We start from the raw sequence: 115,343 nt of genomic DNA on the forward strand, positions 1-115,343 counted from the left end.
GAGAAGGCTGATCGAAAAGCTGCCGAGGAATCAGGTGGGGATCGAAAAATGCGCATTTTACTGACTTTGAAGAATGACTTGCATTTAAAACACCTGCCGAAACGCATTGAATGTTTTGATAACTCAAATCTTCAAGGAACAAATCCCGTTTCCGCCATGGTTTGTTTTATTCAAGCGCAAGCAGCTAAAAAAGAATACCGACTTTTCACCCCACGAACCGTGGTGGGACCTGATGACTTTGCGACGATGCACGAAGTGATCACAAGGCGCTACACCCGTTTACTGGAAGAAGAAGCTGAATTGCCTGATTTAATTATTGTCGATGGTGGAAAAGGCCAATTAAGTGCCGCATGTGATGCGCTGAAGGCGATTGGTTTATATGGCCAAATACCCATCATCGGAATTGCGAAGCGATTGGAAGAAATTTACTTCCCAGAAGATAGTCTACCCTTATATATTGACAAAAAATCAGAGTCATTAAAATTGATTCAACAATTACGGGATGAAGCGCATCGATTTGGAATAACGGCACACCGGAATAAGCGCAGCAAAAACTTCCTTGTAAGCCAGTTGGAAGAATTAGAGGGTATCGGAAAACTTACTGCTCAAAAATTAATGAAGCATTTTGGTACCATCCGCCTCATGTATGATGCCCCTGTGGAAGAGCTCGAAAAAGTATTGGGGAAAGCAAAAACACCAAACTTCCGAAAACAACTGAAGATTTGGCTAGATGAAAAGGCTTAGTTGCGGGGTTCGAATTTCCCAACTTCAATGTGTTGGAACTGTCGGTATACCTGAAGAATGATCGATAGGGCAATAGCCATTTCACAAACGCCTACCACTAATACAAAAATTCCCATCATGAGGCCTTGTTGGCCATCATCCTGCCGCGAAAAAGCAATCAAGTTCAAATTAGCCGCGTTTAAGATCAGCTCAATACCCATCAACATAAATATGGCATTGCGTTTTAAGATCATAATCGTAAAACCTGTCGCAAACAGCGCTGCACTTGCCCATAAAAAATAGATTACCGGTATCTCAGTCATTTCGTTTCGCGATATAGGTGGCACCCACCAGGGCAATCAAGAGGTAAATGCCTACTAATTCAAATGGAAAGGCATATTTGGTCAAAAGCGCAACACCTACGTCCCGCAGTTTTGATTGGTCATTCCCCACTAGGTGCAATTCCCATTGCGTACGTGTGAAGACATATATTAGACCAAAAAAAATCGATAATCCAATGACTGCCGACCAGAAAAAACTTCGTTGTTCGACCCATAAATGATTCTGACCATGATTCTCGCGGGACTGTTGGGTCGTCAACATGATACCAAAAAGTATCAAAATAAGTACGCCTCCCACATAAATCATCAGATGTGAAACGGCCATAACATCTGCGTATGCAACCACGTATAAGCCCGCTAGGCCGAGCATACACATGAACATCGCTAAGGCGGCATGCAAAATATTGCGCGTAAATAACATCGCTAACCCACTACCGCAAGTTAAAATCACTAAGGCCAAAAATGCGATTAAGATCGGTGTCATTCTGGATCAGGATTATCTTTATTAGACGTTGGACGCTGGACGTCAGACGTTGGACTTGGATCTTTAGCTTTTGCTTTAAAGCTCGGCTTAAAAGCGGGTTTAGACGTTGGACGCTGGACGTCAGACGTTGGACTTGGATCTTTAGCTTTTGCTTTAAAACTCGGCTTAAATGCAGGTTTGGACACTGGACGCTGGACGTCAGACGTTGGACCTTCAGCCTCCGGACTACGGACTTCGGACTGTTGACTGACGACTGACGACTGACTACTGTCCACTGCCTTCGGTTTAAAACTTGGCTTAAAAGCGGGTTTAGACGTTGGACGCTGGACGTCAGACGTTGGACTTGGATCTTTAGCTTTTGCTTTAAAACTCGGCTTAAATGCAGGTTTGGACGCTGGACGCTGGACGTCAGTCGCTGGACCTTCAGCCTCCGGACTATTGACTTCAGACTCTTGACTGACTACTGACGACTGACTACTGTCCACTGCCTTCGGCTTAAAACTTGGCTTAAAAGCGGGTTTAGACGTTGGACGCTGGACGTCAGACGTTGGACCTTCAGCCTCCGGACTACGGACTCCGGACTGCTGACTGACTACTGACGACTGACCACTATCAACTGCCTTCGGTTTAAAACTTGGCTTAAAAGCGGGTTTGGACGCTGGACCTTCAGCCTCCGGACTCCGGACTTCGGACTGTTGACTGTCCACTGACGACTGACCACTGTCCACTGCCTTCTTCAACGCCTCTTTCTCCGCGACAAACTGCTCATACAACTTCTTTTTCTCAGCGGCCTCTTCCTCCGTCAAATTGGCAAATGAAAAATTATGCTCCTTCACCTCGAATACAGAAAAATCATATTCAGAAGTCATGGTTAAACATTCGGTAGGACAAACAGTCGTACATAGGCCACAGAAACAACATTTTGACATATCAATGTCAAATTTGGCTGCATACAAACGAATGGGGGATCCGTCGGAGGCATGGCCAACAAGCCCTGTCGCCTTAATGGGCTCAATTTCTATACAGTCAACAGGGCAGACTTTAACACATTTATCACATACAATGCAATCATCCATCTCATTATGCAACTGATAACGACCATTATCAGGGACAGGAATGTCAACATGCGGATACTGTAAGGTTGTAATTCCCGCCGACTGGGAAAAATACGCTCCATCTTGGATGTTATGTTGGGTCCGCTGCTTGCGCGCATCCCAGGCATGCTTCCATGTCAGCGACATCCCTTTTCGGGTGCTTTGAATCACATCTAAGATCTCCTTGAAATAGCGTTTCATCACTGACATTAAAAATAAATTGCTGGATAAGATGAAGGATCCACTTCACGCATCATTTCGTAAACTGTATCCACCACATTCTCCACATTTGGTTTAGAGAAATAGTCGCCATCAGAACTGTAGGCCGGACGATGCGGCATAGCTGCCATACAACGCGCCGGACTATCTAGCCAAGAAAATGCGCCCTGCTTATCCAATACTTCTTGCATCATATAGGCCGACGTTCCGCCTGGCATATCTTCATCGGCAAAAAGCACGCGATGAGTCTTCTGAATCGACGTCAAAATATGATGATACCGATCAAAAGGCAACAAGGTTTGCACATCAATCACCTCAACCGAAATCCCCATATCAGCTAAACTCGATGCAGCTTCCATGACTATCCTGCACATAGAACCATACGTCACAATCGTCAAATCATTCCCCTCACGTAAAATTTCAGGCACCCCTAACTCAACTTGAATCTCCAAAAGGTTAGTTGGCATCGGTTCTTTCAACCGATATCCATTCAAACATTCAACCACAACGCCGGGATCGTCTCCGGCCAACAAAGTTCGGTACATACCCGCAGCTTGTGTCATGTCGCGCGGTACACAAAAATGAACTCCACGCAATCCATTAATTAACACGGCCATCGGGCTACCCGAATGCCAAATACCCTCCAAACGATGCCCACGCGTGCGCAAGATCATAGGAGCTTTTTGCCCACCCGCCGTACGGTAATGTAAACATGCCCAATCATCCGATAATATCGGGAATGGATAAAAGATATAATCTAAATACTGAATCTCTACAATCGGTCGCAAGCCGCGCATCGAAGCACCAATACCCTGACCCACAATACTAACTTCCCGAATCCCGGTATCCGTCACCTTTAAAGGCCCAAAAACGTCTTGCAAACCTGCTAGGGTTTGATTGACATCACCAATTTTGCCAACGTCCTCTCCGAGTATAAATACACGCGGATCCGTCAAAAACTGAGCGAAACTCTTATTTAAAATTTCTCGTCCGTCGACTAAGACAGGATCTTTATCATACTCCGCGCGAATACCTTTGATGTGCATCGGACTTTGCGCCGACTCAGACATTTGGTGCGAACTAAACCGACGATGATTTTTCGATTCTAATTCATGTAGCCAGTGACGCAACAACTTGACAGCAGGTCCTTGGAAAAACCGAAATGCCCGTAGCGTTTTACGCCCTGCACGGACCAAATCGCTAAAAATAGGATATGGCAACTGATTTAATTCCTCCAAAATAGGCTCAATTAAACCCGGTTCATTGGTGGAATCATATAGGTTTTTAGCAATCCGTAGAAAGCCTTTTTTATCAATTTCAATCGAGGCCATGTAGGCCGCAAAAGCTTCTTTCTGAAATCTGCGAGCTTCTTTAATTGCCTCCGCGTCGATTTCAGCTAAGGTTGACTCATCCGAAATACCTGATTCAAGAATCCATTTCCGAAAGCCTAAGTTACAATCAGCGTCCTGCTCAAATTGCAAGCGTTCAGCTGATTTATATCGCTCATGAGAACCAGAGGCGGAATGACCTTGCGGCTGCGTGCATTCAATCACATGTACCAAACATGGGACATATTCCTCGCGTGCTAAACGAGCGGCTTGTTGATAGGCAGAAATCAAACCTGGATAGTCCCAAGCCTTTACTTGAAAAATCTCCAATCCTTTCTCCGTATCTGTTCGTTGGTACCCCGCAAGGGCTTTGGAAATAGATGACTTTGTTGTCTGAAACTCAATCGGAACGGAAATCCCATATCCATCATCCCAGACAGAAAAAACAATCGGAATTTGCAGTACACCTGCAGCATTAATACACTCCAAGAACATACCTTCCGAAGTGGAGGCATCTCCAATCGTCGTAAAACAAACTTCCCGTCCTCCTTTTGAAAATAATTCACTATGAGGCTCTAAATCAGGCAGTTCCCTATACATTTTCGATGCATACGCCACCCCTAAAGCCCGTGGAATCTGTGCTGCCGTAGATGAAATTCCGGCAACAGTATTGAATGTTTCTGTTTGATTAAGCCATTCGCCTTGCGCATCTAACCACCGCGTTGCATGGTGATTATTCATTTGTCGGCCGCCAGAATGCGGGTCAAAATGAACATCTGGATGTCCATATAATTGGGCAAAATATTGAGGCCAAGTAAGGTCTCCAATAGCTACACCAATCGTCTGATCGCGGTAATACCCTGAAATATAATCGCCTTTTTGCATGGCATTGGCCAAGGCAATTTGACACAATTCCTTGCCATCACCGTAAATGCCAAATTTCGCACGACCCGAAAATACTTCCTTTCGAACAAGCAAACTACATGCCCGACTAATCGCAGCAAGTCGATAATTATCCATTACCTGATTCGGATCGAACGTAATCCCAGGTGTAGAAAATGAATAGCTATGAGTCAAAGACAAGAGAATTTAGGAATGTAACGTGTAAAAATACAACAAAATACTTGTCGGCCAAATACGTTCCATTTCAAACTTTTTGAAAAACTCAAGCAATTCTTTTGCCGAATCTCGCCATTGTTATAGATTTGTCACTCATCTAAGTAAACACATCAATTAACCATGAAGAAATTTTTAGGAATTCTCGCACTTATTTTAGGCTTCGCTTTTCAATCGAATGCGCAAGGATCAATCAAATTTAAGGCTGAAAAACACGATTTCGGTAAAATTAAAGAAGGAACTCAAGCTTCTTACAGCTTTGAATTTACCAATACAGGAAAAGCTCCTGTCGTTATTTCAAATGTTCAACCTTCATGTGGTTGCACTACGCCAGAATGGTCAAGAGAACCAATCATGCCAGGAAAAACAGGTAAAGTTACTGCATTATACAACTCTGCTGGAAGACCTGGAAACTTCAATAAGACCATTACAGTGGTCAACAACGGAGAAGTATCTCAAATTATTTTAACGATACAAGGTTCAGTTGTTCCCAAGTAAGCTTTACAAATCAAAAAAGGGTCGACAAGTAATTTGTCGACCCTTTTTTTTGTCTTAATCTCGATTGAGCAAGGCTTTATTTTTCAAACCATTAATCCAAGAGGCAATCTTAAGTACATCTGCGGCTGGCACATGACTCATTGGAGCCATCTCGGTCGCGTATTCTGGCCAATTTTGTGGATTAGGCTTGTACACAAGAGCTAAAATTTGTTTGTCGGTATAATTACGTTTAGCAATGTCCACATAGGATGGACCTACTACCCTACTTTCCTTCGCATGACATGCTAGGCAGGTATGCTTCTTTAACAAAGCCATTGCCTCCGCATCAGAAATGATCGATTTGCTTTTTGATTTGGGTGCAACAACGGGTGTTACTTTTTCCACTTTGTCTGCCTGCATCCGATTTCCCTCTGATACCATCAATCGCGCGCCGGAAGGAATTTGATTCAACGTATAATAAGCCGTTTCGTGCAGCAAAGGGTCGCCAGATTCATTGCGAATACCTTCCAACTTGAATTCGTGAATGTAATATTGACGTAATCCATCAATCACCAATCGTACGCTCCGCTTATCTGTAGAAACATCTATGGCAGAAATTTTTAAATCTTTCAATTCAATAATTGGACTTCCATATTGATGTTGGTACTTATAGATATAAGACCTTAACGCATAAGATGCAGCTTTTTTAACTGAATTAACATCCACAGCTTGAGTGAAACTCAACTCAAATCCGTCGGGCTTCGCACGAATATTTTCAATTTCAAAGGGCATTTCACCATTCCAGAAAAGGCGCTGCAAACCAAAATCAGCCTTACCGGTAGATCCCCATCCACGTGAAGTCATCCCAACAAACATCGAACCGTCTAAGCCAAAACGCTCACGTAAAATTCCCGATTGAAATCCTTCCCGGTAATTGATGCAAAATCCCTGGTAAACACCATTCACTTTCTCTAATCCCATCCGCATGACTTTAGATTGACCTTGATCGGCCACAAAATACTGCCCTGGGAATGGACTGAATTTGCCTTTCGTTGAGTCTTGCAAAATATCGGCTGTACTAATTCCCATGATAGCATGTGGAAACCATACAGCAGGCAATTTCAAGTTTTTGACTTTGGCTGCCGCTTCATACATCGGCGCACCATTATCTTGAATTTCCTCTAAGGTTAACTTAAATGGACTGTTGGGTTCCTTCGCCCATTTCAATCCACCTGGATTGCCTGCAAAATCCCCCTTCGCTAAGTGCGTTACGCGTCCCGATCCTACCCAATCCCCCTGATTTTCTCCATAAAAAATATCTCCTTCATCATTGATTGAATATCCTGCTGGAGAGCGTAAGCCCGCTGAATGTGGCTCCATGGTTCCATCTGGCTTAATTTTCAAAAGCCAGCCGCGCCATTTGGCAAACTTACCTTCTCCAAAACCGACCCAGGCAAGATTTAACGTCACTAACATGTCCCCGTTTTTGTCAAATACAGGACCATACGTATATTCATGATAGTTCCCAGATAACTCAAATTGATATACCGGAACGTACGAATCAGCTACGCCATCGCGATCGGTATCGGTAATTTTTGTCAGCTCTCCGCGTTGCGAACAATAGAAGGAACCATCTTTATAGGCTAATCCGAGTACTTCGTGCAGTCCGCTGGCAAATCGTTTGTAATGCACTTGGTGGTTTTCTTTTTGATAAGGATTTTCGATAATCCAAATTTCTCCACGACGCGTACTTACTGCCAAACGCCCGTCCGGCATGGTCGCTATACCACCAATTTCTAGATAAATATCTTTCGGAATTGGTAGCGTCTTGATTTCATAATAATCCTGCTCAGTTTTTGCGGATTTTTTCTGTGCCCATGCCCCCATCGGAAGCAGTAAACACATAACGAATAAACTAGTTAAATATCTCATCTTATTACGATTACCAAATGATCTGATAGGTTAAATTTGTACCCTGAATGGCTTGTCGGCCCACCGAAACATCAACTCCACCACCAGTCGTTTGGACAAAATAGGATTGATCTTTTAGGCCCACTAAACTTGCGTTCACAGCGGCGATTTGTTTCGGGGATGCAATGACAAAATCAAGCGCTGATTGCATGGAACTTGCAGACTTGAATGTAATCTTTCGCGTTAACCCAATGTTGTTTGCTGCAGGAACAATGCGATCTTCCAATTGCATTTTAGCGGCCACCCAATCATACATGAAGACCGGTCGGCCTTGCTCCAAACGATACCCCTTATATACCAAATCGGATGCATTTAGCGAATCTGGTTGGGCTTGATGATCAAGTGTCAGTGGGAAACGGCCATCTAATACAACGGTTACACCTAGTGGTTCTGCTGTTTGAGGCTCACCGCGGTCATGCCACATTTGTGTTGCATCTAAGAAAGGACCACGCCATACTTGAAGGATTGCTCCTTGTTTGAGGTCATAGGAATAATGTAATCCAGAAGGATCACCGACATGAATAACATGCGTTTTTTTCTTCCCAAGATGGAAAGCAAAAGAGCGTTGCAATACAGGCTCTGCGTTCGCTTTGACTTCCACCAGACCTACAGCCTCCGGATCGATCATGGATTTACGATCATGTAAAACTACCGGGTGAGACCCGATTCGTTTCACAATTAAACCTAAGGCTTGTGGGCCCCACGGAAAATCCTTGATATGAATCAACTCCAGCTGATGTTTTCCAGCAGTCAAAAATGTAGATTGAGAAACCTTTTCAGAGTACCAATGTGCCCCTTGATTTAATTCCTTCCCATCGATTTTCAATACGCCACCACCAGTCCAATGCGTTTGAAAATCGTAGTTATCTGCTTCTGGAATGGTTAATTCGGCTTGATAGCGAATTAAATAATCATTCTTGGCTGTGATTACTTTAGCCGTTAATTTGGGAATAGTACCAGTCAAAACAGGGCTTGCTTGTCCAATAATCGGTTCCGTAAACTTTCCGGTGTAATAGCTGTATTTTACTTCGCCGAGGCTGGCAGAAGGTTTATCATAGGTTTCGTAGCGAATGTTTCGGAAAGCAACTGGACCATGATCACCTTGAATGCGTATCGGACCAAAAGCTGCCTCAGCATCGAAAAGGGCTCCGCGCGTCATACCGGAAACTTCAATATTTTCATGGATTAAAATTCCATTCAGGATAACTTTTTTGAACCGCGCGTTTTGAATTTTCCTTCCGGATGCATCAAAACGTGGTGCTTGAAAATCAATTTCAATGGTTTGCCAGGTTCCAGGAGCTTTACATGCATTTTGCAAGGGAGCGTACCCTTCATATCCTTGGTTTCCTTTACCGCGGCCCTCATCCCATCGCTCATATATTCCGCCACAATCACCGAAATTCAATTTGGTTTTACCCCATGAATCGTATAATTGAACCTCATAACGACCTTGCAAATAAATCCCGGAATTCGCCCCTTTGGGTAGCATGAAATCCATAATCAACCGCATGTCGCCATGGTTCAGTTGAAATGTTAAGTCATCTGTCCGCTGGTACTTTCCGTGCCGTAACGTGTTTAACAAAACCCCTTTACCTGTAGCAACTTGAAAGCTGGTGTCCGTGTAAGTAGCTCGGATAGCACCTTCAATGGACCAATTGCTACTGGGTAGAGCAAATGCTTGAAGATCCGTGAGAGGAATAGACTGCTGAGCGAAACTGGTCCACGAAAGCAGCAGAAGCAAAATTATTTTCCGCATGAATGAATGATTAAATAGGTTCTATGAAAACAAATCTAATAAAATAACTGAACAATTTCATCGGCACAAACAGGATAGTCGTAGCAAAAAACAACACGGTATCTTTCAAAATTTGTTAATTTGGTTTTTTAGTCATGAAACGATATGAGCAAAAGGAAATTGACATCACGGTCCATCCTAATTCACCTTTTATTTTGGGCCTGTTTATTAGCATTGCCGATTATCTTGGGACCAAGCTCCCAGTCAACAGATCCTGTTGAGATGAAACGCCACTTTCAGTGGAACTTATTTTTCTTTGTTTTCGGGTTAGCAAACATTCCCATTTTCTACATCAATACCGAGGTATTAATCCCCAAAGTGCTCAAGAAATATAACGTCTTGTTGTATTTAGGATTTTTGATTTTGGGCTTTTTCGCCATGGTTTGGTTAAATGATATCATTTTTGACTTGCTTTTCCCGGAACGCGAAGTAGGTCCTCGCCGAGGCGGCGGCGGCATGAAACGCTTCACTTATTTACGTATCATTTTCCAGTATTTATTCATCATCGCCATTGGAATTAGTTACCGTTTTCTTTCGGATAACTTACACGAACAAGAAGCCAAAAAAGAGGAGGAAAACGAACGTCTAAAATCAGAACTTTCATTCCTACGATCACAAATAAGTCCACATTTCATGTTCAATGTGTTGAATAGCATTGTTTCTCTTTCACGAAGAAAGCCAGAAAATGTAGAGCCTGTCGTGATTAAGTTATCCGAATTAATGCGCTACATGATTTATGAAACAAGTGACTCCAAGGTGGCAATTAGTAAAGAGAGTAACTATTTAGAATCTTATATTGATTTGCAAAAGATTCGGTTTGGGACAGACATTCAAATTAACTATACCTCCAATTCGTCAAATCCTTCTGGAACTATCGAGCCCATGCTACTGATTCCGTTTGTCGAAAATGCATTCAAACATGGGGTGGGTATGGTGAAAAATCCAACGATCTCGATCCAGCTAATTGACACACCGGAAAAATTAACGTTTGAAGTAATCAATCAAGTAAGTAATCAGGTGGTGGAGCATAAAGATGAAAGTTCGGGAATTGGGCTAACCAATGTGCGGCGCAGGCTAGAGTTATTGTATCCTGAGACGCATGCATTGGACATTGTGGAAGAGAATGGAACATATCGGGTAGCGTTAACGATTAAACACGTATAAACCATGGAAGAGGTTCAAGAGCAATTTAGTGAGTTACCCACAACACTTTTGCGATGCATCGCGATTGATGATGAGAGCTTGGCATTAGATTTGGTGGAAGACAATATTGCCAAAGTTCCTTTTTTGAAATTGGAGGCACGCTGTCGAAATGCGTTTGAGGCTATTGAGTATTTACAGAATAATCAGGTCGACTTAATTTTCTTAGACATCCAAATGCCGGGGTTAACCGGTGTTCAATTTTTGGAAGGATTAACGCATAAACCTATGGTTATTTTCGTCACTGCGTATCAGCAATATGCGGTGGAGGGATTTAATCTAGACGTCATTGATTATGTGTTGAAACCTATTTCGTTTGAAAGATTTTTGAAGGCATCTCACAAAGCGCTGGATCACTTTAAAAGTAAATTAGCGCTACAGGGGCAGGTGTCAACGGCTGAAACGAAAGTAGAATATATTTTCATTCATGCGGATTATGCGTTAATGAAAATAATGCTGGATGACATCTTGTACATTGAGGGCTTAAAAGACTACATCAAAATACATGTAAGGACTCAAAAATTCCCGGTGGTTTGTCGGATGACGATGAAGTTGATTGCAGAAAAACTTCCCGCAGACGCTTTTTTACGAATTCACAAATCCTTTATTGTTTCACTTAAGAAAATCGAATCTATTCGGAATCAGAAAGTGAAAATTGGCGAAAATCACATCCCGTTGAGCGACAGTTATTCGGAACAATTCTACCAAACGATTGGGTATCAAAAAACGTAAAGAAATACGTAACTTTGGATCTTTGGTGAAATCAAATTATGTCCATATTAAAAAAACTTGCTGGAGAGACGCTGTCCTATGGTTTCAGTACAATTCTGGGGCGTTCGTTAAATTTCCTACTTGTTTTTGTTCACACTTGGGCATTCCTTCCCGCTGAACTTGGAATTAATGTAAAGTTGTATGGATACATGGCTATCGCCAATATTCTATACACATATGGCATGGAAACGGCTTATTTTCGTTTTGCCAAAGAAGCACCTGAGAAATATTACCAACTGATCTTAACGGCCATCATAGCAACTTCCGGTGCATTTACGCTGGGATTGTTTTTTTTCGCGGAACCGATTATGGTGTCGCTTGGGTATCCGGGAAAAGGCATTTTTTTATATTGGCTCGCTTTAATCCTGGCGATTGATGCCATCACGGCGATCCCATTTGCCAAACTTCGACTTGAGCAAAAAATCAAAAAATTTGTGACGGCGAAGATTGTGTCAATCCTCGTGAATGTAGGGCTAAACCTATTGTTTCTTTTGATTTTAAAACCCATTCATTCGGGTGATTTAGGGCAAACGTTACCCGCATTTTTGAAAGCGTTGTATGTGCCGGAAATTGGTGCAGGCTATATATTTTTAGCCAATTTGATTGCCAACGCAAGTCTATTTTATTGGCTTAAAGATGAGTTTAAAGCCTATCGTTGGCGCTGGGATTGGGAAGCATTTAAAGGTCTTTGGATCTACTCATATCCGATCATGTTCATGAGTTTGGCAGCGATGTTCAACCTCATGTTTGATCGATTGTTACTCGAGGAATTTTTACCCGAAGGATTTTATCCAGGTAAAACCTCGCAGGATGCCTTGGGAATTTATGGGAATTGTTACAAGCTCTCTGTGTTTATGAGTTTGGCGATTCAGGCTTTTAAATACTCAGCCGAACCATTTTTTCTAGGCAAGAAATCCGAAAGTAATAGCCAATCAAATTTAGCGTTAGTGACGCATTGGTTTGTTGTCGTATGTACCCTATTGTGGGTAGGCGTTTCCGTTAATCTGTTTTGGATTAAGACCTTATTTTTACGTCAATCAATCTACTGGGAAGGTATCGGAATCGTACCCATTTTGTTACTGGCTAATTTGTTCCTGGGCGTATATTATACGCAGTCGGTGTGGTTCAAGCAAACCAACAAAACATATATTGGCACCATCATTACCCTCGTAGGTTTAGGTGTAACCTTACTGGGAAACATCTTATTTATACCCGTTTATGGCTATATGGCATGTGCCTACTCCTTCTTGGCTTCTAGCATGGTGATGACGGTATTAAGTTTTATTGGGGGGCAGAAATATGCTCCGGCACCTTACAGATGGAAAAGTGATCTAGGTTACTTAGCTTTAGGTGGATTTTGCATTTACGTAGGAGGGTTAGACTGGATGTCAGTACCACTAATCACTGCGAATCTGGGCCTAATCATTGTTATTGTGTTTATTGGGCTATATGAATTTAATTGGCGATCAGGTAAACCTCAGCTGAAGTTGTAAGATGAAACAGGAATTACGCACTCAATATTTGACCTTAAAGCTGAAGATCGGCCAAATGCTTGCGCGCTTAAATGAAACGGAGGCAACGATAAAGCAACTAAGCACTGAATTGGAGACCTCCAAAATAGAGTTGGCCGAAAAATCGAGATTATTAGCTGAAGTGACTGCCAAAGCAAAAGAATATGAGAAAAGCTTTAAAAAATCAGATAAAATTGGTAAACTTGTAGTTAGTACAGACAACACAGAGGCCTCGAAAGCTGAACTGAAGAAAAAGTTAGATAGTTATATAGTAATTATAGATCATTGTATTGAGCAATTACGCAAACCATGAGTGAAAAACTACCTTGCAACCTATTATTGGGGATACAAAATGTCTCTCTACGGGTAAGTGAACAGGAAGAATCATGCGTGCGAAACGCGGCAGTATTAGTGAACCGCTTAGTTAAATTTTACGAGAAAGAGACAAACAGCACAGATCCAAATAAAGTTATGGCCCTTGTGGCATTGGATTTAGCTATGTGTGGTATAAAATTTGATTCGGAACGCAAAGATTTGCATCACAATGTTCATTCGGAAAATAATCAGTTAATCGAACTGGTATCCGAGTTTACCTTATAAAATCCTTATTCTTTTGGTCAGTCTACTGAGCGCCAATGTTTAAACACACATTCGTTCTATGACTATATTATCGCTAATTATCCCCTTGTTATCACTTGCAGGTGGGCTATTTGCCGGAAAAGTGTTCTTTTCCAAAGTGAACAAAAACCTGGAAGCTGATGCGCAAAGCAAGGCGGATGAAATAATGAAAAATGCGGCTTTTGCGGCTGAAAACCTAAAGAAAGACCGCATGCTCGAAGCAAAGGAAAACTTCTTACGCTTACGTGGAGAATTTGAAGAGGAAACGCAAGCAAAGAAGGGAATTCTCCTAGAGAACGAACAAAAACTACGCGAAAAAGAGCGGACCTTAGCTCAACAACAGGAGCAACAGCGAATCGCTGATCAAGAGTTGCAATCGCAAAAACAAAGCATTCAATCCAAAGAAGAAAACTACCGTAAAAAATTCGAAGAGGTAGAAAAAGTTCGCGCTGAAGCAGAAGCCATGCTTGCGAATCAAATCAACCAATTGGAGAAAATTGCAAATCTTTCGGCAGATGAGGCGCGCCAACAACTGATCGATGCATTGAAAGCGGAAGCTGAATCAAAGGCAAGTTCCATCGTGAAACAAGCGATTGAAGAAGCGAAATTGACCGCAACGAAAGAGGCTAAAAAAGTGGTGATTGAAACCATCCAACGGACTGCGGCTGAAAATGCAATTGAAAACTGTGTATCTGTTTTCAACATTGAATCAGACGATATCAAAGGAAAAATTATTGGACGTGAAGGACGTAACATTCGTGCGCTAGAAGCGGCTACTGGCGTTGAATTCATCGTAGATGATACCCCCGAGGCAATTATCATTTCAGGATTTGATCCTGTGCGCCGTGAAATTGCACGCCTTTCCTTGCACCGCTTGGTACAAGACGGACGTATTCACCCAGCACGTATTGAGGAAGTAGTCAATAAGACTAAGAAGAATATCGATGACGAGATTATCGAAATCGGCGAAAAAACAGTGATCGATTTAGGTATTCATGGATTACATCCGGAATTAATCAAAATGATTGGTCGCATGCGCTTCCGTTCTTCTTATGGCCAAAACCTTTTGCAACACTCACGCGAAGTGGCCAAACTTTGTGCCACCATGGCTGCTGAATTGGGACTTAATGCGAAGCTTGCGAAGCGTGCAGGATTACTGCATGACATTGGTAAAGTATGGCATGAAGAACCAGAACTTCCGCATGCTTTATTGGGTATGGAATTAGCCCAAAAATATAAGGAACATCCTGAAGTTTGTAATGCCATCGGTGCTCACCACGATGAGTGCGAAATGACTTCCATGATTTCACCGATTATCCAAGTTTGTGATGCCATCTCAGGCTCTCGCCCAGGTGCGCGCCGCGAAATGATGGAATCGTACATGAAACGTCTTCGTGATTTGGAAGCACTAGCAACATCATTCCAAGGTGTTCAAAAATGTTATGCGATACAAGCAGGTCGTGAACTCCGTATTTTAGTAGATGCGGAACATGTAAGTGATGAAAAAGCATCGAATTTATCATTTGATATTTCGCAAAAAATCGAAAAAGAAATGCAGTATCCTGGCCAAATCAAAGTAACAGTAATCCGTGAAATGAGAGCCGTGAATTTTGCCAAATAAGTTTCTTGATACTTTGTTGAACGGTTAATCACCTTCGACATTTTTACTTATTTTTGCTAACGCTGCCGGGGTCTTCAACCCCGGCAGCGTTTACTGTTTTTATGGTTTTAATTACTCCTTCAACGACGCAACATTGGCAGGCATATTATGCCCTGAGATTCTCTGTTCTAAGAGAACCATGGAATCAGCCACACGGATCTGAGGTTTTAGCCGATGAAGCATCCGCCATTCACGTCATGGCTATCGATGAATCCGAGAAAGTGCTCGGCGTGGCACGCATGCACGAATCAGCCATAAGTCAAGGACAGGTTAGATGCGTGGCGGTGGCAACGGGCCAACAAGGCAAAGGGATTGGAAAACTGATTATGCGTTACTTGGAAAAGGTAGCGATGGAAAAAGGATGGGAAGAGATAGTACTTGAAGCGCGCGAAAACGCCGTGCCATTCTATGAAAGCCTGGGGTATTCAATTACAGAAAAATCGTACCTGTTATTTGGCGAGATCCAGCATTACCGCATGCAAAAAGCGCTACCCCTTTCGGAATAGCGCTTCAAATTAATGGCTATGTTCAAGTCCCTGAGCACTTGGGATTTGATTAAATTCAATCCCTGATTTCTTCTCATCCTTAAAGGCCTCTTTCGGCTTGATGCTCAAAATTTGGAACAACTCTTTATCGGACTTTGCATCGGGATTAGGTGTGGTCAATAACACATCTCCTGAGAAAATTGAATTAGCCCCAGCCATGAAGCAAAATGCTTGGCCTTCGTAATTGAGTTCTAAGCGTCCGGCCGACAAGCGAACCGCTGATTTTGGCATCATAATACGTGCCGTCGCAATCACGCGAACTAAGTCCCAAACTGAAGCCGTCTTTTGATTTTCGAATGGAGTTCCCTCTACTGGCACTAAATTGTTTACAGGCACAGAACCAGGGTGCTCTGGCAAATTAGCTAACGTCAACAACATCCCAATGCGATCATCAATTGACTCACCCATGCCAATAATTCCACCTGAACAAACGGACAATTTAGCTTTGCGTACATTTCCTAAGGTTTCTAAGCGATCATCGTACGTACGCGTTGAGATAACATCATCGTAATATTCCTCACTCGTATCAATGTTATGATTATATGCATATAAACCTGCATCTTTCAGTTTTTGCGCCTGATCCTCTGACAACATACCCAGCGTACAACAAACCTCCATACCAAGGGAATTGACACCCTTAACCATAGCTAACACGCGGTCGAAATCTTTGTTATCACGAACCTCACGCCACGCAGCACCCATACAAAAACGAGAACTACCATTCTCCTGCGCACGAACAGCCGCTTGAATCACCTCCTCATAAGGCAATAATTTTTGCACCTTCACATTGGTATGATAACGCGCTGCTTGCGAACAATAAGAACAATCCTCTGGGCAACCACCTGTTTTTATTGACAATAAGGTACTGATTTGCACCTCATTGGGATCGTGGTGCTGACGATGCACCGTCGCAGCTTGATATACTAAATCCAAAAACGGTTGGTTGAAAATTTGCTCAACCTCTTCGCGTGTCCAGTTATTTCTAATCATCTTTTCAAATTATCTAATCTAATTCAATCATATAAGGCATTAAAGCCAAAAATCCTTCTCTTTTCTTCATGCGATCCAGCTCCCAAATAGACTTCGTCCAAGGCATGTGCTCCTTTACAAAGCGCTCCTGCATCGACGACTCTGAAAATGCAGATGAAACAAGTTCATCTACAAATGATTTGGCTTTCGGGTATACCTGAACTTTATAGGATGCAGGACGTATGCGTGCACGATCTGCAGCAATTTCAATTGCCCTATTTAAGCCACCCAACTCGTCTACCAACCCGATTTGCTTAGCCTGAACTCCTGTCCAAACGCGTCCACCAGCAATTGATTTCAAACGAGCTAAGGACATTTTACGACCCGCCGCAGCTTTCGATGTAAATGATTCATACCCTTGATCCACCATACGCTGCACAACTGATTTTTCAAAATCAGTTAACGTGCTTGGCGAGCTTAAAAAGTTCGAGTGCGCGTGGGTATTGACATGGTCTTGGGTAATCCCTAATTTATTTTTGAAGAAATTATCCAGATTCAACCATTGGGCAAAAATACCGATTGAACCCGTAATGGTCGTTGGCTGCGCCACAATCACATCTGTGCCCATGGCCATATAATAACCGCCAGAAGCCGCGTACGTAGACATCGATGCAATCACCGGCTTAACTTTCTTGGCTAATAAAATTTCGCGCCACATGATGTCAGAAGCCAAAGACGATCCACCCGGCGAATCAATACGCAAGACAATTGCCTTCACTGATTTATTGTCACGCAACTTGCGTAGCTCTTTGACAAAATCATCTGAACCAATCGTCCCCTCACCCCCGCGTGTACCTACAATCTCGCCTTCAGCTACTAATACAGCAATTTTAGCTGTCCCCTCTACCTCGGCAATTGGATTTTTAGCTTTTAGGTAATCTGCCAACTTCACATAGTTTAACTCCTCCTTGGGTTTCTTTTTCGTTGCTAATCGCAATTGGCCTTCAAATTCATCCCAATATCCTAATGAAAGCAAGCCAGCTTGTTGTGCCTTAGCTGGATCCATCGCCTGTAATGAATCAGCAATGGTGTTCAAACGATCCGTTGACATGTTGCGACTCAACGAAATCTCCTTGAAAATTTGGGTATTGATCGATTGAATAAACGAAAGCGTTTGCATGCGATTTTCGGGACTCATGTCTTCGCGCAAGAAAGGCTCGACAGCTGATTTGTATTGACCCACACGAAAAACAAGAGGTTCAATTTCCAGCTTATCAAATGCACGCTTAAAGAACATATACTGCACTGAAATTCCATTAAAATCAAGAATTCCCGCTGGATTCAGATATACTTTGTCGGCAACCGAAGCTAAGTAATAACCCTTCTCTGAATATGAATTCGCATACGCATAAATGAATTTCTTTGACTCCTTGAATTTACTTAACGCATTCCGAATCTCAGACAATTGCGCATATCCAGCTAATGGGAAACTCACATCTAGGTAAATACCTTTTATGTTGGGATCTACCCGCGCGCGCTCCAATGCAGAAAGTACCTGAATGAGGCCTAACTTATCTGTGTTTGAAAAGAATGGATTAGGAATGTCGCTTAATGGGCTATCCTCAATGGAAGCATTTTCTACGATAGGCCGATTGAAATCTAATTTAAGAATCGAATTGTCTTTGACTTCATATTCGGAATCAGAACTACTGACTACAGAGCCTACACCTACAACTATCAGTAAACTGATGAACAAGAACAGAAATAAACCGAAAACGGTTGCAAACGAATATTTAACAAATTGCCACATCATGTATCATTTTAGAAAGCACGAATTTCAAAATCATTCTGCAATTATGGTAAAAAATAGGTCAAATGGCCTATCCAAAGTTTTTACGGTAGTCTTCACGCGACTGACGAATAACTTCATGGGCAATTTCCCGTCCATATACATCGTCGATATCTACCGCGCTTGAAGTTGTCTCACCTGGCAACATCTTATAGGTCCAGAAATAATGACGCAAACGTTGTACAATATCTTTAGGTGCATCCGAAATATCACGCCATTTGCCATAAATAGGATCATCCTTCAAAACTGCAATAATTTTGTCATCCGCCTCTCCCTTATCGATCATGCGTATTCCTCCAATTGGAATCGCTTGACATAAAATATCTCCATGGGTAATCGCACGCTCAGAAAGCACCAAAATATCCAATGGATCACCATCCCCTTGTGTAATATCCTTTCCTGAATATTTACGTGCCAACTCCGCAATTCCCTCTGCACAATACGTTTGTGGCAAAAAACCATACAACGCAGGAACAATATTTGAGAACTTCTGCGGGCGATCGATTTTTAAATATCCAGTTTGCTTATCAATTTCATACTTAACGGTATCCGTGGGTACAATCTCAATAAACGCGGTTACTTGTTCAGGCATTTGTTCTCCTATTTGGATTCCATGCCAAGGATGTGCTTTAAAAAAGTTACGATTCATTTGATTTTTTGTTTACCCAACTTAGGTCAATTCAGGGCGCAAATTACAAAAAAATAAGGAAATTCCGGCGATTGTCCTTCAATTCATCGGCAGTATCCGCTATGCATTCCATGAAAATTCGCTAAATTTGGCGTTTGATTTTATACGCCCATGATATATCCAATCATTCCCTATGGAGACCCTGTCCTTCGTAAAGTTGCCCTGCCGATTGAGTTTGGCAGTATGGATTTGGTGAAACTTTCCGCAGATATGTTCGAGACGATGTATGCGGCAAGCGGCGTAGGCTTAGCTGCTCCGCAAATTGGCATGAATATTCGCCTTTTTGTCGTAGATGGAAGACCGATGAATGAGGGAGAAGAGGATGAAGACATAGACACATCGTTGATTGACTTCAAAAAGGTATTCGTAAACGCAACGATCCTGGACGAAACTGGCGAAGAATGGGGATTCGAAGAAGGCTGCTTATCCATTCCAGGTATTCGAGGTGAAGTATTTCGCCCAGAATATGTCAAAATACATTATTGGACCGAGACGGGCGAAGAAAGAACGGATGTGTTCGAAGGCCTGGCTGCGCGTATCATCCAACATGAATACGATCATATCGAAGGCATTTTGTTTACTGACCACTTAAATGTGGTACGCAAACGGATGATTAAAAATAAATTAGGTGACATTACCCGCGGAAAGGTTTCTGTCGATTATAAAATGAAATTCCCCCGCTAATTCTCTACAATGAAGATTTCTATCAATTGGTTACGCGATTTTATTGACCTTTCTAAACTTCCAGAAAAAGGTAGTCCGGAGGAACTAGATGTCCTTTTGACCAATACCGGTCTGGAAGTAGAAGGTATCGAAGCACACGAGAAAATTCCTGGTGGCTTACGCGGTTTTGTGGTAGGCGAAGTGCTCACCTGCGAGAAATTTGAGGTAAAAGAAAAGACACTAAGTCTGACCACCGTAGATGCTGGTCTAGATGAAATCTTAACAATCGTTTGTGGAGCTGCCAATGTGGCCGCAGGGCAAAAAGTAATCGTTGCCACTCCTGGCACAACCTTATTCGACCAAGAAGGGAAAGCCTTATTTACGATCGAAAAACGCAAAGTATATGGCCAGCCGTCTGAAGGCATGATTTGTGCCGAAGATGAAATCGGTATAGGAACGTCACATGATGGCATTTTAATCCTAGATACCGATATGCCAAACGGCACGCCGGCTTCAACCTATTTTAACATTGATTCCGACTTAGTATTGGAAATTGGTCTTACGCCAAATCGTGCTGATGCGGCTTCGCATTGGGGTGTTGCCCGTGACATCAAGGCAGTTAGCGGAATTGAGATTACGTTACCATCGGTAGATTCTTTAGAAATAAACTCCAACGAATTTCCGATCGACGTACAAATTGAAGATGATGGCTGTGGTCGCTTTTGTGGCCTAAGCATCGACGGCGTGACAGTTGGCCCTTCCCCTGAATGGCTTCAAGAGCGCCTTTCGGCAATTGGGCTACGCCCGATCAACAATATCGTGGATATCACCAATTTCATTTGTCATGGTCTGGGTCAGCCGATGCATGCCTATGATTGGGCACAAATAAAAGGTGGAAAAATCGAAGTAAAAACAGCGATTACAGGAACGAAATTCACCACATTAGATGGCCTTGAACGTACACTGAAAGGTGAAGAAATGATGATTTGCGATGGTTCGGGACCCATTGGAATCGCAGGTGTCATGGGTGGAGATCATTCGAGTATTCAACCTGAAACAACGCGTGTATTCTTAGAAGTAGCTTACTTTAAACCAGAGCGCGTACGAAAAGCGGCTCAGCTGCATAGTTTAAAAACAGATGCATCATTCCGTTTTGAACGCGGTACCGACATCGAAGCGAAATTATTCGCCTTGAAATATGCAGCAAAATTGATACTTGAATTAGCAGGTGGAAAGATTGCTTCCAACATCGTTGACTTGTATCCAAGTCCAGTTGAGCTTGCTAAAATTCCTGTTTCGATTGCTCGGGTGCACCAACTCATGGGTGTCAAATTAAGTGCAGATCGCATTAAAGAGATTTTAGTCGCCCTAGACTTTGGTATTGAAAATAATCAAGCAGATGGTTTCACTGCAGTTGCTCCCGCCTATCGTGTGGATGTTACGCGTGAAGCAGACATTATTGAGGAAATTTTGCGTATTCACGGGTTGGATAACATCCCATTATCGGAACATCTGAGTGCCCATTTTATTTCTGAGTTTCCGTTATTGGACAAAGAGAAGGTCCAACAAACCACTGCGATTAGTTTGGCAGCGAAAGGATTCCAGGAAATTATCAGCAATTCATTGACCAAGGGAGAATACCATCAATGGATTCAGAAAGATTTGACTTTTGAAACGGTCGACATCTTAAATCGCTTATCAGAAGATTTAGGCGTAATGCGCCAGCACATGGTTTTTCACGGATTAGAAGTGCTTGCGCACAATATCAATCGGCGTCAAAAAGATTTAAAACTATTTGAATTTGGCAAAACCTATCATAAAAAAGGCGCCAAATACATCGAAAAAAGACATTTAGTTCTTTTCACAAGTGGTTTACAAGATGGGGAAACTTGGGCACAAGCTGCTCAAAAAAGCCAATTGCATCATTTGTATACAACAGTCATTAATACCATGAAGCAATTAGGTGTCGGGCAATTTGAAACCTCGACTATCGAAAATTCAGATGTATTTGCTTACGGTTTACAAATTTCGGTAAATAAAAAAACCTGTGTACAGGTTGGCCTAATCCATCCAAAACTTGCTCAAAAATTCGATGTCAAACAAGAGGCATTTATGGCCGACTTTGATTGGGATTTCTGGGTGAAACAAGAGAAGGGTAATTTTGTCTATCAAGAAATTTCTAAATTCCCGGAAGTTCGCCGTGATTTATCGCTCGTACTTGACCAAAGCGTAACGCTCCAAGCAATTCAACGCGTTGCCGAACAAACAGAGAAAGCTATATTGAAAAATGTATCTGTTTTTGATGTATATGTGGGCAAAAATCTAGGCGAGGGCAAAAAATCATACTCGGTGAGTTTCATTTTGCAAGACGAAAATCAGACCTTGACCGACAAGGTAATTGACGCTACGATGGATCGCTTGATTACGCGTTTCGAAAAAGAGCTGAACGCCATTATTCGAAAATAGCCTGGCGATGAAAAAATCAGTATCCCTACTTTCGATCGGTTTTTTCATCGGGCAAGCCGTGCTATATTTCGTATACATCAATCGGTTTAGCTTTCACTTTCCGGTTCAAGATGATGTAACCCTCATTGAATTTATCCACGCCAAAGAAGCAGGATCAGACTTATTCAATCAATTGTTTCGTGTCGACAATGACCATGCGATTGTTATTCCACGTGTTATCACTTGGGTGAATCAACTACTTCATGGCTCAGTTAATTTTAAACAACTTATCCTGTGGTGTGCACTGACATTAATCGGATGTTTTTACCTCTTGTTTTCGCAATTCCAAAAATTAAAAATCACTTTACCTTATTTCATTCCGGCAGGGTTTTTACTGTTCCAACCGCAATTCTTTGAAGTGTCTAACTGGGCCATTACAGGCTTGCAACATATTAACATTGCCTTGTTCGTATGCCTATCACTCATTGCGCTAGAGAAAAACCAATTGAAGTTAGCCTTTCTATGGGCGATTTTAGCAGGTTTTACCTTTGGTAATGGCGTTGTACTATTCGTCGTACTGGCTATCTATTTCATTTTCACCAAACGCTTCAAAGAATTTTTCGGTTTGAGTGTTGCACTTGTGTTGTATTTGGCGATTTTACTGCCGCATTATTCATTTGGCCAACAAGCGAAATTTGAATTGCATTTGGGTAATATCATCAATTATGCGCTAGGTATTTTAGGAGCATGTGCGCTAGATTTAACAGGTGGGAATTTACAGGCCGGGATTGTGTTGGGATTCCTCATGTTTGGTTATTGGGCTTACCTGTTTCTATTCAAGAAGGAGCGCGGCTTTTTTGCTTATTTATTTCTATTTATCATCGGAACATGTTTGATTATTGCGATTCCGCGTAGTGCAGACGATTGGACTACCTATAATAGTAGTCGGTATTTCTTATATGCACCCATAGCTTTAATCTGTCTATATGCGATGAGTCTGACTCAATTTCCTCAGTTAAGCCAAAGGATATTTATTGGGGCAAGTGTGTTTTCGTTTGCCTTTTGCTTCATGTCTTATCATATACATACGGCACAAATGGTGGCGAGATTTCAAGTGAATCAGGCTGATAATGATAATTGGATTCGCCATCAGCGCGTGGCAGGAAACGTACCCCAGGTATTTACCAATGATCAAAAAATTGTACAAGATGCGTTTCAGTTGAATTACCTGGATCAGGAGCCAGGAATCTTATCAAAAGAGGAATTGGTGCGTTTTTCGTCCGACACCCCAGTGTGGAAATTAACTGAAAAGATGCTGGTGGAACGCCATGCAAACCCGATACAGGAACGTTCCGGCATTTGGGTCAAACGCTTTGACTATTTACTATTCCCGAATTTTAAAGGAGAGAATTCACTCGATCATGTGTGGTATGTCGTACTACGACATACACAATCTGCCATGTTGTATACGGTGGCAATCAATTTCAAAAAAGGAGCATTACGCAAATGGATGCTTGAAGGGCACTATTTATCTAACTATGGTATCGCCCAAGTGTATACAGATGCCCTTATGCCAGGCAGTTACCAAGTATATCTTGTGGATAGAATTCAAGGCAAAAACACCATGTATCGCTTAGACCAATCCTACGAAATACAACCTTAGGTTAGCGCTTAAACATTCCGCCTAGATTAGGCATTTTCATTTTCCCATCCTGCACTTTATTCATCATGCGCATCATTTTACGCATATCCTCGAATTGCTTCAACAAGTTATTTACTTGCTGAATCGAAGTACCAGAACCTGTTGCAATACGATTCTTACGTGAAGGATTAAGGATATCTGGGTTTTGACGCTCTTTAGCAGTCATGGATTGAATAATTGCTTCAATAGGCTTAAATGAGTCATTTGAGATATCGGCATCTTTTACTGCCTGACCCATTCCAGGAACCATACCCATCAAATCCTTAATATTTCCCATCTTCTTGATTTGCTGCAACTGGGCATAGAAATCCTCGAAAGAGAAATTATTTTGACGAATCTTTTTATTTAAACGGGCCGCTTCATCCTCATCAAAAGCCTGTTGGGCACGTTCTACGAGTGAGAGTACGTCACCCATACCCAAAATACGGTTCGCCATTCGATCGGGATAGAACTGATCTAGGGCTTCCATTTTCTCACCTGTCGAGATGAACTTAATGGGTTTATCTACTACTTGACGAATGGATAAGGCTGCACCACCACGTGAGTCTCCGTCCAATTTGGTTAAAACAACCCCGTCAAAATTCAAACGCTCATTGAATGTTTTTGCCGTGTTAACCGCATCTTGACCCGTCATGGAATCTACCACGAATAAAATCTCTGTTGGTTTAACCGCATCTTTAACCGCCGCGATTTCATTCATCATCGCTTCGTCAACGGCCAGTCGGCCTGCTGTATCCACAATAACCACTTTCTTGCCCATTTTACGTGCATAAGAAAGTGCGTTTTCAGCGATAGAGATTGCATTTTTATTTTCAGGCTCCGCATAGACTTCGACGCCTACTTGTTCCCCTAGAACTTTCAATTGGTCAATTGCCGCTGGACGATAAATGTCGCAGGCAACTAATAGCACATTACGGCCGCCTTTTTTGAGATATTGAGCTAATTTTCCTGAGAAAGTTGTCTTACCTGAACCTTGAAGTCCGGCGATTAATACGACAGCGGGGTCACCTTTGATGTTGATATCTTGTTTGCTCCCTCCCATCAATTGGGTCAATTCGTCTTGAACGATTTTGACAAGCAATTGACCTGGCTCTACGGCTATAAGGATTTTTTGCCCCATCGCTTGATCCTTAATTCGATCCGTGATTTCTTTGGCAACCTTATAGTTTACGTCGGCATCCATTAAGGCCCGACGAATTTCTTTAACTGTAGCAGCGACGTTTACGTCTGTGATCCGACCGTTCCCTTTGAGGGTTCGCATCGCAGAGGTCAACTTGGAACTTAAATTTTCAAACATAGTATCTTAAAAAAGGAATGCAATTTACGATTTTTCAAACAAATAAGTAGCCTAAACAAATCGTCTTATTTTAGCATAGCATATCATGGTAATTCCGACCTGAGATTCCCAACATGCACAATGGCATGCGAAACATGCTGGTGCAATTTTCAAATGACAACATGCTTCAAAAAAAATATAAGTAAATACTGCTAGATTAGTTCATAATAATGAATTCCTATTTACCTTTGCAGGATTATTTAGGCAGAGCCTGAATCTGTTATACGCAAAAAATAATTTAACGTTCAAATGGAAAAAATTAAAGTTGCCAACCCAGTCGTTGAACTCGATGGAGATGAAATGACACGCATTATTTGGAAGTTTATCAAAGACAAATTGATTCTTCCATATGTTGATGTAGATATCAAATACTATGATTTAGGTGTAGAATACCGCGACGAAACGAATGATCAAGTAACAGTTGAGGCTGCTGAGGCAATAAAAAAATATGGCGTTGGCATCAAATGTGCAACCATCACACCAGATGAGGCACGTGTTAAAGAATTCGATTTGAAGCAAATGTGGAAATCACCAAACGGAACGATCCGTAACATCTTGGATGGTACTGTTTTCCGTGAGCCAATTGTTTGTGCGAACGTTCCTCGTTTAGTCCCTAACTGGACTGCGCCAATTATGATTGGTCGTCACGCATTTGGTGATCAATATAGAGCAACTGATTTCGTTACGAAAGGAAAAGGAAAATTAACGGTTTCTTTCCAGCCAGAAGATGGTGGTGAAGCACAAACATTTGAGGTGTATAACTTCAAAGGTGATGGTGTTGCCTTAACGATGTACAATACAGATGAGTCTATCAAAGGATTTGCACACTCATGTTTCAACATGGCATTGAGCAAAGGATGGCCATTATATTTGTCAACAAAGAACACGATCTTAAAGAAATACGATGGTCGTTTCAAGGATATTTTCGAAGAAATTTACCAAGCAGACTACAAAGCACAATTTGATGCAGCGGGTATCGTTTACGAGCACCGTTTGATTGACGATATGGTTGCTTCTGCGTTGAAATGGAATGGAAATTTCGTTTGGGCTTGTAAAAACTATGACGGAGATGTGCAATCAGATACGGTAGCACAAGGTTTTGGTTCATTGGGCCTAATGACATCTGTATTGATTACGCCAGATGGAAAAGTTATGGAAGCTGAGGCAGCTCACGGAACGGTAACACGCCACTACCGCGATCACCAAGCAGGTAAGCCTACGTCAACCAACCCAATTGCTTCTATCTTCGCATGGACACGTGGTTTAGAATTCCGCGGAAAGTTAGATAATAATGCAGCCTTGATTAATTTCTGCCAAACATTAGAAAAAGTTTGTGTAGAAACTGTTGAGTCAGGCAAAATGACTAAGGATTTAGCCGTTTGTATTCACGGGAATAAAGTGAGTCACGGAGAGCACTATTTATACACAGAAGAGTTCTTAGAAGCCTTAGACACCAACTTGAAAGTAGCATTAGCTTAATTCAATATAGTTCTATTCAAAAAAGCCATCTGTTTGTTGACAGATGGCTTTTTATTGTCTTCTTATTCGTTGACCAGAATCGATCGAGTATAGGATGTTCCCGAACTAGTCGCAAGTACTAATTTATAAAGTCCTTTGCCAACGGCCCCTGAGGGTAATAAAAATGCGCCATCAGTCGGAATAACTCCTTGTAATACTAATCTACCATCCACCGCATATAAGGTATATACCGCCCCTTTCAAATCAGAAACAGACTGAATGATAGATCCAGGGCTTACCATGGGATTAGGGTAAAATGACATACCTCCATCTGCTGGCAAAATATAACTTAAATCTGCAGCCGTGGATAAACACGTGATGGCAGGGGAATATTTCTTTGCTGCATAAACAGAATAGGTGCCGCTAGCATTAACGCGCAACTGACTACCCGTTTCTGTTAATATGCGTCCATCTTGCTTCCAAATGTATTCGGTTCCAGCTGGTTTCTGCGTCGCTGCTATAAAATAAGGACTCGCTACAGTTAAGCTTGGTTTAGCAGGCAAGTCCAGGAATGACACTTGCACAGGTGCAGATAATGCTGATTTACAACCTAGACTATTTGTCATTGACACGGTATAGGCCCCAGAGTTTGTTACTTTGATCACTTTCAGCGTATCGTTTGTTGACCAACGGTATGAACCGGAACCACTTGAGACACTTAATTCAACAGATCCACCTTGGCAGGCAATCAACTCACCTTTTGAGGTCACAACTGGAGTCTGTGGGGGAGTCAGATTGGAAATCTCAAACGCAGGCACGCTAAACTCATTTCCAAGTGCATCCTCGAATCGAAGTGAATATTTCCCGGGACTTAACGTTTGCTTTGTTGACTGCGTACTAATCACAGATTCAGAAGTACTCAGCCACTGTGTTTTGGCAAAATTCGATTTGGTGGATACAACAAGTTCATTGGCTGGACCACATTGCAGCATGATTGATGGTAATAAAGCTGGTAAAACAGGCTTTGAATTTGCAAAAAAGGAAGCATTTAATTTATCCTCCCACAGATCAGCTAATTGGCTATATGCGTTTGGCGTAAAATGGACACATGAAGCGTAGATATCATTTGCACGAGGGATCTCTACCTGATCTGTATTGGGACCACTGTATAATTCTGTAAAAATTCCATCGGTAAGCATTTCTTTTTGCCCTGCTATGATTTCGGGATTCCACAATGGTGTTGTACACGTGCCATCAACGATTCCTGGAAATCCATAATAAGCCGTAGCACCGAACGAAACCTCACTAATCACCCAAGGAATGGTCAATCCCGTTTGCCTGCGTAAGGTTTCAATCACCTCAACAAAATATTTTTTGTATTGTACCTTATCTACTTTTTTATGATAGGTATCTGACTCTCCTTGATGCCAAAGTATGGCACGCACCCCATTTTTCACTCCATATAACTCAGACGCTCGTTTGAGATTGTTGTAAGGAAATCCAGTTGCAAACATTTGACCAGCCGCCCATGGATTTTCAGTCGCCAAACCTCTTGAAGATTCTGCCCAATTTTGCATACTTGTACCCAGCCAAGCCACATTAATAAAGCAAACAGGCACATTGAGTTTGGTGACCAGAGAATCCCCTAATTTGGCCCAATAATACTTAGATAAACCTAAGGGACCAATGGTGGTTTGGTCAGACATTTGTGCAAAATCTGTAAATGGAAAATCGGTTGTTAGATTTTTCAATAACCGATGATCCGGATTTTGATTATACTCTGTGAAAAAACTGTAGACATTGGCACAAATAACACGATCATCTACTGCACCCTTTTCTCCTTGTCGCCACATGGTACCTTGCGCATTCGACTGACCTGCAATAATAAAATTTTCACCCACTCCCACACGTGAGAGTGATGTAGAATCCAATGCCTTGCCATTCACCAAACTACGAATCCAAAGCGTATACCAGCCGCCCTTTGCCTTAACCTGTCCTTGGAAAAGCCCACCTGCTGGATTTGCATCTAATGAAGTCCAATTGACCAAAGTTCCTTGGTTGGCCTGAACGGGCACCAACTTAACCTGCACGGAAGTCGCGGTTGTCACACAATTCCCTAAAATAGAGAAATTGGCCTCATTCGCGTTATTACGCTGAAAAACTTGTCGGTTATGTGGGTAACTTATCGTTACCTGCGCTGTGATGAGCGAGGGTAATAAACAAAAAAATATACCTAAAATTCGTTTCATCCTGAGCAATTGTGACTGCTAAATTACCAATTTTACCTAAACACTTAACCCTAAAAAGAAAAAAGTCGCACCGAATTAGTATTCGGCACGACTTTAATCAAAAAACAGTTAAATTATTCTCCTACTACAGAGAATGCAACTTTATGCTTAACTTCTTTGTGAAGGTCAAGTGTTGCCGTGTAATCACCCGTCATCTTAACTTCAGCATCAAATGAGATCTTCTTACGATCTACATCAAAGCCTTTTTCCTTCAACATTTCAGAGATCTGAATGCTTGTAACGCGTCCAAAAATCTTACCGCTATCACCCGCCTTCGCAGCAATAGTTAATTTCATTTCACCAATCGCAGCTGCCAAATCAAAAGCATCTTGACGAATTTTCTCCACTTTGTGAGCCGCCTGCTTAATGTTTTCCGCTAATACTTTACGATTGGATGGAGTTGCCATGACAGCAAATCCTTGTGGGATAAGGTAGTTACGACCGTAACCAGCTTTCACAGGAACGATGTCGTTCTTGTATCCTAACCCAGCAATATCCGTTTTTAATATAATTTCCATCTTATTTACCAATCAAATGTTTATCAGGTTACCCCAGTTTATTTCAAACCATCTGCCACATAAGGCATCAAGGCTAAGTGACGTGAACGCTTAATTGCTTGCGCCACACGACGTTGGAATTTCAAAGAAGTTCCCGTAATACGACGAGGTAAAATTTTACCTTGCTCGTTTACCAACTTCAATAAATAGTCTGGGTTTTTGTAATCAATATAATTAATGCCCGCTTTCTTAAAACGGCAATATTTTTTGCGATTACTATTCTTATCTACAGGTTCGTTAACTAATGTCATCTTATGCTTCTGTTTTTTCTGGTTTTCTACCTACTAAACCTTTTCTCTTTTTCTCATTGTACAATACCGCGTGCTTATCTAACGCAGTCGTCAAGAAACGAATTACTTTTTCATCGCGCTTGTATTCAAGCTCTAATTTCGCGATTAACTGAGGATCCGCTGCAAATTCAAATATTTGATAGTAACCTGTGTGCTTGTTTTGGATTGGGTAAGCCAACTTACGTAAGCCCCAAGCATCGTCGTGAACGATTTGCGCACCGTTATCTACCAACACTTTTTTGAATTTTTCAACGGCGTCCTTTGTCTGTTGCTCAGACAAAACGGGAGTTAAAATGAACACCGTCTCGTAGTTTTTTAATTGCATACAAAATTGTTGTTTAAAAACTTAAAAAAAATTTGGATTGCAAAAGTATGAAAAATACGTAACAATCAAAAACTTACAAGAAATAAAAATGAATTATCGAACTTCGAACGAGCCCAATCCAATTAAAAATCCTTCTGCATACAACTCAATTTCATGCCTACCCTCGCGGTAAGCATTTGGCCGTGCATAAATAAACTCCACCGACTGGTGATTATTCTCATAAAAAATACGCTGCTTAGCCGTGTAGGTAAGCTCCTTCCCTTTAAACACGATTGAGCCAGAACCCAAGGCGTAATCTGATAAAGTAACTCCCGTAGGCTCAATAATGCGCAAATAGATCGTCTTAATTTCTTTGTTGGCCAACGGATTCGTCTGTAAATGAAACATAACCCGAATCTTTTCAATGCGTTTCGCCTTTTGGTTGGATGCCCCTGATTCCTTGCCGCGTGATGAAATAGCATATACATTGACACCCTCCGCACGCAATGCAGCAGCCACTGTAACCTTATCAGCTAATTCTTGATTGCGAACTTCAAGCACGCGCGAGCGCTCACTTAACTCCTTCTGTTTTACACCAAAAGTCAAACTCGAGTCCCGCAATGCCTTTTGAACATTCGTCAAACCATCTTTCAAGAGCTGCGCCTCCCGACTCAATGAGTCATTTCGCGCAAGCAAAACACCATTTTCCCGACGTAATTTCTTGATTTCTTGGTCCTTTTGACCTAATAGACGTAAATAATAAGCTAGTTTCTTTTCGAACTGCTCTTCACCCATTTCCGGATGTTCCTTCAATTCTTTTTGATCCCCCAATATTCGCAAACGCGCAGTTTCCAATTCAGAGACGCGACCACCAAGTTTCTTGATTTGAACCATACGCACCTGCAATTGCTTCGAAATGGAATCCAAGCGCTGTTGCGCATTGGCGACAAAAACTTCATGATTGAAATCCAACCGATACCAGGCAGGACGAGAAATCGTAAGTGCCAAAGACCCGCCCAGCAAAATAACCAATATGGATAATAGCCATATGGTTCGCTGCATACGCTTCTCTTGTTCACTCATGGATTCGGAATTTGTCACAGATATTTCCTTTGTTTAGGCTACGCCTTGAATTCAAAAATAATAAATTAATTTTACTTTGCAATTTTCAACTCACACCCATGTCCATCGCTAGCGAAATTTCACGCATCCAAGCCGAACTTAAACCGTTTTCAACCCGACTTATCGTCGTAACCAAAACGCGAAGTATTGGCGAACTACTTGAGACACATGCGACTGGGGCATTGGATTTTGGTGAAAATCGCGTGCAAGAAATGGTAGAAAAACAAGCGCTACTTCCCGCAGATGTTCGTTGGCATCAAATCGGCCACCTGCAAACCAACAAAGTAAAATACATCGCTCCGTTCATTCACTTAATCCATTCTGTAGATTCGCTCAAGCTACTTACTGAAATAAATGCCCAAGCGAAAAAAAACAACCGCACTATCGACTGCCTGCTTCAAATGTTCATTGCGCAGGAAGAAACGAAGTTTGGTTTAGATAAAGGGGAACTTTTCGATCTACTAAATGACCCATCATTCGCTGAATTAGAAAACATTCGCATTCAAGGCCTGATGGGTATGGCGAGCTTCACAAGCGATCAAACGCAAATTGCACGCGAATTTCAATCGCTTCAAGCTATTTTTCAAGAACTTCAAAAAGAAAAAATCGGGGAGTCAACGGGACTAGTCAACTGGAAAGAACTATCCATGGGCATGTCAGGCGACTACCTATTGGCTGCAGCACATGGCTCAACATTAGTTCGCGTGGGATCTGCGATTTTTGGCGAACGTAAATAAAAAATCCCGATCCAATGGACCGGGATTGAATCTAATTCAATTATATATTACCGTGTCAACGACATAATTTCAAATTCCATGGTACCAGCTGGTGCTTGAATTTCAGCCTTCTCCCCCACATGCTTGCCTAATAAGCCTTTCCCAAACGGAGATGATACCGATATTTTACCTGCTCTCAAATCAGCTTCTTCCTCAGAAACGATCGTGTAGGTTACTTCCATGCCCGTCTTGGTATTTTTAATTTTAACGATAGAGTAAATCGAAACTTTGGTCACATCGATTGTTGATTCATCCAATACACGTGCATTAGCAACTACCGTTTCCATTTTGGAAATCTTTAATTCCAAAAGTCCTTGCGCATCTTTCGCGGCATCATATTCAGCATTTTCACTTAAATCACCCTTATCCCTTGCCTCCGCAATTTGTTTCGCCATATCAGAGCGTCCTTGAATCTTCAAGTGATGCAATTCTGCCTTTAATTTATCGAGAGCCTCTGCTGTGTAATATTGAAAATTTGCCATAACTAAGCGATTTATTTAAACGTATCTAAAAACAAAATAGAACGGCCTCCGACCGTTCTACTTAAAATATTTGTAGTTTTGTTTCGGATTCAGAACTAAAATAAATGTTGTTTAACTAACACGTAATCAGTTTTTTTTGAATCACAAAGGTAAACAAAAAATGTTTCCGAATACCAAAAAACATTTTTTCCATTCCATTCACACGATGCGCATTGTATTTTTCGGCACCCCCGATTTCGCGGTTGCAAGCCTAGAGGCACTCATTCAGGCCAATTTCAACGTAGTAGCTGTTGTCACCGCGCCCGACAAACCTGCCGGCCGTGGCATGCAATTACAATCCTCCGCTGTCAAACAATTCGCCGAAACCCAAGGCCTTCCCATTCTTCAGCCCCTAAAGTTAAAAGACCCCGCTTTTGTCGAAGAATTAAAATTATTCAAACCCGACCTGCAAGTAATTGTCGCCTTTCGCATGCTTCCCGAAGTGGTTTGGAACCTTCCTCCATTAGGCACATTTAATTTACACGGGTCATTATTGCCCAATTACCGAGGCGCCGCTCCGATTCATTGGGCAGTTATCAACGGCGAGACAGAAACAGGCGTTACCACCTTCTTTCTCCAACATGAAATTGATACAGGGGATTTGTTATTCCAGGAAAAAGAAGCGATTTCGCCATCGGACACCACGGGAGACGTATACGAACGTCTCATGCGCAAAGGTGCCAAACTAGTTGTCAAAACAGCGCAAGCCATTCAGGCAAATGACATCCATCCGAAACCACAAGACGAAAGTAGTCCACTGAAAGCCGCGCCCAAACTACACCGTGAAACCGGTCAAGTGCATTGGTCTAAATCCGGACAAGAAATCGTTAACCTGGTTCGCGGCATGAATCCATTTCCAAGTGCCCATACGCAATTCCAAGGCAAAAACTGCAAAGTTCTACAGGTGGAGTTTCATCCCGAAATCATTCCAGATTTAGGTGTTGGGATTTGGGATACCGACCAAAAAACATACCTGCGCGTAGGCTGTGCTGATGGCTACATTAACATTCTTGAATGGCAAATGGAAGGCAAGAAAAAAATGAAAATCGACGAATTTTTGCGCGGGTATTCCTTTACTTTTTAGACGCAAACTCCCAGCGACCTAAATCATAATAATACCCATTCTCACCTTGCGGCTGTAAATAGACCCATCCCTTTTGAGAATCTGCCACCACTGAAGCTGCTTCGGTATGCGACTGATTTTGAGGTGGAATGCGCGCCACTTGACAAGCACAAATTTGGCCTAGTTTTAAGCGATTTAAGGTTACCAACAATTCTTTCGTATCCTGAACATGCTCTGTTCGACCCGTCGCATAAATACGCGCATAATGATCCCGATATTTTTCAAACTCAAAGGCCAATAATGGATATTGCCTAACCAAAGCAGCACTGTTGGCAAACCGCTGCACATGTCCCGGATCCGGGAAACCCAAAAAATCTCCTCCCCAATACAACCCTAGTAATTTAGCCTCCTGCCCCATCTGCGTGTACCGCGGACTTCGACGTAAATACCGACCTCGTGAATAGATCCCTACATCCGCCGCTAAATTAAAATTATGAAAGGAAAGCAAAACTTGTGACCGACCCGTTGCCTTCAATTGCTGCTGTCGCTTGAGGTTTCGGATCGCTTGAACATAGCGGGCCGACCAGCCTTTAGCGCGCAAATGTAGCATCAACGAATCTTTTTGTGAAGCAAAAGCCTGAACATCAGCCTGCAAATACGAAAACCACAATGAATCCAATGCCGGATAATCGGCATCTAAACTCGCGACATATCGTCTAGCAACTGAATCGGTGGGCGTGACTTCCAGACCATTAATCTGCAATCGTAAAGGCCCCGAAGCACCATGACTTTGCAAGGTATCGCGCTGCCGATACATGGCGAGTAAATCAAGAATTCCAATGGAAGAAACTGGTTGAGCCCGGCAAAAAATCTGAGTAGAATCTACTTGCGCTTGACTAAACCAAGGCAATAAAAGTAACCCGACAAAAAGAAAATAACGCATTATTTGATCGGAATCACAAGCTGCTCACCGCGTAGTGTAATGTCTTCTTTCTTATTATTCGCCTCCATAAGTGACTTTTTCGACACCTTGTATTTTTCAGCCACCACGCGTAACACATCTCCAGGTCCCACGGTATGCAGCGCTTTAATTTTAACTTTTACCTTAGCCCCTGACTTAATTCCACCTGGATTCATAGCTTTAACTTGGTCTTCCGTTAAGCCAAATCGAGTCGCAATCGAAGATGCTGTTTCGCCACTGGCTATCTGGTAACTGTAAGGTTTACCAGCTGGCTCTACTACAGTAGGTTCCACCGGAACTACTTCCGCCTCAGCCTCTTTCTTTTGCTGAGCTAAATCTACTGATGAAGTATCTGGTGATTTGGTCGAATCTGGAGCAATATCCATTGTTGAATCCACCACCATAGTCGATGCCACATCACCTAAATAAGTCTCATCTTCTTCCAATGCCTTTTCAGCCTTCACTAATTGATCCGTCTGGGGGCCTAAAAAATGCTCATAACCCACAAATACGAGTCCTGCCAAAGTCGCCAATAAAATCATTAAGGTGATTACTGGCAGATTCGAACTAGAGCTTTCCTTAAAAAATGAAAATGGATTCTTCATAAATTACTTTGTCGCTGATTTAGTTTGTTGGCTCATCTCCTCCACCTTTTCTACTAAGTCAAGTTTATAGGCTGCCAACTTAGCTGATAAATCCCCATTAGCTAATGCCATAATTTGCATGGCTAATAAGCCAGCATTCTTGGATGCATTTAAGGCAACGGTTGCTACCGGAACGCCGTTTGGCATTTGTAAGATAGAAAGGATAGAATCCCAACCATCTATTGAATTAGATGATTTAACAGGCACTCCGATGACCGGCAAAATAGTCGCCGAGGCAACCATGCCCGGTAGATGTGCGGCACCACCCGCTCCGGCAATAATCACTTGAATACCTCTTTTTTGGGCATTTTGTGCGTAGTCCAACATCTTTACGGGTGTCCGGTGAGCGGATACAATATCCACTTCGTAGGCGACACCAAAATCTTTACACACTTGGATTGCGTCTTGCATTACTGGCAGATCAGAGCTGCTTCCCATGATAATTCCGACCATATTTCAATATTTAACTAATCACGCGGATTAGGTTTTTAACTTGGTTTGCTTTCTCAATAATGGCGCCTTTTGAATCGCCTAAAATGGTAATATGTCCCATTTTACGGAACGGCTTTGTAATTTTCTTTCCATACAAGAATGGGAAAACACCTGGAATTGCCAAAATATCAGCAAGCCCTTCATATTTGGCTGGTCCCGTAAATCCTTCCGCACCCAGGAGGTTCAGCATGCCTGAGAAACCAAATGACTTGGTACTTCCTAGTGGCAAGCCTGTGATAGCCCGTAAGTGCTGCTCATATTGGGAACTCTCGTTTCCGCGAATGGTTTGATGTCCCGAATTATGCGGACGTGGAGCAATCTCATTGATTAAGACTTGCCCATCTTTTGTCAAAAACATTTCGACCGCCAAGACACCTACTAACTCCAATGTATTGATTAAATCTACGGCAATCTTTTCAGCTTGCTTTGCGATAGTTGTTGTTATTTCAGCTGGCGAAAACAAGAACTCCACTAGATTTTGCTCAGGATGGAAAACCATTTCTACAGCTGGGAAAACAGCTGTTTCTCCTTGCGGATTCCGAGCAACAATCACGGCTAATTCCTTCTCAAAATCAACTGCCTTTTCTAATAAGCCAGGCGCGTCAAATCCTTTAGTTACACTTGCGGCATCCGCGATATATTGAACTCCTTTCCCGTCATATCCCCCTTTGCCTAGTTTATGGAAAGCAGGGAGGAAATCAATATGTTGGCTTAATGAAGCCTGATTATCTGTCAAAACAAAATCGGCCGTTGGAAAACCATGATCCTTAAAAAACTGCTTTTGCAAGCGTTTATCTTGAATCATCTGTAAAATATGCGGCTGTGGATAAACTTTCTTTCCCTCTGATTCCAATTGCTTCAAGACCTCAATATTGACATGTTCAATCTCAATACTAATCACATCGTATTTCTGACCAAATTGGTAAACTGTTTCGTAATCCTGAAAAGAACCTTGTTGGAAATTTGGGGTCAATTGATGGCATGAAGCCTCTGCATCTGGATCAAGACATGCGATTTGTAAGTCTAAATCTACAGCGGCCTGAAGTAGCATGCGGCCTAATTGACCGCCTCCTAATAGACCAATGGAAGGCAACGCTTTATACATAAATTGGAATAGAATGGGTAAAATTACGGCTTTTGTTTTACCTTTGGAAATTATTTACCCTCGCAAACAAAGAAATATCCAATGACAAAGCGCACAATGATCCTAATGGGATTTTTAGCCTTCGCAATCGCTAGCCGATTTTTAGTTGTATTCAATCCCGCTTGGGCAAATTTCTCCCCGATCGCTTCCATGGCACTGTTCGCAGGCGCCTATATTTCAAATCGATATCAAGCCATTTTATGGACGATTTTGCCGATTTGGATTTCGAATATGATATTAAATAACGTTTTCTACGGCCAATATTTTGATGGCTTTTCGTGGGGAATCGACTTTGTACAAGTTGGCCTACTCGCACTCATACCATTTATCGGCGCGCGCATCAAATCATTTGGTGGATTTATCGGCGGAAATGTGGCTACTGTTTTAGGATTTTTCATCCTGTCTAATTTCGCTGTTTGGGCGGGAGATGCCATCGGGTATGGTTTCTCAGCTGGAAATGCAGTGGTTTATGCCAAAGATTTTTCAGGCCTAGTGGCTTGTTATGCGAATGCTCTTCCGTTTTTAAAGAATGCAATTCTAAGCCAATTTGTTTTTTCTGCTGTTTTGTTTGGCGGATTTGAGTTGGTAAAATCTAAGAGCTTAGCTTTACAACGATAGAAAATTAGTAACATTAAAAATGCCCGAATTTTCATTCGGGCTTTTTTTTTAATCTTGTTTGTAGACTTTGCCTTCGCGCATCACGAATTTCATTTTTAAGATATCTTCCATACGCTGGGTGGGATCTCCATCCACTGCGACAATGTCGGCAAATTTACCCACCTCAATCGAACCGATTGAATCTGATTGTCCCAATAAATCGGCAGCTGCCACCGTCGCAGATTGAATAGCCTCCATCGCTGGCATACCAGCTTCGTGCATCAATAGAAACTCATTTAAGTTTTTACCGTGACCAAATACACCGGCATCCGTACCAAAGGCAATTTTAACACCTGCCTTATACGCTTTCCCGAATGTAGATTGAATAATCGGCCCAATAGATTCCGCCTTTTTCTTCACCATTTCTGGGTAATAATTAGGGATCTTAGCTGAATCCGCCACAGAACGTCCTGCGATGATTGTAGGCACATAATAGGTTCCATGTGCTTTCATTAATTCCATTACCTCAGGTGTCATGTAGGTTCCATGCTCAATGGAATTTACGCCACCTAAAATCGCACGCTTCATACCTTCAGCTCCATGGGCGTGAGCAGCAACTCGAAAGCCATAATCTTTTGCCGTTTGAACAATGGCACGAACTTCTTCTTCGGTGAATTGAGCTCCCATGCCATCTTTGGCATAGCTTAAGACACCACCCGTAGCTGTGATTTTAATTAAATCAGAACCTTCTTTGTAGCGTTGACGTACGGCTTTTGCGGCATCGGATAAGCCATTTACGACTCCATCCTCTGGACCTAAATCTTTTTTAAATGTCTCATTTAATCCATTGGCATCATCCGCGTGGCCACCCGTTGTCGCGATGGAAACACCTGCCGTGAAAATACGAGGACCATCCACGATACCTCTATTGATCGCATTACGTAAACTGATCACCACATGTGATCCGCCTAGATCACGCACCGTCGTAAATCCAACGTTTAATGTTTTCTTTGCATGCACGAGAGCTTGATAGGCTACGTCACCCGGATTTTTAGTGAATCGATCCAAATACGCATTGGGATTTGTTTCACTTTCCATGTGCACGTGCATGTCTATTAAACCTGGCAAAACGGTCTTGTTTTTCAAATCAATGATACGATCTGATTTGCCAGCGGGAAGATATCCCGCTTGAACACTTTGAATCTTTTTGCCTTCCACAACAATGGTATAGGCAGTTTGCACTTTTCCGGCCTTCACATCAACCAATTTTCCGCAGTATAATAGCGTTTTCTGCGCAAAAAGGGAGATTGGAGACAGCAATGCAATGAGTAAAATCTGTTTCATTTGATAAAGGGTGTTTAAAGTAACGCTGCCGGGGTCTTCAACCCCGGCAGCGTTTACTGTTCCAACAATGCTACGAAAAAAAACGGATTTTTGTATCCAGAAATCTAATAAAAAAGGGAATAAATCAGATAGTTGATGATTTCATCAACAAATCCACATGTCCCCAGAAGCTCGGATAAGACTTAGCAACCACACCTGGCTCATGAATAATTAGTTCGCGTACTAAGCCAACCGGTGCAAAAGCCATGGCCATACGGTGATCATCGTATGTCTCAATTTCAGGGCAAGCACCCTCTTTTTCAAAAGACCCCGACAGGGTGTATAAATGATTTGGCTCAATTTCGACTAAGCGAGCACCTAATTTGACTAATTCATTTTGAAGCGCTAACACGCGATCCGTTTCCTTCACCTTAAGGGATTCTAAACCAGTCAAATGCAGGGTGATGTTTTTGGCAGCTGCCACCACACAAATGGTTTGCGCTAAGTCCGGGCAATCCGTAAAATCCCAACTCAATTCGCTGACCGCCTCACACTTAGTCAAGAGGTACCCTCGGCCAGTAAACGTGCTTTTTACACCCAAAGGCAACATAATATCACGTATTGCAGAATCACCTTGTAACGAATCTTCCTTCAAGCCTAATAACTCCAAGGAACTATCCTCAAACGGCGACAAAGCTACCATCGAATACCAATAACTTGCACCAGACCAATCAGATTCGACAGCGAAACTTGCCGACTGATAAACCTGCGCCTGAATGTCAATTAAACCTTTTGACCAATCTACAGCAGCCTGAATACCGAACTGACGCATCTGCGCCAGCGTCATTTCGATGTATGGTTTTGACCCTAATGACCCTGTAATCTGCAAGCAAATTCCCTCAGGCAATAAGGGTGAAATCATTAAAATGGCGGAAATAAACTGTGAGCTCACATCGCCTCGAATAGATAAATTACGAGACCCCGAATAGGCAAACCCATTCAATTGCAAAGGGGGATATCCCTCATTTTTCAAATAAGATATTTGAGCCCCTAAGGAACGTAAAGCGTCAACCAATATCCCAATCGGCCGTTCGCACATACGTGGCGTTCCCGTCATTTGCTTCTGCGCACCCGTTACGGCATAATATGCTGTCAGAAAACGCATAGTCGTACCCGCATCTAATACATCAGCGATGGGGATGGTGGCGTCTGCCAACAAGCGAATCATGGTTTGGGTATCACGCGCTTCTGCCAAATTCGACAATTGGCTCACATCACCTCCCGCAAGGGCATTAATGATCAGCGCCCGATTGCTTTCGGATTTAGACGAAGGCAACGGAATCTGTTCTTGAAACGAATTTGAACGAGGGAATAGGCGAATTTGACTCAAAATAAGTATGCTTAACGCAATTTTAAAGTAACTAACGTGACAACAGCTAAGATAATTCCCACAATCATAAAGCGGGTGACGATCTTCGACTCATGGTAATTTTTCTTCTGAAAATGATGGTGCAAAGGCGACATTAAAAATATCCGACGCCCCTCGCCGTATTTCTTTTTGGTGTATTTAAAATACCCCACTTGCAAAATCACAGATAAATTTTCGATCAAAAAGATGCCACATAATACAGGAATCAACATCTCTTTGCGAATCACAATCGCCAGCGTAGCGATCACACCACCCAACATCAAACTGCCCGTATCGCCCATGAATACCTGAGCTGGATAGGCATTATACCACAAAAACCCTATACAAGCCCCCACAAAGGCCGCACAAAATATGGCCAATTCCCCTGAATTAGGAATGAACATGACATTCAAATATTGAGAGAAAATCTTGTTACCCGAAACGTAAGCCAAAATAGCCAAAGTCAATACAATAATGACCGACGTTCCAGCCGCCAAACCATCAATTCCATCCGTAATATTCGCCCCATTGGAAACCGCGGTAATGATAAAAATAACCACTAAAACGTAAACCACCCACACATATTGATCGGGAATGAAACTCGGCAACAGCATATTGTAATCGAACTGATTATCCTTCAAAAAAGGCACCGTTGTCATCAGCGACTTCGAATCCGTGAATGTTTGAACCTGCGAACCATCCGCTAAAATCTGAACCTTATCAAATATCCGAACCTTGATGTGCTGATTAAAATACATCGTCAAACCTACGATTAAACCGAGGCCGATTTGTCCTACAATCTTGAATTTGCCCGACAAGCCATCCTTGTTTTTCTTAAAGACCTTGATGTAATCATCCGCGAAACCAACGGCCCCAAGCCAGATAGCTGAGGTTAATAAAAGTACAATATAGACGTTGGTAATTTTAGCAAAAAGTAACGTTGGGATAACCAAGGACAACAAAATAATGAAACCACCCATGGTAGGCGTTCCTTTTTTGGCCATTTGGCCTTCCAACCCTAAATCGCGTATTTCCTCTCCAATCTGTAACATTTGCAGCCGACGAATCACAGCCTTCCCCCAAATAGCCGCGATTCCCAATGACGTAATTGTTGCCGCAAAAGCACGAAACGTGATGTATTGAAAAACGCCGGTTCCTGGAATATTTAAGGTCTTGTCGAAGTATTCGAAGAGGTAATAGAACATGCCTGCAGGTTATAAAAACAGTATAAAAAACAAAAATGCAAAAAAATAGGACGAAATCAAATTACGCAGCGTAGGCCTCCGCAATCACCTGCTTGTCATCAAAATCAGATTTTACACCTTGAATATCTTGATAGGTTTCATGACCTTTCCCAGCCACTAACACAATATCTCCCGGCTGTGCAATCGTACGAATCGCTTGAAAAATCGCTTCCCTCCGATCCGAAATCCGATGCACCTTGATGCGATCTTCGCTAGGTACTCCTGCTTCCATTTGGTCCAAAATAGACTCTGGATCCTCAAAACGTGGATTATCAGAAGTCAAGACCACTACATCACTCAGCGTCGCCGCCAATTCTGCCATAATCGGCCGCTTACCCGCATCACGATTTCCCCCACATCCAACCACGGTGATGATGCGTTGCTGTTTAGCACGAATGGCTTGAATCGTCTTCAACACATTTTCCAAGGCATCCGGGGTATGCGCATAGTCGACAATCGCCATTTTATTCAAAGGGCCGGCCAACTGCTCAAATCTACCCGGAGCGGTTTTCAGCGTAGATAATTGAAGCAAAACTTCGTTTTTATCCTCGCCTAGCAAAATAGCTGTGGCATAAATCGCCAACAAATTATAGGCATTAAATAAACCAATCAGCTGCGCATGAATTTCGATACCATCGAATTCAACCTGTAAACCGGAGATGACATTGGCTTTGATCTTTGCCTTAAAATCCGCTGCGTTCAGAATTCCGTAACTGTATTTACGTGCAGCCGTATTTTGCAACATAACCATTCCGCGCTTATCGTCCACATTTGTCAATGTGAAAGAACCGCTCGGTAGGTCATCAAAAAATCCTTTTTTGGCCTTAATGTATGAATCAAAAGTCTCGTGAAAATCCAAATGATCCCGTGTGATATTCGAGAAAATAGCCCCTTTAAAGACAATCCCATGAATCCGTTTCTGTACCACGGCATGCGAACTAACCTCCATAAAAACATGGGTGCACCCATCAGCAAGCATGTCGGCCAATAACGCGTTCAAAGCCAATGCATCTGGAGTCGTATGTGTCGCCGGAATAACGCGGTCTTGAATTTTATTTTGAACTGTTGAAATCAATCCGCAGCGATGACCTAATTGTTTGAAAAGTTCGAATAACAAAGTCACGCTAGTCGTTTTTCCATTCGTCCCAGTAATACCTATCAAATTCAATTTCGCGGATGGATTGCCGTAGAATTCCCCGGCTGCTAAAGCCAGCGCCTCATTTGAATCGGGCACTAGCACATACGTGACATCGGCTGGAATATCCATGGGCAATGTCTCCACCACCCAAGCGGTACATCCCTGCTGATATACCTGAGGTAAAAATTGATGCCCATCTACCTGAGTTCCGGGTATCGCAAAAAATACACTACCGGCAACAGCTTTACGCGAATCAAAACACAAATGGGCAACGTCTACATCAGCTCCTAACAATTGGGCACCTTTTACCGCGCGAACTAATTCAAATAATGAAGCCATACTAGTGTAATTGAATGAGCATTAGGGCATTTTTCCGAAGCGGAGTACCTGCTGGAATTGATTGTGAAGTCACATTACCCATGCCTTGGGCACGCACTTTAAATCCGCGATTTTCCAAGGCAAAAAGTGCGTCGCGCAAATTCATCCCCATGACATTAGGTACGACTTTAGGCAACAAACTTACGGGTACATTTTGAACCGCTTTTTTATCTAAAGAGAATTGCATCCAGCGGCCATCTTCTTCTACTTTTGGAAAACCTAGGTTTGAATATAATACTCCGTGATCCAATGGATGAATCATGTGCGTCAGTTTGGCATTGTTTAATGAATCAGGCAAATATCCACTCAAGCGACGCTGTAACTTCATATCGCGAGAATAAATGTGATCTGCAATATCTTTAAATACAGGCGCAGTCACCTGGCGTGCATACGTTCCCTCAGAACTTCCTTCTGGCTTGTCCATGGCCACTAGCATGGTATATTTAGGATTTTTCACAGGAAAATACCCAATAAACGACACATAGTACGTCCCTTTAATGTATTGACCGTTAACCCGTCGCTGCGCGGTACCGGTTTTACCAGCAATACCATATGCAGTACCTTTCAGGTTTGTTCCTGTCCCACGTTCTACCACGCCTTCCAGCATGATCTTAATTTTCTTTAAGGTTTCTGGCGAGCAAATAGGCTCCTTATCCTTCTTTTGAGTTTGTGTAAAATCGGTAATTACCTCATTACCAATCGTTGCTTTCTTCACAATAATCGGCTGAATCCAATAGCCATTATTTGCGATGGCATTGTAAAATGTCAACAAATGAAGTGGCGAGGAATTTGACGAATAACCCACCGAAGACCACATGTATTGTAAGGCATCCCATTTCGGAGGAAGTGGAAATTTAGGTTTTTCGTAGCGCGGTTTAATTTGAAAATCAAGCGGATCGATCAAATGGAATTTTTTCAAATAGTCATAATACTTGGCCTGCTTTTGGGAAAAAACACGCTGCATTAATTTAATCGTCCCAATGTTCGAGGAATGCTCAATAACTCCTTGAACCGTAATCGTTCCATAATCATGTGAATCTGACATGGTTCGATTAAACACCGTGTATTTCCCCCCTGTTGTGACCATATCTGTCAATGGCATGTTGGTTTCTTCCAGCATCGCCATCATAGATGGAAGCTTAAAAACAGATCCCGGGTCATTTTCAGACACCTCAATCGCGTGATTCGCAAATTCTGAATAGCCCGTTGGCGAACTGGCATTCTTCGTTAAATTCGAAATCGCCTTGATTTCTCCCGTAGCTGTTTCCATCACGATCGCCGTCGCATAATTACCCTTGAAATCTGCCAAAGCTTTCATCAGAGATAATTCCACAATATCTTGAATGTCGACATCCAATGTGGTCTGTAAATCCACGCCACGTTGCGGAATAATTTCAGGTGTATTCTCGACGGGACGCCAAGTATTTTTGTCCATTTTGGCAAAATATCCTTTCCCAGGTATCCCACGCAATTCCTTATCAAAGGCTCCTTCCAGACCTACTTTGACTTTGTCTTTCATGTAACCCACGGTCCGATAGGCCATTTGACCAAAAGGCGCATAGCGTACATTGACTTTATCAAAGACAATTCCTGTCTTCACCGGTGATTTTTTGTTCTCCCGAAATAACGGAAAATTCATGACAAGCTTTCGCTCCTGAAAGTCGAGCAAGCGGTTATTCAACAATAAATAGGTCCGCTTATTTTTCTTCGCTGAGACAATCTTGTCGTAATATTCATCCGCAGTCCGATCCTTAAAGAAATTAGCTAAATGCTCTGCCAACTCGCGCACGTGAGCGGTGAATAACTTTTCAGCTTTGGTTGATTTGTTGTACACAGACGGATCCATGCCCAAGCGGTATTTAGGCAAAGAGGTCGCCAATAAACTTCCATCATCTGAGTAGATATTTCCACGGGTGGCGTCTACCATCCGCTCTTTGATGTAAATCGAAGAAGCTTCCTCACGCAATTCTGGACCTTGAATAAAGACGACTTTGTACAAGTTTCCCACTAACAGCAAGAACGCGGCTAGCATGATGATAAAGAAAATCCGAAAACGGAAGGTAATGTTTTGCCGGATGTTTTGTCGCTTCGGTGCGGCCATATCAATTATTCTTTAACGGGATCTGCAACTACTTTAATGGGTGGGGTTAGGCTAACTTCAAGCCCGTATCTTCGCATCGCGATGGCGAGGTAACTCTGCTTGCCAACCTTCATGTAGTCGGCCTTTTGCGTCGTATAATCCGCCCTGATTTCTTCTAATTCTTGTTTCGTGGTGACGATTTGGTGCATCCGACCTTCTGCCAGCATCGTGTAGTAAATGTAAATTAAGATCAATCCAGCGACAAATGTGATGCGCTTGACCAGCTCCATGGGCATTTGCCCACCGGTCAAAGAATCAATATTAAAAAGCATTTCCATCGGGCTCTCTTTCGGGGGAGCGGTGGTTTTTTCTTTTGCCTCAGTTTCTACAGAACTAGCCATATTACAATTTGCGTGCGATTCTTAATTTGGCACTGCGCGAACGCGGATTTGCCTTTAATTCTTCTGGGCTGGCCGTAATGGGCTTGCGAATTTCTGACGCAAGCGGCTTATGCACCACCCCAAACATATCTTTATCTTCTTTGCCAAAACAGTCGCCTGTTTTGATATAATTTTTTACCAATCGATCCTCTAAGGAATGAAAAGACATAATACACAAGCGACCATCCACGGCAAGCACCGATGGCGCTTGCGCTAAAAACTCCTCAATCACTTGCAATTCTTGATTTACTTCGATTCGTACGGCCTGAAAAGCCTGTGCGAAATATTTAAATTCCTTGCCTCTTGGGGCTAATTTAGTAAGAATTTCTTTGAAATCCGACGTCGTTTCCAGCGACTTTTGCGTCCGGGCTTGAATCACTGCTTGCGCTAGCGTACGTGCATTTTTTATCTCCCCATACATCCCAAAGATCCGCTGCAATTGCTCGGCCGAATACCCATTCAATACATCTTTGGCATCCATTGCTGCTGAGGGACCCATCCGCATGTCTAATGGTCCATCAAAGCGGGTAGAAAATCCGCGCGATGCGGCGTCCAACTGGTAAGATGACACGCCAAAATCGGCCAGAATCCCATCCACTTGCTTCACGCCATGCAATCGCAAATACTTCTCCAGATATCGGAAGTTGGCCGTAATCAAGGTCAACCGCTCATCATCAATTTTCTCTGCTTGATTCCAGGCGTCTGGATCTTGATCAAAGGCTAATAGCCGACCGCTCGGCCCGAGATGGGCTAAAATTTCTTTGGAATGCCCACCTCCTCCAAAGGTGACATCGACATAAATACCATCGGGACGAATCGCGAGTCCTTCGATGCATTCATGCAACATGACGGAGGTATGATAGGTTTGTTCTGACATGAATTCAAAATTACAAATTTATCTCTCGGCGTTCAACCAAATTTCTGCTCGATCGCTTATTTTTTTGTCCACAAGATTTAACCCTATATTTGTTGGAAAATTATACACCCATGCGTCTTCTTCTACTACTCCTTTTTCCCATAATTTCACTCGCTCAAAATCCGAAAATAGGCCCGTGGCGAGGCGAATTAAGCCACATGGGCGGAGCATTACCTTTCAATTTTATTATTCAAAAAGGTAGCGAAGCAAAACGGTTCAACATTAACCTCCAAAATGGCGCAGAGAAATTCAACTTAGGCGAATCATTTTTCCGCGGCGACTCATTGATTATACCCTTTGACCTATATGATGCTGAGATAAGCTGCGCACTCAGTAGCCCGAATCAAATGAATGGGTTTTGGACCAAAAAAAGAAACGGCAAAGCACTCTTCAGCATCCCTTTTCAAGCAAGTGCCGGATCGACACTGCGGTTTATCGCCAAAGCGCCAGCAAACGTAAATGTCACAGGAAAATACAGTGCTGATTTCTGGGCAGATGAAGCTAGCCATAGCCCCGGGGTATTAATCCTAAACCAAAAAGGAAATCAAGTAACAGGAAGTGTTTTGAAGCCCACAGGCGATTACCGCTTTTTACAGGGAAATGTTATTGCCGACAGCCTTTTCTTGAGCTACTTTGATGGAAGCGGTGTTTACCTATTTAAAACCAAAGTAACTAATTCAAAAATTGAAGGATTATTTTATACTGGATTGGCAGGCAAACGCAATATGATTGCCCAAAAGGATGCCAAAGCAAGTCTCCCAGATTTGAAGAAGTTAACTTATTTAAAACCTGGTTTTGATCGGGTATCTTTCAAACTGCCTACACCTGATGGCAGAGAGATCAGCTTAAGCGACGCGCGTTACCAAAACAAAGTAGTAGTGATTGAATTAATGGGCTCTTGGTGCCCAAATTGCATCGACGAATCCCGTTTTCTCGCACCATTTTACCGTAAGTATCAAAGCAAAGGCGTCGAGGTAATCGGCATGGCTTTCGAATATTCACCAGATATCACCGTTTCAGGACCTAAAATTGCGAATTTCAAAAAGAAGATTGGCATTGATTACGAAGTGGTATTTGCTGGAACGCCAGGAGATGAAACCATTGCACAGGTACTACCGATGTTGCACAAAATCAATGGATTTCCGACTACATTCATCATCGACAAAAAAGGAATCGTACGTGAAATTCATACCGGATTTTCCGGACCAGGCACTGGGGTTTATTATACCGATTGGACCCAAGAATTTGAAAAGACGATTCAAACACTTTTGAATGAAAAATAAGCTATTTGTTTGCCTATTCTTATTGAGTAGCCACTTATCACTTGGTCAATCTACATCGAAACGCGCATGGAAAGCGGCAGCTGCCCTAGCCACTACGAGCGCATTGGTCTACAACGATTTTTCACGTACTGCCCAAAGTGAATTTCGAAGTAAGCATCTAATTGATTTCCATTCCCCCGCCGATAATTATTTACAGTATACACCTACGCTCATCAACATAGGATCTCACTTAGTAGGGCTGGAGACAAAAAGCCAACCGAAAGATCAGCTGGCGATGTTTGTACTTGGAACCGGCATATACTATGTGACGGTTAAGTCGATGAAATATGTCATTAACGAAACTAGGCCAAACGGAGAGCCTTACAGTTTTCCTTCGGGACACACCACCACAGCATTTTTTGGTGCACACAACTTGGCAAAAGAGTATTGGGACGAACATCCTGCAATCGCAATTACGGGATATGCTTTAGCGACAACTACGGGAATTTTACGCATGGCGAATAATCAACACTGGGCATCCGATGTACTGATGGGTGCAGCGATGGGAATTGCCTCGGCTGAAGCAGCGTATTGGGTGTATCCAAAATTAAAAAAAGCACTCCATCAGAGTGCTTTTGAATGGGATCCGATTGTCACGCCCAATTTTTATGCAGCGCGTGTTCAAGTTCGTTTTTAGTGTAACAAAATGTAGGTTAAGGCACCTGCGGCATATCCAAGCAAAGCTAATACACCAATTTTTTTCGCGTACCAACCGAACTCAATTTGCTCCATACCCATGACGGCAACGCCCGCAGCAGATCCAATAATCAAAATACTTCCACCTGTTCCCGCGCAATAAGCCAAAAACTCCCACATGGCATGATCCATAGGGAAGTCGGCAAGCGAATACATCCCCATCGTAGCAGCCACTAACGGCACATTATCCACAATCGAAGAAGCAACACCAATCAATGCAACAATAACATACTGATTACCAAAGGTTTGCTCCAATACAGAGGCTAACTGCGTTAAATATCCGAATGATTCCAAAGCGCCAATTGCCAACAAAATCCCTAAGAAAAAAAGTACACTCGAAGTATCAATTTTCGTCAAGGCATGCCCTACCGTATATGGTTTCTTGGCTGCATCATCTTTATCTGCATGTAAAAATTCTGACAATATCCATACGAATCCTAAGGCCAATAAAATCCCCATATATGGTGGTAAATGCGTCACAGTTTTAAAGACGGGAACGCCTAATAGGCTTGTGATACCGGCTGCCAACATGATTTTACCATGGCGTTCTTCTTCTGGAGTCAACTCTACCTGATGGTGAAACGAACCAAGCTTCCGTCCACGTACCCAAAATGCAGCTACTGCCAACGGGACAATGAGTGAAATCAGCGACGGGATAAACAAGGTTTTAATGATTCCTGATGCAGAGATTTGACCTCCAATCCACAGCATCGTCGTCGTCACATCTCCAATAGGGGACCAAGCACCACCCGAATTCGCAGCGATAACCACGACACCCACAAAAAACATCCGGGTAGATTTATCGGATACTAACTTACGCAATAGAGTCACCATCACGATGGAGGCTGTTAAATTATCCAGTACGGCAGATAGAAAAAAGGCAATAAAACCCGTAATCCACATTAATTTTGCCGGCTGATTCGTTTTGATTAAACGACTGACAAAATGAAACCCATGATGCGCGTCGACCAATTCAACCAAAGTCATGGCGCCCAACAAGAAAAATAAAATTTCAGAAGTTGATCCTAAATGATGACTTAACACCTCGAGTTCATGTGGTCCTCTAACTAGCGCATAGACGACCCAAACGAGCACACCGGTCACTAAAGCAGTAGCGGTTTTGTTAATTTTCAAGGGATGTTCAAACGCAATGGCAAGATACCCAATGATAAAAATAACGACAGAAATTAGTTCCATGCGGTAAATATAAAAAGAAAAGTCAGGGACAAAAGCCCTGACTTCTCAATATGTTCTATTCAATATGAATTACTTCAATTTAGCCACGGCCGTTTTAATACGCGCACATGCTTCTTCCAATTGCTCATCCGCCGCGGCAGTTGAAATACGCATACAATCAGGAGCACCAAAACCAGAACCAGCTACGGTAGCCACATACGCTTCATTCAACAACCACGTACAGAAATCATCCGAATCATTTATTGTGGTAGTTCCGTCAGACTTTCCAAAGTAATACGAGATATCTGGGAAAGCGTAAAACGCACCTTCCGGCATGTTTACTTTAAATCCTGGAATCTCACGCAATTTTCCTACGACCAATTTACGACGGCGATCATACGCCGCTTTCATTTCATAGGCATGATCCAATGTACCATTGAATGCAGCAACTGCTGCTTTTTGTGCGATTGAATTCGTACCCGAAGTTACTTGTCCTTGCAATTTTTCTATTCCATCCGCGATCCATTTGGCTGCTGCGATGAAACCAATTCGCCAACCCGTCATCGCATGACCTTTGGCAACTCCATTAACCGTGATCACACGCTCTTTAATTTCTGGAATCGACCCGATTGAGAAATGACCACCTTGGGTGAAGTTGATGTACTCGTAAATCTCATCCGCCAGCACATAAATATTTTCATGACGTGCAACTACATTGGCGATGTCGCGCAATTCAGATTCCGTGTAAACAGAACCCGTTGGGTTATTCGGCGATGCGAACATCACCATTTTCGTTTTTGGTGTAATGGCTGCTTCGAATTGTGCAGGCGTCACTTTAAAGTTATTATCAAAAGCTCCTTGAACGATGACGGAAGTTCCTTCTGCCAACTTCACCATCTCAGAGTAAGAAACCCAATAAGGGGAAAAAATGATCACTTCGTCACCTGGATTGATCAAGGCGGCGATTGCGTTTGCCAACGAGTGCTTAGCTCCCGTCGAAACCACAATATTTTCTGAACCCCACTCTAAATTGTTATCACGCTTTAACTTATTCGCGATAGACATGCGTAAATCGGGATAACCCGCAACCGGTGAATATCCGTGAAAACCATCATCAATTGCTTTTTTAGCAGCCTCACAAATGTGCGCAGGAGTTTTGAAATCAGGTTCACCTACGGATAAACTAATTACTTTATGACCTAGAGCAGCTAATTCACGCGCTTTTTTCGTCATCCCTAATGTAGATGATTCTTCTAAGGCTTGAATGCGTTGTGCTAATGATGATGTTGACATGTCTGTATACTTCAATATGGGTTAAAAACGGGCGCAAATTAGCTTTTTCTTCGCTGAAAAGCTAATCAAAAACGCAAAAATGGGGCATTTATTTCAGTTGGCTTAGCTTCGCATACGCACCATCCGGAATGGCAATGAGCTCTTTATGCGTACCGCGCTCGACGATTTGTCCTTGATCCACCACCAAAATTTGATCGGCATGTTGGATCGTACTCAAGCGATGGGCAATCACTAAAACCGTTCGATTTTTCATCAAATTACTTAAAGCCGCCTGCACCAATTTTTCAGATTCATTGTCCAATGCACTCGTCGCTTCATCCAAAATTAAAATCGGCGGATTGCGTAACACCGCACGAGCAATGGAGATTCGTTGTCGTTGTCCACCCGACAATTTAGACCCTCGATCCCCAATCATCGTGGCATATCCATCCGGGCTTGCCTCGATGAATTCATGGGCATTCGCAATTTGGGCAGCAGCTTGTACTTCCTCGAGCGTCGCATCTGTACCAAATGCAATGTTATTGAAAATCGAATCATTAAATAATACGGACTCCTGGGTTACAATACCCATCAACGCACGTAAATCGGCCAATGGGATTTGTTTTAAAGGCACGTCGTCTACGGTGATTTTACCTGAAGTAGCGTCGTAGAAACGAGGAAGTAAATCGGCAAGTGTCGACTTCCCTCCACCGGAAGCGCCAACGAGCGCAATGGTTTGGCCTTTCGGAATTTCAAATGAAACTTCAGTTAGCACGGAACGGCCAGGGACGTACGCAAAACCAACGGATTCAAAACGAATCGATTGGGTAAATTCCTTCACCGGAATGGCAGGCTCTTCCACTTGAATCTCAGACTCGGTATCCAATATTTCAATGATACGATCCGCAGAAGCCACACCTCGTTGGATGCCTGAAAATGCATCCGCAATGACTTTGGCCGGACGCATAACCTGCGAAAACGTAGCAATAAACGCGATAAACGTAGAAGCACTCAATTCACCATCTCCAGAAATCACTAAAATTCCCCCGTACATCAAAATCCCCGTCACCACCAAAACCCCCAAACTCTCCGAAACTGGTGAAGTTAATTCCTGACGAAACACCATGCGCAATAAGGAATGACGGTAACGCAAATTCGTTTCTTGAAATTTAGCGTCCATCACCGGTTCTGCACGAAACGCCTTAACAACGCGCATCGCCCCAAAAGTCTCATCCAATAAACTGATGATGCCACTCAAATGCTGTTGAACTTCTCCGGCCGCACGGCGCAAGCGACGCGTGATTAACGCGATGACTCCACCAGATAAAGGCAAAATGATTAAAGAGAATAAAGTCAATTTTACCGACATGCTTGCCAGGAAAACAAAGAACATAATCAAGGTAAAAATCTCTTTGAACGTAGCCGTAAATGCCCGACCGATACTATTTTCAACCTCTTGCACATCGGTTGTCAACCGCGACATTAAGTTTCCTTTCTTTTGTTCTGAGAAATAACTCAAATCCATGCGTATAGCACGTTCGAATACCGCTTGTCGCAAGGATGCGATCGTATCCGCCTCCACCGTTTTTAAGATTCGTTGCGAAAAATACCGAAAGACATTAGCCAATAAAACGGACGTAATGATTGCGCCACAGGCATATTGCAAGGCCCCCAAACGACCATACGATTCTAAAGCCCCATAAAAATAATGATTGAAAACAAACGAAAAATAACTCGGCGAGACCGAGAATTCCGGGAGCGTACGATATAAAGCAGCTTGATTCGCTGATGCTTGGTTGAACAAAACATTCAACAAGGGAATCAATAAGGTGAAATTCAAAATCCCGAAAAGACTACCTAACAGCGAAAATCCGAAATATGGAAATACATATTTTCGGATCGAACTGGCATAAGACAATAAACGTAAATAAGTCTTCAAAGGAGTAATTTCAAAATTTGAGGCAAATTACGACAATTTTCACATTTACATGCGTTCGGCGAGTTTGGCATAGACTTCCATGTAGCTGGCTGCGGCCACCGACCAATCAAATTGTTTGGACCATGCCTGAATCGCCTGTTTTTTATCGTTTACCTGATAATCTTGCAAGCCGTTCGTGAGTGTTTCGCGCATGGAATCACCCTCAAAATCGGTAAAATAATAAGCCTCAGGCCCACCTACTTCCGGCAATGAGGTAAACTGCGACAAAAACACCGGTTTCCCGAGATGCATCGCCTCCACCACCGGCAAGCCAAAACCTTCCGCTAAAGAGGGAAATACAAAAGCTTCGCAATGCAGGTAAAGCTCCATTTTATCTTGTTCAGATACAGGTCCGGCAAAAATCACCCGATCTGAAACGCCCAAATCATGCGCTTCCTGTTTGATTTTTTCCAAGTAATGAGCTTGTTGGGTGATGCCAGCGATGATTAATAATCGATCGTTACCAACTAACAAACTGGGCAGCACATGAAAATTCTTTTTCTCCGCAATCGTGCCAATGGTAAATAAATAGGACCGCCCCGCTGCGCGTGAAGGGTAAGGCAAATCAGCAGGAACATCAGCCAAATTACATCCATTCGGAATAACTCGCTGCGGCCTATCCCCTAGCTCAAAATGCGCCTGTACATCGCGCTGTGTATATGCTGAAATGAAAACGAGGTAATCTGCCCGATTAATTTTAGCCTGCAATTGCGCCTTAAATCGCTGTTTTTTTGCCTCCGATTTACGACTATCATGCAAATAATTTAAGTCTTGGATGGTCAACACGACCGAGGCGCCTGAACCCGTAGGCATGTATTCCGTATCCTGATGTGTTGCATGCCAAATGTACGATCCGCTCGCAGGACGAAGCCACCATTTATGCCAAAAATAAACGGGAATACTAGGGCTCAGTTCGTGGCTTGAGGTAAAAAAAGTAAGCGGAAAGCGATTAGCAATTGCCTGACCTAATTGAAGACAAAAATGATACAATCCCGTGTTCGGGTACTTCAAGCGTTCGGCATCAAAAAAAACAGGAACCTTCACCTAAATGATTTTATAGTTACAATATTCTCCGATCCGCCAGCCCGTCCAATCTTCAATTTGCTGGAGCATTTTCCGACGTAAACTCATCCGTTGACGCAAGGCCACCGGGTCAAAATGAAATGGCCATTGCATGGAATCAATCCGTTTTTGCGCCACAGCCGGATGCGTCCCATCGAAGTGCGTCAGACGCTCCGCATTACCCAAATCGAAGGTGAAATCCTCCGGTACGTGGGTATCTAGCCATGCATCATCATGGTAGAATTGCTGAAAATTTCGCACCTTTTTACTCATCCCTTGCGGTGGTTTTACCCAGCCGTAATGATAGATGGTTGCGGGAATTAATTTAACCTGAATCTTACGCCCATTCAAGCGAAAACCTTGCGCATCTTTGTAGGAATGAATGCCTTTGGCATACTTGACTACTCGAATTTCGCGTCTATACCAGCGGCGTGAAACGGCTTCGTAATTGTAGGATCCGTAAAAATGTTTGTAGTGAAAAAGCAAACCCTCCACCGCGGAATCAGTTGCATACGTTTCCATGGCTTGTCGGATCGCCGGCAAATCCCTTTCGTGCACACATTCATCTCCTTGAATGTAAAATGCCCAATCCGTGTCAGGCGAAATGGCTTGATAAGCTTTGTCGGTTTCCAGCGCAAATGTGCGTCCTCCCTCCCGTTGTTGGTCATCCCAAACCGTTTCAATGATTCGAATTTTATCGGAGGGAATTGATTGGATTAATGCCAAAGTTGCATCGTCTGATTTACCAACTGCCACGACAAATTCATCACAAATGGGCAGAATCGAGGTAATGGCTTCAACGATCGGATAATCGTTTTGAACGGCATTCCGGATAAATGTAAAGCCCGCGATTTTCATATTAATATTTTACCTGAATGCCATGATAGCGTTCCTGCTCCACATAATCCTTCCGTAGCGGATGTCCTTCCCAGTCGGCAGGCAATAAAATGCGTATCAAATTCGGGTGATTCACAAACTGCACGCCCACCAAATCAAACGCTTCCCGCTCATGCCAGTCGGCCGTTTTCCAAATCGAACTCACCGATGGAATCTCAGCTTGATCGCGGTTGGCCAATACGCGCAAATGAATCGTCTTATGTTTGGGAATGGAATAGAGTGTATAAATCACTTCGATTTGGCCTTCTTCAGGACCCAGGTCGATGGCCGTTAGGCATGACAATGAATCGAAATAGGTTTCTGGATGACGCCATAATACATCACAAATGGCCACGAGATCATTTGCACCAACAGTAATCTGTGCGTTTTTCTCATCCCAGCTGCATTCGGCTTGGGTTTGTTGGCGAATCAACTCAGGTATTTCAGCTAATTGCATCTAGGATTCGTTGCGGAACCACGAGGGTTTCCCGGTTAATTTTTTCTTGCAATTTCAATACACCACCTAGTAGAGCTTCTGGGCGCGGCGGGCAGCCAGGCACATACACATCCACAGGGATAATGCGATCAACGCCTTTCACTACATGATAGCCATGTTCCCAATACGGGCCTCCGCAGTTGGCACATGAGCCCATCGAAATCACATATCGCGGTTCAGGCATCTGTTCGTACAAGCGGCGAATCCGATCTGCCATCTTGAATGTAACGGTACCGGCAACAATCATCACATCAGACTGACGCGGGGAAGGCCGTGGAAAAACTCCAAAGCGATCTAAATCATAGTTGGACGCAAACGCCTGCATCATCTCAATCGCGCAACATGCCAAACCAAAGCTCATCGGCCACAACGAACTAGCCCGAGCCCAGTTCAATAGGTCTTCGACTTTGCTGACAACAAAGCCCTCGGATTGCATGTGTTGGTCTAAAAAACTTTTCATGTTAGCGGATGACGGTCACGGAACCGATGATTTCTGGATAGTCTTCGTCGGGCTTGATGGAATACATATACACGCCGCTTGGCAATGTTTTACCATTTAAATATCCGTTGAAGGCTTTCATGTTTCCCCCTTTATTGGCCTTAGATCTATCTATTTTTTCGTAGTAATCGAAGCCTACACGTTCGATGATGAGCTGACCCCAGCGGTCAAAAATTTTGACCTCGGCAAAAAGATACTTGTCTAAATTTTCAATTTCTAAATAGTCATTAAGATCGTCGTCATTAGGTGTAATGGCCTCGTAGGTTTTTACGCGAGCAAAAATCTTAACACGAACTTCTTTGGGAGGGCATTTAAAGAAGGAGCCATCGCTCTTTTTAATATACTGATGAATGTAAAAATATTCATCAAAAAAGGCATTCCCGTATTTTTCAATCACTTTGTCAATGTCGACAGTACCAGCAAAAGATGTAGGACTATGTGTAATAAACTCGCTTGGCTTAACATTATCAGGACCTTGACTAGCAGACCAAATCCATGTAGAAGTAGAACTTACAGATCCATTAACGACTATGGGTACCTTCTTTTCTACTTGATCAGCGTATGCAAGCAACTTGGGTTCTGTAACAACGTAACAGGAATCGATATAATTCTGCCCAAAAACAAAACCTGGAAGGATTGACAAACAGAACAGCCAGATTAATTTTTGCATGAGATACAATTAAATTGGTACATAGCCACGAACGATTTTCGAATTCGCATCAATGGTTTTGTAAATATACCTAAATTCACAAAATTTTTGCCCCATGTCTTTGACCCATTTTTTTGAAACAGATTTAGCCAACCTGCGCGGAATGACGCCGGCACGGCTAACTATGTTACAAACGGAGCTGGGGTTGTTTACGTATGCCGACTTAATTCAATATTTTCCTTTTCGCTACGAAGATCGGACGATTGTCCATTCGATTGCCGAAATCAGCGATCAAATGGAGCATGCGCAATTTATTGGGCGCATACGGTATAAAGAAAAAATCGGGAATGGCGCACGGCAACGGATCGTTGCCGAATGTTGTGACGCCTCCGGATGTATCGAATTGGTTTGGTTTCAAGGAATTAAATGGTTAGAAAAATCATTGGTTTCTGGGCAAGATTACCTGTTTTATGGTAAGCCAACTAATTTCAATGGGCAATTACAGATGACCCATCCGGAGATGGAGGTGTACAAAGGTGTACAACATGCTGAGAAAAACTTCCAGCCCATTTATCCCTTAACTGAGAAACTCCGGAAAAAATACATTGATAGTAAAGTGATTGCTGGCTTGCAGAAAAACCTGTTGAGCACGGCATTTCCCTATATCCGCGAAACACTTCCGGCGGACATCATTCAGCAATTCAAACTGATTTCGAAGCAAGAGGCGCTTTACCATATTCATTTACCTCAATCGGAAAACTGGCTTCGTCAAGCGCGCAGACGACTGAAATTCGAAGAATTGTTTTACAACCAACTGCGGTTGATCAAGCAGAATTTGGTCCGCAAAGAAACATTTCCTGGTCAAGTTTTTGCTTCTGCGGCTTTGCTTACCAGCTTTTATCAAGAGCACATGCCCTTTGATTTAACGGAGGCGCAGAAGAAAGTAATTCGCGAAATCTTTCAAGACATGCGGTCGGGCAAGCAAATGAACCGATTGCTCCAAGGGGACGTGGGCTCAGGCAAAACGATTGTTGGCTTTATTTCCATGCTACTCGCCATCGACAATGGTGCTCAGGCGTGTATTATGGCGCCAACGGAGATTTTGGCGGACCAACATTACCAAGGGCTAAAGAAATTTGCGGATTTATTAGGTATTACGATTGCCAAATTAACAGGTTCCGTAAAGAAAAAAGATCGCGTGGGGATACATGAAGGACTGGAATCTGGCGAGTTGAATATATTAGTGGGCACCCATGCCATCTTCGAAGATGTGGTCCAATTTAAAAATTTAGGCCTGTGTATTATTGACGAGCAACATCGATTTGGTGTGGCTCAACGGGCTAAACTTTGGGACAAGAATAAGGTAACTCACCCACACGTGTTGGTGATGACCGCCACTCCGATTCCAAGGACTCTAGCCATGACGCTTTATGGTGATTTAGATGTGTCGATTATTGATGAATTGCCCGTGGGTCGCAAGCCCATTCAGACGACGCATCGTTTTGATTCGCATCGTTTGCAGGTATTTGCGTTTATTCAGAGTGAGTTGGATAAAGGCCGACAAGTCTACATCGTTTATCCGCTGATTGAGGAATCCGAAAAGATGGATTTCAAGGATTTGATGGATGGTTATGAAAGTATATCGCGGGCGTTTCCGGAGGTGCCTTTGGGGATCTTGCATGGGAAAATGAAGCCGGCTGATAAGGATATTGAGATGGCGCGTTTTGTCAAACATGAGACAAAAATCATGGTGGCGACAACGGTTATTGAGGTGGGGGTCAATGTTCCCAATGCATCCATTATGATTATTGAGAGTGCGGAGAGATTCGGATTATCACAATTACATCAGTTGCGCGGGCGTGTTGGCCGAGGAGCTGAGCAAAGTTATTGCATCTTGATGACCGGATATAAGCTAGGGGTGGACACTAAAAAACGCATCGAAACCATGGTGCGCACGAATAATGGATTTGAGATTGCAGAGGTGGATTTGCAGTTGCGTGGGCCGGGAGATATTTCAGGAACGCGTCAAAGTGGAGCGATAGATTTGATGATTGCGGATTTGGCGACGGATGGGGAAATTTTAAAGGTTGCCAGAGAAACGGCAATGGCGATTTTAGAAAGTGACCCACACCTTGCGCTGGACAAACACCTGATGATTCGGGAGCAAGTAATGCATCAGCGAAAGGAAACCACGAACTGGGCCCGAATCAGCTAAGCCCCCTTACCTTTGGCAATCCTCCAAGGTTTGCCAAAGGTAGGTTAATTGAGGGTGGGATCGTCCGGATAAGTTGATAAAATACGATAATTACCACCTTTCTGATAAAGTACCTTTCGCCACAAAGATTCCGGCGTTTCATCGAATACATAATCCAAGGTTGCCGGTTCTAACATCCAGGAATCCGACTTCACCTCGCGCTCGAGCTGGCCTGCCGACCACCCCGAATAGCCCACAAAAAACTTGATATCTTTAAATTCAATTTGCTGATTGATGATTGCCTCAATCGCTTGTTCAAAATCCCCAGCCCAAAACAAACCAGGCGAAATCTCCTGTCCACCCGTAATGAGATCCGGCCTGCGGTGAATGAACTGCAAAATCGTTTGGTCCACCGGACCGCCGGTATACAACGGAATTTCCTCCATCACCTTCTCCTCCCGAATCGAATCCAAAATCGCATCTTGCGGATGATTCAACACTAAGCCAAACGAATGCGAAGACGAATGTTCACACAACAAAATCACGGTACGATGAAAAACGGGCTCGTCCAGAAATGGTTCGGCCAACAATAAAATCCCGGGTTTTAAGTCTTCAAACGTATAATCCTTCGGCATAAAAATGTGTAAGTTTGTTGGCAAATAAATTCAGCAGCATGACCGCATTCCTCTCTTTGGGTGGCAATCTAGGAAATACACGGGAAATTTTTGAACAGACGTACCCCTTGATTGAAAAAAAAATTGGGCGCATTCTGCAAAAATCGAGCTTGTACCAAACTGCCGCATGGGGGTTGACGGATCAGGCCGACTTCCTAAATCAGGTGATTGAAGTAGAAACAACACTTGACCCAGAGACGATTCTGTCGCAATTATTAGCCATTGAACAGGTTTTTGGCCGGGTACGTGAGGTAAAATGGGGACCAAGAAACATCGATTTGGACCTCTTATTAGTGGGCGAAGCTCAATTAAATACTACGCAATTAACACTTCCGCATCCCCGCATCCAAGACCGTAAATTTATTTTAATTCCACTGGTTGAGATTGCCCCCGATGTGCTACATCCAGCGCTAAATGAAACAGCAAAGGGATTGTTGGCAAACACCACAGACACCAGCACCGTAACGCTTATTCAGCATCAGTAAACTTTTGAGTTGGGAATTTCCAGCTTTGGCCAACTATTTTTTCATAGTAGCGCTCATACATCGGCAATATTTTTTCTAATGAAAATTCCTTCGCACGTGCCAGCGCATTGGCCTTCATCTGCAGATGTAACCCTTCATCCGTTAAGATCTTAATCGTATTCGCGACCATGTCGTCCACGTCACCGATTTCACTAACAAAACCAGTCTCCCCATGAATGTTCACTTCTGTAATACCACCCGCATTGGATGATATAACAGGCACCTCACAAGCCATCGCCTCCAAGGCTGCAAGACCGAAACTCTCTTTCTCTGACGTCAAAAAGAATAAATCCGCCAGCGAAAGCGCCTCCTCAATCGTATCCAATTTGCCTAAAAAACGCACATCAGCAGACACCCCTAAATCACGACATAGCGCTTCCATACCGGAGCGCTCGGGACCGTCGCCAACAAGCAATAATTTGGCGGGAACTTGTTTTTGGACTTTGGCAAAAACACGAATAATATCTTCGATGCGTTTCACCTTCCGGAAGTTAGAGGTGTGCATCAAAAGCTTCTCCCCATTAGGACAAATAGCTAATTTAAAGTGTTCTTTTGGCTGTTTCTGAAACCGATTTAAGTCAATAAAATTGGGAATCACCTCGATATTACTCAGAATTTCAAAGGAAGAATAGGTGTCATTTCGCAAACTTTCCGACACCGCGGTCACGCCATCCGACTCATTTATGGAGAAAGTAACCACCGGTTCAAAAGATGGATCACGGCCTACCAATGTAATATCAGTACCGTGCAAGGTTGTAATCACAGGCACATGAATACCCTTATATTTCAAGATCTGTTTCGCTAAATACGCTGCCGATGCATGCGGAATTGCGTAATGCACATGGATTAAATCCAACTGCTCATTTACGGTAACATCCACCATTTTGGAAGCCAAAGCTGACTCGTACGGCAGGTATTCAAACAAAGGATAGGATGCTACGGAAACTTCGTGGTAGAAGATATTTTCACTGAAAAAATCCAATCTGGGTGGCTGGGTATAGGTAATAAAATGCACCTCATGCCCTACGGATGCGAGTGCCTTTCCAAGCTCGGTTGCCACAACGCCACTTCCCCCGTAGGTCGGATAACAAATGATCCCTATTTTCATATGTGAAGTATCAAACGGAAACAAAACTAAGACAAATCCCGAAAGGTTCCTGAATATGCCTTAAATTTGCGCAAATAAATTTAGCTCCCGTGAAGAATATTGTCATTTTTGCCTCCGGTTCCGGCTCGAACGCCGAAAAGATCATCGAACATTTCAGCGGATCAACAGAGGTAAAAATCACTCATATTTTTTGCAATAATCCAGAGGCGGGTGTCTTCCAGCGCGCGGAACGTCTTCACATTCCCTGTAGTTTATTTACCCGCGAAGCATACAAAAACGGCACGGTCTTGCGAAAAATCCAATCATTACATACCGATTGGGTTATTTTAGCAGGTTTTCTGTGGCTTATCCCTTCTGAATTTGTTCAGGCATACCCACAAAAAATTATCAATTTACATCCGGCACTACTACCAAAATTTGGCGGGAAAGGCATGTATGGCCATTTTGTCCATGAAGCTGTTGTGGCTGCTGGCGAACAAGAATCAGGCATTACCATTCATTATGTAACTGAACATTACGATGAGGGTGCCATCATCTTCCAGAGCTCTTTCCCGGTTTTACCGAGTGATACTCCGGAAGATGTAGCAAAAAAAGGTCAAGTGCTTGAACACCGGGACTTCCCCAAAGTGATCGAATCGCTGGTATTACCAGCCACCACCTAGCACCCGATACAATTGGATGGCATGCGTCCAGCGTTTACGTGAGTATTCTAGTAAGTCCAATTCAGACCGTAGGGCATTTTGCTGGGCAGTTAACACCTCCAAATAACTCGCATTTGCGGTTAAAAATAGTGTCCCCACGGTGTTTATTGCACCTTTTGTGAGTAATACCTCCCGTTCCTTTAACTGACTTTGGCGCTGCAAATAGCCCAGCGATTTTACTTGGGTATCCCATTCCAAATACCCTTGAATCAACGCATTTTGATAGGCCAAATCCTGAACTTTCCATTGCGCATCCGTACGCAAAATATCTGCGGAAATAGCCGAACGATTCAACCATGGCGTGGTAATACCTCCCAATAATTGATACGCCATCGAAGCTGGCAATTGAAACAAATAAGCCGGCTGAAAACCTTGCACACCTAAAATCCCGGATAAAACTACGGATGGTTTCAAGGCTAATTTGGCACTTTCCTTGGACTCAAAAGCGGCCAACAAATTCAATTTGGCTTGTCGGATATCCGGCCGTCTTTCCAGCTGATCGATCTGAACATGCGCAAACAAAGTGCTATCCAACGAACATTGAAAAGGGAATGGCGAACGCTTGATGACAGCTCCCGGTTTATTCAGATAATACCGCACCTGATTCTCCAGCACCGTAATTTGCTGCAACACATCACCCTCCTGTGCGCGGGAATTTAGCAACTGCGCTTCGAGCTGTTGCACTGCCGACTCATTCACAACGCCCGCCTCTTTTTGCACCTTGACCAGTTCAAAAGCCTTCCGCTGAATGTCTATGTTGGCTTTCAAAATATCCATCTCTTTATCCAATGCAATCAGCTGACCATACGCGCTTGCTACTTCAGCTACAAGCGAGGTAATTAACCACTGCTGCCCAGATTCCGTTGCCAAATACCTTAGCGCACTGGCCTTTTTTCGTTTGGCCAGTTTTCCCCAAATATCCCATTCCCAACTAGACTGCACGCCGATCAATAAATCAGGCAAATGCTCTGGGATAATTTGTTCTCGCGTGATATTGGTCGAAAATTTGGTATCAAAATTACCTACGCCATCCATCGTATACTTACCAAAACGACGTAAGCTTGGTTGGACAACTCCCCCGACAGTAGGCATACGCAACCCGCGCTGATACACAAAATCTGCTCGAGATGCTGCCATTTCCAGGAACCCAATCTTGATATCATTGCTGCGAACCAGCACGGAATCGATCAGCTGGACTAATAAACTATCTCGCTTCCAGCATGCTTGCACATCTGAAACGGAGGCTTGCTCATTCGGCTGTCGGTATGTTTCTAAATCTGCATTCACCCGATTCTGAACGCTCAAGTTTGATTGGCAGGAAACGATTCCTAGGCCAAGCACTATAATCCAAAATCTATTTCTCATTTTTTGACCATTTAGCCGAGAGTGATGCGAACACCACGTATAACCCCGGAATTACTAACAAACCACCTACCGTTCCTAAAATCATTCCACCAGCGGATGCCGTTCCAATCGTCCGATTACCAATCGCACCTGCACCCGAGGCAATCATCAACGGAATTAATCCGGCCACAAACGCAAAAGAAGTCATCAAAATAGGACGCAAACGAGAGAAAGCTCCCTCTTTCGCCGCTTCGATAATCGATGCCCCTTCCTTCTGTTTCGCAATGGCGAACTCAACGATTAGAATAGCATTCTTTCCTAATAAACCAATCAACATCACGAGCGCTACTTGTGCATAAATGTTGTTTTGCAAGCCAAATAGATACAAGAACGCGTAGGTTCCCATCGCGCCCATCGGCAAGAAAAGCAGTACTGGGAATGGCAATAAGAAGGATTCATATTGTGCGGCAAGCAAGAGATATACGAATAACAAACAGATCGCGAAAATGAAAATGGCCTGATTTCCTGCCAAATCTTCCTCCCGCGTCATGCCCGACCATTCCAACGTATACCCCCGCGGTAGACTCTTTAGCGCCTGCGCTCGGATGATATCTAATACCGCTCCAGAAGAAAATCCAGGTGCCGGTTCGCCATTCACCATCGCTGAGGTAAACATATTGTACCGGGTAAATTGCTCCGGTCCGTACACGCGTTTCATTTTGACGAAAGAGGAATAAGGCACCATTTCGCCGTCCTTATTTTTGGCATAAAACTTCAGCACATCATCTGGATGCGCGCGGTAACGTGGATCCACTTGGACCATCACTTTGTACATTTGGCCAAAGCGGATGAAGTTAGTTGCATAGAAACTACCCAATAACGTCTGCAGATTATCCATAGCCGGAAGCACATTTACGCCTTTCTGCGCTGCAGCTTCTTGGTCTACTTCTAACATGTACTGTGGAAAGGATGGGTCAAAACTCGAGAAGGTATTCTGAATCTCAGGCGCCTCATTGAGTTTCTTAGCAAATTCATCTGCTACGCCAGCTAACTTCTGCAAATCCCCCGAACCACTTCGATCCTGAATTCTAAATTCAAAACCAGAGGCGTTTCCAAAACCTGGAACAGCCGGCGGAGGGAAAAACTGAATACTGGCATCCTTGATTCCATTCGTCTTCGAACGAATGATTTCCGTTAATTCATCTACGGTCTCTTTTCGCTCTTCCCAAGGTTTCAAGGTAATGATACCTGTACCGTAAGAAGCTCCAGAACCATCGGTCAACAAACTAAATCCAGCCAAAGTAGAAAAGGACTCAATCGCATCCACTCCTTTAATCGATTTGTAGACCTGATCCATCACACTTTCGGTACGCTCTAACGTCGCTCCAGCCGGAGTCGTCGCATTCACATACAAGGTTCCCTGATCTTCTGAAGGAATAAATCCACTCGGAACGATACCCGATAGAACAGCCGTTCCCACCACCGATCCGAGCAAAATCAACCACATCAAAATACGCTTACTGATCAGCACACCTACCCAAACCAAATACTTTTGAGCGATTTGATCATAGCGGTGATTGAAGGCATGGAAGAATTTACCGAGTAAGTTCTTCTGGTTATGCTCTGGCTTTTTCAACAATAACACACAAAGTGCGGGAGTTAAAGTCAAAGCCGTTAAGCCCGATAAAGCAATCGAAATCGCCATCGTTACCGAGAACTGTCGGAAGAATACCCCAATCGGCCCAGAAAGAAAGGCAACCGGAACAAACACCGCTCCCATGACTAAGGTAATCGCTAAAATGGCTCCAGAAATCTCGTGCATTGCCTCTTGCGTGGCGGCGAGAACAGGCATGTCTTTTTCCTCCATTTTGGCATGGACGGCCTCCACGACGACAATCGCGTTATCCACCACAATACCGATGGCTAATACGAGTGAGAATAAAGTCAATAAGTTAATGGAGAACCCGAAGGCCAACATAAACGTAAACGTACCTACCAAGGAAACCGGCACCGCAATGATGGGCACGAGCGTCGCGCGCCAATCTTGCAGGAAGATAAATACCACGAGGGCTACCAATAAAAAGGCCTCAAGTAACGTTTTGATTACCTCTTGAATCGAGGCATCTAAGAAACGAGACACGTCATATGAAATGGTAAAACCCATGCCTGGAGGGAAGGTCGTCGTCTTCAATTCTGCCAAGCGTTTCTTCACATTCTCAATGACCTCTGCTGCGTTCGAACCTGGTCGTTGCTTTAATAATATCGCAGCGGACGGTCGGCCATTTTCTTTCGAAAGTACATCGTAATCCAATGACCCAAATTCGACATCTGCCAAATCCTTCAAACGCAAAATTTGACCTGTCTCTGTTGCCTTAATAACCAAATTCTCATACTGAGCCACCTGGGTAAACTTCCCGGTGTAACGCATCACATACTGCAAGGCTTGCGGATGCTTGCCGGAGCTTTCGCCTATTTTTCCTGGAGCTGCCTCCACGTTTTGATTACGCAAAGCCTGAATGACATCTTCGGCTGATAGCTTATAGGCGAATAGACGATCGGGGTGTAACCAAATACGCATCGCATATTCTCTTTGGCCCATGATATCCGCAAAACCAACTCCATTAATACGCTTCAGCTCGGGAAGTACGTTAATATCGGCGAAGTTAAAAATGAACTTCTCATCGATATCAGTATCCTCACTCAATAAGTTCACATACAGCAACATACTATTCACCTCTTTCTCGGTGATTACTCCGGCCTTAATAACCTCTTCAGGTAATTCGTCCAGAACGGTTTGCACACGTGTTTGCACGTTTACCGCGGCCACGTCCGGGTCAGTACCAACCTGAAAATAGACTTGAATAATACTCGTTCCGTCGTTACCTGAAACAGAAGTCATGTACGTCATCCCAGCCACCCCGTTGATGGCGCGTTCGAGTGGCGTCACCACGGCTTTCGCACATACTTCCGCATTTGCTCCCGTATACTTCGTGGTCACCGTTACCGCAGGCGGAACAATATCCGGAAACTGCGTAATGGGCAATTGCTTCATGGCAATCACCCCTAAAATCACGATAAATATCGATACAACGATCGATAATACCGGTCGGGTTATGAATTGTTGGACCATGTTACAGTGCTTTATATTCCGTTAATAATTGGCGCATCGGTTTGAAGGTCGACTTGATTTTCTGACCTTGTTTCACCAACTGGATACCCTCAATTAGCACGGTGTCTTTCGCTGAAAATCCACTTTTAACTAAGTAAAAATGCGGGATGCGTAAGTCTGGGACGATACTTTTCATCTTGACAATACCACCAGCATCCTTGACAAACACGTAACTTTTCTCTTGAATTTCGAAAACAGATTTTTGCGGAATGGCCCAATAGCCGGATACCTTCTTTGGTAATTGTACCTTTCCGGATGCTCCATGGCGAAGTAGTTTATTCGGATTTGAGAAGCGCGCACGAAAAGCAATGTTTCCGGTGTTTTTATCAAATTCTCCTTCGATTGTTTCGACTAAACCCTGTTGGGGATAGCTTTCACCATTCGCTAAAACTAGACTAACCGTGGCTGATTTATTTACTCCACCTTGATCACTGAAGGCCAGATATTCTTGTTCGGATACATTGAAATAGGCGAATACGTTTTGGTTGTCGGACAAAGTTGTCAACAACGTTCCCTCGTCCACTAAACTTCCCCTTTTAAAAGGCAAGCGGTCTACGATACCATCAAATGGCGCACGAATATTCGAATGTTCTACTTTCAATTCCGCGGCACGCACATGGGCTAATGCCTCCTCGCGTTTCGCTTTTAAACCATCTACTTTCGCGAGTGAGATGGCTAATTGGTTTTTGGAAATGACATTTTTGTCCACTAATAAACGTGTATTCACTAAGGTCAATTCCTCCGCTTTTAATTCGGCAGATGCTTGACTCAACACCGCTTTTGCGCGCGCTAAATCAGCCACATACTCCTGGCTATTGATGGTGAACATCACTTGCCCTTTCTTCACTTGCTTGCCTTCGTCCACCAAAATTCGATCTAAATACCCTTTAACCCGAGCTCGAATTTCTACATTTTGTACGGCATGAATATCGGCTACAAACTCCTGCTGGATCGTTGTATCGACGGAAATAGGGGATGAGACTTCTAGCGTTTGCGTTTCTACAGCGTCTTCTTTTTTAGCTGTACATGCACTCAGAAGTAGTAATCCGAATAGGAATTTTTTCATATCTACTTAGTTAGGCCTTCCCCCATGTTGCTTATAGGAAGGCGGTTGGTTTTTCTTTTTCACCGTATCGACCCATTCCACATTGGATGATTTTGGTTGGTATTTGGGTGTTTGTGTTGAAGGCTCAATTTCTTTTTCTTCAACAGGTCGTTGCAAATTAATTTTTTCGGTCAAAGTCCGGTTTATCTGATTTTTATAGTTTTTTCCTTGGCTGAAGCCAACAAAAACAATGCAGATAAACATAGACGCTAGGGCGTATGTTTTCATAACATTAAAGTTCTACGCGTTTATCCGCATAGACGTCAAGAAGATTTTATGATTTTGTTTCTAATGGCATTGGTAACTACACCATGCGGGGAGGGGGACTCACTTGCTCGAGGAGCACATTTAATTCAGACTCATTTCGCTCCGGGAAAGAAGTCTTTTTCAGGTTAGGTATTTGTACGCTTAAAGCTAAATTATCTAATGCGCCATGATTCCACCAATCTTCCGGTGTTCCTTCTTCTTCTTTCGCATCTTCCCATTCTACATCAGTAAACATGGATATCTCAGCTGTCTCCTTCAATAAATCAAAGGCGTACGAAATTCCATCTTTGGTCAAAAGACAGGTAACCAACATGAAATAAAGCAAAATGCGACGCAACATATTAATCTTTTATTTCCTCATAGGGTACATAATCACCGCCTACTTGATCCGACTTGGACTTTGATTTCGGTGGAACATAATCCACATCTATCGTGCCCTCTTTCCGAGCTTTTGAAGCAGCTTGCTTCGCTCGAATATCTTGCTCAGACATCTTCTTATGCACCTGCGTGATGACAAATGCCTTCATCAAAAATCGAAGTAAAGGTATCACGACGTATATGAAAACTAAAATAAGGGCAATAAGTTTTAACATATTAGCGGCTTAGGTATAAATTTCTCTCCCCATATACCTTGCGGAAGAAATCATCTTTTAAATCATCTATAAAATAAATCGCCTCACCGGTCGATTTCATCTCTGGACCTAACTCCATATTTACGTTTGGAAATTTACTGAACGAAAATACAGGAATTTTAATCGCGTACCCTTTTTTGACAGGTTTGAAATTGAAATCCTTCACCTTTTTGTCCCCTAACATGACCTTCGTTGCGTAGTTGACATAAGGCTCTTGGTAAGCTTTACAGATAAATGGCACCGTACGCGAGGCACGTGGGTTCGCTTCGATAATATACACCACTTCGTCTTTTACTGCGAATTGGATGTTTAATAGACCTTTGGTCTTCAAAGCCACCGCAATTTTGCGCGTATGATCCTCGATTTGTTTGATGACATTGTCGGACAAATCAAATGGTGGCAAGACCGAGTGCGAATCTCCGGAGTGAATCCCCGCCGGCTCAATATGCTCCATCAAACCGATGATGTACACATCTTCCCCATCACAAATCGCATCTGCCTCCGCCTCAATCGCATTCTCTAAGAAGTGATCTAATAAAATTTTATTTCCTGGAATATCACGCAAGATATCCACCACGTGTTGCTCCAATTCTTGCTCGTTGATGACAATCTTCATCGACTGACCTCCCAACACATAGGAAGGGCGAACCAACAATGGATACCCTAAATCCCGTCCTAACGCCACGGCATTATCCGCATCTTCACATACACCAAATTTCGGGTAAGGGATTCCTAAGTCTTTCAACAAACTAGAGAACGCACCACGATCTTCGGCTAAATCCAAGGCTTCAAACGAAGTGCCCAAGATTTTAATACCGTATTTCGATAATTTCTCAGCTAATTTCAAAGCTGTTTGACCACCTAACTGCACGATAACGCCTTCTGGTTTCTCATGCTGAATGATGTCATACACATGCTCCCAGAAAACAGGCTCGAAGTATAATTTATCCGCAATATCAAAGTCGGTGGACACCGTCTCTGGATTTGAGTTGATCATAATCGTCTCATAACCAGCCTCTTTGGCAGCTAAAACACCGTGGACACACGAGTAATCAAATTCAATTCCCTGTCCAATCCGGTTGGGACCTGACCCCAATACAACCACTTTTTTCTTCGTAGAAACAACAGATTCGTTATCCAAAACGGCTGATGCGCCTTCTTGGCCAAAAGTCGAATAGTAATATGGCGTCTTCGCCTCAAATTCTGCGGCACAGGTATCAACACATTTGTAAATACGCTTAATGCCCATCGAATTACGCTTATCGTAAACCTCCGATTCGAGGCAACGAAGTGTATGGGCGATTTGGCGATCTGCAAATCCTTTGTGTTTCGCTTCCTCTAATAAATCTTTCGGGATATTCGAGATCGTATATTTCTCCACTTCGCGTTCCACACGAACTAAATCCTCAATTTGGTTCAAAAACCATTTGTTGATCTTCGTTAATTGTTGAATCGTTTTGAACGAAATGCCCATCTTGAAGGCATCGTAGATATGGAATAAGCGGTTCCAAGAAGGATTCGCTAATGAGTGCATGATGGCATCCTGGTCGCGCAATTCTTTTCCATCCGCGCCCATACCATTACGCTTGATCTCTAAGGACTGGCACGCTTTCTGTAGCGCCTCCTGGAAATTACGTCCGATACCCATGGTTTCACCCACCGATTTCATTTGCAATCCTAAGGTACGATCAGCACCTTTAAATTTATCGAAGTTCCAGCGCGGAACCTTCACAATCACGTAATCTAATGCCGGCTCAAAATAGGCCGACGTCGTTCCCGTAATCGCATTCGTTAATTCATCTAAATTATACCCAATCGCCATTTTGGCAGCAATCTTCGCAATCGGATAACCCGTTGCTTTAGAGGCCAAAGCCGATGAGCGCGATACCCGAGGGTTAATCTCAATCGCAATAATTTCATCCGTTTCAGGATTCAGCGAGAACTGCACATTACATCCACCAGCAAATTGACCAATGGCATTCATCATCTTGATGGCCATGTCACGCATGCGTTGGTAAATCGTATCTGGCAACGTCATCGCTGGCGCCACGGTAATCGAATCACCCGTGTGAATACCCATCGGATCGAAGTTTTCGATCGAACAGATAATGATGACGTTCCCTAAATTATCGCGTAAAAGTTCTAATTCGTATTCTTGCCAACCCATGATGGATTGCTCCACTAACACCTCATGGGTAGGGGAAGCATGCAAACCTTTGTTCAAGGCCGCATCGAAATCTTTTGGATCATGCACAAATCCACCACCTGTTCCACCAAGGGTAAAGGATGGACGAATAACTAATGGGAAACCAGTCTCTTGTGCAATCTCTTTACCTTCCAGAAACGAACGAGCCGTACGTCCTTTACAAACGCCCACGCCGATTTCAATCATTTTCAATCGGAATTTCTCCCGATCCTCCGTCGTCTCGATCGCTTTAATATCTACCCCTATAATTCGTACACCATACTTTTCCCAAATACCCGCTGCATCACAATCGATGGCTAAGTTCAAGGCTGTTTGGCCCCCCATCGTAGGTAATACGGCGTCTATTTGATGATTCTCCAAAATATGAATAATCGAAGCCTTCTCTAGCGGCTTCAAATACACATGATCCGCATTCATCGGATCCGTCATAATGGTAGCCGGATTTGAATTAATCAAGATTACTTCAATGCCTTCCTCGCGTAACGAACGAGCGGCTTGAGAACCAGAATAATCAAATTCACAGGCTTGACCAATCACAATAGGACCAGAACCAATAATGAGGACAGATTTAATCGACGAATCTTTAGGCACAGGGTGTGTTAATTTTAAGGGTATTGACTAGTTAATTTTGACCACCTAAGGACTAGGCTCAAAAATTGTACAAAATTAGGGCTTTACCCCCGAAAAGGGAAGTGTTTTTGAAAATAAAATTCACGACGACAATCCAGCGAAAAAATCCCTTATTTTTGACAACTAAAACCTAAAATCGTGCTAAAAATTTTGGTCGCTTTCGATGAAAATCGAGTTATTGGAAAAAACAATGCGTTGATATGGCATTTACCTGCCGACTTAAAACGATTCAAAGCCTTGACTACCGGGCATGTCATCATCATGGGACGCAAAACGTTTGAATCCATAGGCAGGCCGCTCCCAAACCGTACGACCATTGTCATTAGTAGACAGCAAGATTTACAAATCGAAGGCGTTATCCTTACTCACTCCGTGGAAGAGGCGATTTTAAAAGCCAAATCCATTTCTCGAGATGATATTTTTATCGTGGGAGGTGCGGAGATTTATCAATTGAGTTTGCCTTTAGCAGATCAAATTTTAGTTACTCAGCTACACGATATTTTTGAGGGCGATGCCTTTTTCCCCGAAATTTCACCAGCAATCTGGGAGGTAGCGGAGCAGGAGCGCGGGGTCACCGACGAGCAAAATGCGTATCAATTCAGCTACATTACTTACGCGCGCAAATGACACATCAAATTCTCCTAAGTGAAACACCACTTTCGATCGACGCGAGCTACCAGTATTTACAGGATCCAGAAGCTGGCGGTATCTGCCTATTTGTAGGTACGATTCGCAATAAAAACCAACAAAAGGATGTTAAAAACTTGACCATGGAAGCCTATAATGCCATGGCCAAAAAACAGATGGAACGTATCGCGAGCGAAGCTGCCGACCAATGGCCCATTCGTAAGATTAGCGTAGCCCATCGGACTGGGAAATTAGAAATTGGCGACATCGCAGTGATCATCGGCGTTTGTTCCGTCCACCGGGCAGAAGCATTTAATGCCTGTGAATGGCTGATAGATACCCTGAAAAAAGAAGTGCCTATTTGGAAAAATGAATTTTATACGGACGGCTCTGCTTGGCTCGTTCCCCATCCTTGATCAACCATCAAGTTGCATCCGCGAATTTCTGAATTGTCAAAGCGACCTAAGACTTTAAAACTGATTCCATCTGCTTCCAAGGATCCTAAATCTTTAGTTTCAATAAAGGGGCACGAATCAATATTGGCTAAATCGATGATTTGAATTCCCCCTACGCGGCCTGGCTTCGTCACCTTTGAAAACGGATCTGTTACCTCTCGCAATTGGACCCGCATCGAAACGCCGGGAGTAAAAATTCCATCGGTAGCTGCGTATGCTTGGGAAAATAATTCAGTCATCCCATACTCTGACGCGATCTGATTAAGTCCCATGGACGATTTTAAAAATTCATGTACACGTTCCCGAATCCACTCTTCGCGGCGCCCTTTCATCCCACCCGTTTCCATCACCATCAAACGCCCTTCCGCGACAGCTTCCTGCCAAAACGAAAAATCTTGACCTGAATCTACCCAGTCTAATAACCCAAACGTTACCCCCATCACCCAAACTTTTCGTTCCGTCCGTAAGGCCTGTTTAATTTGGGCAACTAAAGCATCATACTGATTTAGAAAAAATCCAGCTAGGGTTGACCCTGATTCTTGAATGAAATGATCCATCATGAAAACCAAGGAAGACGTACTTCGCTCAACATAGGAAGGCAATAGCGCAAAAATATGGTAGTCAGTTAACGGGCCATATTGTTGTTCAAAAATACGTTTGGACTGTTGTTGGTAAAAATCAGGGTCGCAAACCGGGTGTTTAGATGGAATTTGTCCGGTTGTCCCAGAGCTCTCAAAGTCAAATAAAACAGGGGCCTCTCCCGTCAGCACGCGATGATTCTTAAACAATTCAATGGGCAGAAATGGGATTTGAGCGAGCGTCTTCACCGACTGCGGGTTCACGCCAAGCAAGTCGGCATACTGCCGATAAAGCGGATTATACGTCCAGGTAAAATGAAACATCTCTAAAGCAATTGCTTCAAAGCTGGCCTCCTGCATCCCCAGTACCTCTTCCTTCAACTTTGCGCGCCAAGATTCCCACGAATTCAAACCTGTTTGCATTGCTTTTTTTGAATATTCAAACAAAATTAAACCAAATCATTAACTTTACGAACTATGTCAAAATTGGCCCACATTTCGTATTGGTTCATCAGCATCGCTATCCTAAGCTCTTGCCTTAAAGAGCCTGAATGGTCCGCGACACCCGAGATTAGATTCGAAAAAATCGAGAAAATTACGAAAGTTAGTAATGATGGATTTGGTGGAAAAGCCAAAATAGACTCCGTCATTATGACGATTCGCTTTCAAGATGGCGATGGGGACCTCGGCGTTACCCAAGCTGAAATAGTTGCCAATCCAGCCAAATATAAAGATTTTAGAAATTTTGAGGTAGCTGTCTTGCATAAAAAAAATGGAAAGTTCGACCCGATTACCTTTACGCCACCACTAGGTGGACTCATGAATTTCAATTTCAATCCCGATCAAAAAACGGGCGCCATTGAAGGCAGCATTTCCTATTCTACCCAATTTGTTTATGCCTTTTACAAGGGCTATTCGCCTCGATTTACCCCGAATAATGATACGCTCAAGTTTCAGATATTCATTCGTGATAACGCAAAAAATGTAAGTAATACGATAGAAACAGATCCTATCGTTATTTTCCAAAATTAACTTCATCCAACACATGAAAATTAACTCCTACCTCATTGGGCTACTATTCCTTTGCAACCTAACACTTCAAGCCCAAAAAGAAATCACCCTTGCGGACGTTTGGAAAAATGGGACGTTCGCGCAAAGAAGTATTCAAAACCTGAATTGGGCCGCAGATGGTCAATCCTATCTGGAGTTGAAGGCTGGTAAAATCATCAAAACAAATATTCAAGATCCGACGAAGTCAGAGGTACTCTTCGATGAAAAAGGCACTAAAATGGCCTCTGGAGAGACTATTCGGGTACAAAAATTCAGTTTATCGAACGATGAACAGAAGATACTAATCGGCACGGCGTCTGAGCCGATTTACCGCAGAAGTTCAACCGAAACGAATTACGTATTTGACCGTGCGACTCAAAGCTTAAGCTTATTGGCTGCCGGCGGCAAGCAGATGCATGCCAGTTTTTCACCCGACGGAAAGAAGGTTAGCTTCGTGCGGGAGAATAACTTGTACTGGGTAGACCTAACGACCGGAACAGAAAAAGCAGTGACCACTTCCGGGAAACTTAATGCAATTATCCACGGGGTTTGTGACTGGGTATATGAAGAGGAATTCTCTTTTTCAAAAGCGTTTGCATGGTCACCGGACAGCAAAAAGATTGCTTTTTACACCTTTGATGAATCCCAGGTGCCGGTATATAATATGCAAATGTGGGGCGATTTATATCCAAAAGAATACCGCTACAAATATCCCAAGGCAGGCGAAGCTAATTCAACTGTAAGCTTGTCGATTGCCAACATAGAAAGTGCGTCGATCCAAAAAGTGGATGTTGGCCCCATCAAAGACCAGTATATTCCTCGGATGAAATGGACCAAGAGTGCAGATGTTTTGGCCTATATACGCCTAAACCGCTTGCAAAACCACATGGAATTAATTCACCACAGCATTAGCAAAGCGAATGAGACCATCGTCTATGAAGAGAAGTCGGATACTTCCATCGAAATCGAGTCTATCGGTAATGACATCACCTATTTGAACGATCAGAAAAGTTTCATTTTCACGTCCGAAAAAAGTGGGTTTAAACATATATATCTACAAGATTTTACCGCGGGAAAACAGCAAGCAATCACGCAAGGAAATTGGGAGGTAGATGATTTGTATGGGTTTGATGAAAAGTCTAAAACACTCTATTTCAATTCCACAGAACGAACGCCCATCGGTCGTGATGTTTACCAAATTCAGCTAAATGGATCTGGAAAGAAATTAATTGCGGGTACTACTGGAACCAATACGGCAACCTTTAGCCCTGACTTTTCGTATTATATTTTGACACATAGTTCGGCTAAAAGTCCATCAAAAATCACGTTGCATAATACCAAAGCTGGCTTAATGCGTGTGTTAGAAGACAATGCCAAATTAGCGAGCCAGTTGACTGAATATGGCATTTCAACCCGTGAATTTTTTGAGATCCCGTTGGCTAATGGTGACCATTTGAATGGGTATGTGATTAAGCCGGCCAACTTTGATACGTCGAAAAAATATCCGATTTTGATGCATGTGTATGGCGGACCGGGTAGTCAGCAGGTATTGGATTCATTTCCGGGTGCCGACTTCTTTTGGTATCAGATGCTGCTGAAAAAAGGGTATTTAATTTATTGCATCGATAATCGCGGAACGGGTGCAAGAGGCGTTGCATTCAAAAAAATCACGTATCAAAACTTGGGTAAAATTGAAGTTGAAGATCAAATCTTTGCGGCTAAGTATCTAGGTGGCTTGCCACATGTAGATGCATCACGTATTGGTATTTGGGGTTGGAGTTATGGCGGATTCATGTCCGCCAACTGCCTCATGCAGGGAGCTTCGGTATTCAAGGCTGCGATTTCAGTGGCTCCGGTGACGAATTGGCGCTTTTATGACTCGATTTATACGGAACGTTACCAACGTACGCCACAGGAAAATCCGCATGGATATGACGACAATTCGCCCGTAAATCATGTGGATAAATTAAAGGGTAACTTACTGCTTGTACATGGAACTGGAGACGACAATGTTCATTTTCAAAACTCAGTCGCATTAGAAGAAGCCTTGATCAAGGCAAATAAACAGTTCCAAAGCTTCTATTACCCGAATCGGAATCATGGAATTTATGGCGGAAATACGCGCCTACATTTATACCAAATGATGACCGACTTTTTAGAAAAGAATTTATAGTCGGCTTAATCGATCATACATGTCCGCATGTAGTCGGTACACCAACATCCGTTGGTCTTTTTCATCAGTTTGAATATCCAGCACCTCTTTACCTGGAAAGATCAAACCGATGGCTTTAGTGAAATTTTCAAAAAGTTTGGATCGGAATTGCCGTTGTGATTCCGGTGAGCTTTTATGTTTCCCAAAAAACGCGATAATTTGGTGGCCAGATACATATCCTTGTCGGTAATTTAAGAGCATAAAGTCTAAGAACTGTTTTTCATTTTCCCCTAATAGCACATGCAACTGCTGTTTTTTGCGACGATTACGCAGGACAACAACTAATGAAATGGCTAAGATTAATATAATCAATGCGGCAAAAATGGCACCAACTTTCCAAAACTCATTGACCCAAGTATCTTGTGTGATGAGGCCTAAGTAGTCACTTTCATTTATTATTTGAGTGATGGGTATTTTTGCATAACCTGCAGTTTTATATGGATAGCTAGTGGGTGCATTGGTAAACACTAAGGTATCACCTGATAAATGGGTTAATCTCTCTAAGCTTTCATCTGAATGTCCATCACGAATATGGATACGATTTGGATTTTTCCAGCGGTATACTTTGTATCCATCTACCACATCAATGATGAAAATGGAATCCCAGTTATAGGTATGTTGAACTAAATCCACCATGACCATGTAACGCCCGTTGAAGAGGTAATTCCGACTATAATCTTTGGCAAAAAAATCCTTAATCACGGGCAAATTAACTTCTCCGACTATCTTGAATTCCCGGTTATCAAAATTAAATTCATAGATGTTCCAATCATACTCGGACGTATTGTGCAATTCCGTGTCGTTTAGCTTACTATTGGCCATCGTCACAAATCGATCTTTTGTTGGGCAATAACCTGACGGACTAAATGTAATTGACTTGGGGACATCTCCCTCCGCTTGAATACTATTCCATTCTCCACCTTTAAAATTATATTCACTTAGGATATTCGTTGACTGCCAAAAACCATATCCACCAAATGTGTATAATTTCCCCTTGCGCATAAATTGAAAGGACCTACAATTAGCCCCGCGGAAAAAGGTATGATCAATGCGTTGAAATTCCCACGTTGTTTTATCAAGACGATACACCTGCCCGGTACAATGAATGGTCAAATAGAATTGGTTTGTGTTTGGAATGGGATACTCATTCACCCCACGATCCGTGGAAAGAAAATCGGAAATAATGACGTTTTTAAATTGAGCCTTGCGTACAAATTGCCAATTGATTCCATCCGTACAGCGATATATTTCTTGTGATTCAAAGTCCAAACGCAAAAAACTAGACGTATTTGCTTCTTTCCATTTAATATATTGAGCTTGAATAGGGGCACTGATTAGGCAAGCCAACAAGAAAAAAAATAGCCCGAAACGCCGCATAGAATGGTTTTAAAAAACCAAAAATGCAATTTTTTAATTTAAAAATTAAAAAAATCTTAGGTACAGGTCGAGAATTTATGCCAAATTTTTCAACAAAAATGGCTAATTTTGAAACTTGTAAAATACCCAAAGACACATGACGTTACACCGCGAAGGAAAATCACTCTTAATCAGTTCATTGCTAATTGTCTTAACAATCAATGGTCTGGTTGCTTATTTCTTTCCTGAAAATGTGTACCTACGTGAAGCAATCGTTGTCATTACGTCACTCTTTTATTTAATCATTCTTCAGTTTTTCCGTGTACCTGCACGGCATACGGAAATCAATCCCAATCACATCATTGCGCCTGCTGATGGAAAAGTGGTCGTGATTGAAGAAGTAGAGGAACCTGAATATTTTAAAGGAAAACGTAAGCAAGTTTCGATCTTTATGTCACCATTGAACGTGCACGTAAATTTCAATCCTATCTCCGGAATTGTATCCTATTTCAAATATCACCCAGGTAAGTATTTAGTAGCCTGGCACCCAAAATCGAGTACGGAAAACGAACGCACTACATGTGTAGTCAAGCATGAAAATGGCACGGAAATCTTATTCCGCCAAATAGCCGGCGCGCTAGCGAAACGAATTTGCTGGTACGTCAAAGAAGGTGATGCAGTGACACAAGGACAAGAATTCGGCTTTATTAAATTTGGTAGTCGGATCGACATTTACCTCCCCCTAGACGCAGAAATCTGTGTAAACATTGGAGATAAGCCTGTAGGTAGCGAAACGGTTATCGCCAAGCTTCGTTAATTAATCCCAATATTTTCTCGAGGCCTTGTTGGTCTACCTCCGAAAAATCGTTGAGTCTATCTGAGTCAACGTCCAATACCATGGTAACAGCTCCTGCCTGATTTTTTACGGGCAAAACGATCTCTGATTTGGATGCGGATGCACAGGCGATATGCCCAGGAAAGGCATCTACATCAGGAACAATAATGGTTTCTGCCGTTGTATACGCGTGGCCGCAAACCCCTTTATGAAATGGAATTCGCGTACAGGCAACGGGACCTTGAAAGGGTCCGAGGACTAGTTCGCCGTTTTTGACTAGATAAAAACCGACCCAAAAGAAGCCAAAGACCTCTTTTAATCCAGCGGCTATATTGGCCAGATTAGCCGTCAAATCTGTTTCATCTTGAACTAAACTTGCGATTTGAGGATATAGTGCGGCGTATTTTTCAGCCCGACTACCCGAAGGTATATGTAAATCTTCCGCCATCTTAAAAATGTCTACTGATATAGGATTCATTTGCAGGGCAAAGCCAATCATTCCGATAAGCGGTGATTTGCTCAGTTAAAGGTCGCAGAATGGTATCTGTTGGGCCAATACTCCCCGCTTGTACCTGAGATTTTATCTGACCGATAGGAATTAGTTCTAAGGTTTCTCCCCGAAGAACCGCTAAATCCCGATTAAAGAAATCAATATGTAATTCAGCCGCTAGCTCTTTAAACCAGCGTGTCGAAGCATCGATGGAACATCCAGAGGCCTGATTAACAGACTCATTGACAGCGACAACCACCACTTGATTAAACCGGATTTCAAAGGATGCTTGCAGCGGAGCTCCGTGCGCTTCCCAGCCTTTTGTGCCTTGCTCTAGCGTTTGACGAATGCGATCAGATTCGCTAGACGAAAGTGGTCGATTTGCTTGGTAGATCCAAACCCGTGCATGGTCTGGCATTTGTTCAAAAGGTATATACATGGTTATTGGATACTTTGTTGGACGAGTTCAGCTAAATCCACCAACTGAATTTCGTGGTCTTTGCCGGTCTTGTTCAGTCCGTCTTGCAACATGACCATACAAAAAGGGCATGCCAAAGCTACTTTTTTTACCCCGGATTCGATAATTTCTTCGGTCCGTTTTACCTGAACATCTTGTCCGCCTGGTTCTGGTTCTTTGAAAACTTGAGCACCGCCAGCACCGCAGCAGAGGCCTTTGGTCCGACAACTCTTTAGTTCTTTCAGGTCTTTATTAAGGCTTGCAATGATCGCGCGAGGCGCTTCCACAATACCATTTCCTCGACTTAAATAGCAAGAATCATGGTAGGCAATCGTCTCCGAATGTTCGTTGACTTGAATTTTTCCAGATGCCAAAAGCTCAGCTAATAATTGGCTATGGTGAATTACATCGTACGAACCGCCCAAACTAGGGTATTCATTTTTCAGTGTATTGAAACAATGGGGGCATGAAGTCACGATCTTTTTAACGCCGTACATATTGAGCACTTCAATATTTTGCATGGCCTGCATTTGAAACAGAAATTCGTTTCCGGCTCTGCGCGCAGGGTCACCGGTGCATGATTCTTCAGTCCCAAGTACCGCAAAACTTAGTTCGGCTTTGGTCAAAATTTCACACATGGCCCGTGTTACTTTTTTGTGGCGGTCATCAAAAGAACCTGCACAACCCACCCAAAAAAGGTATTCTGGGCTTTCACCCCGAGCGGCCCATTCGGCCATTGTTGTTATTTGAAGTTCCATTATTTTTTCTTTTGTAATGCACGCATTTGCTCCACGGTTAATCGGCTTCCATCATCGCTCCATCCGGGAGGGCCAAAAAGATACCCAAATACTTGCTTGACGCTTTTGGCATGCATCAGGTCCTTACCAATTTGCACCCATTCATAGAAGGCAATCTTTGCCGGATTATAGCTTTCAATCTGTTTGGTCAAACCGTAATTTGGGCGGGCTTCTTCAGCTTTAAATGATCCAAAAATACGATCCCAAATAATCAACACACCGGCATAATTCGTATCTAAATAGTCTAAATCCGTACCATGATGCACGCGGTGATGCGATGGAGTATTGAAGAATTGCTCAAACCAATTTGGCATTTTTTGAATAAACTCGGTATGAATCCAATATTGATATAGCAGGCTGGTTTGTTGGAAAAAGAACACGATAAACGGATGCACCCCCACCAGCGGAAGCCAGGCCCAAAATATAAATCCGCCCGTTATGCTGCCTGTCCATGTTTGGCGCAGTGCTGCCGCTAAATTGTATTTAGGGGACGAATGGTGCACCATGTGGGAAGCCCAGTAAAAGCGAATTTCATGTGAAATACGGTGTACCCAATAATAGGTAAAGTCCTCTCCTAAAAAGGCGAAAATCCAAACTGGCCACCAGTTAAATTGAAAATCTGCTACGCGCCAGTGGTCATACACGTAGAAATAAGTAACAAATGCGAGGCCTTTGGTTATGGTACCCACAGCCAAATTTCCTAGACCTAATCCAATGGACGTTAGGGAGTCTTTGGCCTCAATAAAATCCCGATGTTGCTTGTAGGCAACCCAAGATTCAAACAAAACCGTGATGAGAAAAAACGGTACTGCGTATAGAATTAATTGCGGTGTCATAGTTGCTTGATGAAATCTACAGATGCTTTTATAGGCAAATCAACCCGCTTACCCAGAATATCAGAGGTAATTACATGGTAACCGGAAAGTGGAAATGCTTGTTCTTTTTTGATTTTGCTCCCTAATTTAGGGAACATATCACGCATGGCTTGTACGGAAACCACATTATCTTGATGTTCTTCATCTTGATAATAGTAGGCTAAATATACCGGCACTTTCACTTGCGCAAAAACCTCATCCGTCATTTCATGCGTCAAGAAATTTTGGATCGCAACGATACCTTCCAGGCGGTAATGCAAACTCCAAAAACTCGTATGGCCTGAACTCACAGAAGGAATATCACGGAAGTCGCTGCGCATCACGGCACGGGCAAGTTGTAAACCCCAAGGATTGTCAACCAGCGGTGCAGTGGGATCTTTGATCGCAATACATGGCCCGTAGAGCATGAGTGCTTTAATTTCAGGATGACGGGTGGCCAAAACTAGGGACATCGCTCCTCCGAATGACGTTCCCAATACGACAACTTCATCTCCTAATTTCTTCGCAATGGCATAATAATTTTCGACACTTTGGTAGAATTTATCTGCTGTGGCTTTGGCCATTGTGGAGTCGGTTGGGAATTCCCCATGGTCTTCCACGCGGGCAAGCACTAGATTTGCCCCAAAAGCTTTCGCCACTTCTTTATGTAAGGGGTTCCCTTCCATGGGCGACGCCGAAAATCCGTGCACATAGAGGAAAACCTTTTTCGTTTTTTGTGGATTTGCAGAATCAGCCCAAATAATTTGTCCCTGATTATCTGGCTTCAAATTACGATTTGTGGCTTCTTTGGCATGTAGGTAGTTGGCAATTTCTCGTGGTTCATTAGGGATGTCGGTCCAACTAGGCCCTTTGATTTCTGGGGCATCTGGATGTGGTCCAAGGAAGTATAAGGCGGTTAGGCCAACGAGTACTAGTAGTAATTTTTTCATGATTTAGCCCAATTTAGTCGGTCGCTTGGATTGAATTTCCAAGGTGCCTGATTCGTTTCTATGTTGGCAAACATCGAATTCCAAGCCCCTGGTGCATCAGATTGCTCCATAATTTGAAAGCGGCGTAATTCGAGAATAATGTCTAGTGGGGAGAGTTGGATCGGGCAGGCTTCCACGCAGGCTTGGCAGGTGGTGCAGGCACGCAATTCTTCCGCAGTAATGTAGTTGCCCAAAAGCACGTTTGTCGATTCCGGATCTTTTTGAAGTTCTTCTAATCTATCACGCGTATCCATCATGATTTTACGTGGAGAAAGTGAACGCCCGGTTTGATTTGCGGGGCATTGTTCGGTACAGCGGCCACATTCGGTACAACTGTAGGCATCGAGTGCATTTTTCCAGGTGAGGTCTTTGATGTCTTGTGCACCAAATTTCAAATCAGAGTTACTGGCTTCTCCAGGTTTACCCAACATGATATTCACTTCGTTCGTCACATGTGGCATGGCATCCATTTGGCTAATAGAGTCAATTTTGGAATAATACACGGCCGGGAAAGCGAAGAAGATGTGCAGGTGTTTTGAATAGGTTACATAAAGCGCGAACAGCAAGATACCGATGATATGAATCCACCAGGCTGTCTGCTCAATGAGGTGCAGATTTTCCTGTGGCAACCAAGGCTTCAGGTGTTTTGAAATGATAAATGATTGCCCGGCATCTGCTGCGTTCATGACGTAAAGTGCCGACATGAGCACGAGTTCAATAATCAAAATAAGCATGGCATCTTTGATGGGGAATCCATTCAATTCCCGATGACTTGCTGCGCTTAGGCGCTTTACTTGTTGACTTAAGCGACGGGCTATAAATACGACACATGCCACGACCACCCCGCCAGCGAGGATTTCAAAAAAATTAATAATGACCGGGTAAAAATTTCCAAGAAACGGCGCGAAAATTCGATGTGTTCCGAATAGTCCATCAATGATAATTTCCAGAATTTCGACGTTAATCAAGACAAATCCGAGGTAAATTATTAGGTGCATCATGCCCACAAAAGGCTTCTCAAACATCTTTTTCTGCCCGAATGCAAGCAATAGGACACGTTTCCAGCGCTCGCTTGAGTTCGTTACAATTACGGGCTTTGCGAGATGAATGGTTTTTGCAATTTTGCCAAATCGCTGAGCTATGAGATAGCCCATGATTATTAGTATGGCGGCAAAGCTAATTTGATTCATGTTGATGAGTTTGGCGGTAAACGCTGCCGGGGTCTACGACCCCGGCAGCGTTTACCAAAATCCGTTCCGAAACTAGCGCAAATTTGCGAGAGAAAAAAATCAACAAGGTGATAAATTTTATCCATTCAGAAGTAAAAAATCTCCAAGTTATTGATAGACTAATTCTGTCTTAAAAACGTTTCCGGAGTAACGCTGCCGGGGTCTACGACCCCGGCAGCGTTTACCTTCGACAGCGTTTACGGTAATTCTTTTTTAAGAAAGCGACCTGTTTCACTACCCTTCAACTTAGCAATTTGCTCAGGAGTTCCCGACCCTACTAATTGACCGCCCGCATTTCCACCTTCTGGGCCCATATCAATGACATAATCCGAAACCTTAACCACGTCTAGATTATGCTCAATGATTAATACGGTATTTCCCTTATCCACCAACTTCTGTAATACATCTAACAGCAATTTGACATCTTGAAAATGCAGTCCGGTGGTGGGCTCATCCAATACATATAAAGTCTTACCCGTATCCTTCTTAGATAATTCCTCTGCCAATTTCACCCGTTGGGCTTCCCCACCTGACAACGTAGTGGCATGTTGGCCCAAGGTAATATACCCTAACCCAACTTCCGATAAGGTCTGTACCCGCCGATGAATCCGCGGTTGGTTTTCAAAAAACACCAACGCCTGTTCCACCGTCATGTCCAACACATCCGAAATTGATTTGCCTTTAAATCGAACCTCCAACGTTTCTCGATTGAATCGTTTCCCTTTACAGGTCTCACATTCCACCAGCACATCAGGCAGAAACTCCATCTCAATCTTTTTGCGACCCGCCCCCTCACAACTTTCGCATCGGCCACCTTTTACATTAAAACTAAATCTACCCGCCTTATAACCCCGAATTTTCGACTCCGGTAATTCACAATACAAGGCCCGAATATCCGTATACATATTGGTGTAAGTCGCTGGATTTGACCGCGGGGTGCGACCGATGGGCGACTGGTCAACTTCAATAATTTTATCAATATGTTCCAAACCCGTCATCGACTTAAACGGCATCGCATCCCGTTTTGTCCGATCAAAATGCTGCTTTAGTTTCAATACCAACGTGTCATGAATCAAGGTTGATTTACCAGAACCAGAAACCCCAGTCACCGAAATAAATTTCCCCAAAGGCAACGATATCGACACATTTTTCAAGTTGTTTCCCGTCGCACCTTTCAGCTCGATGTGAAGGCCATTTCCAGGCCGACGAGCCTTGGGTACGTCAATCGATAATTCCCCATTTAGATACTGAGCCGTAGGCGTACCTAATTTGATGAAATCTGCCGGTTTTCCGAAGCCGACTACATGACCGCCATGTCGGCCTGCACCCGGACCAATATCCAGAATGTAGTCAGATTCCAACATCATATCCTTATCGTGCTCCACAACCAAAACGGAATTTCCTAAATCGCGCAAATCCTTCAACGCCTGGATCAACTTCTCATTATCACGCTGATGTAAACCAATGGACGGCTCGTCCATGATATATAACACGCCCACTAGCTGTGTACCTATTTGGGTAGCCAAACGAATCCGTTGCGACTCGCCTCCAGACAAAGTCTTCATCGGTCGATCAAGCGTTAAATAGGTCAAGCCAATTTGTGTCAAAAACCCAACGCGCTTGCGAATCTCCTTCAATACCTCTGAACCAATCTGACGCTGACGATCAGAGATACGCAACTCAAGGCCTTCCAACCACTGCTCTAATTCAAGCACATCCATTTGGGCTAACTCCCCAATGTGCTTGCCATCTATTTTAAAATGAAGCGCCTCCTTTTTCAAGCGATAACCTCCACAATCTGGACACGTCTTAATCACTAAAAAATCCTTCAACCAATCCTGCGTCTTCTCCGACCCGCTCTCCTGCTGGCGCTTTAAGAAATTAATAATTCCATCATATTTGGTACTCCACTCCGTCCCCACATATTTTTTCGAAGGAACCGGAACTGGCTCATCTGTACCATACAACATCATTTCCACCGCCTCTAAAGGGAATTTTTCAATAGGTGTAGATAAACCCACCTGAAAAGGCTTTAACAATACTTCTAATTGCTTAAAAATCCACAACTCGCGGTACTCACCTATCGGCGCAATAGCTCCACGAACAATACTCAATTTGCGATCAGGTATCACCGAATCCTCTGTAATTTCCTCGATCACCCCCAAGCCATTGCAACATGGACAAGCACCATACGGACTATTAAATGAAAACGTATTGGGAGCAGGCTCATCGTAAGACAAACCCGTTTCAGGATCCATTAATGTTTGTGAAAAATAATGCACATGTGAAGCTCCATCCAGTACATACACCTGCCCTTTCCCCACCTGCATTGCCGTCTGTAAACTTTGCGATAAACGTACCCGTTCATCATCTGTCACGACCAAGCGATCGATCACCACCTCAATATCATGTACCTTAAATCGATCCAATTGCATCTTAGGCTCAATGTCGAGAATCTCGCCATCCACCCGCACTTTGGTATATCCCCACTTCGCAATCTGCACAAAAAGCTCGCGGTAATGGCCCTTACGACCCTTAATGACTGGCGCTAATAAAACAATCTTAGCTCCGTCAAACTGCGAAGTCAAGGTGGCAATGATTTGGTCAACAGATTGTTTGACCATTTTTTGGCCACTCAAATATGAAAATGCTTCTGAACCACGCGCAAACAACAAGCGTAAAAAGTCGTAAATCTCCGTGGTCGTACCTACTGTCGATCGTGGATTTTTAGACGTCGTTTTTTGTTCAATTGAAATGACAGGTGAAAGCCCCTCAATCTTGTCCACATCAGGACGCTCCATGTTTCCCAAAAATGACCGGGCATAGGCAGAAAAACTTTCCATGTAGCGGCGCTGACCTTCTGCGTAAATCGTATCGAATGCCAACGAAGATTTTCCGGAACCTGAGATTCCCGTCACGACCACCAGTTGGTTACGCGGAATGGATACATCAATATTCTTTAAATTGTGCTCACGCGCACCCAAAACCTCAATATGTGAAAAACCCGTTAAATCCATGCCTTCTCCTAAAAATGAATCCACTAAAGTACAAAAAAAGAGGCTGCCCTTTTCGGGGCAGCCTCAAGAAAATATGAATTAATCTTAATTCAATAATTCATCAAATGTTAAGCTAACATAGTACATGCTTCCAACCAATGGGTTCGCCCATCCTGTTTGATAAAGCTTGCCTCCTAAGTTAGTTCCACCCACTTTAAGGATCGATTTGATGCTAGACAATTTCTTGCTAACCTGCACATCTAACGTGTGGAATGCTGGAATAACACTTAATTGCTGTTGGTTCAATACCTGATTAACAATCGATGACTGCCAAACAAACTTCTCTTGGTATCTCCATACAGCACTCATACCCCATCCTGAACCACCAATATTACGGTTTGATAAGGAAACGTTTGTACGGTAGTTAGGTGTATTGAATGCCAACTGGAAGTTAGCAAGTCCACCATTGTCCTTGATTTCATTGTAAGAAACGTTCGTTCCAGCCATCCAGTTATTACCTAATTGGTAATCTAAGCTAACTCCCCAACCTTGCGTAACAACCTCATTTTCAACATTGGAAGGGAACGAGAATACTTTGTTTCCTAAAACTGTTGGATCTTGATGCTGTGAAGGCAACTGAACCACTACTTGTCCTGCTGAGAAATTAGTAAAATTTGAACGATACGCATACGCATCAGCTAACAAACGATCTCCTAAGAAACCTTTGTAACCGATTTCCATCGTACGAACTTGCTCAGGCTTCCAAGGCTTAGCTGTATAAGCAACAGGCTTTCCTTGAAGTACTGAAGGCAACGTAAATGAATTACCCGATAATTTGTAACGATCTTGAATAACTGCCAAACCTCCTAACAAACGCGCAGATGGCGTAAGCAAGTTGATGTACTGATCTTGTGTCGTAGGGATACGGAAACCAGTTTGGTATGAAGCACGGAAATTTGAACGACCTTCTGTAAATACTCCCGAGAAACGAGGGCTAAACTGACCATCAAAATTTTCATTCTTATCGTAACGTAATGAAGCTGATAATTTCAACTTGTCCGAAATGATCTTTTTTGCAAATTGCGCATAAGCACCATACTCTGAGATTGTAAATTCATCTCCATTATCTTGCAAAGCAAATAAAGAACCTTCAGAGTTCAACGCATACCGACGGAAGTTAGCACCTACAATCATTTCAAACTTGTTGCCAAGTTTCTCTGTCAAATTGTACATACCTTCTAAGTGATACAACGCTGATTTATCCGTAAACTTCGCACCTGCTGGTAAAGCCTTTTCTTTAATCGCCGCTACAGCTGTATTAAATGCAGGCGTACCTGGGATTAAACGATTTCCGTCAGCAATCGCACGCGCATTTGCGTGGTATGCTGGGAATAATGCTTGCGTACTAGCCACAGCAGAACCAATCGCTGTGTTCGGATTACCCGTGGCAGCTAGTGTTGTTTGTAATACCGTACCAAAGTTTTGTAAAGCTGCACCTGCAAAAGCACCAAAGTATTCAGGATACCAAGCAGTCGATGGCTTAGCTGCCTCATTAACTAATTGGCCTAAAGTACCTGTTGCGTATGCATCACCTGAATTCTCTTGCGTAGTATACGCACGAAGGAAGAAATTAGATCCTTTCAATTCCGCTTTATACTGACCCATCGAGAAGTTCTTGATTGAATAACGATCAGCTCCTGTGTACAAGGTAGTTCCTTGACCATAAGATCCTTGCATAATCAACTCAACCTTATCATTAAAACGATAATGTAATGCCGCATTAAACTTAATGTTACGGTTTGTATAAGATGCCAAATCAGCTTCGGTATAACCAATACGTGAAACGTTTACATTAGGAGCAATAAAGCCTAAGATAGCAGATGGTGATAATGCACCACCTGTAGCACGAGAAATTTGGTTAATTCCAGCTGTCAACGGATGGTTTGGTACACCTAATAAAGGGGATAAAGAAGACAACATATTTACGTTCGTCTCATCACCGAAAATACTTACACCATTATAACCCACGTTTGTCCGGTGATTTCCATCACCTAAACCACGGCCGTTTAATAAACTCTGGTCTCTGTAATCCGTTGACTGCCAATCTTCAGCGCTCAACATATTAAAGTTAACCTTGTAAGCCCATTTGTTATTGATTGCTTTCGCATAACGGAACGATACATCACCGTATGGAGTCGTTACTTGCGAACGATTCGACGCAGTCATCGCACCCGCTTTTACCTGAGCACTTAAGCCTTGATATAAAAATGGCGATTTTGAATTCATTAAAATGATACCATTCAAAGCATTTGGACCGTATAAAGCAGAAGCAGCTCCTGGCAATACCTCAACGCCTTCTAAATCTAATTCAGAAATACCTACGATATTACCTACAGAGAAGTTCAAACCTGGTGCTTGGTTATCCATACCATCAATCATTTGAACCACACGAACGTTACCGTTTCCGTTAAATCCACGCATGTTGATAGATGAGAAAGCAACTGATTGTGTACTTACCTCAACGCCTTTAAGATTACGTAAGGCATCATAAAAAGAAGCGGCAGGTGTTTCACGAATGGCACGAATATCCATTTTTTCGATTGATACGGGAGATTGCATTACTGACTCCTCCACACGAGAAGCTGATACTACAACGTCTTGACCCATTAATGCTTGCTCTTTCAAGCTGATTTTCAAATCCGTTTTATTGCCTGAAATAGCAATTTCTTGACGCTCATAACCCACCATCGAAACTTGGATAGTAAACGGAGCTGGAGTTGAAGTTGTCAAAGAGAAGTTTCCATTGGCGTCAGAAATTGTTCCGATCACCTTGCCTTTTACCGAGATACTTACCCCGATTAATGGCTCTTTTGAACCCTGATCAGTTACCTTTCCACCCACTTTCGTCTGTGCAACAGCTACGAAAGCAAAAAGAAATAGCACCATAAATAGGGGCGTCGTTGAAGTAAAAAGTTTTTTCATAATGTCTAATTTTGTTGAAACGATTTAGCGTAGGGTTTCTACGCTGTCACAAATCTAGAAACTTTTAAGAATATGCCCAATGAATGAACTTAAAAAATTACTAGTTTTTCAAACTATATTTTTATTTAACCTGTAAATAGTCACATAAACATCCTACCGTTCAACTAATTTTACTTCAGAAAGGATTGAATTCTTAGTAGCTTTACACGTTTTATTCAGCACCGCATGCGCAAACTATACAATTTCGTTGCCTTTTTGGCCCTATTATGGCTAAGCTTTGCGTGTGCAAGACCCGTTCCTGCTAGACTAAGCATTCGATGGAATGAAAGCCCGAAGCCCGAAGAAGTTGATTATACCTTAGAAAGCAATTGGGCTTCTTTGCCTACGCGGGTGGATGCAGCGGACCAACTACCCAAAAAGTCTCCTTTACAAGATGAACAAGCCAGCGCAGCCGCTGATGTATTCTTTATTCATCCGACCATCTTAACCTATGCGCCCAAAAATGAATATCAATGGAACGCGTCGGTACAAGACACCTACCTCAATCGGCTCGTTGATAGCACTTCGATACTAAATCAAGCGAGTATTTTTAATGCTGCAGGTAGAGTATATGCACCTCGGTACCGACAAGCACACTATTTTGCTTTCGTAACTGAGTTTAAAGAAGATAAAGCAGCGGCATTAGACCTTGCCTACTCAGACGTAAAAAAAGCATTTGAATATTACCTTGCGCATTATAATGCGGGAAGACCTATTATTATTGCTGGACATAGTCAAGGGACGGTACACGCCACCCGACTGATGAAAGAATACTTTGATGGCAAAGCATTGCAAAAACAATTAGTTGCCGCTTACATTATTGGTATCGCAACACCCAAAAATACATTTAGCTCCATCCCGCCTTGCCAGAGTCCACGTCAAACAGGCTGTTTCATCGCTTGGACAACTTTTTTACAAGGATATTTACCGCCTTGGCATCCGGGAGAGCCCACAGAACTAGTTTCAACCAATCCACTTACGTGGACTTTGGATGAAAATTTTGCCCCCAAAGAACTTAATCCAGGAGGGGTTTCCTACGGATTTAAATGGGTACGTCATTTTGCTGATGCCCAAAATCACCAAGGAATTTTATGGACAAACACACCGTATGTTTTTGGCCGAAGCTTTGTCAAAATTAAAAATTGGCACCAAGCAGATCTTAATCTATTTTACGCACCCATTCGAACGAATGCCAAAGAACGCGTAATCGAATTTTTAGGCAAATAATCTATGCAAGAGCATTTTCTAATCATCATGGCTGGGGGTATCGGAACCCGATTTTGGCCCATCAGCCGCAGCTCAAACCCTAAACAATTTCATGACGTACTTGGCGTGGGGAAAACCATGCTCCAGCAAACCGCTGAACGCTACGCAGGTATTATTCCACAGGAAAATATCTATGTGGTGACCTCTGAGGAGTTTGCTGATTTGGTACAAACGCAATTGCCTTACTTAAAATCTGATCAGATTTTAAAGGAGCCGCAACGTCGGAATACCGCGCCTTGCATCGCTTATGCAGCCTATAAAATTGGCAAAAAACATCCGAATGCTACGCTGGTCGTTGCTCCTGCAGATCACGTCATTTTAAAGGAAGAAATATTCCGAACCAAAATCTCCCTGGCTATTGAAACCGCACAGGGAAATTCACTGGTTACATTAGGCATATTACCTACCCGTCCAGATACCGGATATGGATATATTCAATTTCAAACGGGTGATCAGGAAGCAAAAACAGTCAAAACATTTACTGAAAAACCGCACCTGGAATTAGCCCAAGCATTTTTGGAAAGCGGCGACTATGTGTGGAACGCAGGTATATTTGTCTTCACCATCCCTACGTTCAAACGCGAATTGGAGAAAAACCTATCAAGGTTAGCTGAACAATTTGATGAGGGAGAATCTGTTTATTATACTTCTGAAGAAAATGATTTTATCCGCAAGGTATATGCCGTTTGCAAAAGCATCTCGGTAGACAATGGCATCATGGAGAAAGCGCAAGATGTCAAAGTTATCCTCGCGGATATCGGTTGGTCGGACCTAGGAACCTGGAAATCCATGTATGAAATTCACGAAAAAGATGTGAATCAAAACGTGATTACAGGAAATGTGTTAACCTATGATTCCCAACATTGCATCATACGAACCCCATCTTCTAAGTTGGTAGTCATCCAAGGCCTAAACAATTTCATAGTTGCAGAGCATGACAATGCATTGATGATTTGTCCAAAAGATCAGGAACAGGAAGTAAAGAAATTTGTGGAAGCTGCCACCAATTTGGATATACGCTTTTCTTAAACGTTGGCGATATCAATTAGACTTTGAAAGTCTGGTATGGTATGAATCGCTGCAGGAAGTTTGCGATCTGGTTGTAGGACCAGGTAACCTGTCAACATGATTCTGGTATCGGGCATATCTTGTGCCATTTGTGCCATGTAGGCATCGATATCATCGGCACTTGGCTCTGTGGTAAATACGCTAAAAATATAATCAGGCTTATGAATCGAGTAAGCAAGCAATAACTCATCATAAGGTAGGGATTGTCCTAGGTAAACAACCGCATGTTTCCTGGCACGAAAGACATAATTTGCAAAAAGCAGGCCGATTTCGTGCAATTCACCTTCCGGCAAATACAACAAAACACGCTTGGCCGTTGGCTTCAAACTTAAATCCTGCAGGTCAATCGCCGCAATTAATTTTTGGCGAATCAAATGACTGATAAAGTGTTCTTGCGCAGGACCCACTGACCCCGAAAGCCACAAGGTGCCTAGTCGGCGCATAAAAGGATAAATCACCTCCAGCATATAATACTCGAAGCCATGTGCATTGACAATATTTCGTGTCAATTGTTGAAAACGTGCTTCATCTAAATCCATCATCGCAAGCGTTAAAGCTTGCATGTGATCCACATGATTGAAAGATGTCTCAGAAAGATGTAAAATATGTGACACCATTTCTGCATCGCTCATCTTCGCGATCTCAGAAATTTTAAATCCACCTTTTTCTTGAAGAAGCGCAATGTTAAGCACTAATTTAAGCTCTTGATCGCCATAATGACGAATGTTCGTATCTGTACGCTCTGGCTTTAGAATACCATACCGCTGCTCCCAAATACGTAATGTATGGGCTTTTATTCCACTAATATTCTCTAAATCTTTAATTGAAAAAATGTTCATAGCTGTGCGGTATGTTAAGGAAACACACCAACGGGTAAATTGTTATAAATTAATTTGCATTAATATCCAGTGCCCTAAAAAGAACAAAAACTGCAAGGCTGCTATGAGACGAAATAAGCTGGATTTTGCCGGTAAATCAGCGGAAATATAGACCCAATGAAAGAAAAAACTAGCTACCCACCAGGCAATAAAATTTTGAACAGGGATATTATTATTGTTCCATTGCCAAAAATCGAAATGCACGGCTACAGGCTCAATCAAAACATCTAAAGCTGTCATTAATCCTGCCCCCAATGCCGCTCGGCCAATTTTTCCACCCACATTCCATTCTGCCACGACCGCGCCAGTAACCATTACCAAGAGAATCCAATTAATTCCAATCGTAATCGGAACATGTATGACTTGATACCCGAGGGTACGCCCATAGGCATATTCGCCAAAAATCTGACCCGTTCGAACACCAGCTACCTCAAGCATCCATGCTACCACGGCAATGGCCGCTAGTAAAATGTATGCTTGAATACTTGGTTTTGGAAAATACCAAAAACAAATAAAACCGGTAAACCATAAGGTTAAGGGAACTAACGAAATAAATGTAGCTGAAACAGCCGGTACATGCATCCCTATCAAACCGGATGCATACAAGACAATTAAAAATCGTTTTAAAAAAACTGGATTCATAAATCTAATTCAATTTTACCAACCAATTGGTTTTTGTATTTCGACTCCATCGGCCCCCACTACTTGAATAGGAAGCTGACATGCTATTAATTTTTCCTTTGAAATCAGTTGGCTCGACCGCGCCTCTTCCGATAAACTATCGTTTTCTCGATTGGGAGGGAAAAGCATAATGACTGATTTTTCGTCGAAAGTCTCATTGACCGCTTCGACACAGGGAGCAAAATCACTATCTCCCGAAACGACAAAGGCAACATCATAGGCATCTAAATGTGCATCCATGAGTAAATGTGTTGCCAAATGAACATCCGTCATTTTTTCATTGTGCGTCACCCATGTATGTCTGCAGGCATAGCATTCGAGTGTTTTAGCGTGATAAGAACCAAAAATCAAATCAACTCCTGAAGCAGCCAGCGCACGTAAGTAAACATCTTGGCGTGCTTCTTTTTCCGCATCGTGCATGAGTCGGGACGTAAAGAATTTAACTGCAACTATTACTTGATTTGCATCTACAAATTGCTGCATTAATTTCTTTACATCAAGCCATTTACAAAACTTTAATCCAGCGTCTACTAATCCAAAATAAAGATTAGATCCGTCTATGTAAGCAATGACACGCTGTTTGGGTTTATCCATGACCAAAAATAAAAAAAAGTCCCGGCATCTAAACCAGGACTTTCAAAATAAACGGGCGGATGATGGGACTCGAACCCACGACCAAGCGCACCACAAACGCCTACTCTAACCAACTGAGCTACAACCGCCATTTAGGACTGCAAAAATACGGAAAGCTTCCAACATTGCAAACCTTAGAACAAAAAAAGCGGGAGAATTTTCATGCCCCCGCCTAAACAAATTATTTCTGAGCAGCGATGTAACGCGCCTCAGCTTTCGTCCAATCTACCACGCTCCAGAATGCATCAATATAATCTGGACGCTTATTTTGGAACTTCAAATAGTATGCATGCTCCCAAACATCTAATCCAATGACTGGGAAACCTTTTACATCAGCCACATCCATTAACGGATTATCTTGATTAGGTGTAGAAGAAACCGCAACAGAGCCATCTTTTTGCGCAACTAACCAAGCCCAACCTGATCCGAAACGCGTTAAACCGGCCTTCTTAAACTCTTCTTTGAAAGCGTCAAATGAACCAAATTTAGCATCAATTGCTGCTGCTAACGTTCCTACAGGAGCTCCTCCACCGTTTGGCGATAAGATATTCCAAAACAAATCATGATTAAAGTGACCACCACCGTTATTGCGAACTGCAGGAGACAAGCTTGAAATCTTCGTAAGCAATTCTTCCAAAGACTTTCCTTCTAATTCCGTTCCAGCCACAGCCGCATTCAAGTTCGTTACATACGCATTGTGATGACGATCATGGTGAATTTCCATGGTCAATGCGTCAAAATGAGGTTCTAATGCATTATTTGCATAAGGTAAAGGTGCTAATTCAAAAGCCATATCGATATGATTTAATGTGAATAATTTTTAAACGATTCTAATTCCAAATTTGTTCGAAAGCTTAGCGCTTTCGTGAAAAAAATTCTTTCAATAATGATTCGGATTCCTCCGCAAGTAGTCCGCCAACAACCTCTGTTTTCGGATGCAACACCGTACTTCCGACAGCCTGAAATCCGCGTTTTTCTTCATAAGCCCCAAAAACTAAGCGGCCCAATTGCGACCAATAAAGCGCTCCAGCGCACATCAAACAAGGTTCCAACGTCACATATAGGGTGCAATCTTTCAGATATTTTCCCCCAATCGTTTGCGCTGCTGAAGTGATCGCAAGCATTTCGGCATGTGCGGTAACGTCAGTCAATATCTCCGTTTGATTATAGGCCTTCGCTACAATTTTGCCCTGACAAACAACAATCGCCCCCACCGGTATTTCATCCTCCTCCAAAGCCCTTTCGGCTTGTCGGAGCGCTAATCCCATAAAATAGGCGTCTTCATTCAACATACGCTAAGCAGGCATTTGAATGACACGATTGCGCAAATAAAAATCTAATAGTATAATAGCAGCCATAGCTTCTACAATCGGCACGGCCCGTGGCACAACACATGGATCATGTCTTCCCTTACCCGAAACAGTAATTTTTTCGCCTTTCTCATTGACGCTATCTTGATCCTGCATGATGGTTGCGACCGGCTTAAATCCAACTCGGAAATAAATTGGCTCACCATTTGAGATCCCTCCCTGGATTCCTCCTGAGTGATTCGTTAGCGTTCGCAAAGACCCATCAGCCTGCTTTTCGATGATATCATTATGCTGAGATCCCCGCAATGCAACCCCATCAAATCCACTTCCATATTCAAATCCTTTCACCGCATTAATGCTCAACATGGCTTTCCCTAGCTCAGCATGCAACTTATCAAACACAGGCTCTCCCAAACCTATCGGGCAACCGGTGATATAAGCTGACACAACTCCTCCTACGGAATCACCTTCCTTGCGGATTTGATCAATGTAAGTGAACATTTTTTCAGCCAATTGCGTATCTGGGCAACGAACAGCATTCGTCTCCGCTACACGTAAATCCAATTGTTCAACAGGCGTTTCTAACTTTAATGTTCCTACTTGAGAAACATAAGCCGTGATGCGAACACCCAATTGATGTAGAACTAATTTAGCCAAAGCTCCTGCCGCCACACGTGCAACGGTTTCGCGGGCCGAAGAACGGCCTCCACCGCGGTAGTCACGTAAACCATATTTGGCAAAATAGGTGTAATCCGCGTGGGAAGGACGAAATTGATCCGAAATATGTGAATAATCTTTGGACCGCTGGTCTCCATTCCAAACGAGCATGGCAATCGGTGTTCCTGTCGTTTTCCCTTCAAAAACACCTGAGAGTACCTCAACCGAATCAGCCTCTTTGCGCTGCGTTGTAATGCGCGATTGACCTGGCTTTCTGCGGTCCAACTCTGATTGAATAAAATCCAAGTCAAAATTAATCCCTGCCGGGCAACCTTGAATAACTACGCCTACGGCAGCTCCATGTGATTCACCAAAGGTGCTAATCTGAAATATTTTCCCGTATATACTCCCCATGTTTCCTTATTTTTTTGCTTTCCCAAATAGAAATAGCAATGTTATCATCAGCAAAAGAATCACAAAATTAACCAATTGTCTCCAATTGATCCATCTATTCCAAAGAACCGATAAAGAATCTTTCATTTCTATCTGATTATAAATACCTCCAGACTCATCTTCCGTGTGCAAAAATCTGTCCATTGGCTGCCCCTTAACAATCAATACAATCGGAGATTTTAATGTATCAAAGCGCTCCTTATCTGTGTTAAAATAGATCCACTTAAAATATTTACCCAACGAAATCTGTCCCGGTTGTTCAGGTACTATCTTAAAAACATCCGTTTTTTGACCAATCATTTGATCCCGCACCGGTGCGACTGAACGTTCGGTCGAAACTTGCGAAAATTCAACAAAATAATCTGATTCAACTTCCTTGGAATCCCAAAGAATACTATTCCCGTCACCTATCACACTTACTTGATATTGAATCGGCTGACCCGTTTTCACCGCTTTTTGAGGTAAGACTTCGGCCAATTTAAAACTCCCGACAGGTACTTTGCCAGCCAATGGATGGATAGGTAATGATTTAGGGGTGATAATAAATGGAGAAGATTTAAAGTATACACTACGAACTTGGCGTTCCAATCCTTTTCCTGGACTTACTTGCTTAACGCGAAAATTCAAGGATGGAATACGAATTACATGATTATCCAAAGAAAAATAACTAGCCTGAAAGAAACGATATTCGGTATATTTTTTTCCACGAAATTGCACTTTCAACACACGTTCAGACTGTAATCCAAAATTTTCTTCCCAACAATTTCGAGGCCTCATTTGCTGAATCAGCTCTGGGATTTGTAAATCATTCCGATCAAAAACTAACTCGGTTGCATTATTCTCCGGAACATAAAATGACATCTTTAGGGTAAAGCCTTGGCCAACAAACGGTGTTCGCAAGTTCGTGCTGACCAAAAAAAATGCCCCATTGGTGTTGGTTAACGTTCCTTCTGGGATAACGAGCTCTTCCGATTCCTTGGACTCGTCGGCCGCACCCTCAGCCACTTGAACCGTAAATGAATCCCATGGAATCATTTGCCCGTTTACTTGAACCTCTAGCGATGGAATGTTGAAACTCCCCGTTCCATTCGGCTGATAATATTGCGAAAAAGTTTGTGTCTGAACGACTTGGCCATTTTGAAAAAGTGAGGATTTGCTCCGACTAACACCTAATTTCTTGAAGCTGGCAATCTCTGGAAACTGATAAACGGGTGGCTGATCTGATACGGGTAATGTAAAATAGACCACTAAATACTCACTCGTGGTGATTGATTTACTGCCCACTTGAACTGTTAAACCTTCACGCGTCTGTGCTCCAGCTGGATTGAGTAAACCCAGGATGAAAAGGAGACAAAGAAATAAGTTGGCATTCTGACGCATCCGCGCAATTTACACAAATTGTTATGGAGAAGAATCGAATCAGATTTAAAATTACAAAAGTTTAAATCGGAAAGAGAGCCCTAGTGCGGCATACCAGAGTTGGCTTTCATTCAAGCTTTTACCAATCGAAACATCTAATTTAAGATCATCGGAAACATAATAAGCAAGCCCTCCATCGACCCAGGTATCTGTCAAAGTCGTTTTAGGCAAACGACCAAAAAACTCAACATAGGCATATCCATTTTTCCCAATGTTCATGTTTGGGGCAATGCGAACAATCCCCTCCATCGCGCCATTGGAATGCAATTCTGATCCAAAGTTATAGCCAACCCCAAAGGGGCCGCCCAATGAATTCTGCATGGTGAAGACGACCTCGCCTAAGGAGTGGGGCGAGTCATTTCGCTCACTGGCGTCCCTATTCTGGTTATTTACATGATACTGCACAATGACAGCACTTCGAGGAATCCATTTGGTCCCTTCAAACAGATGAAATTTAGCTCCCGCCGATTCGATTTGAGCATGTACTTTTTGATCTTGAAGGTAAACTAGGCTGGTTAAGCGCATTTCTACCCAAGGTGCTATGCCTACTTTCCAAAGTGTCGTAGGAGAGAAAAATTGAACATCATCTCTAGAAACATTCCGATTGAAGCCCAACTCAGCTTGAAGATATCCCTTTCGAACAATAAATGGACACTCGGTTTGATCAGGCCTATCTGTTTCAATTCGACCTTCCTGTTGGCCAGACATCGAAAACGACAGCAGTAAACACAAAATTAAATAACGCATGCACGCAATATACATTATTTTAGTCTTGCCTAAAAATTAATTTATGCTTACAAAATAAATGCCGGGTTGAGAAGATGTGCCAGCAACTCACCAGTAAACAATCTGTTAACTGATTTTAAATAGAAAAAAGAAAGGGTATTGGAAAATTACACAAACATTCAAGTAAATTGCAGGCACAAATTTATCCACTAATTACATCTACGCGCTAGAGAAGTTCAGCACTCATACGCAGTACGCTTATGAAGATATCAACGTCCACATTTGAATCGAAAACGTTTACCTTGGGAGATCAATTAACCCAAGAACAAAAAGAATATTTCGATAAACATGGTGTTATCCAATTCAAGCATTTTATAACATCTGAAACAGCTCAATTATTCATAGATGAGTTGGCTAACATAGAAAAACAGTGGCTGGCCGAGGGAATCGAGAAAGTCAATGGCATCCCATTGAAATTTGGTCAAGACCCTGTCGGTAACAAAATGATTCAGCGGATGTGCTTTACAAATAAGTATAGCCCTGTATTAGCTGAATTTTTAAAAGATCCCCGTTTTAGCATACTCCTTGAGTTATTAGCGCCCTATGAAGGAAGAATCAGCGAGGAAGAAAAAGATGGTTTAGTGTTTAATCATTATGTCAATCAGCCGAATTCAAAATTCACACAAATGGGCTGGCATACCGACTCTCCGCGAGACCTTTTTTTAGGCCAAAAAATCCTTCCCATGCTCAATGTAGGTATTCATTTAGATACCTGTCCATCTTCAAACGGCGGTCTACGCGTGATACCCGGTACACAAAATCAGGGAATGCTGAAATTGCTTTTTGGCAAAAAACAATTCATTGATCACCGACCAGACCCACGTGAAATTGCATTTGAAATTGAACAAGGTGATTTGACTGTCCACGATGGTCGCTTGTGGCATCGCGTGGAGGTCTCGCCTAATTTTGGTGAAAAATCGCGCCGACGAGTTATGTACGTCCCAATTATTACAGGAAAATACAAACCCAAAACAGCCAATAGTCGGACACCATTTTATCACCGACTGGCCAAAGTGGTAACGAAATAAAAAAAGCCTGCCTTCATTCGAGGCAAGCTTTTTTTATCCTTGTGACTCCATATAGGATTGTAATATGATGGTCGCTGAAACGCGATCCACGGTTCCCTTAACACGACGGTCTTTTTTAGACATTCCCCCAGCAATCATCGCTTGCATCGCAAGCTGCGAAGTGAATCGCTCATCATGTTCTATAATGGGCATGTCAGGAAATTTCTTCTTAAAATGCTTAATCAATACACGAACCCCATGCGTGGAATCTGTATCTGAATTATTTAGATTTTTAGGCATCCCGATAATCACTTTATCTACCGCCTCCTGCGCAAAATAAGTTGACAAATAATCAAGCAATGTATGCGTAGGTACTGTATCTAAGCCATTCGCGATAATTTGTAGTGCATCCGTCACGGCTAATCCCGTGCGCTTCAACCCAAAATCAATCGCCAACATGCGTCCCATAATTAGGCGATATACCCTTTATCACGCATAATCTTATCCATCAACTTACGGTCATTGTCCGAAAAGATGGAAAAAGGAAGATACAAAAACTGATATTTACCCATCTCTAACACATAGGCTTGCTTGTCTTTATAGGCCGATAAAATCATTTCCCATTTCAACATGCCACCTTCCTTATCGGAAATTTTCATGAAGATTTGCCGACTGTCAATTTCGTAGCGATACTTGTCAAACAATTGTTTGTATTGCGCAAGCTGGGTGATACCCGTAAATTGGATTAACCAAAACAAGATATATCCGATTACCCCGATAGCTAAAAAGATATAAATCCAATAATTTTTATAGGTTCCTGAGAGGTTGAGGAATACATTAACCCCAACAAGCACCAAAGGAATAAATGCCCATTTCCATTGATTCGAAAACAATTGACGCATGCAAAGACCTACGTATTTATTTTTTTCCAATCCGTATTTTTTGGTTTTAATTGCCAGCGGATTGGAAGGTGCTTGCATTTGAGCGCGTTGCTGCCCACCGTACATTTTAGCCATAAGTAAATTATTTTAAACGCTAAATAAAGGGCAAAGGTACGAAAATTGGATAATTTTGGGTAATTTTAATTGGCTAATTTAGTTTTAAAGCAAAAGAATATGTCGGCAAAACAAGTACTAGACGGTCCTGCCTTACTGCAAAAAATCAGACGAATCTCTTTCCAGATTTTCGAAAATAATTTCGAAGAAAAGGAAATCATTATCGCAGGAATCGTGGGACAGGGCTTCGCTTTGGCTGAGATGATTTGCCAACATGTGCAAGAAATATCGACTATAAAAGCTAAAGCTGTCGCGATTCAATTGAACAAAGACGTGCCTTATGAGAGTCCTGTGCAATTTGATGTCGACTTAGCCATTCTCGAGAATAAAGTAGTTATCGTTGTTGATGACGTCTTGAATACAGGCAGAACTTTTTCTTACAGCTTAGCGCCCTTTTTAAGTATTCCAGTTAAAAAATTGCAAGTGGGGGTTTTAGTAGATCGTAATTACCGAAAATTCCCGATTGCCGCCGATTACATTGGATATGAATTATCCACGACGCTTTCAGAACATGTTGAAGTAATTATTTCCGATCCGCAGAAATGCGGCGTGTACTTACATTAAGCATTCCAAATCTCCCAAGCTTTTTCCGCTTGACCATGTAACATGGCCAACCCTGCATGGGTACCACCCACACCTTGCGCTATCCCCTTATGTAAAAAACTAGTTTCAAGCGGATTGTAGACAATGTCATACAAGTAATGTTGGCTTGTCAATTGTTCATATGGAATCGGAGGAAAAGCCTCTACATGGGGATGCATTCCCAATGGAGTGGTATTAACAATCAAACCAATTTCTGGAAGTAAATCCCCTAAAGAATCATAATCAACCGAATCATCTGTTGGCGTTCGTGACACCTTGATCACCGATATCCCCAAATCCTCAATTGCCGCGATCACTGCTTTAGCAGCTCCACCTTGACCTAATACGCAGGCCGACTTCGTTCTAAACGCAGCCAAGGCAGGCCAATCTGTAAGTGTTTGCTGAAAACCGAAATAGTCTGAATTGAATCCCTTCACACGACCATCCGGCAAAAATTTTATCGTGTTGACCGCACCGATACGTTCCGCAGCCGCATCTATTTCATCCAAAAAAGGTATGATTTGTTGCTTATAGGGAATCGTTACATTAAGACCTTTGAGACTCGGATTTTCACGTAAAATTTGTGGGAAATCTTGAATAGACGGAATTTCAAATTGCGTGTACGCATACGATTCCGAAAGGCCCAAAACCTCAAATTTGTCCGTAAAATATTTCTTTGAAAACGAATGTCCAAGTGGATAACCAATTAACCCAAAAAGCGATGTAATGGCCATCCTATTTCTTCGAAAATTGCTGCTTTAAAACACCTATGATGATGGGCAAAATGGAAACGCCAACAATACCTAAAACGACCTTTTCAAAATTAGATTTAACCCATTCGTTATCGCCTAAATAATAACCGGCCAATGTAATACTGAAAACCCATAGGCATGCTCCCAAGAAACCATACAACAAGTACACGGGATAAGACATTCTGCCAGCTCCAGCTACAAATGGAGCAACGGTACGAACAATCGGAACAAAACGGGCTAAAATGACCATTTTAGAACCATAATTCGCATAAAATTCTTCGGTTTTTTCAATATGAGCTCGTTTTAAAAACAATACTTGCTCGCGGTTTTTTATCCATGTGCTGAAATTACGGCCAACGAAATAATTCACTTGGTCCCCTAATAATGCCGCCAGAATCAACAAAGGAATAACCGTGGACAAACTCAACTGGCCACTGGCCGCTGCCAATAATCCGACCGAAAAAAGTAAGGAATCGCCAGGCAACAATGGCATAACGACTAAACCCGTCTCAACAAATACGATTGCGAATAATAGGGCGTAGGTTAAGGACCCATTAGCAGCGATGAATTCACTTAAAAAGGTCAACGGATCTTTTAGCAGATCAAGCAATAATTGAATCATACGAAAGCGCAGATTAATGCTGCGGTAAATGAAAGACTTATTTAGTCAAAAAATGATCAAACGTATCGCCACGCAATCCTAAACGAATTGTCTCTAGCGAGATAACTTCATTGGGAGCAATATTTCCCATATTTACATTGGCTCCAACAAGCTTAACAAACCAAACTTGCTGTGACTTCTGCGGTGCTTCCCATAGAATTTTTTCCTCGGGAATTTCAGTTAAAATCTCTTCTACTAAGCCTTGACGCACTTCACCTGAAGCACGAAATAAGCCAACATTTCCACCCTCACGAGCTTCTCCGATTACCTTCCAAGCACCTGCCTCTAATTCCATGCGCATTAACTTAATCCACTTATAGGGAGGAATAATTTTAGCCTCATCCTTAGAACCTACCTCAGATAATACAGTTACCTGTTGGGACAACGTACGAATAAACTCACATTTGACCTCAGACTCCATCTCCACAGAACCATCAGAGACCTCGGCATATTCCATCCCGAATTCATCGAGCACCCGGCGGTATTCGTCAAACTGTCCACGTACATAAAAGGCCTCAAAAAGTGTACCTCCGAAATAGACTGGAATTCCGGCCGACTTATAAATAGCTAATTTTTCCTTTAAATTTTTTGTCACGTAGGAAGTAGCCCAACCTAGTTTAACAATATCGGTATAGGCTCCGCCCATCTCAATAAAATCCTCAACTTGACGCAGGCTCAAGCCCTTGTCCATCACCATCGTCAGCCCTTTTTGTCTAGGCTTACTGGTACGCTCAGGAATTTGACTTAAATTGTAATTCATAGGTTTTTATGATTGCTATTAGTTAGTTTGCTGATTGCCTAAAAGGCTATAGTGCACAAAAATAAGCATTCCATCTCATTGTGGCAAATCCCAAAATACTCATATATTTGTCGGAATTATACGCGTCAACATGAAACACTTTTTAGTCTTATTTATTTGTGGCCTGTTCTTTTCGTTCAACGGGCATGCTAATGGAAGTTCAGACCAAATTCTTGGAGAATGGATTTCAGAGCAACGAGATGGCAAAATCACGATATTCAAACAGGGAGACCGCTATTTTGGAAAAATTTCTTGGGGGAAAATTCCAGGAAAAAAAGACTCAAACAACCCAGATCCTAAACTTAGAAACCGCGATTTAGTAGGTGCAGTCATCCTTCAAAACTTTACATTTACAGGAGAAAGTTGGGAATCAGGCACTATTTATGACCCGAATTCTGGTAAAACCTATGATTGTATTTTAAAGGTAAAAGACAAAAATCAAAAACTAGATATTCGTGGATTTGTGGGTTCAGCTATGTTTGGACGAACTTCTACCTGGTCCCGCTCCTAACTAAATATTTTAACTGCCTAAGATGATCCCTAACGAATCAATTCTCTCCTATTTAAATCAGCATTTAAATAAAAAAATTGCGGATGGAAACCCAAGCCCTATCGCTACCTACCTTGATGGTACGCTACTAAAAGCCTCCGCAGGGTCAATAACTGCTGAATTTGAAGTGCGACCTGACCAGTGCAATCATGCACAAGTCATGCACGGAGGAATCATCACCACCATCTTAGATGAAATCATGGGGATGACGCTGATTACGCTAAAGATTGAACATCTATATGTGACCATCAACTTAAACGTTGACTTTCTTTTTGGAGCCAAAGCCGGCGAAAAAATAACAGCCGTTTCAGAAGTGTACCGTCTAGGTAAAAAAATCGCAAACGTAGAAGCTAAACTTTACAACGCAGAAGGTAAATTGTTAGCTAAGAGCACGAGCAACTTAGCCGCGACTTCAATTCCAGTCCAATTCTAAGCTAATACTTGATACGTAATAAAGGCGGTCAAGTAGGCGAGTGCCGTCATGTAGAAAAACTGTATCGCCGGATATTTCCATGATTTTGTCTCGCGATAGGTTGTCGCCAAGGTACTCATGCACTGCATGGCAAAGGCATAAAATATCAGTAACGAAAACCCAAGCGCCACATCATAAAGTGGCTTACCTGTCTCTGGATTAATCTCCGCACGCATCCGATTCTTAATCGTTGCATTTTCATCGTCGACCTCACCACCTAAACTGTAAATGGTTGACATCGTCCCAACAAATACCTCACGCGCTGCAAAGGACGTAATTAAAGCAATGCCTATTTTCCAATCATAACCCAATGGCTTGATAACAGGCTCAATAAAGTGCCCGAAATGGCCTGCATACGAATTTTCTAATTTCTCTGAAGCAATCCGATTGGATAATTCGGCAGCAGAAAGCGTTGGATTAGCTTGTCTTACTTGCGCATCAACTTGGCTCATGCTATCCCCAGGACCATAGCTGGCTAATACCCAAAGGACAATTGAAATCGCTACAATGATTTTCCCAGCTTCAAAAACGAATGCTTTCACCGAATTTAAAATCGAGATCGCCATGTGCTTAAACCTAGGAGCTTTATATGTGGGCAATTCCATAATGAAATAGCTCCGCTCCTTCACTTGTAAAATTTGCTTCATGACCCATGCCGAAACAATAGCCATTAAAAAGCCTAATAAGTACATCCCAAACAAGGCAAGGCCTTGTAAATTGAACAGACCAAATAAGGTACTCTTTTCAGGAACCACCAACGAAATCAACACCGTATAAATAGGCAGTCGAGCGGAACAAGACATGAGTGGCGTCACCATAATCGTGATTAAACGATCTTTCCAAGAGCCAATCGACCGCGTACTCATAATAGCCGGAACGGCACAAGCAACACCCGAAATTAACGGCACGACAGATTTACCATTTAGGCCAAAGCGACGCATCAACTTGTCCATGATGAACATGACACGAGACATATAACCTGTTTCTTCCAACATCGCAATGAAGAAAAACAAGAATGCGATTTGGGGAATAAATATCAAAACACCGCCAATACCGGCAACAAGTCCATCGGTCAACAACCCTGTGAGTGCGGAGGCTGGCAATACTGTTTTCAACCAGTCATTTAAATAAGCAACACCAGCATCGATGGCATCCATCGGATACGCTGCCCAGGTAAAGACTGCCTGAAACATGACAAAAAGTAATAGGAAGAAAAAGAGATATCCCCCTATCGAATGTAAAAAAACAGAATCAAGTCGGTCCGTCCATGTTTTAACCGGAGGTGCATCCCACTGGCGATTTAAATTTATTACACAACGCTCGACTACTTCCGACAAAGCTTCATAGCGCTTGACGGTTTCAGAAGTCTTGTACTCTTCCGATTTGAATTGAAATTCATCTTGAATCGCATCAAATGCTTTTCGCTGATCTGGTGAAAACATTTTCATGCGATCATGTTCCATCAGCCATAACAAAGACCGGTACGGATCTGCCTCGCCAAACTTCAATTGTATTCCGGCTAGCATTTGTTCATCCACCGGCAATGGCAATGCATCATTTGAAGCATAGCGATTTGCCAAGGTTTTACCTACGGCTAATCGTAATCCATTAATCCCAATTCCTTTTTTAGCATTGATTTCAGCTACTTCGACGTTGAGTTCGCGGGCCAACTTGATTGAGTTGATTACATAACCCTCTGTCTCAGCAACATCGATCATATTCAGCGCAAGTACGGTGGGAATTCCCAAATCACGCACCTGCGAAAAAAGCAATAAATTACGTTTTAAATTAGAGGCATCAGCGACAACAATCGCCATATCAGGATAATCTTCATTGGTTGGATTCCCCAAAATATTGATCACCAATTCCTCATCCAGCGACTTAGGGTAAATGCTGTAAATACCTGGTAAGTCTAAAATATTAACCTCTTGACCCGGCTCAATTTCCCATGTGCCCGTCAACTTATCCATGGTTACACCTGGAAAATTTCCCGTCTTTTGTCGCAAACCGGTTAGGCTATTGAACAAAGAAGATTTCCCTGCATTTGGATTACCAATTAACGCTATTTTAGGCTTTTGTGACAAAATCAGTTGTTTAGTAGATTAATTTGAATCGTAGCCGCCTCATCCTTACGCATGGTTAACGTGTAGCCTGAAACTTTGATGGCCAACGGATCTCCAAAGGGAGCCAAATGTGTCATTTCAATTTCCGAACCAGGCAAACAACCCATTTCCAATAACTTCAATGACAGCAACGCATCCGTAAAACCGACAATCTCAGCACGCTCTCCTATTTTCAATTCAGCTAAAGTCTTACGCGTATTCAAGTCTACTTATTTAGAATTATTCAAAATTAGGTCAAATGTACTAAGTATTTTTGACCTAAAAAATGATAAGCAATAGTTTTAGTTCGGATTGTACCTGAAAGCAAAATTTCTGTAGTAAATTGCGTGTCCTTTAGGATTTTTTAATCAAAATGCTCGGTCACATACCTGTTTTAGTCAAAAAAGAAATGCAAATGGAATGGCGTCAGCGCTATGCCATTCAAGGCTTGCTGCTTTATTTGGCTTCTACTATTTTCGTATGTTACCTTTCCTTTAAAGCAAAACAGCACACAATCAATTCCATCACGTGGAATACCCTGTTTTGGATTATCATTCTGTTCATCGCAATCAATGCCATCGGTAAAAGTTTTACGCAAGAACCGAGCCAGCGAAATCTCTTTTATTACACGCTAGTAAGCCCTGAAGCGGTGATTTATTCCAAGATTATTTACAATTCACTTATCATGATAAGCGTCTCGCTCGTTGGCATCGTATTTTATTCCTGGGTGATGGGCAATCCCGTTGGCAACATGCCACTTTACCTGTTATCAATCATATTAGGGTCAATAGGCCTAGCCTCCACACTCTCTCTGATGGCTGGAATTGCAGCGCAAGCGGAAAATTCGGCAACATTAATGGCCGTTTTAAGTTTCCCTATTATCATTCCTTTGTTATTACTCGTGTTGAAAATATCTAAAAGTGCCATGGATGGAATTTCCATTCAAGAAAATTGGGACGAAATAGCTCTTTTGGGCGCTTTAAATACCATTGTTGTTGTTTTATCAGGCATCCTATTCCCTTACATATGGAGACATTAAAAAAGAACTTCTCGAAATTCCTGTGTATCGCACTTCTTTTTTACACCATCTATGCGGGATTAAATGGAAGCGTTCCACGTCAACCCATCCTGAATGAAACAGTGCGAAATCTCTACTTCCACGTAACCATGTGGTTTAGCATGATTTTTCTTCTTGGTACTTCCGTGTATCATTCTATTCAATACCTCCGAAAAGGAGATTTGCAAGCTGATACCAAATCGTATGCCTACGTTGAAACAGGCCTTATTTTTGCCCTTTTGGGTCTAGTGACTGGTAGCTTCTGGGCTAAATTTACGTGGGGCGATTGGTGGACAAACGATCCTAAATTAAACTCCGTGGCGGTAGGACTCTTGATTTACCTAGCATATTTATTGGTGCGCTCCTCGTTACCTGACGACCAACAAAAAGCTCGGATATCATCTGTATACAATATTTTTGCCTTTGTCGTGTTCATGGTACTCATTTGGATTCTGCCGCGTATGACAGATTCACTTCACCCAGGAAATGGGGGGAACCCAGGGTTTAACTCCATGGACCTAGACAATCGCATGCGCATGGTGTTTTATCCTGCAATTATTGGATGGACGTTGTTGGGATTTTGGATTGCCAACTTACGCATCCGAATTAAAGTCATTGAAAACTTAATCGAAGAAAACGAATCATATGAAAGCGAGCGTATTTAGTCTACTTTTTATCTTAATCAGCTTCCTCGCAAATGCGCAAGCTGAAATAGAAATGGCCGATCAATTTCGTGCAGATGGTAAAATTTATGTGGTCATTGCCGTTGTAAGCATCATCTTGGCTGGCTTATTTGTGTATTTGTTTCGCTTGGATCGTAAAGTTACCAACTTAGAAAACCGCCTAAAATGAAAAAAACGCATATCGTAGGACTATTCCTTATCGCGATCGCGATCGGGATAATTTTAATTACCACCGGTGATGCAAGTACTTACGTCGGATTTGATGAGGCTGAACGTATTAGCCAAGAAGATCCAAATCAAAAAGTGCACGTGGTAGGTAAACTGAAGAAAGATGCGCAAGGTCATATCGTAGGCCTTCAATTCAATCCAGCTCTAGATGCAAACCGCCTGCAGTTTATTGTTCAGGACAGTTTGGGAAGAGAAAACGAAGTAGTCTATGCGGCACCTAAACCACAAGATTTCGAGAAATCGGAAAAAATCGTTTTGGTGGGCAGTATGAGGGCCGACAAGATCTTTTATTGTGACAAAATATTATTGAAGTGCCCATCCAAATATCAGGAAGGGAAAATTTCCGCCGACTCAACCGCTTCGTATGAAGCAATAAAATAAATATGATACACGAAAGTATTGGCCAAATAGGCCATGGCCTGATCATTGTTTCCTTCGTTACAGCGCTATTAGCAACGTTCGCTTATTTTAAGACGAGCCAAACGGATGCAATTAACACCGAATGGAGACAAACTGCGCGCACCTTGTTTTTTATCCATTTCATTTCGGTGATTGGGGTGGCCTACAGCCTATTTCATATTATTTACAATCACTATTACGAATACCACTACGCATTTTCGCATGCTTCGCGTGCCCTACCCCTTCAATTTATGATCTCCTGTTTTTGGGAGGGTCAAGAAGGTAGTTTCTTACTTTGGATTTTTTGGCAAGCTTTACTTGGGCTCTTATTAATGGTCAAAAACCCAACCTGGGAAGGTCCGGTAATGACTGTTTTTGCCTTGGTACAAACGTTCTTGACGTCCATGATTCTCGGCGTAATTATTCCGGTCATCGACTTAAAAATTGGCTCATCTCCTTTCTTGTTATTGCGTGAAGCACAACCTGATTTACCTGTTTGGAGCATGCAGCCTAACTTTATTCCCAAAGATGGTCGCGGCTTAAATCCATTATTGCAGAATTACTGGATGGTTATACATCCGCCAACTTTATTTTTAGGCTTCGCCATGACCCTAATTCCATTTGCCTATTTGATTGCTGGGCTTTGGAAAAACAAATTAACAGAATGGATTAAGCCTGCTTTGCCTTGGGCATTAGCTTGTGGCGGAATTCTTGGCATTGGTATTTTAATGGGCGCCTATTGGGCGTATGAAACCTTGAACTTTGGTGGGTATTGGAACTGGGATCCGGTTGAAAATGCCTCTCTCGTGCCTTGGTTGATTTTGATCGGTGCGATACACACGATGGTGGCTTATCGCAATTCAAGTGCCGCACTCAAAACATCCATTATTCTCGTTATTTCGAGCTTTATTTTGGTTTTATATTCGACATTTTTAAATCGCTCAGGCGTACTTGGAAATGCATCCGTTCACTCCTTTACGGATTTGGGGCTTTCTGGCCAGTTACTTGTCTACATGCTCACATTCTTAGTGGGATCGATTGGTTTTGCTTGGTATCGATGGAAAGACTTACCGAAAGATGAAAAGGAGATCGGCGTGTATTCGAAGGAATTTTGGATATTTATTGGTGCCTCCATTTTAGGTCTTTCTGCGTTCCAATTAACATTTACGACCTCAATTCCCGTGTATAACAAAATCGCGGAAGCATTTGGCCTAGTTTCAAATTTAGCACTTCCGGCAGACCAAGCGGAGCATTACAGTAAAATTCAAATTTGGATATTTATAGCTGTTGCTGTACTCAGTGCGGTGGGACAATTTGTTTGGTGGGGAAAAATTAAGGAGTCTACCAAATGGAAGCCACTCTGGAATGCGACGCTAATCGCCAGTTTATTGACTGTTTTATTTGTCAATATTGGTAAGATCTACACCGTATCTTATATTATCCTATTGTGGAGTAGTTTATTCGCAACCATTGCCAATGGCAGTATTTTGTTATTTTTAATCAAGCAAAAATTCTCCCTATCTGGTGGCGCAATGGCGCACGTTGGCCTAGCCATTATGCTAATCGGCGTATTGTTTTCGTCAGGTTATTCAAAAGTAGTTTCCCTCAACCGTTCCGGTTTTGCGATCTCAAACAAGGTCGAAGAATTTACAAAGGACAATAACAAAGAGAACAAAGAAAACCTTCCCTTATGGTTAGGACAGGGCGCCCAAATGCAAGATTATTTAGTGACCTACAAAGGACGTAAAATTGCCTTGCGCGGGAAGCCTGGGTATTACAACAAAAAAGACTTTGAAATTATTGAGGGTGATTTCCATGCAGTAGCCTTGCGCGATGTCACTCAAGATGGAGCAGCCATTGCCAAAAAAGGAGATACGCTTACGGTAGAACCCGAAAATAATTACTACGAACTGGAGTTCAAAAATGCAGAAGGGAAAACAGTTTCTTTGTTCCCACGCTGGCAAGTAAATCCAAAAATGGGAACAGCCATTTCACCGGATGTTAAACATGCTTGGGGCCATGATATTTATACATATGTTTCATTGGATCCACGTTTAGCGGCCGAAGCAGGTGAGGAAAAACAATGGAGCCAAACAATCAATTCGACGGTATCCGTTGGCGACACTCTTTTTCTAAATGATTTTGTAGCCGTATTGAAAGAGGTCAACCGCGTAACCCAAGTTGAAGGAGTTGAACTAAGCGAATCTGATGCGGCTGTTCAGGCTAGTTTCCAAGTGTTGGGAAAAAATTTCCAACAATTCGATTTAAAACCGACCTTTATTATCAAGGGGGGCATGGTAGCCATGCCGGCATTTGAGAGTGAAGAAACTGGAATTAAAATTAAATTTACAGCGATTGATCCTAAGACACAGCAGTTTAGCTTTGCGGTTAATACGACACAGCAAGATCTAATCATTATCAAGGCGTTGGAAAAACCTTACATCAATTTGGTTTGGGTCGGATCGATTCTTATGTTTATTGGATTATTTGTCGCGACATTTCGTCGGACAGAGAAACATATTGCTTAACCTATGAGCCGCAGAGAAATATTTAGCCTTTCAGGTGCCATCGGATTTCTAATTATTTGGATCATTGATTTGAATAGCCCGACTCCCAGAGAAATACAAGGTGACTTTTGGAATGAAATATTTTACCATTATGGGTGGCTAATGTATGCAGTAGCTTGTCTTTTTTATTATCAATTTGCGAAAAATATGCGATTGAAAAAGGAAGAAGAACAATCAAAAAAAGACCAATAAATGGAGCCCGAATATACCATACAAAGTGCCCAAATCATTGGAATCATTACCTCCATGGTTTTTTCTGCGTTCTTTTCCGGGGTCGAAATGGCCTTTGTTTCTTCAAACAAATTGTATTTCGAACTCAAGTCGAAACAAAATATATTGAGTGCCAAAATCATTGCTAATTTCAATCAAAGTCCATCCCAATTTATTGGAACCATGTTGATTGGAAATACGCTTTCCCTGGTGGCTTACGGCATTTTCATGGAGGAGTTTCTCCACCATTTAATTTTGCACAATATTCCATTCATTCAGAATGAAATCATCGCACGTTTGTTGGCCTCAATTCTAGCCACCATCCTCATCCTAACTACCTCAGAATTCACACCAAAAAGTGTGTTTTTAATCAATCCCGATGCTATACTTGAATTCTTAGCCATTCCAATCTGGATCATCAACACCCTGATGTTCCCTCTGGTTTGGAGCATCGTAAGCCTTTCTAAATGGTTTATTACTCGCGTTTTACGTCTTACCTATTCAGAAGAAAAACCTGCTTTTGGACTGACCGACCTAAACCATTACTTACAAAATTTGAATCGTAAAATTTCGACGGAGGAAGAAAATGAAGTTGACACAAAGATTTTTCACAACGCCCTCGAGTTTAAACAAGTAAAGGTTCGCGAATGTATGATACCACGAACCGAAATCACAGCGATAGAACTTGAAGAAGGGATTGAAGGATTAACCAACGTATTTATTGAAAGTGGCCACTCCAAAGTACTCGTGTATAAAGAATCCCTGGAAGAGGTAATCGGCTACTGCCACTCCTTAGAGCTTTTCAAGAAACCAAAAGATCTGCTGGCAATCCTGACACCCATCCCCATTGTTCCGGAAGCTATGCCAGCAAATGATTTGATGATCAAATTTTCCAAGGAGCGAAAATCCCTTGCTTTGGTGGTAGACGAATTTGGCAGTACTTCGGGTTTAGTGAGTATGGAAGATGTCATGGAACAGATTTTTGGTGAAATTCAAGATGAGTATGACGACTCCGAAGACTGGATTGAAAAGGTACTCGATGAACATACGTATTTGCTTTCAGGCCGACATGAAATCGATTACCTGAATGAAAAATATGATTGGAATTTACCTGAGGGAGATTATGAAACGCTCGGGGGAATGCTCATAAGCGTGTATGAAGACATTCCAGGAGAGAACGAAGTCATTACATTGAGCCCGTTCCAATTTCAAATCATTACGGTGACGGACACGCGTATCGATACGGTTAAAGTAATTATTACCGGTAAAATCACGAAAGAAGAAGCACTAAAAGGAAAACACTAGACACTTAGTACCCGCTGGAGTGTTTGACACTTCATCTCTGTTTCTAGCCATTCTTTTTCCGGATTAGATTCCTCCGTTATTCCACATCCTGCAAAATATGTTGCTTTAATTTGACCCGCAAAAGGGGCTAAACGAACAGTACGCAGATTGACAAACAAATGCGTCTCCTCATCCACGTTCACAGGCCCCAAATATCCACTATATAACGAACGATCATGCTTTTCAACGGCATGAATCCATGATTTAGCTGCCTCTTTAGGCGTGCCACATACCGCAGAAGTTGGGTGCAACAGCTCTAGCATCGTAGAAATTAAACCTGGATAGTTGTACTTCGTTGTGTCCACCCAATACTCAGTTTTAAGGTGCATTAAATTTCCTGCCAGTACCGTTTTAGGTCCATTTTCAATATACTCCCGCAGTCGAATTTTCTTGAAACAATCAATGATGTACCGACTCACATAAGCTTGCTCCTCTATCTCTTTTTGTGACCAACGAACCTCCTGCACAGACATACGCGTACCATCAGCAAATAAAGCGGCTTGGGTTCCTGCCAACGAAATTGTACTAAAAATCCCATTTCGATCCTGAGAAACTAGCGTTTCTGGGGTAGCGCACAACCAGGTACTTCCCAAAGCTGGCAGAAAAACAGCAGAAACAAATGCCGATGGATAAGCTACGCAGAGGCGATCAAAGGCCAATAAGACATCAAATGAGGCATCAAATAATTGTTCCGCCGTACGCGATAAGACAACCTTTTGAAATTCTCCTTGCTGAATCTTTTCAATTGATCGCTGAACCTGCTCCGTAAAATATAGTTGGTCGCCCAAATCAGCAGCTATAGGAGCATACGAATCGCTAATGGCATACTCACTCGCTGAAATTGGCAGTACGTGCATATGGCTTGCCAATAAAAATGTTTGATCTCCTTCAAATGGAGCGACAATAAAGCCACTTGGCGATGCGGCAAGATCCATGGATGCATAAGGTGTTCCTCCCGTTTCATCTATAATCAATTGTTTATTTGGCTGATTCGGTAAGCGCCAAATAGCGATGGCATGCCCAGATTGGACTGCATTTTTCCACAATTGATTCCAAGAATTTGACATTAATCTACTTTCAGTATAGCTACAGTTAAACGACTCGCGCAGATTAATTGTTCGTCCTCATCATGAATTTTTATTTCGTACACATGAAGTGTTTTTCCAATACGCAGTGGGATGCACGTACCGATAACAAATCCACCGCGAGCTGATTTCAAATGATTGGCATTAATTTCAACACCGACCCCTTTGTAATGCTCCGGATCTGGTACCGCTAAACTAGAAGCAATGCTGCCCATTGTTTCCGCTAATACGACGGATGCACCGCCATGTAGTAAGCCGAATGGTTGTTTAGTGCGATGGTCAACCGGCATTTTAGCTTTGATATAGGTTGCCTGAATTTCAGTGAACTCAATTCCAACGTGCTCGATCATATTTCCCGTTGCCCAGGCATTTATGGTATCAAGAGAAATGGCCGTATTAAACATATTTATTCGTAGTTTTGTGCGGTAAAATTCGGAAATATTTGCCGAATAAAGACCCTTTCCCCATTTTTTATGCATTCGATTAAAGACATTTACTTGATACGCCACGGCGAAACGATTTACAACCGTTCTGGTGTTGTGCAAGGTTCAGGAATCGATGCAGATTTAAATGAATTGGGACAAAGACAAGCAGAAGCATTTTACGCACATTATCATCACCTGGAACTAGATAAAATCTATACCTCCGCGTTGAAGCGCACACACCAGTCGGTGCAGGCATTCATCAACAAAGGGCTTCCGTGGGAACAGCATGCTGGATTAAATGAAATTTCATGGGGTGTTCGAGAAGGACGTACGCCAAATTCAGCGGATGATACCTATTACCGCAATTTGACTAAAACGTGGCGCGAAGGAAATGTGCATGTGCAGTCCGAAGAGGGCGAAAGTCCGATTGAAGTATTGGAAAAACAAAAGCCGGTGGTTGAGCTAATTCTTTCTCGTCCAGAAGAAAAATCTATTTTGATCGCCATGCATGGCCGGGCGATGCGTGTGTTACTTACGCATTTGTTTGAAAAACCTTTGCATCGCATGGACGAGTTTGCCCATCAAAATTTATGTTTGTACCACATTCAATATGACTACAAACAAGGTAAGTTCAATTTGTTGAAAGCAAATCAAACGGATCATTTACGCGACTTACCTGAATCCATGTAAGGATGAAAAGAAATCAGCTTTATTGGACGTTGCAATTTGGCGGCTGGTTTACCTGGGCGCTCAATGAGGCCTTACTTTACACAAATCAATATGGCTGGAAATGGGCATGGCTTTTTTCTTCCCTGGCTAATATCACGTTAGCGATATTCTTAACGCATCAGTATCGACGAATCTCAAAGCACTTCCACTGGCAGGATTTGAGTTTGTTTCGCATGTTGCAATGGAACACTTTCGCGCTGCTTTTTATGGCGCTGTGTTTGGTGGGGTTAAACATCCCATTAGATTACACATTTTTACAAGAGAGTTATGATGTTTCACTGAGCCCATTTATTGTGGTACAGATTTTATT

Annotated in this window: 112 protein-coding genes and 1 tRNA gene (2 of these 113 running past the window's edge); 41 read left to right on the forward strand and 72 right to left on the reverse strand. The window is 42.6% G+C overall.

Going from position 1 to position 115,343, the window contains the following annotated elements; genetic code table 11:
* Nucleotides 1–744 carry the end of an excinuclease ABC subunit UvrC gene (uvrC, locus tag U0R10_RS09165; protein ID WP_377983668.1) on the forward strand. The gene continues 1,074 nt to the left of window position 1, outside the view, so only the last 744 of its 1,818 coding nucleotides appear in the window; its start codon lies off the left edge, out of view; the stop codon is at nucleotides 742–744.
* Here uvrC and nuoK read toward each other — a convergent pair.
* The 4 genes from nuoK to U0R10_RS09185 are packed head-to-tail and all read right to left on the reverse strand — an operon-like array spanning nucleotide 741 to nucleotide 5,266.
* On the reverse strand, nucleotides 741–1,046 hold the full coding sequence (gene nuoK, locus U0R10_RS09170) for an NADH-quinone oxidoreductase subunit NuoK (RefSeq protein ID WP_377983669.1): 306 nt from the start codon (nucleotides 1,044–1,046) through the stop codon (nucleotides 741–743). The two genes, uvrC and nuoK, sit on opposite strands and share 4 nt — an antisense overlap.
* The gene (locus tag U0R10_RS09175) at nucleotides 1,039–1,548 is read right to left on the reverse strand and encodes an NADH-quinone oxidoreductase subunit J family protein (RefSeq protein ID WP_377983670.1); all 510 of its coding nucleotides are present in this window, start codon (nucleotides 1,546–1,548) and stop codon (nucleotides 1,039–1,041) included. Before U0R10_RS09175 ends, nuoK begins: the two co-directional genes overlap by 8 nt.
* Complete coding sequence (locus U0R10_RS09180; RefSeq protein WP_377983671.1) at nucleotides 1,545–2,843, reverse strand: 4Fe-4S binding protein; 1,299 nt, start codon at nucleotides 2,841–2,843, stop codon at nucleotides 1,545–1,547. The genes U0R10_RS09175 and U0R10_RS09180 overlap by 4 nt, the downstream gene beginning before the upstream one ends.
* A gap of 8 nt (nucleotides 2,844–2,851) precedes the next feature.
* Nucleotides 2,852–5,266 (reverse strand): alpha-ketoacid dehydrogenase subunit alpha/beta, encoded by a 2,415-nt coding sequence (locus tag U0R10_RS09185; RefSeq protein WP_377983672.1) that lies wholly within the window; start codon nucleotides 5,264–5,266, stop codon nucleotides 2,852–2,854.
* 162 nt (nucleotides 5,267–5,428) lie between these two features.
* On the opposite strand from U0R10_RS09185, the gene U0R10_RS09190 reads away from it, so the two are divergent.
* Nucleotides 5,429–5,803, forward strand: a complete 375-nt coding sequence (locus tag U0R10_RS09190; protein WP_377983673.1) for a DUF1573 domain-containing protein — start codon at nucleotides 5,429–5,431, stop codon at nucleotides 5,801–5,803.
* Nucleotides 5,804–5,857: 54 nt separating this feature from the next.
* Here the strand turns inward: U0R10_RS09190 and U0R10_RS09195 are convergent, their stop codons facing one another.
* Together U0R10_RS09195 and U0R10_RS09200 are read right to left on the reverse strand one after the other, a co-directional pair.
* On the reverse strand, nucleotides 5,858–7,714 hold the full coding sequence (locus U0R10_RS09195) for a hypothetical protein (protein WP_377983674.1): 1,857 nt from the start codon (nucleotides 7,712–7,714) through the stop codon (nucleotides 5,858–5,860).
* A 10-nt stretch (nucleotides 7,715–7,724) separates the two neighbouring features.
* Nucleotides 7,725–9,509 (reverse strand): 3-keto-alpha-glucoside-1,2-lyase-like domain-containing protein, encoded by a 1,785-nt coding sequence (locus U0R10_RS09200; protein ID WP_377983675.1) that lies wholly within the window; start codon nucleotides 9,507–9,509, stop codon nucleotides 7,725–7,727.
* 144 nt (nucleotides 9,510–9,653) lie between these two features.
* Between U0R10_RS09200 and U0R10_RS09205 the strand changes: the two genes are divergently transcribed.
* From U0R10_RS09205 to U0R10_RS09235, 7 genes are all read left to right on the forward strand, one after another.
* Entirely contained in the window at nucleotides 9,654–10,712 is a 1,059-nt protein-coding gene (locus U0R10_RS09205) for a sensor histidine kinase (RefSeq protein ID WP_377983676.1), read from the forward strand.
* Nucleotides 10,713–10,715: 3 nt separating this feature from the next.
* Nucleotides 10,716–11,480, forward strand: coding sequence for a LytR/AlgR family response regulator transcription factor (locus U0R10_RS09210; RefSeq protein WP_377983677.1), 765 nt, complete (start codon nucleotides 10,716–10,718; stop codon nucleotides 11,478–11,480).
* A gap of 38 nt (nucleotides 11,481–11,518) precedes the next feature.
* Complete coding sequence (locus U0R10_RS09215; protein ID WP_377983678.1) at nucleotides 11,519–13,012, forward strand: lipopolysaccharide biosynthesis protein; 1,494 nt, start codon at nucleotides 11,519–11,521, stop codon at nucleotides 13,010–13,012.
* A 1-nt stretch (nucleotide 13,013) separates the two neighbouring features.
* The gene (locus U0R10_RS09220; RefSeq protein WP_377983679.1) at nucleotides 13,014–13,343 is read left to right on the forward strand and encodes a hypothetical protein; all 330 of its coding nucleotides are present in this window, start codon (nucleotides 13,014–13,016) and stop codon (nucleotides 13,341–13,343) included.
* On the forward strand, nucleotides 13,340–13,630 hold the full coding sequence (locus U0R10_RS09225; protein WP_377983680.1) for a cell division protein ZapA: 291 nt from the start codon (nucleotides 13,340–13,342) through the stop codon (nucleotides 13,628–13,630). The genes U0R10_RS09220 and U0R10_RS09225 overlap by 4 nt, the downstream gene beginning before the upstream one ends.
* Nucleotides 13,631–13,688: 58 nt before the next feature.
* Entirely contained in the window at nucleotides 13,689–15,269 is a 1,581-nt protein-coding gene (gene rny / locus U0R10_RS09230) for a ribonuclease Y (RefSeq protein ID WP_377983681.1), read from the forward strand.
* A gap of 101 nt (nucleotides 15,270–15,370) precedes the next feature.
* Entirely contained in the window at nucleotides 15,371–15,814 is a 444-nt protein-coding gene (locus U0R10_RS09235) for a GNAT family N-acetyltransferase (RefSeq protein ID WP_377983682.1), read from the forward strand.
* A gap of 9 nt (nucleotides 15,815–15,823) precedes the next feature.
* Here U0R10_RS09235 and bioB read toward each other — a convergent pair whose 3' ends face one another.
* From bioB to U0R10_RS09250, 3 genes are all read right to left on the reverse strand, one after another.
* Entirely contained in the window at nucleotides 15,824–16,843 is a 1,020-nt protein-coding gene (bioB, locus tag U0R10_RS09240) for a biotin synthase BioB (RefSeq protein ID WP_377983683.1), read from the reverse strand.
* 13 nt (nucleotides 16,844–16,856) lie between these two features.
* Nucleotides 16,857–18,635 carry a signal peptide peptidase SppA gene (gene sppA, locus U0R10_RS09245; protein WP_377983684.1) on the reverse strand — a complete coding sequence of 593 codons (1,779 nt, stop codon included), beginning with the start codon at nucleotides 18,633–18,635 and terminating at the stop codon, nucleotides 16,857–16,859.
* A gap of 67 nt (nucleotides 18,636–18,702) precedes the next feature.
* Entirely contained in the window at nucleotides 18,703–19,320 is a 618-nt protein-coding gene (locus U0R10_RS09250; RefSeq protein WP_377983685.1) for an inorganic pyrophosphatase, read from the reverse strand.
* A gap of 150 nt (nucleotides 19,321–19,470) precedes the next feature.
* On the opposite strand from U0R10_RS09250, the gene def reads away from it, so the two are divergent.
* Genes def through U0R10_RS09265 form a run of 3 tightly spaced genes read left to right on the forward strand, consistent with a single transcriptional unit; the run spans nucleotide 19,471 to nucleotide 24,130 of the window.
* Complete coding sequence (gene def / locus U0R10_RS09255) at nucleotides 19,471–20,043, forward strand: peptide deformylase (protein WP_377983686.1); 573 nt, start codon at nucleotides 19,471–19,473, stop codon at nucleotides 20,041–20,043.
* A 9-nt stretch (nucleotides 20,044–20,052) separates the two neighbouring features.
* Nucleotides 20,053–22,488: a phenylalanine--tRNA ligase subunit beta gene (gene pheT / locus U0R10_RS09260; RefSeq protein ID WP_377983687.1), complete on the forward strand. Its 2,436-nt coding sequence runs from the start codon at nucleotides 20,053–20,055 to the stop codon at nucleotides 22,486–22,488.
* A 7-nt stretch (nucleotides 22,489–22,495) separates the two neighbouring features.
* Complete coding sequence (locus U0R10_RS09265; protein WP_377983688.1) at nucleotides 22,496–24,130, forward strand: hypothetical protein; 1,635 nt, start codon at nucleotides 22,496–22,498, stop codon at nucleotides 24,128–24,130.
* A gap of 1 nt (nucleotide 24,131) precedes the next feature.
* On the opposite strand, the gene ffh is transcribed toward U0R10_RS09265, so the two are convergent.
* Nucleotides 24,132–25,466 carry a signal recognition particle protein gene (gene ffh, locus U0R10_RS09270; RefSeq protein ID WP_377983689.1) on the reverse strand — a complete coding sequence of 445 codons (1,335 nt, stop codon included), beginning with the start codon at nucleotides 25,464–25,466 and terminating at the stop codon, nucleotides 24,132–24,134.
* A gap of 288 nt (nucleotides 25,467–25,754) precedes the next feature.
* Between ffh and U0R10_RS09275 the strand changes: the two genes are divergently transcribed.
* Complete coding sequence (locus tag U0R10_RS09275) at nucleotides 25,755–26,984, forward strand: isocitrate dehydrogenase (NADP(+)) (RefSeq protein WP_377983690.1); 1,230 nt, start codon at nucleotides 25,755–25,757, stop codon at nucleotides 26,982–26,984.
* A 62-nt stretch (nucleotides 26,985–27,046) separates the two neighbouring features.
* On the opposite strand, the gene U0R10_RS09280 is transcribed toward U0R10_RS09275, so the two are convergent.
* The 5 genes from U0R10_RS09280 to U0R10_RS09300 all read right to left on the reverse strand — a co-directional run bounded on the left by U0R10_RS09280 (nucleotide 27,047) and on the right by U0R10_RS09300 (nucleotide 31,485).
* On the reverse strand, nucleotides 27,047–29,212 hold the full coding sequence (locus U0R10_RS09280; protein ID WP_377983691.1) for a sialate O-acetylesterase: 2,166 nt from the start codon (nucleotides 29,210–29,212) through the stop codon (nucleotides 27,047–27,049).
* A 113-nt stretch (nucleotides 29,213–29,325) separates the two neighbouring features.
* Nucleotides 29,326–29,769 (reverse strand): 50S ribosomal protein L9, encoded by a 444-nt coding sequence (gene rplI, locus U0R10_RS09285; RefSeq protein WP_377983692.1) that lies wholly within the window; start codon nucleotides 29,767–29,769, stop codon nucleotides 29,326–29,328.
* A 38-nt stretch (nucleotides 29,770–29,807) separates the two neighbouring features.
* Nucleotides 29,808–30,059, reverse strand: a complete 252-nt coding sequence (gene rpsR, locus U0R10_RS09290; protein WP_377983693.1) for a 30S ribosomal protein S18 — start codon at nucleotides 30,057–30,059, stop codon at nucleotides 29,808–29,810.
* Between the two features lies 1 nt (nucleotide 30,060).
* Nucleotides 30,061–30,423 carry a 30S ribosomal protein S6 gene (rpsF, locus tag U0R10_RS09295; protein ID WP_377983694.1) on the reverse strand — a complete coding sequence of 121 codons (363 nt, stop codon included), beginning with the start codon at nucleotides 30,421–30,423 and terminating at the stop codon, nucleotides 30,061–30,063.
* A 93-nt stretch (nucleotides 30,424–30,516) separates the two neighbouring features.
* Nucleotides 30,517–31,485: a hypothetical protein gene (locus U0R10_RS09300; RefSeq protein WP_377983695.1), complete on the reverse strand. Its 969-nt coding sequence runs from the start codon at nucleotides 31,483–31,485 to the stop codon at nucleotides 30,517–30,519.
* A gap of 98 nt (nucleotides 31,486–31,583) precedes the next feature.
* Here U0R10_RS09300 and U0R10_RS09305 point away from each other — a divergent pair, with 98 nt between their 5' ends.
* A complete protein-coding gene (locus tag U0R10_RS09305) occupies nucleotides 31,584–32,261 on the forward strand; it encodes a YggS family pyridoxal phosphate-dependent enzyme (RefSeq protein WP_377983696.1) in 678 nt (225 codons plus the stop codon).
* A gap of 47 nt (nucleotides 32,262–32,308) precedes the next feature.
* On the opposite strand, the gene greA is transcribed toward U0R10_RS09305, so the two are convergent.
* Nucleotides 32,309–32,782: a transcription elongation factor GreA gene (gene greA, locus U0R10_RS09310; RefSeq protein ID WP_377983697.1), complete on the reverse strand. Its 474-nt coding sequence runs from the start codon at nucleotides 32,780–32,782 to the stop codon at nucleotides 32,309–32,311.
* Nucleotides 32,783–32,942: 160 nt separating this feature from the next.
* Between greA and fmt the strand changes: the two genes are divergently transcribed.
* Nucleotides 32,943–33,905: a methionyl-tRNA formyltransferase gene (fmt, locus tag U0R10_RS09315; RefSeq protein WP_377983698.1), complete on the forward strand. Its 963-nt coding sequence runs from the start codon at nucleotides 32,943–32,945 to the stop codon at nucleotides 33,903–33,905.
* Here fmt and U0R10_RS09320 read toward each other — a convergent pair.
* From U0R10_RS09320 to U0R10_RS09335, 4 genes are read right to left on the reverse strand one after another with little or no spacing between them, the layout of a single operon-like run.
* A complete protein-coding gene (locus U0R10_RS09320; RefSeq protein WP_377983699.1) occupies nucleotides 33,895–34,827 on the reverse strand; it encodes a M15 family metallopeptidase in 933 nt (310 codons plus the stop codon). The genes fmt and U0R10_RS09320 overlap by 11 nt on opposite strands.
* Nucleotides 34,827–35,450: a LysM peptidoglycan-binding domain-containing protein gene (locus tag U0R10_RS09325; protein ID WP_377983700.1), complete on the reverse strand. Its 624-nt coding sequence runs from the start codon at nucleotides 35,448–35,450 to the stop codon at nucleotides 34,827–34,829. The genes U0R10_RS09320 and U0R10_RS09325 overlap by 1 nt, the downstream gene beginning before the upstream one ends.
* A 3-nt stretch (nucleotides 35,451–35,453) precedes the next feature.
* A complete protein-coding gene (gene purE / locus U0R10_RS09330; protein WP_377983701.1) occupies nucleotides 35,454–35,942 on the reverse strand; it encodes a 5-(carboxyamino)imidazole ribonucleotide mutase in 489 nt (162 codons plus the stop codon).
* A 10-nt stretch (nucleotides 35,943–35,952) separates the two neighbouring features.
* Entirely contained in the window at nucleotides 35,953–37,086 is a 1,134-nt protein-coding gene (locus U0R10_RS09335) for a 5-(carboxyamino)imidazole ribonucleotide synthase (RefSeq protein ID WP_377983702.1), read from the reverse strand.
* A 96-nt stretch (nucleotides 37,087–37,182) separates the two neighbouring features.
* On the opposite strand from U0R10_RS09335, the gene U0R10_RS09340 reads away from it, so the two are divergent.
* A complete protein-coding gene (locus tag U0R10_RS09340; RefSeq protein ID WP_377983864.1) occupies nucleotides 37,183–37,743 on the forward strand; it encodes a DUF6580 family putative transport protein in 561 nt (186 codons plus the stop codon).
* A gap of 48 nt (nucleotides 37,744–37,791) precedes the next feature.
* Here U0R10_RS09340 and U0R10_RS09345 read toward each other — a convergent pair whose 3' ends face one another.
* The 7 genes from U0R10_RS09345 to rsmH all read right to left on the reverse strand — a co-directional run bounded on the left by U0R10_RS09345 (nucleotide 37,792) and on the right by rsmH (nucleotide 46,610).
* Nucleotides 37,792–39,066 carry a metal-dependent hydrolase family protein gene (locus tag U0R10_RS09345; protein WP_377983703.1) on the reverse strand — a complete coding sequence of 425 codons (1,275 nt, stop codon included), beginning with the start codon at nucleotides 39,064–39,066 and terminating at the stop codon, nucleotides 37,792–37,794.
* A gap of 124 nt (nucleotides 39,067–39,190) precedes the next feature.
* The gene (locus tag U0R10_RS09350) at nucleotides 39,191–40,435 is read right to left on the reverse strand and encodes a 3-phosphoshikimate 1-carboxyvinyltransferase (RefSeq protein WP_377983704.1); all 1,245 of its coding nucleotides are present in this window, start codon (nucleotides 40,433–40,435) and stop codon (nucleotides 39,191–39,193) included.
* A gap of 11 nt (nucleotides 40,436–40,446) precedes the next feature.
* Nucleotides 40,447–41,658, reverse strand: a complete 1,212-nt coding sequence (mraY, locus tag U0R10_RS09355; protein WP_377983705.1) for a phospho-N-acetylmuramoyl-pentapeptide-transferase — start codon at nucleotides 41,656–41,658, stop codon at nucleotides 40,447–40,449.
* A 61-nt stretch (nucleotides 41,659–41,719) separates the two neighbouring features.
* Nucleotides 41,720–43,174, reverse strand: coding sequence for a UDP-N-acetylmuramoyl-L-alanyl-D-glutamate--2,6-diaminopimelate ligase (locus U0R10_RS09360; RefSeq protein WP_377983706.1), 1,455 nt, complete (start codon nucleotides 43,172–43,174; stop codon nucleotides 41,720–41,722).
* Nucleotide 43,175: 1 nt separating this feature from the next.
* A complete protein-coding gene (locus tag U0R10_RS09365) occupies nucleotides 43,176–45,314 on the reverse strand; it encodes a penicillin-binding protein (RefSeq protein WP_377983707.1) in 2,139 nt (712 codons plus the stop codon).
* A gap of 5 nt (nucleotides 45,315–45,319) precedes the next feature.
* A complete protein-coding gene (locus tag U0R10_RS09370; RefSeq protein WP_377983708.1) occupies nucleotides 45,320–45,694 on the reverse strand; it encodes an FtsL-like putative cell division protein in 375 nt (124 codons plus the stop codon).
* A gap of 1 nt (nucleotide 45,695) precedes the next feature.
* Entirely contained in the window at nucleotides 45,696–46,610 is a 915-nt protein-coding gene (gene rsmH / locus U0R10_RS09375) for a 16S rRNA (cytosine(1402)-N(4))-methyltransferase RsmH (RefSeq protein ID WP_377983709.1), read from the reverse strand.
* A gap of 110 nt (nucleotides 46,611–46,720) precedes the next feature.
* On the opposite strand from rsmH, the gene U0R10_RS09380 reads away from it, so the two are divergent.
* Both U0R10_RS09380 and U0R10_RS09385 read left to right on the forward strand, forming a co-directional pair.
* Nucleotides 46,721–47,932: a peroxiredoxin family protein gene (locus tag U0R10_RS09380; RefSeq protein WP_377983710.1), complete on the forward strand. Its 1,212-nt coding sequence runs from the start codon at nucleotides 46,721–46,723 to the stop codon at nucleotides 47,930–47,932.
* Nucleotides 47,922–48,608 carry a phosphatase PAP2 family protein gene (locus tag U0R10_RS09385; protein WP_377983711.1) on the forward strand — a complete coding sequence of 229 codons (687 nt, stop codon included), beginning with the start codon at nucleotides 47,922–47,924 and terminating at the stop codon, nucleotides 48,606–48,608. The genes U0R10_RS09380 and U0R10_RS09385 overlap by 11 nt, the downstream gene beginning before the upstream one ends.
* Here the strand turns inward: U0R10_RS09385 and nhaD are convergent.
* The 8 genes from nhaD to U0R10_RS09425 all read right to left on the reverse strand — a co-directional run bounded on the left by nhaD (nucleotide 48,605) and on the right by U0R10_RS09425 (nucleotide 56,696).
* Entirely contained in the window at nucleotides 48,605–49,864 is a 1,260-nt protein-coding gene (nhaD, locus tag U0R10_RS09390; protein ID WP_377983712.1) for a sodium:proton antiporter NhaD, read from the reverse strand. The genes U0R10_RS09385 and nhaD overlap by 4 nt on opposite strands.
* Before the next feature lie 69 nt (nucleotides 49,865–49,933).
* Complete coding sequence (locus tag U0R10_RS09395; RefSeq protein ID WP_377983713.1) at nucleotides 49,934–51,136, reverse strand: pyridoxal phosphate-dependent aminotransferase; 1,203 nt, start codon at nucleotides 51,134–51,136, stop codon at nucleotides 49,934–49,936.
* A gap of 88 nt (nucleotides 51,137–51,224) precedes the next feature.
* Nucleotides 51,225–53,054: an ABC transporter ATP-binding protein gene (locus U0R10_RS09400; protein ID WP_377983714.1), complete on the reverse strand. Its 1,830-nt coding sequence runs from the start codon at nucleotides 53,052–53,054 to the stop codon at nucleotides 51,225–51,227.
* A 45-nt stretch (nucleotides 53,055–53,099) separates the two neighbouring features.
* Nucleotides 53,100–54,137 (reverse strand): glycosyltransferase family 4 protein, encoded by a 1,038-nt coding sequence (locus U0R10_RS09405; protein ID WP_377983715.1) that lies wholly within the window; start codon nucleotides 54,135–54,137, stop codon nucleotides 53,100–53,102.
* Nucleotides 54,138–55,013 (reverse strand): glycosyltransferase family protein, encoded by an 876-nt coding sequence (locus tag U0R10_RS09410; RefSeq protein ID WP_377983716.1) that lies wholly within the window; start codon nucleotides 55,011–55,013, stop codon nucleotides 54,138–54,140.
* Between the two features lies 1 nt (nucleotide 55,014).
* Nucleotides 55,015–55,488 (reverse strand): NADH-quinone oxidoreductase subunit C, encoded by a 474-nt coding sequence (locus U0R10_RS09415; protein WP_377983717.1) that lies wholly within the window; start codon nucleotides 55,486–55,488, stop codon nucleotides 55,015–55,017.
* Nucleotides 55,475–55,987 carry an NADH-quinone oxidoreductase subunit B gene (locus U0R10_RS09420; protein WP_377983718.1) on the reverse strand — a complete coding sequence of 171 codons (513 nt, stop codon included), beginning with the start codon at nucleotides 55,985–55,987 and terminating at the stop codon, nucleotides 55,475–55,477. The genes U0R10_RS09415 and U0R10_RS09420 overlap by 14 nt, the downstream gene beginning before the upstream one ends.
* A gap of 1 nt (nucleotide 55,988) precedes the next feature.
* On the reverse strand, nucleotides 55,989–56,696 hold the full coding sequence (locus U0R10_RS09425) for a T9SS type B sorting domain-containing protein (RefSeq protein WP_377983719.1): 708 nt from the start codon (nucleotides 56,694–56,696) through the stop codon (nucleotides 55,989–55,991).
* A 94-nt stretch (nucleotides 56,697–56,790) separates the two neighbouring features.
* On the opposite strand from U0R10_RS09425, the gene recG reads away from it, so the two are divergent.
* Entirely contained in the window at nucleotides 56,791–58,890 is a 2,100-nt protein-coding gene (gene recG, locus U0R10_RS09430; RefSeq protein WP_377983720.1) for an ATP-dependent DNA helicase RecG, read from the forward strand.
* A 44-nt stretch (nucleotides 58,891–58,934) separates the two neighbouring features.
* On the opposite strand, the gene U0R10_RS09435 is transcribed toward recG, so the two are convergent.
* Entirely contained in the window at nucleotides 58,935–59,504 is a 570-nt protein-coding gene (locus U0R10_RS09435; protein WP_377983721.1) for a YqgE/AlgH family protein, read from the reverse strand.
* 38 nt (nucleotides 59,505–59,542) lie between these two features.
* On the opposite strand from U0R10_RS09435, the gene folK reads away from it, so the two are divergent.
* Entirely contained in the window at nucleotides 59,543–60,028 is a 486-nt protein-coding gene (gene folK, locus U0R10_RS09440; protein WP_377983722.1) for a 2-amino-4-hydroxy-6-hydroxymethyldihydropteridine diphosphokinase, read from the forward strand.
* Here the strand turns inward: folK and bshA are convergent.
* Nucleotides 60,012–61,175, reverse strand: coding sequence for an N-acetyl-alpha-D-glucosaminyl L-malate synthase BshA (gene bshA / locus U0R10_RS09445; RefSeq protein ID WP_377983723.1), 1,164 nt, complete (start codon nucleotides 61,173–61,175; stop codon nucleotides 60,012–60,014). The genes folK and bshA overlap by 17 nt on opposite strands.
* An 89-nt stretch (nucleotides 61,176–61,264) precedes the next feature.
* Between bshA and purN the strand changes: the two genes are divergently transcribed.
* Nucleotides 61,265–61,837 carry a phosphoribosylglycinamide formyltransferase gene (purN, locus tag U0R10_RS09450; protein WP_377983724.1) on the forward strand — a complete coding sequence of 191 codons (573 nt, stop codon included), beginning with the start codon at nucleotides 61,265–61,267 and terminating at the stop codon, nucleotides 61,835–61,837.
* On the opposite strand, the gene U0R10_RS09455 is transcribed toward purN, so the two are convergent.
* The 7 genes from U0R10_RS09455 to carB all read right to left on the reverse strand — a co-directional run bounded on the left by U0R10_RS09455 (nucleotide 61,820) and on the right by carB (nucleotide 71,190).
* Nucleotides 61,820–63,241 (reverse strand): TolC family protein, encoded by a 1,422-nt coding sequence (locus tag U0R10_RS09455; protein WP_377983725.1) that lies wholly within the window; start codon nucleotides 63,239–63,241, stop codon nucleotides 61,820–61,822. The genes purN and U0R10_RS09455 overlap by 18 nt on opposite strands.
* Entirely contained in the window at nucleotides 63,231–66,350 is a 3,120-nt protein-coding gene (locus U0R10_RS09460) for an efflux RND transporter permease subunit (protein WP_377983726.1), read from the reverse strand. Before U0R10_RS09460 ends, U0R10_RS09455 begins: the two co-directional genes overlap by 11 nt.
* A 1-nt stretch (nucleotide 66,351) precedes the next feature.
* Nucleotides 66,352–67,455 carry an efflux RND transporter periplasmic adaptor subunit gene (locus U0R10_RS09465; protein ID WP_377983727.1) on the reverse strand — a complete coding sequence of 368 codons (1,104 nt, stop codon included), beginning with the start codon at nucleotides 67,453–67,455 and terminating at the stop codon, nucleotides 66,352–66,354.
* 6 nt (nucleotides 67,456–67,461) lie between these two features.
* Nucleotides 67,462–67,722: a hypothetical protein gene (locus U0R10_RS09470; RefSeq protein WP_377983728.1), complete on the reverse strand. Its 261-nt coding sequence runs from the start codon at nucleotides 67,720–67,722 to the stop codon at nucleotides 67,462–67,464.
* 76 nt (nucleotides 67,723–67,798) lie between these two features.
* The gene (locus U0R10_RS09475; protein WP_377983729.1) at nucleotides 67,799–68,101 is read right to left on the reverse strand and encodes a hypothetical protein; all 303 of its coding nucleotides are present in this window, start codon (nucleotides 68,099–68,101) and stop codon (nucleotides 67,799–67,801) included.
* A 1-nt stretch (nucleotide 68,102) separates the two neighbouring features.
* Nucleotides 68,103–68,354 (reverse strand): hypothetical protein, encoded by a 252-nt coding sequence (locus tag U0R10_RS09480; RefSeq protein WP_377983730.1) that lies wholly within the window; start codon nucleotides 68,352–68,354, stop codon nucleotides 68,103–68,105.
* Between the two features lies 1 nt (nucleotide 68,355).
* Nucleotides 68,356–71,190: a carbamoyl-phosphate synthase large subunit gene (gene carB, locus U0R10_RS09485; RefSeq protein ID WP_377983731.1), complete on the reverse strand. Its 2,835-nt coding sequence runs from the start codon at nucleotides 71,188–71,190 to the stop codon at nucleotides 68,356–68,358.
* A gap of 177 nt (nucleotides 71,191–71,367) precedes the next feature.
* Between carB and U0R10_RS09490 the strand changes: the two genes are divergently transcribed.
* On the forward strand, nucleotides 71,368–71,856 hold the full coding sequence (locus U0R10_RS09490) for a dihydrofolate reductase (protein WP_377983732.1): 489 nt from the start codon (nucleotides 71,368–71,370) through the stop codon (nucleotides 71,854–71,856).
* Complete coding sequence (locus tag U0R10_RS09495) at nucleotides 71,853–72,272, forward strand: molybdenum cofactor biosynthesis protein MoaE (RefSeq protein ID WP_377983733.1); 420 nt, start codon at nucleotides 71,853–71,855, stop codon at nucleotides 72,270–72,272. Before U0R10_RS09490 ends, U0R10_RS09495 begins: the two co-directional genes overlap by 4 nt.
* Here U0R10_RS09495 and U0R10_RS09500 read toward each other — a convergent pair.
* The gene (locus U0R10_RS09500; RefSeq protein ID WP_377983734.1) at nucleotides 72,233–73,312 is read right to left on the reverse strand and encodes a long-chain-fatty-acid--protein ligase; all 1,080 of its coding nucleotides are present in this window, start codon (nucleotides 73,310–73,312) and stop codon (nucleotides 72,233–72,235) included. The two genes, U0R10_RS09495 and U0R10_RS09500, sit on opposite strands and share 40 nt — an antisense overlap.
* A 54-nt stretch (nucleotides 73,313–73,366) precedes the next feature.
* Between U0R10_RS09500 and U0R10_RS09505 the strand changes: the two genes are divergently transcribed.
* On the forward strand, nucleotides 73,367–73,921 hold the full coding sequence (locus U0R10_RS09505; protein WP_377983735.1) for a hypothetical protein: 555 nt from the start codon (nucleotides 73,367–73,369) through the stop codon (nucleotides 73,919–73,921).
* Nucleotides 73,922–73,934: 13 nt separating this feature from the next.
* The gene (locus U0R10_RS09510; protein ID WP_377983736.1) at nucleotides 73,935–76,112 is read left to right on the forward strand and encodes a S9 family peptidase; all 2,178 of its coding nucleotides are present in this window, start codon (nucleotides 73,935–73,937) and stop codon (nucleotides 76,110–76,112) included.
* On the opposite strand, the gene U0R10_RS09515 is transcribed toward U0R10_RS09510, so the two are convergent.
* On the reverse strand, nucleotides 76,107–77,528 hold the full coding sequence (locus U0R10_RS09515) for a hypothetical protein (protein WP_377983737.1): 1,422 nt from the start codon (nucleotides 77,526–77,528) through the stop codon (nucleotides 76,107–76,109). The two genes, U0R10_RS09510 and U0R10_RS09515, sit on opposite strands and share 6 nt — an antisense overlap.
* Nucleotides 77,529–77,664: 136 nt before the next feature.
* On the opposite strand from U0R10_RS09515, the gene U0R10_RS09520 reads away from it, so the two are divergent.
* Nucleotides 77,665–78,324, forward strand: coding sequence for a phosphatidylserine decarboxylase family protein (locus U0R10_RS09520; RefSeq protein WP_377983738.1), 660 nt, complete (start codon nucleotides 77,665–77,667; stop codon nucleotides 78,322–78,324).
* Here U0R10_RS09520 and U0R10_RS09525 read toward each other — a convergent pair.
* The 8 genes from U0R10_RS09525 to U0R10_RS09560 all read right to left on the reverse strand — a co-directional run bounded on the left by U0R10_RS09525 (nucleotide 78,305) and on the right by U0R10_RS09560 (nucleotide 89,136).
* Nucleotides 78,305–78,790 carry a GAF domain-containing protein gene (locus tag U0R10_RS09525; RefSeq protein ID WP_377983739.1) on the reverse strand — a complete coding sequence of 162 codons (486 nt, stop codon included), beginning with the start codon at nucleotides 78,788–78,790 and terminating at the stop codon, nucleotides 78,305–78,307. The two genes, U0R10_RS09520 and U0R10_RS09525, sit on opposite strands and share 20 nt — an antisense overlap.
* Nucleotide 78,791: 1 nt before the next feature.
* The gene (locus U0R10_RS09530; protein WP_377983740.1) at nucleotides 78,792–79,271 is read right to left on the reverse strand and encodes a hypothetical protein; all 480 of its coding nucleotides are present in this window, start codon (nucleotides 79,269–79,271) and stop codon (nucleotides 78,792–78,794) included.
* Nucleotides 79,272–79,273: 2 nt separating this feature from the next.
* Nucleotides 79,274–80,047 (reverse strand): (Fe-S)-binding protein, encoded by a 774-nt coding sequence (locus U0R10_RS09535; protein WP_377983741.1) that lies wholly within the window; start codon nucleotides 80,045–80,047, stop codon nucleotides 79,274–79,276.
* The gene (locus tag U0R10_RS09540; RefSeq protein WP_377983742.1) at nucleotides 80,047–80,922 is read right to left on the reverse strand and encodes a sterol desaturase family protein; all 876 of its coding nucleotides are present in this window, start codon (nucleotides 80,920–80,922) and stop codon (nucleotides 80,047–80,049) included. The genes U0R10_RS09535 and U0R10_RS09540 overlap by 1 nt, the downstream gene beginning before the upstream one ends.
* A complete protein-coding gene (locus U0R10_RS09545; protein ID WP_377983743.1) occupies nucleotides 80,919–81,890 on the reverse strand; it encodes an alpha/beta hydrolase in 972 nt (323 codons plus the stop codon). Before U0R10_RS09545 ends, U0R10_RS09540 begins: the two co-directional genes overlap by 4 nt.
* Complete coding sequence (locus U0R10_RS09550) at nucleotides 81,887–83,119, reverse strand: 4Fe-4S dicluster domain-containing protein (protein ID WP_377983744.1); 1,233 nt, start codon at nucleotides 83,117–83,119, stop codon at nucleotides 81,887–81,889. The genes U0R10_RS09545 and U0R10_RS09550 overlap by 4 nt, the downstream gene beginning before the upstream one ends.
* Before the next feature lie 236 nt (nucleotides 83,120–83,355).
* On the reverse strand, nucleotides 83,356–86,175 hold the full coding sequence (gene uvrA, locus U0R10_RS09555; RefSeq protein WP_377983865.1) for an excinuclease ABC subunit UvrA: 2,820 nt from the start codon (nucleotides 86,173–86,175) through the stop codon (nucleotides 83,356–83,358).
* Nucleotides 86,176–86,259: 84 nt separating this feature from the next.
* On the reverse strand, nucleotides 86,260–89,136 hold the full coding sequence (locus tag U0R10_RS09560; RefSeq protein ID WP_377983745.1) for a TonB-dependent receptor: 2,877 nt from the start codon (nucleotides 89,134–89,136) through the stop codon (nucleotides 86,260–86,262).
* A 225-nt stretch (nucleotides 89,137–89,361) separates the two neighbouring features.
* Here U0R10_RS09560 and U0R10_RS09565 point away from each other — a divergent pair, with 225 nt between their 5' ends.
* Both U0R10_RS09565 and U0R10_RS09570 read left to right on the forward strand, forming a co-directional pair.
* Nucleotides 89,362–90,402 (forward strand): DUF3089 domain-containing protein, encoded by a 1,041-nt coding sequence (locus U0R10_RS09565; RefSeq protein ID WP_377983746.1) that lies wholly within the window; start codon nucleotides 89,362–89,364, stop codon nucleotides 90,400–90,402.
* Between the two features lie 3 nt (nucleotides 90,403–90,405).
* The gene (locus tag U0R10_RS09570; protein ID WP_377983747.1) at nucleotides 90,406–91,470 is read left to right on the forward strand and encodes a mannose-1-phosphate guanylyltransferase; all 1,065 of its coding nucleotides are present in this window, start codon (nucleotides 90,406–90,408) and stop codon (nucleotides 91,468–91,470) included.
* On the opposite strand, the gene U0R10_RS09575 is transcribed toward U0R10_RS09570, so the two are convergent.
* From U0R10_RS09575 to U0R10_RS09615, 9 genes are all read right to left on the reverse strand, one after another.
* Nucleotides 91,467–92,348, reverse strand: a complete 882-nt coding sequence (locus tag U0R10_RS09575) for a MerR family transcriptional regulator (protein ID WP_377983748.1) — start codon at nucleotides 92,346–92,348, stop codon at nucleotides 91,467–91,469. The two genes, U0R10_RS09570 and U0R10_RS09575, sit on opposite strands and share 4 nt — an antisense overlap.
* Before the next feature lie 42 nt (nucleotides 92,349–92,390).
* Nucleotides 92,391–93,029, reverse strand: coding sequence for a carotenoid biosynthesis protein (locus U0R10_RS09580; protein ID WP_377983749.1), 639 nt, complete (start codon nucleotides 93,027–93,029; stop codon nucleotides 92,391–92,393).
* A 15-nt stretch (nucleotides 93,030–93,044) separates the two neighbouring features.
* Complete coding sequence (locus U0R10_RS09585) at nucleotides 93,045–93,662, reverse strand: NYN domain-containing protein (protein WP_377983750.1); 618 nt, start codon at nucleotides 93,660–93,662, stop codon at nucleotides 93,045–93,047.
* Between the two features lie 54 nt (nucleotides 93,663–93,716).
* Nucleotides 93,717–93,790: transfer RNA gene (locus U0R10_RS09590), tRNA-His, on the reverse strand.
* Nucleotides 93,791–93,882: 92 nt separating this feature from the next.
* Nucleotides 93,883–94,494, reverse strand: coding sequence for a superoxide dismutase (locus tag U0R10_RS09595; RefSeq protein WP_377983751.1), 612 nt, complete (start codon nucleotides 94,492–94,494; stop codon nucleotides 93,883–93,885).
* A gap of 61 nt (nucleotides 94,495–94,555) precedes the next feature.
* Nucleotides 94,556–94,993 (reverse strand): nucleoside deaminase, encoded by a 438-nt coding sequence (locus tag U0R10_RS09600; RefSeq protein ID WP_377983752.1) that lies wholly within the window; start codon nucleotides 94,991–94,993, stop codon nucleotides 94,556–94,558.
* A gap of 3 nt (nucleotides 94,994–94,996) precedes the next feature.
* Nucleotides 94,997–96,082 (reverse strand): chorismate synthase, encoded by a 1,086-nt coding sequence (gene aroC, locus U0R10_RS09605; RefSeq protein WP_377983753.1) that lies wholly within the window; start codon nucleotides 96,080–96,082, stop codon nucleotides 94,997–94,999.
* A 6-nt stretch (nucleotides 96,083–96,088) separates the two neighbouring features.
* Complete coding sequence (locus U0R10_RS09610; protein ID WP_377983754.1) at nucleotides 96,089–97,501, reverse strand: BatD family protein; 1,413 nt, start codon at nucleotides 97,499–97,501, stop codon at nucleotides 96,089–96,091.
* 51 nt (nucleotides 97,502–97,552) lie between these two features.
* On the reverse strand, nucleotides 97,553–98,287 hold the full coding sequence (locus U0R10_RS09615; protein WP_377983755.1) for a transporter: 735 nt from the start codon (nucleotides 98,285–98,287) through the stop codon (nucleotides 97,553–97,555).
* A gap of 239 nt (nucleotides 98,288–98,526) precedes the next feature.
* Here U0R10_RS09615 and U0R10_RS09620 point away from each other — a divergent pair, with 239 nt between their 5' ends.
* The gene (locus tag U0R10_RS09620) at nucleotides 98,527–99,354 is read left to right on the forward strand and encodes a phytanoyl-CoA dioxygenase family protein (protein WP_377983756.1); all 828 of its coding nucleotides are present in this window, start codon (nucleotides 98,527–98,529) and stop codon (nucleotides 99,352–99,354) included.
* Between the two features lie 33 nt (nucleotides 99,355–99,387).
* Here the strand turns inward: U0R10_RS09620 and ruvX are convergent, their stop codons facing one another.
* Both ruvX and U0R10_RS09630 read right to left on the reverse strand, forming a co-directional pair.
* Nucleotides 99,388–99,801 carry a Holliday junction resolvase RuvX gene (gene ruvX, locus U0R10_RS09625; protein ID WP_377983757.1) on the reverse strand — a complete coding sequence of 138 codons (414 nt, stop codon included), beginning with the start codon at nucleotides 99,799–99,801 and terminating at the stop codon, nucleotides 99,388–99,390.
* 2 nt (nucleotides 99,802–99,803) lie between these two features.
* Nucleotides 99,804–100,349: a YcxB family protein gene (locus tag U0R10_RS09630; protein WP_377983758.1), complete on the reverse strand. Its 546-nt coding sequence runs from the start codon at nucleotides 100,347–100,349 to the stop codon at nucleotides 99,804–99,806.
* 99 nt (nucleotides 100,350–100,448) lie between these two features.
* On the opposite strand from U0R10_RS09630, the gene U0R10_RS09635 reads away from it, so the two are divergent.
* The gene (locus U0R10_RS09635) at nucleotides 100,449–100,952 is read left to right on the forward strand and encodes a phosphoribosyltransferase family protein (RefSeq protein ID WP_377983759.1); all 504 of its coding nucleotides are present in this window, start codon (nucleotides 100,449–100,451) and stop codon (nucleotides 100,950–100,952) included.
* Here the strand turns inward: U0R10_RS09635 and U0R10_RS09640 are convergent.
* From U0R10_RS09640 to U0R10_RS09650, 3 genes are read right to left on the reverse strand one after another with little or no spacing between them, the layout of a single operon-like run.
* Nucleotides 100,949–101,704, reverse strand: a complete 756-nt coding sequence (locus U0R10_RS09640) for a shikimate dehydrogenase family protein (RefSeq protein WP_377983760.1) — start codon at nucleotides 101,702–101,704, stop codon at nucleotides 100,949–100,951. The two genes, U0R10_RS09635 and U0R10_RS09640, sit on opposite strands and share 4 nt — an antisense overlap.
* Nucleotide 101,705: 1 nt before the next feature.
* Nucleotides 101,706–102,344 carry a VTT domain-containing protein gene (locus U0R10_RS09645; RefSeq protein WP_377983761.1) on the reverse strand — a complete coding sequence of 213 codons (639 nt, stop codon included), beginning with the start codon at nucleotides 102,342–102,344 and terminating at the stop codon, nucleotides 101,706–101,708.
* A gap of 37 nt (nucleotides 102,345–102,381) precedes the next feature.
* Nucleotides 102,382–103,143 (reverse strand): phosphosulfolactate synthase, encoded by a 762-nt coding sequence (locus U0R10_RS09650; protein WP_377983762.1) that lies wholly within the window; start codon nucleotides 103,141–103,143, stop codon nucleotides 102,382–102,384.
* A 130-nt stretch (nucleotides 103,144–103,273) separates the two neighbouring features.
* On the opposite strand from U0R10_RS09650, the gene U0R10_RS09655 reads away from it, so the two are divergent.
* Nucleotides 103,274–103,693, forward strand: coding sequence for a DUF2147 domain-containing protein (locus U0R10_RS09655; protein WP_377983763.1), 420 nt, complete (start codon nucleotides 103,274–103,276; stop codon nucleotides 103,691–103,693).
* A gap of 22 nt (nucleotides 103,694–103,715) precedes the next feature.
* Nucleotides 103,716–104,165, forward strand: coding sequence for a PaaI family thioesterase (locus U0R10_RS09660; protein WP_377983764.1), 450 nt, complete (start codon nucleotides 103,716–103,718; stop codon nucleotides 104,163–104,165).
* Here the strand turns inward: U0R10_RS09660 and feoB are convergent.
* Both feoB and U0R10_RS09670 read right to left on the reverse strand, forming a co-directional pair.
* Nucleotides 104,162–106,288: a ferrous iron transport protein B gene (gene feoB / locus U0R10_RS09665; protein WP_377983765.1), complete on the reverse strand. Its 2,127-nt coding sequence runs from the start codon at nucleotides 106,286–106,288 to the stop codon at nucleotides 104,162–104,164. The two genes, U0R10_RS09660 and feoB, sit on opposite strands and share 4 nt — an antisense overlap.
* Nucleotides 106,289–106,290: 2 nt before the next feature.
* The gene (locus U0R10_RS09670; protein WP_377983766.1) at nucleotides 106,291–106,530 is read right to left on the reverse strand and encodes a FeoA family protein; all 240 of its coding nucleotides are present in this window, start codon (nucleotides 106,528–106,530) and stop codon (nucleotides 106,291–106,293) included.
* A 149-nt stretch (nucleotides 106,531–106,679) separates the two neighbouring features.
* On the opposite strand from U0R10_RS09670, the gene U0R10_RS09675 reads away from it, so the two are divergent.
* The 7 genes from U0R10_RS09675 to U0R10_RS09705 are packed head-to-tail and all read left to right on the forward strand — an operon-like array spanning nucleotide 106,680 to nucleotide 112,755.
* Nucleotides 106,680–107,345 carry a heme exporter protein CcmB gene (locus U0R10_RS09675; protein ID WP_377983767.1) on the forward strand — a complete coding sequence of 222 codons (666 nt, stop codon included), beginning with the start codon at nucleotides 106,680–106,682 and terminating at the stop codon, nucleotides 107,343–107,345.
* Complete coding sequence (gene ccsA / locus U0R10_RS09680) at nucleotides 107,333–108,028, forward strand: cytochrome c biogenesis protein CcsA (RefSeq protein ID WP_377983768.1); 696 nt, start codon at nucleotides 107,333–107,335, stop codon at nucleotides 108,026–108,028. The genes U0R10_RS09675 and ccsA (U0R10_RS09680) overlap by 13 nt, the downstream gene beginning before the upstream one ends.
* On the forward strand, nucleotides 108,009–108,215 hold the full coding sequence (locus U0R10_RS09685) for a CcmD family protein (RefSeq protein WP_377983769.1): 207 nt from the start codon (nucleotides 108,009–108,011) through the stop codon (nucleotides 108,213–108,215). The genes ccsA (U0R10_RS09680) and U0R10_RS09685 overlap by 20 nt, the downstream gene beginning before the upstream one ends.
* Entirely contained in the window at nucleotides 108,212–108,655 is a 444-nt protein-coding gene (locus U0R10_RS09690) for a cytochrome c maturation protein CcmE domain-containing protein (protein ID WP_377983770.1), read from the forward strand. The genes U0R10_RS09685 and U0R10_RS09690 overlap by 4 nt, the downstream gene beginning before the upstream one ends.
* A gap of 2 nt (nucleotides 108,656–108,657) precedes the next feature.
* Nucleotides 108,658–111,201: a cytochrome c biogenesis protein CcsA gene (ccsA, locus tag U0R10_RS09695; RefSeq protein WP_377983771.1), complete on the forward strand. Its 2,544-nt coding sequence runs from the start codon at nucleotides 108,658–108,660 to the stop codon at nucleotides 111,199–111,201.
* Between the two features lie 3 nt (nucleotides 111,202–111,204).
* Nucleotides 111,205–111,432: a hypothetical protein gene (locus U0R10_RS09700; protein WP_377983772.1), complete on the forward strand. Its 228-nt coding sequence runs from the start codon at nucleotides 111,205–111,207 to the stop codon at nucleotides 111,430–111,432.
* The gene (locus U0R10_RS09705) at nucleotides 111,433–112,755 is read left to right on the forward strand and encodes a hemolysin family protein (protein WP_377983773.1); all 1,323 of its coding nucleotides are present in this window, start codon (nucleotides 111,433–111,435) and stop codon (nucleotides 112,753–112,755) included.
* Here U0R10_RS09705 and U0R10_RS09710 read toward each other — a convergent pair.
* Nucleotides 112,752–113,861, reverse strand: coding sequence for a chorismate-binding protein (locus U0R10_RS09710; RefSeq protein ID WP_377983774.1), 1,110 nt, complete (start codon nucleotides 113,859–113,861; stop codon nucleotides 112,752–112,754). The two genes, U0R10_RS09705 and U0R10_RS09710, sit on opposite strands and share 4 nt — an antisense overlap.
* On the reverse strand, nucleotides 113,861–114,358 hold the full coding sequence (locus tag U0R10_RS09715; RefSeq protein ID WP_377983775.1) for a hotdog fold thioesterase: 498 nt from the start codon (nucleotides 114,356–114,358) through the stop codon (nucleotides 113,861–113,863). The genes U0R10_RS09710 and U0R10_RS09715 overlap by 1 nt, the downstream gene beginning before the upstream one ends.
* Here U0R10_RS09715 and U0R10_RS09720 point away from each other — a divergent pair.
* Both U0R10_RS09720 and U0R10_RS09725 read left to right on the forward strand, forming a co-directional pair.
* Nucleotides 114,353–114,994: a histidine phosphatase family protein gene (locus tag U0R10_RS09720; protein WP_377983776.1), complete on the forward strand. Its 642-nt coding sequence runs from the start codon at nucleotides 114,353–114,355 to the stop codon at nucleotides 114,992–114,994. The two genes, U0R10_RS09715 and U0R10_RS09720, sit on opposite strands and share 6 nt — an antisense overlap.
* Nucleotides 114,995–114,996: 2 nt before the next feature.
* Nucleotides 114,997–115,343, forward strand: the 5' portion of a protein-coding gene (locus U0R10_RS09725; RefSeq protein WP_377983777.1) for a sensor histidine kinase. Its footprint extends 697 nt past the window's final position; 347 of the gene's 1,044 nt are visible here — the first part of the coding sequence; its start codon is at nucleotides 114,997–114,999; its stop codon lies beyond the right edge, outside the window.

Source organism: Aquirufa avitistagni (assembly GCF_042715545.1).
Lineage (GTDB): Bacteria > Bacteroidota > Bacteroidia > Cytophagales > Spirosomataceae > Aquirufa > Aquirufa avitistagni.

Bases quoted from the DNA above. Each gene is read 5' to 3' on its own strand.
- U0R10_RS09395 (WP_377983713.1), bottom strand. From the start codon at position 51,136: ATGTCAACATCATCATTAGCACAACGCATTCAAGCCTTAGAAGAATCA.
- U0R10_RS09655 (WP_377983763.1), top strand. From the start codon at position 103,274: ATGAAACACTTTTTAGTCTTATTTATTTGTGGCCTGTTCTTTTCGTTC.
- U0R10_RS09415 (WP_377983717.1), bottom strand. From the start codon at position 55,488: ATGCAATTAGCTGAAATACCTGAGTTGATTCGCCAACAAACCCAAGCC.
- U0R10_RS09345 (WP_377983703.1), bottom strand. From the start codon at position 39,066: ATGAAACAGATTTTACTCATTGCATTGCTGTCTCCAATCTCCCTTTTT.
- U0R10_RS09700 (WP_377983772.1), top strand. From the start codon at position 111,205: ATGAGCCGCAGAGAAATATTTAGCCTTTCAGGTGCCATCGGATTTCTA.
- U0R10_RS09370 (WP_377983708.1), bottom strand. From the start codon at position 45,694: ATGGCTAGTTCTGTAGAAACTGAGGCAAAAGAAAAAACCACCGCTCCC.
- rpsF (WP_377983694.1), bottom strand. From the start codon at position 30,423: ATGCAATTAAAAAACTACGAGACGGTGTTCATTTTAACTCCCGTTTTG.
- U0R10_RS09480 (WP_377983730.1), bottom strand. From the start codon at position 68,354: ATGTTAAAACTTATTGCCCTTATTTTAGTTTTCATATACGTCGTGATA.
- U0R10_RS09455 (WP_377983725.1), bottom strand. From the start codon at position 63,241: ATGAGAAATAGATTTTGGATTATAGTGCTTGGCCTAGGAATCGTTTCC.
- mraY (WP_377983705.1), bottom strand. From the start codon at position 41,658: ATGTTCTATTACCTCTTCGAATACTTCGACAAGACCTTAAATATTCCA.
- U0R10_RS09410 (WP_377983716.1), bottom strand. From the start codon at position 55,013: ATGAAAATCGCGGGCTTTACATTTATCCGGAATGCCGTTCAAAACGAT.
- ffh (WP_377983689.1), bottom strand. From the start codon at position 25,466: ATGTTTGAAAATTTAAGTTCCAAGTTGACCTCTGCGATGCGAACCCTC.
- rny (WP_377983681.1), top strand. From the start codon at position 13,689: ATGACTATATTATCGCTAATTATCCCCTTGTTATCACTTGCAGGTGGG.
- U0R10_RS09585 (WP_377983750.1), bottom strand. From the start codon at position 93,662: ATGGATAAACCCAAACAGCGTGTCATTGCTTACATAGACGGATCTAAT.
- bshA (WP_377983723.1), bottom strand. From the start codon at position 61,175: ATGAAAATAGGGATCATTTGTTATCCGACCTACGGGGGAAGTGGCGTT.
- U0R10_RS09275 (WP_377983690.1), top strand. From the start codon at position 25,755: ATGGAAAAAATTAAAGTTGCCAACCCAGTCGTTGAACTCGATGGAGAT.
- U0R10_RS09530 (WP_377983740.1), bottom strand. From the start codon at position 79,271: ATGTATATACCTTTTGAACAAATGCCAGACCATGCACGGGTTTGGATC.
- U0R10_RS09465 (WP_377983727.1), bottom strand. From the start codon at position 67,455: ATGAAAAAATTCCTATTCGGATTACTACTTCTGAGTGCATGTACAGCT.
- U0R10_RS09340 (WP_377983864.1), top strand. From the start codon at position 37,183: ATGATCCTAATGGGATTTTTAGCCTTCGCAATCGCTAGCCGATTTTTA.
- U0R10_RS09630 (WP_377983758.1), bottom strand. From the start codon at position 100,349: ATGGCTAAAATGTACGGTGGGCAGCAACGCGCTCAAATGCAAGCACCT.
- ruvX (WP_377983757.1), bottom strand. From the start codon at position 99,801: ATGGGACGCATGTTGGCGATTGATTTTGGGTTGAAGCGCACGGGATTA.
- U0R10_RS09710 (WP_377983774.1), bottom strand. From the start codon at position 113,861: ATGTCAAATTCTTGGAATCAATTGTGGAAAAATGCAGTCCAATCTGGG.
- U0R10_RS09575 (WP_377983748.1), bottom strand. From the start codon at position 92,348: ATGAACATTTTTTCAATTAAAGATTTAGAGAATATTAGTGGAATAAAA.
- U0R10_RS09520 (WP_377983738.1), top strand. From the start codon at position 77,665: ATGACGTTACACCGCGAAGGAAAATCACTCTTAATCAGTTCATTGCTA.
- U0R10_RS09495 (WP_377983733.1), top strand. From the start codon at position 71,853: ATGACACATCAAATTCTCCTAAGTGAAACACCACTTTCGATCGACGCG.
- U0R10_RS09545 (WP_377983743.1), bottom strand. From the start codon at position 81,890: ATGAAAAAATTACTACTAGTACTCGTTGGCCTAACCGCCTTATACTTC.
- U0R10_RS09540 (WP_377983742.1), bottom strand. From the start codon at position 80,922: ATGACACCGCAATTAATTCTATACGCAGTACCGTTTTTTCTCATCACG.
- U0R10_RS09200 (WP_377983675.1), bottom strand. From the start codon at position 9,509: ATGCGGAAAATAATTTTGCTTCTGCTGCTTTCGTGGACCAGTTTCGCT.
- U0R10_RS09325 (WP_377983700.1), bottom strand. From the start codon at position 35,450: ATGAAGAATCCATTTTCATTTTTTAAGGAAAGCTCTAGTTCGAATCTG.
- U0R10_RS09180 (WP_377983671.1), bottom strand. From the start codon at position 2,843: ATGAAACGCTATTTCAAGGAGATCTTAGATGTGATTCAAAGCACCCGA.
- U0R10_RS09175 (WP_377983670.1), bottom strand. From the start codon at position 1,548: ATGACACCGATCTTAATCGCATTTTTGGCCTTAGTGATTTTAACTTGC.
- U0R10_RS09535 (WP_377983741.1), bottom strand. From the start codon at position 80,047: ATGGAACTTCAAATAACAACAATGGCCGAATGGGCCGCTCGGGGTGAA.
- U0R10_RS09280 (WP_377983691.1), bottom strand. From the start codon at position 29,212: ATGAAACGAATTTTAGGTATATTTTTTTGTTTATTACCCTCGCTCATC.
- U0R10_RS09365 (WP_377983707.1), bottom strand. From the start codon at position 45,314: ATGGCCGCACCGAAGCGACAAAACATCCGGCAAAACATTACCTTCCGT.
- U0R10_RS09300 (WP_377983695.1), bottom strand. From the start codon at position 31,485: ATGAGTGAACAAGAGAAGCGTATGCAGCGAACCATATGGCTATTATCC.
- U0R10_RS09595 (WP_377983751.1), bottom strand. From the start codon at position 94,494: ATGGCTTTTGAATTAGCACCTTTACCTTATGCAAATAATGCATTAGAA.
- U0R10_RS09305 (WP_377983696.1), top strand. From the start codon at position 31,584: ATGTCCATCGCTAGCGAAATTTCACGCATCCAAGCCGAACTTAAACCG.
- U0R10_RS09505 (WP_377983735.1), top strand. From the start codon at position 73,367: ATGTCAAAATTGGCCCACATTTCGTATTGGTTCATCAGCATCGCTATC.
- uvrA (WP_377983865.1), bottom strand. From the start codon at position 86,175: ATGGATTTAACGGGTTTTTCACATATTGAGGTTTTGGGTGCGCGTGAG.
- sppA (WP_377983684.1), bottom strand. From the start codon at position 18,635: ATGATGTGGCAATTTGTTAAATATTCGTTTGCAACCGTTTTCGGTTTA.
- U0R10_RS09515 (WP_377983737.1), bottom strand. From the start codon at position 77,528: ATGCGGCGTTTCGGGCTATTTTTTTTCTTGTTGGCTTGCCTAATCAGT.
- U0R10_RS09550 (WP_377983744.1), bottom strand. From the start codon at position 83,119: ATGAATCAAATTAGCTTTGCCGCCATACTAATAATCATGGGCTATCTC.
- U0R10_RS09620 (WP_377983756.1), top strand. From the start codon at position 98,527: ATGAAGATATCAACGTCCACATTTGAATCGAAAACGTTTACCTTGGGA.
- U0R10_RS09320 (WP_377983699.1), bottom strand. From the start codon at position 34,827: ATGCGTTATTTTCTTTTTGTCGGGTTACTTTTATTGCCTTGGTTTAGT.
- U0R10_RS09235 (WP_377983682.1), top strand. From the start codon at position 15,371: ATGGTTTTAATTACTCCTTCAACGACGCAACATTGGCAGGCATATTAT.
- U0R10_RS09215 (WP_377983678.1), top strand. From the start codon at position 11,519: ATGTCCATATTAAAAAAACTTGCTGGAGAGACGCTGTCCTATGGTTTC.
- U0R10_RS09470 (WP_377983728.1), bottom strand. From the start codon at position 67,722: ATGAAAACATACGCCCTAGCGTCTATGTTTATCTGCATTGTTTTTGTT.
- U0R10_RS09190 (WP_377983673.1), top strand. From the start codon at position 5,429: ATGAAGAAATTTTTAGGAATTCTCGCACTTATTTTAGGCTTCGCTTTT.
- U0R10_RS09475 (WP_377983729.1), bottom strand. From the start codon at position 68,101: ATGTTGCGTCGCATTTTGCTTTATTTCATGTTGGTTACCTGTCTTTTG.
- nhaD (WP_377983712.1), bottom strand. From the start codon at position 49,864: ATGGAACTAATTTCTGTCGTTATTTTTATCATTGGGTATCTTGCCATT.
- U0R10_RS09510 (WP_377983736.1), top strand. From the start codon at position 73,935: ATGAAAATTAACTCCTACCTCATTGGGCTACTATTCCTTTGCAACCTA.
- U0R10_RS09610 (WP_377983754.1), bottom strand. From the start codon at position 97,501: ATGCGTCAGAATGCCAACTTATTTCTTTGTCTCCTTTTCATCCTGGGT.
- U0R10_RS09220 (WP_377983679.1), top strand. From the start codon at position 13,014: ATGAAACAGGAATTACGCACTCAATATTTGACCTTAAAGCTGAAGATC.
- U0R10_RS09600 (WP_377983752.1), bottom strand. From the start codon at position 94,993: ATGTTGAATGAAGACGCCTATTTTATGGGATTAGCGCTCCGACAAGCC.
- U0R10_RS09645 (WP_377983761.1), bottom strand. From the start codon at position 102,344: ATGATTCAATTATTGCTTGATCTGCTAAAAGATCCGTTGACCTTTTTA.
- aroC (WP_377983753.1), bottom strand. From the start codon at position 96,082: ATGGGGAGTATATACGGGAAAATATTTCAGATTAGCACCTTTGGTGAA.
- def (WP_377983686.1), top strand. From the start codon at position 19,471: ATGATATATCCAATCATTCCCTATGGAGACCCTGTCCTTCGTAAAGTT.
- U0R10_RS09265 (WP_377983688.1), top strand. From the start codon at position 22,496: ATGAAAAAATCAGTATCCCTACTTTCGATCGGTTTTTTCATCGGGCAA.
- U0R10_RS09615 (WP_377983755.1), bottom strand. From the start codon at position 98,287: ATGCGTTATTTAATTTTGTGTTTACTGCTGTCGTTTTCGATGTCTGGC.
- U0R10_RS09650 (WP_377983762.1), bottom strand. From the start codon at position 103,143: ATGAATTACAATTTAAGTCAAATTCCTGAGCGTACCAGTAAGCCTAGA.
- U0R10_RS09675 (WP_377983767.1), top strand. From the start codon at position 106,680: ATGCTCGGTCACATACCTGTTTTAGTCAAAAAAGAAATGCAAATGGAA.
- U0R10_RS09705 (WP_377983773.1), top strand. From the start codon at position 111,433: ATGGAGCCCGAATATACCATACAAAGTGCCCAAATCATTGGAATCATT.
- U0R10_RS09425 (WP_377983719.1), bottom strand. From the start codon at position 56,696: ATGCAAAAATTAATCTGGCTGTTCTGTTTGTCAATCCTTCCAGGTTTT.
- U0R10_RS09205 (WP_377983676.1), top strand. From the start codon at position 9,654: ATGAGCAAAAGGAAATTGACATCACGGTCCATCCTAATTCACCTTTTA.
- greA (WP_377983697.1), bottom strand. From the start codon at position 32,782: ATGGCAAATTTTCAATATTACACAGCAGAGGCTCTCGATAAATTAAAG.
- ccsA (WP_377983768.1), top strand. From the start codon at position 107,333: ATGGAGACATTAAAAAAGAACTTCTCGAAATTCCTGTGTATCGCACTT.
- U0R10_RS09385 (WP_377983711.1), top strand. From the start codon at position 47,922: ATGAAAAATAAGCTATTTGTTTGCCTATTCTTATTGAGTAGCCACTTA.
- U0R10_RS09335 (WP_377983702.1), bottom strand. From the start codon at position 37,086: ATGTATAAAGCGTTGCCTTCCATTGGTCTATTAGGAGGCGGTCAATTA.
- U0R10_RS09225 (WP_377983680.1), top strand. From the start codon at position 13,340: ATGAGTGAAAAACTACCTTGCAACCTATTATTGGGGATACAAAATGTC.
- U0R10_RS09460 (WP_377983726.1), bottom strand. From the start codon at position 66,350: ATGGTCCAACAATTCATAACCCGACCGGTATTATCGATCGTTGTATCG.
- U0R10_RS09380 (WP_377983710.1), top strand. From the start codon at position 46,721: ATGCGTCTTCTTCTACTACTCCTTTTTCCCATAATTTCACTCGCTCAA.
- pheT (WP_377983687.1), top strand. From the start codon at position 20,053: ATGAAGATTTCTATCAATTGGTTACGCGATTTTATTGACCTTTCTAAA.
- rplI (WP_377983692.1), bottom strand. From the start codon at position 29,769: ATGGAAATTATATTAAAAACGGATATTGCTGGGTTAGGATACAAGAAC.
- U0R10_RS09420 (WP_377983718.1), bottom strand. From the start codon at position 55,987: ATGAAAAGTTTTTTAGACCAACACATGCAATCCGAGGGCTTTGTTGTC.
- U0R10_RS09435 (WP_377983721.1), bottom strand. From the start codon at position 59,504: ATGCCGAAGGATTATACGTTTGAAGACTTAAAACCCGGGATTTTATTG.
- U0R10_RS09565 (WP_377983746.1), top strand. From the start codon at position 89,362: ATGCGCAAACTATACAATTTCGTTGCCTTTTTGGCCCTATTATGGCTA.
- folK (WP_377983722.1), top strand. From the start codon at position 59,543: ATGACCGCATTCCTCTCTTTGGGTGGCAATCTAGGAAATACACGGGAA.
- U0R10_RS09360 (WP_377983706.1), bottom strand. From the start codon at position 43,174: ATGGCTTCATTATTTGAATTAGTTCGCGCGGTAAAAGGTGCCCAATTG.
- recG (WP_377983720.1), top strand. From the start codon at position 56,791: ATGTCTTTGACCCATTTTTTTGAAACAGATTTAGCCAACCTGCGCGGA.
- U0R10_RS09250 (WP_377983685.1), bottom strand. From the start codon at position 19,320: ATGAATCGTAACTTTTTTAAAGCACATCCTTGGCATGGAATCCAAATA.
- U0R10_RS09715 (WP_377983775.1), bottom strand. From the start codon at position 114,358: ATGCATAAAAAATGGGGAAAGGGTCTTTATTCGGCAAATATTTCCGAA.
- U0R10_RS09570 (WP_377983747.1), top strand. From the start codon at position 90,406: ATGCAAGAGCATTTTCTAATCATCATGGCTGGGGGTATCGGAACCCGA.
- nuoK (WP_377983669.1), bottom strand. From the start codon at position 1,046: ATGACTGAGATACCGGTAATCTATTTTTTATGGGCAAGTGCAGCGCTG.
- U0R10_RS09210 (WP_377983677.1), top strand. From the start codon at position 10,716: ATGGAAGAGGTTCAAGAGCAATTTAGTGAGTTACCCACAACACTTTTG.
- rpsR (WP_377983693.1), bottom strand. From the start codon at position 30,059: ATGACATTAGTTAACGAACCTGTAGATAAGAATAGTAATCGCAAAAAA.
- U0R10_RS09580 (WP_377983749.1), bottom strand. From the start codon at position 93,029: ATGAATCCAGTTTTTTTAAAACGATTTTTAATTGTCTTGTATGCATCC.
- fmt (WP_377983698.1), top strand. From the start codon at position 32,943: ATGTTTCCGAATACCAAAAAACATTTTTTCCATTCCATTCACACGATG.
- U0R10_RS09660 (WP_377983764.1), top strand. From the start codon at position 103,716: ATGATCCCTAACGAATCAATTCTCTCCTATTTAAATCAGCATTTAAAT.
- U0R10_RS09640 (WP_377983760.1), bottom strand. From the start codon at position 101,704: ATGGCCATTACATCGCTTTTTGGGTTAATTGGTTATCCACTTGGACAT.
- U0R10_RS09720 (WP_377983776.1), top strand. From the start codon at position 114,353: ATGCATTCGATTAAAGACATTTACTTGATACGCCACGGCGAAACGATT.
- U0R10_RS09560 (WP_377983745.1), bottom strand. From the start codon at position 89,136: ATGAAAAAACTTTTTACTTCAACGACGCCCCTATTTATGGTGCTATTT.
- U0R10_RS09195 (WP_377983674.1), bottom strand. From the start codon at position 7,714: ATGAGATATTTAACTAGTTTATTCGTTATGTGTTTACTGCTTCCGATG.
- rsmH (WP_377983709.1), bottom strand. From the start codon at position 46,610: ATGTCAGAACAAACCTATCATACCTCCGTCATGTTGCATGAATGCATC.
- bioB (WP_377983683.1), bottom strand. From the start codon at position 16,843: ATGATTAGAAATAACTGGACACGCGAAGAGGTTGAGCAAATTTTCAAC.
- U0R10_RS09690 (WP_377983770.1), top strand. From the start codon at position 108,212: ATGAAAAAAACGCATATCGTAGGACTATTCCTTATCGCGATCGCGATC.
- ccsA (WP_377983771.1), top strand. From the start codon at position 108,658: ATGATACACGAAAGTATTGGCCAAATAGGCCATGGCCTGATCATTGTT.
- U0R10_RS09635 (WP_377983759.1), top strand. From the start codon at position 100,449: ATGTCGGCAAAACAAGTACTAGACGGTCCTGCCTTACTGCAAAAAATC.
- purE (WP_377983701.1), bottom strand. From the start codon at position 35,942: ATGGTCGGAATTATCATGGGAAGCAGCTCTGATCTGCCAGTAATGCAA.
- U0R10_RS09500 (WP_377983734.1), bottom strand. From the start codon at position 73,312: ATGCAAACAGGTTTGAATTCGTGGGAATCTTGGCGCGCAAAGTTGAAG.
- U0R10_RS09685 (WP_377983769.1), top strand. From the start codon at position 108,009: ATGAAAGCGAGCGTATTTAGTCTACTTTTTATCTTAATCAGCTTCCTC.
- U0R10_RS09525 (WP_377983739.1), bottom strand. From the start codon at position 78,790: ATGGCGGAAGATTTACATATACCTTCGGGTAGTCGGGCTGAAAAATAC.